Genomic DNA, 115343 nt, shown 5'->3' on the forward strand with positions numbered 1-115343 from the left:
AAGCCCACGCCGAATCGGCAACATCGTCGCCGCCGCACTCCACCTGACCCACCATGAATACAAATACCTACCCAAACCCTGCTGAGATCACCTCATTGTCTGCACGATCGCGGTCGACCGGCGTGGGCGGCAGGCAGCTTGGCCAGGAACTTCCAGGTCTGAGTGTGGCGATCGCGTGCTCCGCAGGCCGGATCTCCGCGAGGGTGCGGCTGACGGCCATCTGCTGGCGTGACAGCTTCGGCCGGTGGCAGTGCCGATTGAACGGCGTCCGGACGGTGCCGCCAGCGCCCTGATAGCCCTTGTCGACGAAAGTCATCACATTCGCGATGAGGCATTCTCGGAAGTCCTTATCGTGGCGGAACCAAGACGGATGACGGCGGCATCGCCAACCTAGACATGCGCCGTACCTACTCCACGGGCTCGGCGGTGGCTCGACATCGTCGTGCGGGGGCTCGATGCATCCCTGCCGATGGCCGTGCCGCAAGGTGGCGGGGATTGTGACTTCCGGCGGTGAGTGGGGGTGGGGTATCTTACGCCGTGCTTGAGATCATCGACGCCGGAGAAGCTTCCGAACTGCTGGCCAGTACGGCTTTCGGGGTGGCGGCCACTCACGCCGAGGACCGGTTGATGATCTCCGGGATCGGTGTCGCCGAGGCGTCGGGCCGATGACGGCGACCGGGCCGCGGGCCGACCTGCCGCAGGTGCCGGGGCCGCGTGACGGGCGGGCCGACGCGGCTACAACCGAGCTGCCCGCGGTGGCGGTACGGCCGCGCAACGACGCTCCGGCGGAGCAGCAGACCGCGGCGGTAGGGCCCCGGACGAACCTGCCGTCGCTGACCGGGTTGCGGTGGATGGCGGCGTTCTTCGTCTTCGGCTACCACCTGCACAAGGTGCAGTATTTCGCTCCCGGCCGTACCCGCGATGCCCTGGAACTGGTCTTCGCGGACGGCTCCGTGGGAGTGTCCTTCTTCTTTATCCTGTCCGGGTTCGTGCTGATGTGGTCGTCGCCGCGGACGCCGCCGGGCCGGTTCTGGTGGCGGCGGTTCGCCCGGGTTTATCCGCTGCATCTGGCGACGGCGATTCTCGCGTTCGGGTTCCTCTGGGTGTGGAAGCCGCAGGAGGTGCCCACCCCGCTGGCGGCGCTGGCGAACCTGACGCTGACGCACAACTGGGTGCAGGATCCCGTGTTCTACCAGAGCTTGAACACGGTCAGCTGGACGTTGGCCTGCGAGGCCTTCTTCTACTTCACGTTCCCGCTGATCTCCGGCCTGATCGTCCGGCTGCGGACCGGTGGCGCGCTGTTGCTGGCCGGGGCGTCGCTGATCATCACGATGGTGGCGCCGACGCTGTCGCTGCGTCTCGCGGCGGAGGCGGACGTGCTGTGGTTCTGGCACTGGACGCCGTTCGGGCGTTACCCGGAGTTCCTGCTCGGCATCGCGCTGGCCCGCCTGGTCTGGCTCAATCACGAGCGACTGGCCCGGTACGCCAGGCCGCTCGGCATCGCCGCCGTGCTGGTGACCGTGGTGGGATACCTGGCCATCGCGGAACAGGTCAAGGTTCTGCACCCGCCGGCCTTCACCGCGGCCGGATTCGCGCTGGTCCTGGTGGCCGCGGCGGTGTGTGACCTGCACGGCCGGCGGCTGATCTGGGCGCGCCCGGTCCTCGTCAAGCTGGGCGAACTGTCCTTCGCGTTCTACCTCGTGCATCTGCTGGTGATCCGGGCGCTGGAGATGGTCTTCGGCTACCACCCGCAGCTGGACATCGTCCGGGGTTCGCTGCTGACCATGCTGTCGTTCGGTGTGGCGCTGGGCGTGTCCTGGCTGCTGCATGCCGGCGTCGAGAATCCCGCCAGGAAGCTGCTGCTTCGGAAGCGCTAGATCGGGCCGCACTTTCCCTCCGGGCGCGCCTTTCGCGCGATGTCAGCGTCGCGGCTGCTGACGGTGGGCCGAAGCACCGAGATGGGCCCGTTGACGCATTGAAAAGGGCGCATCCGGAAACCATCAAGGCCTCTCGAATCCGACGATTCGAGAGGCCTTGATGTGTAGATGACGTGAGCCGGCTAGCCGTTCGCCTTGGTCCTGTTGCCCGATCCGGTCGGCGGCTCGGACCACGGTGACTCCGGCCGGCGCGCGGACGGCACCGGCGGCTCCTCCGGGGCGGGACCGGCCGGGTCGGCCGGTGCGGGCCGGGCGGGTGCCGGGCGGCGACCGGGATCGGCGGGGGCCGGGGCGGGCGCGGGCTTCGGTGCAGTCGGCTGGGACTGCTGTGGCGCGGCGGCACGCTTGGTGGCCGGGCTCTCCACGACCGGCCCGGGCACGGCCACGCTGGCCAGCGTCACCGGCACGGACGGCTTCCGCGGCCCAGCGGCACGAGATGGCCCAGCGGCACGAGACGGAGCGGCGGCCTGGGGCGGGGTAGCGGTCCGCGGCGGCGCGGCCGAGACCGGCGTGACCCGCTGCGCCGGCGGTGGCGGAGACACCAACGTCAGCTCCTGCGTGTCCTCCTCCAGCGCCGACACGGCATGGAGGTTCCGCGGCCGTTCGTCCGGCTCCGGCTCGGCGTGCGCCTCCGCGTCGACGGACCGGTCCGCGTCACCGGAGCCGTCCACGTCGTCTGCCTCATCCGGGTCGGCCGGCGCGTCCGAGGCCGCTGCCACGACCGCGACCGGCCAGGCCCGCCACCGCTGCACGCTGAACGCCGCCATCAGCAGCATCAGACCCACCAGTGCCAGCGTCCCGTTGTCGAGTGGCGTGTGCAGCGGCACCGCCCAGTCCAGGATCACCCAGTCGTTGGGGATCGAGGAGCGGACTGCGAGCGGGTCGATGAACGTGGCCACATAGCCGGAGAGCAGCAGCAGGCCGGCCACGATCGGCCCGACCGGGGAGATGCGGAGGGTGGCGACCAGGCCGATGAGCACGGCGGCGACCACCAGGAAGGCCGCCGGTTCGATCAGGTCGTGGGTGTCCCACCCGCGGCCGGCCGCCACCCAGCCGGCGATCACGGCAGACGACGACGCCTGGCCGGTGGCGAGCAGCAGCCAGGTGAGTGGCGCAGCCACCAACCCGGCTATCAGACTCCAGATGTGTCGCATAGCGCGCACCGTACCGTTTTCCGGCTTTCCGGTCATCTCCGGGAGCAGGGTGAAAGCCTACTTACCCCTTAACGATTGTTAGGGCAGTATTCAAGGTATGAGCACGCCGTTGTGGTCACCGCCCGCCGACGTCCGCGACCGGAGCCGGATCGGGGCCTATCTTCGCTGGTTGAAGCGGGACGAAGCGGACTACGGCACGCTCTGGGAATGGTCGGTCACTGATCCGGCGGCGTTCTGGCGGTCGATCTGGGACTACTTCGAGATCCGCGCGGACACGCCACCCGAGCGGGTGCTGGAGGGGCCTGCGATGCCGGGCGCGCGCTGGTTCCCGGGAGCGACTCTCAACTATGCGGAGCACGTGCTCCGCGCACCGGGCGCGACCCCGGGCGAGCCGATCGTGCTGGCGCGCGGCCAGACCCGATCGCCCCAGGACCTGACACTTCAAGAGCTCAAAGACCAGGTCGCGAGGGTACGGGTAGGGCTGCGTGCCCGCGGCGTTCAACAGGGCGACCGGGTGGTGGCCTACGCCCCGAACATCCCGGAGACGCTGGTCCTGCTGCTGGCCACCGCGAGTCTGGGTGCGGTCTTCTCGTCCTGTGCGCCGGAGTTCGGCGTCCGCAGCGTGATCGACCGCTGGCGGCAGATCGCCCCGACGGTGCTGGTCGCGGTGGACGGTTACCGCTACGGCGACAAACCGGTGGACCGGCGTGCCGAGGTCGCGGAGATCCGGGCCGCGCTCCCGTCACTCACCCACACGGTGACGATCCCCTATCTGGGTGACGGCGACGGCAACGAGACCTGGGCGGAGTTGGCGGCGCCGACGGACGAGCCGCTCACCTTCGATCCGGTGCCGTTCGATCACCCGCTCTACGTGCTCTACTCGTCCGGCACCACCGGGCTGCCGAAGCCGATCGTGCACGGGCACGGCGGCATCCTGCTGGAGCACGTGAAGATGCTGGCGCTGCACCACGATCTCGGGCCGGGCGACCGGTTCCTGTGGTTCACCACGACCGGCTGGATGATGTGGAACTTCCTGGTCTCCGGCCCGGCCGTGGGCGCCTCGATCGTGCTCTTCGACGGCAGCCCGGCGCATCCGGACCTGGGCGCGATGTGGCGGCTTGCCGAGGAGACCGGGACGACCTATTTCGGCACGTCAGCGCCGTTTCTGATGGCCTGCCGCAAGGCCGGGCTGGTGCCGGCGGACGTGGCGGACCTGTCGAGGATCCGCGGGATCGGGTCGACGGGTGCGCCGCTGCCGGCCGAGGGCTTCGACTGGGTCTACCGGGCCGTGGGAGAGAACCTGCGACTGGACTCGCTCTCCGGCGGTACGGACGTGTGCACCGGGTTCGTGGGTGGCTCGCCGCTGCTGCCGGTACGCGCCGGAAAGATCTCCTGCCGGGCGCTCGGGGCGAGCGTGGAGGCGTTCGACCCGGACGGGAAGCCGGTGCGGGACCGTCTCGGCGAGCTGGTGATCACCGCGCCGATGCCGAGCATGCCTGTCGGGTTCTGGGGCGACGAGGACGGCAGCCGGTACCGGGAGGCCTACTTCGACGTGTTCCCGGGCGTGTGGCGGCACGGGGACTGGATCACGATCGATGCGGAGGACGGGAGCTGCGTGATCACCGGCCGGTCCGACGCCACGCTGAACCGGGGCGGCGTGCGGCTCGGCACCGCGGAGTTCTACTCGGTGGTGGAGGGCCTGGACGAGGTCGCTGACTCACTTGTCGTGCATCTGGAGGAGACGGACGATCTGCTGCTCTTCGTCGTACCCGCGAAGGATCTTGATCTTGAGAAGATCCGGCGGGCGCTGCGGGAGGGGTTGTCGCCGCGGCACGTGCCGGACGAGATCCATCAGGTCGCCGCGGTGCCGCGCACGCTGTCCGGGAAGAAGCTCGAGGTGCCGGTGAAGCGGATTCTCGGCGGGACGCCGGCCGTCGAGGCGGCGGCGAAGGGCGCGCTTGCGAACCCGGAGTCGCTTGCCGCGTTCGAGCAACTCGCCGCGCGACGGGCCACGCAAGGTTGATGTGCGTTATGTGCGAAATTGCCACCTGCCATTGAACCGGTCCAGGTCAGGGCCGCACGACCTGCCGTTTTCCGTTTCGGAAGACCGTGAAGATGTACGGAGCGTGACCGGGTTTGCTCGGGGTGATGAGGGTCGGCGGAAGATCCGCTAATGCCGTGTAAACGGTGGGTGGAAAGACCCTCTACGGTCGCGTCGTGGACATCGCCGCTGAACCGGATCGGCGTAGGCTTGCGCCAGTCGCCGCCCCCGCCGCCGCCCGTTCGCGCGGGGCCGCCGCACCGCATGACGCACCGTTTGTACCGCTGACCGATCGAGGAGTTGCCCTGTGACCGCCGGTCATCCGCCCCGCGTTCTCGTCGACGCCACCAGCGTCCCCGCCGATCGTGGCGGGGTCGGCAGATACGTGGACGGTCTGCTCGGCGCGCTCGGTGGCATGGTCGGCAGCGCCGTCGACCTGGCCGTCGTGGCGCTGCGCACCGACACCGAGCGGTACGCCCGGATGCTTCCCGGCGCCGAGATCCTCGCCGCCCCGGCCGCGGTCGCGCATCGCCCGGCCCGGCTCGCCTGGGAGCAGACCGGCCTGCCGATGCTCGCCCAGCAGGTCGGGGCGAAGGTGTTGCATGCGCCGTTCTACACCTGCCCGCTGCGCGCCGCCTGCCCGGTGACTGTGACCGTCCACGACGCCACGTTCTTCACCGAGCCGGAGCACTACGACAAGTCGAAGCGCACGTTCTTCCGCAGCGCGATCAAGACCTCGCTGCGCCGGGCGAACCGGGTGATCGTGCCGAGCAAGGCCACGCGCGACGAGCTGATCCGCCTGCTGGACGCGGATCCGACCACGATCGACGTGGCCTACCACGGCGTCGACCACACCGCGTTCCACGCGCCGACCGAGGAGGAGAAGGCGCGGGTGCGTGCCCGGCTCGGCCTCGGCGGCACGAAGTACATCGCGTTCCTCGGCGCCAAGGAGCCCCGGAAGAACGTGCCGAACCTGATTCGTGGCTGGGTGCGCGCGGTGTCGGAGCGGGACGAGCCGCCGGCGCTTGTCATCGCGGGTGGTCAGGGCCACGACGACGACATCGACCGGGCTGTGGCCGAGGTGCCGCCGCACCTGCGCGTGCTCCGCCCCGGCCACCTGCGCTTCGGTGACCTGCCCGGCTTCCTGGGCGGTGCGCTGGTCGCGGCGTACCCGTCCTATGGCGAGGGTTTCGGCCTGCCGATCCTGGAGGCGATGGCGTGCGCCGCCCCGGTGCTCACCACGCCCCGGCTCTCGCTTCCGGAGGTCGGCGGCGACGCGGTGGCCTACACAAGTGAGGCGCCCGCCCAGATCGCGGCGGACCTGGGCTCGCTGCTCGACGACGAGCCCCGGCGGAACGCGCTTGCGAAGGCCGGTTTCGACCGGGCGAAGGAGTTCACCTGGGAGTCAAGCGCGGACGTGCACGTCGCCGCGTGGACGCGGGCAGCCGCCTGAGGCGGTTACTTATCGTTACCTTCTGTATATGCGTACCGCCTTCGGGTGCTCACCGTGACCGGGCATGATGGCGGCCATGTTCTACACCGTCATCCCGGCAGGTGGGAGCGGCACGCGTCTGTGGCCGTTGTCCCGCGCTGGTCACCCCAAGTTCCTCCACCCGTTGACCGGCACCGACGACTCGTTGCTGCAGGCCACCGTGGCCCGTCTGGCACCGCTGGCCCCGGCGGAGCGGACACTCGTGGTGACCGGCGTGTCGCACGCCGCCGCGGTGGCTCGGCAGCTGGCCGACCTGCCCGCGGACAACATCCTGGTCGAGCCGTCCCCGCGTGACTCGTGCGCCGCGATCGCGCTTGCCGCGGCGCTGATCGCGCGCCGCGACCCGGAGGCCGTGATGGGCTCCTTCGCGGCCGACCACCTGATCGCGGACGGCCCGGCGTACATCGAGGTCCTGAAGGACGCGATCAAGGGCGCCGAGGCCGGTCTGCTGATGACCGTCGGCATCAACCCGACGCACCCGGAGACCGGCTACGGCTACCTCCAGTGCGGCGAGGCGATCGACGGCGGCCCGCAGCTGCGCGTCGAGGAGTTCAAGGAGAAGCCGTCCTTCGAGGTGGCCGAGTCCTACGTCGCCTCCGGCCGCTACCGGTGGAACGCCGGCATGTTCGTGTGGCGCGTCGACGTCTTCCTCGCGGAGCTGACCCGGCAGCAGCCGCAGCTCGCGTCCGGCATCTCCCGGATCGCCGCCGCCTGGGACACCCCGGAGCAGGAGGAGGTGCTCGGTGAGGTGTGGCCGACGCTGCCGAAGATCTCCGTCGACTACGCGGTGATGGAGGGCGCGGCCGCGGCCGGCCAGGTCGCCACCGTCTCCGGCGACTTCGGCTGGAACGACGTCGGCGACTTCCACACGCTCGGTGAGGTGCTCACCTCCGACGCGTCAGGCAACATGGTGCTCGGCGGCGACTCGGCCGACAAGCCGAAGGTGCTGATCAAGGACTCAAGCGGCCTGGTCGTGGTGCCGCACTCCGGCCGCCTGGTGGCCGCGCTCGGCGTCCGCGACCTGATCGTGGTCGACACGGACGACGCGGTGCTGGTCTGCCCGCGTGACCGCGCGCAGGACGTCAAGCAGCTCGTCGACGAGCTCAAGCAGCGGGGCGAGCACACGCTCGTGTGACAGTTCGATCAGGGCCGGGGGTGTCCGACAAGCTCCCGGCCCTGGCTCTTACCTCCTACGCTGTGTCGGTGGACCATCTGACATCAGTGGAACTGGTCGTCGCGGGCAATGAGGCAAGTGACCTGCTGCCCGTACACTCCGAGGCTCTGCTTGCCGCTCATGGCGCGCGCCGCGGCTTCTGGACCGTCCTGGACGAGGGGCCGGTCGAGGAGTGCCTGGCGCTGCTGCTGGAGAAGGACGACAACCCCGGCCACTGGTTCGCGCACCACCTGAGCACGCGGCCCGGCCGCGAGGCGGGGCGCACCGAGGACGGCGAGGCGCTGGCCTACAAGGACGGCTGGGTGTACGCGATCGGCTCGCACTTCGGCTCCAAGGCCGGCCCGCTGCGGCCCCGGCGTGCGTTCTTCTCCAGGTTCCGCGAGGACGACGCCGCCCGCGGCCCGGTGCCGATACACATCGTCCGCAACCAGTTCCGGCTGCACCGGGTGTTCAACGACGCGTTGCGTCAGCACGGGATCGACACGCTGCCGTCCGGCTCGCTGGCGCAGGAGCGGTTCATCGTGGAGACCACCCGGCGCGGCACCGCCCGCCGGAAGGGCTGGACGCAGCGGCTCGCGCCCGGGGACCACCCGGTGAACGTGGAGGCGGCCGCGTTCACCCCGTCCGGCACGCTGCTGCTCGGGCTGCGCTTCCCGGTCACCACTGGCGGCGAACCGATCCTGCTGGAGATCGACGGCGTCGAGGCGATGTTCGACAACGACGTGCGGACCTGGCCGGAGGTGGTCGGCGCATCGGTGCTCACCGGCGTCACACCACCCGGCACGCTCACCGGCTTCCGGGCGATCACGGCGCGGCCGGACGGCACCTTCGACGCGGTGATCGGCTCGATCGACGCGCTCAACAAGGGGTCGATTCTGCTTGACGACCATCCGCACGGCGGCGGTGTGGAGTGCCGGCACGTGCGGTTCTCGTTCGCGTCCGGGGAGACCGAGACCAAGGGCAGCGTGGTGATGGAGCTGGCGCCGTTCCGCAACGTCGAGGGCCTGGCCGAGATCGACGGGCACCCGCACTATGTCACGGACGAGGATCACCGGATCGCGCTCTGGTTCGCCTGAACCTGTGGCATCATCGCGCAGGTGGAGCCTCATCTGCGCGACCTGCGGCTGCTGCGCCGCGTCCGTGACCGGATGGACCGGGAGTTCGCGGAGCCACTCGACGTGGAGGCGCTGGCCCGCGGCGTCAACATGTCCGCCGGTCACCTCAGCCGGCAGTTCAAGGCCGCCTACGGCGAGTCGCCGTACTCGTACCTGATGACCAGGCGGATCGAGCGGGCGATGGCGTTGCTGCGGCGTGGCGACCTCAGCGTCACCGAGGTCTGCTTCACGGTCGGCTGTTCCTCACTCGGCACGTTCAGCACCAGGTTCACCGAGCTGGTCGGCGTGTCACCGAGCGTCTACCGGCGCGAGGCGGTCCGCACCGATCTTCCCTCGTGCGTGGCGAAGGCGGTCACCAGACCGGTCAGGAATCAAGAAGCCCAGGTCAACGCGCCGCACCTAGTGTGAACGGCATGGACATCTCGATCAACGCCAGCTTCCTGCCGCAGGACGATCCGGAGGCGGCGCTCGGCTTCTACCGCGACCTGCTCGGCTTCGAACTTCGCAACGACGTCGGGTTCGGCGGCATGCGGTGGCTGACTGTCGGCCCGCCCGGCCAGCCCACCACCTCGATCGTGCTGCACCCGCCGGCCGTCGACCCGGGCATCACGGACGGGGAGCGCCGCACCATCACCGAGATGATGGCGAAGGGCACCTACGCCGGCATCCTGCTTGCCACGAAGGACCTGGCCGGCACGTTCGACCGGCTGCAGGCCGCGGACGCGGACATCGTCCAGGAGCCGACCGACCAGCCATACGGGGTACGTGACTGCGCGGTGCGCGACCCCGCAGGCAACCTGATCCGCATCCAGCAGGCCTGACGTCTACAACGGGGGATCCATGGCTCACGTCGCCGACAGCCACGACCTGATCCGGGTGCACGGCGCCCGGGAGAACAACCTGAAGGACATCAGCGTCGAGCTGCCGAAACGGCGGCTCACCGTGTTCACCGGCGTGTCCGGGTCGGGCAAGAGCTCGCTTGTGTTCAGCACGATCGCGGCCGAGTCGCAGCGCATGATCAACGAGACGTACAGCGCGTTCGTGCAGGGCTTCATGCCCACGCTCGCCCGCCCGGACGTGGACGTGCTGGACGGCCTGACCACCGCGATCATCGTGGACCAGCAGCGGATGGGTGCGGACCCGCGGTCCACGGTCGGCACCGCCACCGACGCGAACGCACTGCTCCGGATCCTGTTCAGCCGGCTCGGGAAGCCGTACATCGGGCCGCCCGGCGCGTTCTCGTTCAACACCGCGTCGGCAAGCGGCAGTGGCGCGATCACCGTCGAGCGGGGTGCGGCGACCCGGGCGGCGAAGGCGACGTTCAGCCGTACCGGCGGCATGTGTGTGCGGTGTGAGGGCCGGGGCTCGGTCAACGACATCGATCTCGGTGCGCTGTACGACGACACGAAGTCCCTCGGCGAGGGCGCGCTAACCATCCCCGGCTACAGCATGGAGGGGTGGTACGGCCGGATCTTCGCCGGCAGCGGCTATTTCGATATGGACAAGCCGATCAAGAAGTACACCAAGAAGGAGCTGCACGACCTGCTCTACAAGGAGCCGACGAAGATCAAGGTCGACGGCATCAACCTGACCTACACCGGCCTGATCCCGTCGATCCAGAAGTCCTACCTGTCCAAGGACGTGGAGGCGATGCAGCCGCACATCCGGGCGTTCGTGGAGCGCGCGGTCACGTTCCAGACCTGCCCGGAGTGCGGCGGGACGCGGCTCAGCGAGGGCGCCCGGTCCTCCAAGATCAAGGGGATCAGCATCGCGGACGCGTGCGCCATGCAGATCTCCGACCTCGCCGCGTGGGTCGCGACGCTCGACGAGCCGTCTGTCGCTCCGCTGCTCGCCACGCTGCGGCACACGCTCGACTCGTTCACCGAGATCGGCCTCGGCTACCTGTCGCTTGAGCGGCCGGCCGGCACGCTCTCCGGCGGCGAGGCGCAGCGGGTCAAGATGATCAGGCACCTCGGCTCGTCGCTCACCGACGTCACCTACGTCTTCGACGAGCCCACCACCGGCCTGCACCCGCACGACATCCAGCGGATGAACGACCTGCTGCTCCGGCTGCGCGACAAGGGCAACACGGTGCTCGTGGTGGAGCACAAGCCGGAGACGATCGCGATCGCGGACCACATCGTCGACCTCGGGCCCGGTGCAGGCACCGGCGGCGGCGAGGTCTGCTTCGAGGGCACCGTCGACGGCCTGCGCGCCAGCGACACGGTGACCGGCCGGCACTTCGACGACCGGGCCGCGCTGAAGGACTCGGTGCGCGGCTACACGGACGTTCTGCAGATCCGCGGCGCGGACCTGCACAACCTGCGCGGCGTGGACGTGGACGTGCCGCTCGGCGTGCTGACAGTTGTCACAGGCGTGGCCGGCTCCGGCAAGAGCTCGCTGATCCACGGCTCGGTCGCCACCCGGGACGGCGTGATCGCGATCGACCAGGGCGCGATCCGCGGCTCCCGGCGCAGCAACCCGGCCACCTACACCGGCCTGCTGGAACCGATCCGCAAGGCGTTCGCCAAGGCCAACGGCGTCAAGCCGGCGCTGTTCAGCGCGAACTCCGAGGGCGCCTGCCCCACCTGCAACGGCAACGGCGTGATCTTCACCGATCTCGCCATGATGGCCGGCGTGGCCACCGTCTGCGAGGAGTGCGAGGGCAAGCGCTTCCAGGCGTCGGTCCTGGAGTACCGCTTCGGCGGCCGCGACATCAGCGAGGTGCTGGCGATGCCGGTCGCCACAGCTGTGGAGTTCTTCGGCGAGGGAGAGGCCCGCACGCCTGCCGCACACACGATCCTGGCCCGGCTCGCCGACGTCGGGCTCGGCTACCTCACGCTCGGCCAGCCACTCACCACGCTCTCCGGCGGCGAACGCCAGCGCCTCAAGCTCGCCACCCACATGTCCGACAAGGGCGGCATCTACGTGCTGGACGAGCCCACCGCAGGCCTGCACCTCGCGGACGTGGAGCAGCTGCTCGGCCTGCTCGACCGCCTGGTCGACGCCGGCAAGTCGGTCATCGTGATCGAACACCACCAGGCGGTGATGGCCCACGCCGACTGGATCATCGACCTCGGTCCGGGCGCCGGTCACGACGGCGGCACCCTCGTCTTCGAGGGCACCCCGGCCGACCTGGTGAAGTCCCGCACCACGCTCACCGGCAGGCACCTAGCCGAGTATGTCGGCGCCCCCGCCGCGCGCCGCCGTCGCTGACCTGCTGTACCAGTACGAATCAGGCGGGACCTACCGCCAGCAGGATCGGCGGGACCTCGGTGAGGGGCACGGAGGCGAGGCCCTCGGCGGCGAGCGCGGCCCGCAGGCGGTGCACGTCAGCACCAAAACGGATAAGTGCCGGCACAGACTCCGCAGGCGGGGTGCAGGTGATCAGATCCGTGGTGGCGGAGGGCAGGGGCGTCTCGCGTACCGCCGCGGGGGTCTTCTCGTGGGTGAAGAGGGTGCCGTTCGCGGCGGCCGGCAGCGCGTGCGCGATCGCCCGCACCACGGCGGCGGTGTCCTCCTCCTCCGGCAGCGGCGGCAGGGCGGGGTGGAAGAGCGGCGCCGGCGGAAGATCAGCGGCGTCGCGCAGGCCCGCGGCGTGGGCCTCGGCCGTCCCGAGCGCGAACATGTCAGTGGCGCCGTCCCGCACCAGCACGCGCGCACCCGGCCCGTCCGCGTCCGGCGGCGCGTGCAGATAACCCCTGACCACCGCCACGGGTACGCCGTCCGCCTTGCCCTTGACCAGGTCGGCCGCGCTCGCCAACTCGTCCGCGACCGCGATCTGCGTCACGTGCAGCTCGTTGCCGAACGAGTCGGTACGCCCCCGGTGGTCGTCGATCGGCTCCAGGCCCGCGCTGCCGAGCGCCACGTCCATCAGCCCGTTGCGCCAGGCCCGGCCCATCGTGTCCGAGACGATCACCGCGACGTTGCGGCCGGTCCGCACGCGGAGCGCGGCGCGCAGCTCACGGGCGGAGGCGTCCGGATCCTTGGGGAGCAGCACCAGGCGGCCGCGCTCGACGTTCGACGCGTCGATGCCCGCGTTCGCCATCACGAAGCCGTGGTGGGTCTGCACGATCCGGGTCGGCCCGCGGCTCGCGACCACCCGGGCCGTCTCGCCGCGCAGCACCTCCGCCTTCGCCGCGTCGAACGCCGGGCCCTCGGCCGCGGGCACGTCGACAAGCCGGCCCTCGGCCTTCGACACGATCTTGCTGGTGACCACGAGCACGTCGCCGTCGTGCAGCCACGGCGCCGCCTCGGCGATCACCACGGCCAGGTCGTCGCCGGGCCGGATCTCCGAGATTCCGGTGACGGGAAGAACCCGCAGGTCAGACACGGTGCTGTCTCCGCTCATGCCGCGAGCCTCAGGCCGCGAGTGTCAGGGCGGCGGCCACGATCGCGGCCGTCGCATCCTCGTCAGTCATCCAGAGCGGCGCGGACGCCACAGCAATTCCCGGGATCTCCAGACCGGCGTCAGTGGTGTCCACCAGCCAGCCGTCCAGCAGCCCGCCGTCCGAGCGCGGGCCGTAGAGCGCGCCCACGCCTGCCGCGGTGCAGTCGACACCGATCGTGGCCAGGCATTTGTCGGCCATGCCGCGCACCGGGGAGCCGCCGATGATGCCTGACACGCCGACGATCCGGGCCTTCGCGGCCAGCAGCGCGTCCCGCAGGCCGGGCACGGCCAGGATCGGCGCGATGCTCACCACCGGGTTGCTCGGCGCGAGCAGGATCACGTCCGCCTCCGCGATCGCGTCGAGCACGCCTGGCGCCGGTTTCGACGCCTCCGCACCGACAAAGACAAAACGGCTCGTGGGTACGGCGCCGCGGTACCTGACCCACCACTCCTGGAAGTGGATCGCCCGCTGGCCCTCGCCCGGCAGGTCCACCACGACGTGCGTCTCCAGCCGGTCGTCGGTGGCCGGGATCAGCCGCACGCCCGGCTGCCAGCGCGTGCAGAGCGCCTCGGTGACCTGGGAGAGCGGATAGCCGGCGTCGAGCATGGTGGTGCGCACCAGATGGGTGGCGATGTCCTTGTCGCCGAGACCGAACCAGGTGGGCTCCGCGCCGTACGCCTTCAGCTCGCCGCTTACCGTCCAGGTCTCGCCGGACTGGCCCCAGCCGCGCTCCGCGTCGTGCGCGCCGCCGAGCGTGTACATCACGCTGTCCAGGTCCGGGGAGATCCGCAGACCGTGCATGCGCGTGTCGTCGGCGACGTTCACCACGGCGGTGACGTCGCCTTCCGGAAGCGTGCGCGCGTGTGCCCGCACGCCCTGGAGGAAGCGGGCGCCGCCGATCCCGCCGGCCAAGACCGTGATACGCATGCCCCAATCCTTACTCATCCCGGAGTCCGCCGGTCGCGGCGGTCCGGCCCGACCGTTAGGCTGCGCGGGACAACCGCGCCGGTCCAACGACGCACATGACTCCAGGGGGAGCCGTGACCACCCAACCCGACCCGGCGCCGACCGGGCAGAAGCCCGCTCGTCAGCTTGTCGAGCCGCTGCGCGAGACCGCGGCGATCGTCCTGCTCGGTGCGAACGCCGTGCTGCTCTTCGTCGCCGTGCTCGACCTGCTGGCGTCCACGACCGGCGTCGAGGCTTTCTCCAGCCGTGCGGCCTACTCGTTCGGCAACTTCGTCAACCTGTACACGATCGGCTTCCCGCTGATCGCGGTCCTGCTGGCGGCGTTCGTCGCACCGGCGCTGCCGAAGGCGAAGCTGATCGTCACTGTCGCGCTTGTCGAGCTTGCGGTCTCCGCGGTCCTCGGCGTGTTCTTCGGCCTGCTGTTCGGCCTGGCCGGGCTGCTCGACAACTCGATCCTGGCCCTGTTCACCGGCTTCCTGGCCAGGGTCGCCTGGCTCGCGGTGCTCGGCCTGGTGCTGTTCGGCGTGTGGTCGATCTACCAGGGCAACTACTACACGCCGCGGCCGAAGCCGGTGCCGGGCATGTACGGGCAGCCCGGTGCGCAGTACCCGGGCCAGCCGTACCCGGGGCAGCAGCCGTACCAGCAGCAGCCGCCGCAGTACGGATACCCGCCTCAGCAGCAGTACGGCGCGCCGTACGGGGACCCGCAGCACTACGGGCAGCAGACCACCGCGCTCCCGGTGCAGCCGCCGGCCGGCTCGCCCGCGGCCCCGCAGCAGCAGCCGTACCAGCCGGCCCCGCAGTCCGGCCCGCCGCACCAGGCCCCTCAGTACCCGGCACCGCAGTCCGCACCGCCGCAGTCCGGGCCGCCGCAGTCCGGCCCGCCGTCGTCCTCGGTGCCGCCGCACGTGCAGCCGCCTGCTCCGCAGGGCCCGCCGCCGGGTTACCCGCAGGGACCGCCGCCCGGGTACGAGCAGACACAGCGGAACACAGACGATCGGTGACGCATTTATTCCGCTGAGCCGAATACGGGCCGTGTGATCACAATTACCGGGGGGCGTACCCCCGGTCACAAGTGATCCACGGCCTAGGCTTTCCGCATGAGTGTTTCTCTACCTGACCCACACACCGGGACACACACCGGGACACCCGCGTCATCGACTCGGGCTGAACGCGTGCAGCCCATCCAGGTGGAGAAGTACTCACCGGCCGAGGCCGCGGCCGGGGAGCCCCAGCCGACCGAGGCGAGCATGCGGCGTGCGCTGCGCCGCGCCGCCGAGGGCAAGGCGCTCGACGCGGACGAGGCGACCACGCTGCTCGCCGCGCGCGGTGAGACGCTTGACGAGCTGCTGACCATCGCCGGTGGGATCCGCGACGCGGGCCTGCGCGAGGCCGGCCGCCCCGGCGTGGTGACGTTCTCGAAGAAGGTCTTCATCCCGCTGACCCGGTTGTGCCGGGACCGCTGTCACTACTGCACGTTCGCCACCGTGCCGCACAAGCTGGCCGCGCCGTTCCTGGACCGCGACGAGGTGCTGGCGATCGCGCGCGAGGGCGCGGCCCAGGGCTGCAAGGAGGCGCTGTTCACGCTCGGTGACGCGCCCGAGGACCGGTGGGACGCGGCCCGGCAGTGGCTGGACGAGCGCGGCTACGACTCCACACTCGACTACGTGCGCGCCTGCGCGGTGGCGGTGCTCGAGGAGACCGGCCTGCTGCCCCACCTGAACCCGGGCGTGATGTCGTGGGCGGACCTGACCCGGCTCAAGCCTGTCGCGCCGAGCATGGGCATGATGCTTGAGACCACTGCCACCCGGCTGTGGTCGGAGAAGTCCGGCCCGCACTTCGGTTCGCCGGACAAGGAGCCGGCCGTTCGGCTGCGCGTGCTTGACGACGCGGGCCGGGTGGGCGTGCCGTTCACCACAGGCATCCTGATCGGCATCGGTGAGACGCGCGCGGAGCGGATCGACTCGCTGTTCGCGATCCGGCGCACGCAGCGCGAGTACCACCACATCCAGGAAGTCATCATCCAGAACTTCCGCGCCAAGCCGGACACCGCGATGCGCGGCATGCCGGACGCGGAGCTGCACGAGCTGGCCGCCACGATCGCTGTCGGCCGGATCCTGTTCGGCCCGGGCATGCGCATCCAGGCCCCGCCGAACCTGATCGACGACGAGTTCGCGCTGCTGCTGCGCGCCGGCATCGACGACTGGGGCGGCGTGTCCCCGGTGACGCCGGACCACGTGAACCCGGAGCGGCCGTGGCCGCAGATCGACGAGCTGGCCCGGCGCAGCGCCGAGGCCGGTTTCACGCTGCGCGAGCGGCTGACCGTCTACCCGGACTACGTGCGGCGCGGCGACCCGTGGATCGACCCGCGCGTGTTCGGTCACGTGACCGCGCTTGCCGACGCGGCGACCGGGCTGGCCGACGAGTCCGCGATGCCTGTGGGCCGCCCGTGGCAGGAGCCGGACGACGCGTTCGTCCCCGGCGGCCGCACCGACCTGAACACCGCGATCGACACTGAGGGCCGTACCGAGGACCGGCGCGGCGACTTCGACTCCGTCTACGGCGACTGGGACGACGTGGCCGCCCACGCGGAGCGCACCTCGACCGGCACCCGGGAGAACCTGCCGTCCGATGTGCTGGCCGGGCTCAAGCTCGCGTCCGAGGACCCGGGCGCGCTGCTGCGCGAGGAGCACACCGACGCGGCGATGGCACTGTTCAACGCGGACGGCAGCGCACTCGACGAGCTGGCCCGGATCGCGGACGACCTGCGGAAGGCCGCGGTCGGCGAGGACATCACCTACATCGTCAACCGGAACATCAACTTCACGAACGTCTGCTACGTGGGCTGCCGGTTCTGCGCGTTCGCCCAGCGCGAGCGGGACGCGGACGCGTTCCGGCTCTCCGTCGAGCAGGTCGCGGACCGGGCCGAGGAGGCGTGGAAGCTCGGCGCCACCGAGGTGTGCATGCAGGGCGGCATCGACCCGAAGATGCCGGTCAGCGCCTATGCCGACATCGTCCGCGCGGTGAAGCGCCGGGTGCCGGGGATGCACGTGCACGCGTACTCGCCGATGGAGATCGTGACCGCGGCCGCGAAGGCGGGCGTCCCGGTGCGCGAGTGGCTTACCGAGCTGAAGGAGGCCGGCCTGGACACGATTCCGGGCACGGCCGCGGAGATCCTCGACGACGACGTGCGCTGGGTGCTGACCAAGGGCAAGCTGCCCGCGTCCGCCTGGATCGACGTGGTGAGCACCGCACACGAGGTGGGCATCCGGTCCAGCAGCACCATGATGTACGGACACGTGGACCACCCGCGACAGTGGCTTCAGCACTTCCGGGTGCTGGCCGGCATCCAGGACCGGACCGGCGGCTTCACCGAGTTCGTCGGGTTGCCGTTCGTGCACACCAACGCGCCGATCTACCTGGCCGGAATCGCGAAGGCCGGTCCGACGTGGCGGGAGAACCGGGTCGTGCACGCGATGGCCCGGGTGCTGCTGCACGGGCGCATCTCCAACATCCAGTGCTCCTGGGTGAAGCTCGGCGACGAGGGTACGGCCGAGATGCTCAACGGCGGCGCCAACGATCTCGGCGGCACGCTGATGGAGGAGACCATCTCCCGGATGGCCGGCTCGGACCACGGCTCCGCGCGTACCGTCGCCCAGCTGCACGACATCGCGGCGAAGGCCGGGCGTCCGGCGCGTCAACGGACCACTGCGTACGGTCGCGTCTGATCTTTTTCCAGCACGCCACGCCGATCGGGCGTTACCCCGGCCGGGTCTGAATCGATAGGGCAGGTTACGAGACCACGTCACGGTGGCGCTCGGGAAACTGGCCCTATTTATCAGGTTCGGCTTGACGACGCACGCATAACACGCGTGTAATTTCGATGGGGATGTGCGAACCGATTGCCGCTAATCGGACAGTAGACCGTCTTTCAGACAGTAACTGTCAGATGGTGAACCGGGGTGTGGTACGTACGTAGCTGGACACGCTTCCGCGTGGGGGATCAGCCGGCGGAACCCGCCGGCGACGAAGGAGGCACGTTGATGGACGGCCAAGTGGAAGTGGCCGACCTGCTCGGGGACGCGCCGGAGTGGCAGGAGCGAGCACTGTGCTCGCAGACCGACCCGGAGGCGTTCTTCCCGGAGAAGGGGGGATCGACGCGTGAGGCGAAGCGGATCTGTGGCCGTTGCGAGGTCAAGGGCGAGTGCCTTGAGTACGCGCTCGGCCACGACGAGCGGTTCGGGATCTGGGGCGGGCTCTCCGAGCGGGAGCGCCGCAAGCTGAAGCGCCGCGCGGCCTGACGCGCGTGACGTGCATGTAGACGATGTCGGCCGGACGGGCCGCCGGGGGGCGCTCGTCGAGGTTTACGAGGAGAGCTCGTCCGGGTCGACGCCCAACAGGTTCGCCACCTGCTCGATGATCACGTCGTGCACCAGGTCGGCGAGGTCCTCGCGGTCCATCGCGCGGAACTCGAGCGGCCGGCGGTAGAGCACGATCCGCGGCGGGACCTCCTGCCGGCCGGGGCGGCCGGGCAGCAGCCGGGCCAGCGGGACCTCGCCGTCCTCAAGCACGTCGCTGTCGTAGACGTTCAGGTCCGGCGGCACGTCCTCGACCGCGAACTCGACGCCGGCCAGCTCCTTCGCATATCGCCGCTCCAAGCTCTCGACCGTGTCGAGCACCAGGTCGTCGAAGATCTCCGCCTTCGTCCGGGCCAGCGGGACTGTGGCGGGCACCAGGCGGCCGCGCAGGCCGCGCCCGTGGCGGTCGCGACGGGGACGGCGGCCAGGGCCGGCACTTGTCGGCCCGGACATCGCTTGGCTGGTCCGCTCGGTCACGAACCCAGCGTAGACCCGCGGGAGCGGCGCGTGGTGTGCCCCCGGCGTGACCGTTTCCCGCGTGTCGCCGAATCGTGATCATCGTGCGGTCGGCGTGTCGCATTCGCGCGCGCGGGCGCCGAACGGGTAAGGGAGATACGGTTCTGCCCGTGAGGTCACCACGGCGTTGCTCCCGGAACGGCTGCCCCCGGCAGGCCGTCGCGACGCTGACCTATGTCTACACGGAGTCCACGGCCGTCGTCGGCCCGTTGTCCGCGTTCGCCGAGCCGCACACCTATGACCTGTGTGAGCCGCACGCGCGCAGTCTGACCGCGCCCCGGGGCTGGGAGCTGGTGCGGCACGAGGGCGAGTTCACGCCGCCGCCGCCGACCACCGACGATCTGCTCGCGCTTGCCGACGCGGTGCGCGAGGCGGCCCGCCCGGTGCAGCAGCGCCCGGAGGACTACGAGCAGAAGAAGGCGCCGGGACAGCCCGGGCCGCAGACCGGCAGGCGCGGACATCTCCGTGTCATCCCGCCGGCCTGATCTTCCCTTTTCCGGCAAAGAACCGCAGCTTAGGACGTACCCGCGGACGAGTTTGCCCTTTTTGGGATTTTGTTCGAATGGTGTTGGCCGGGATTTCCCTTGAAGCTTCCTGTGGGCGGGCCACTGTCGTGCCTTCGGCGTAAGGTCACGAACGGCCCGGCGATCGATGCATTTGCCAAGCTCAGATCGATGCCGGTCCGGACAAGAACCCCTCCGAAGGGAGCTTCATGGCACGCAGCCATGTCCGAGGAGCGGTGGCCGTTATAACGGCTCTGCCGCTTGTGGCCCTGCTTCCGGCGTCACCCGCGTCGGCCGAGCCCGGCGGGACGATTGCGCCCCAGGCCAGCGACATGCGTGAGCTGGACCAGGAGAAGGCCAAGAGCTTCACGCTCGACCTCCCGCCGTCCGCGAACCGGAAGAGTGCGCCCGCCGTCGCGGCGGCCGCCACCCCACCGGTCGGCACGGTGCGCACCTGGCTCGCGCTCGACGACACCCAGGGTTATTACCTCAAGGAGTTCACGCTTCGCGGCGTGGGCGACAAGATCGAGGTCTGGGTCGCGAACGACACGACCTTCCCCGCGGGTGACTGCCGTAACCCCACCGGCGCGACGGTCGTGACTGACGCGCAGGTCAACGGCCTGGTCACCGAGTTCGACACCAACATGTTCCCGAAGGAGACCGCGGCGTTCAGCACGCCGCCGGACCGTGACGGGTCCGCCGCCGGGCTTGCGGGCTTCGACTTCACGGGTGACGGCGACAAGACCGTCACGCTCGTCGACAACGTCCGGGACGACAACTACTACGACTTCCCGGCCGCCAGCACCTACATCGCCGGCTTCTTCTCGTCGGCGATCAACAACTACACCGACCGCAACGTGATGACGATCGACGCGTTCGACTGGGCGCACCGCACCGGTGCCAACCCGGCCAACGAGCCGACCGCCGACCCCTGCACCAGCCGCCCGGCGCGGCCGCGGGCCTACGAGGGCACGTTCGCGCACGAGTGGCAGCACCTGCTGCTGTCCTATGTCGACCAGAACGAGTCGACCTGGGTCAACGAGGGCCTGTCCGACTACGCGCAATACCTGGTGGGCTACTCGAACACGGCCGCCACCGTGTACGAGAAGGGCCAGGACGGTCACCTGGTCTGCTTCCAGGGCTTCGGCCCGGTGAAGACCGACTACAACGCGAACCCGCGTGACTGCGGCGGCCCGGAGAACTCGCTCAACCTCTGGGACGAGAGCAGCAACCCGGCCGCGGTGCTCGCCGACTACGGCAACGCCTACGAGTTCATGCAGTTCCTGCACGACCGGTTCGGTGCGGACTTCCTGACCGCGCTGCACCGCGACGCGAGCCTGCAGGGCATCGCCAGCGTGGCCGCGCTTGCGAAGAAGGAAGGCGTCAAGGACGTCTACCAGCTCATCCACGACTACCAGTCGATGGTGCTGCTGGACAAGATCGTCGGTGGCCGGTTCGGCGTCTCGCTCGGCGTCCCGAAGAGCCGGGTCACAAGCGCCAGCCTCAACTCCACGGTCAACCTCGCCAACCCGGCGTCGTACGCCACCCCCGGCGCGGCTCCGAACGGCGCGGACTACGTGCTGCTCCAGGACCGCAACGGCAAGGCGCTGAAGGGTAAGGATCTTCGCTCGGTGCAGTTCACCGGCGCGAAGACGCTGCCCACCCAGCCGCTCGCGTGGACTGTCGTCAGCAACGACCCGGACCGGGCCGGCAACCCGGTGCTGTTCTCCGGCAACGAGAACAACACCGACGCCGCTGCCGTGTTCAAGGCCGCGGTGCCGGCCGGCTCCCCGACGCTCAACTTCCTCGCGAAGTACGGCGCCGAGGCCGACTACGACTACGGCTACGTGTCCGTGTCCACCGACGGCGGCAAGACGTACACGCCGATCGCCGGGGACAAGACCGTCGCCGGTCCGCTCGGCCCGGGCCTGAACGGCACGACGGCGGGCTTCGAGCCGCACAGCTACAACCTGTCGGCGTACGCCGGGCAGAACGTGCTGATCAGCATCCGGTACGTCTCCGACGGCGGTGTCAACGAGGGTGGCCTGCTCGTCGACGACATCACGCTCGGCGGCACCACGATCAGCGACGGTTCCAGCCTCGCCCCGTTCGACTCGCCGTCCGAGGTCTCCCCGACCCCTGTCGACAGCTGGAACGTCAAGCTGATCGGCATCGACGAGGCGCACGGGATCAGCTGGCAGTTCGAGTACGACGGCAAGAACAGCCTGAAGCTCGGACAGCTCTCCCTGCTCCTGCTCACCGCCTTCCCGAAGGTGGTGGCGGTCGTCGCCTACGACGAGCCCACCGAGCAGGTCCAGCAGTACGCGCCGTACTCGCTCACCGTGAACGGAGCCGTCCAGCCGGGCGGCGCGCCGCTCTCGTAAAGCGACCCCGAGGCCCCCGGACCCCTTCGTGGTCCGGGGGCCTCACCGTGTGCGGCGCGCGCGTACGATCAGGGCATGAGCGCTGACGCTATCGGCAAGTCCATGCCGCCGGTCGTGACGCTCGACCATTTGGCCGAGATGAATGCCGCAGACGAACATGGTCACCGGTATGAGACCAGCCCTGAGGGGGTTCTGTCTGTCATGCCGCCGGCCGATTCCGCACACGCGGTCATAGCGAGCCGCTTGTTCGCCTGGTTTCTTCTTGCGGGCTGGCCCGCAGAGCAGATCCTCCAGGTGGCAGGCATCCGCATCGCCGGGCAGGGGCGTGACGGCGGCCGGATTCCGGACATCAGTGTGTGGGAGACGTCGCCTCCGGATGGGGTGTGGCTGCTTCCGGCGGGATTGCTGCTGGCGATCGAGATCGTCTCGCCGGGTTCCGAGGCGATGGACGAGGTCATCAAGCGCAAGGAATACGCGTCCGTCGGCATCGAGCACTACTGGGTGGTCTCCCGCGACGCCGCGCAGACGGTGAGGCTCTACGGTCTGAGTTCGGCCAAGGTCTATGAAGAACTGGCGCGGGTGCCGCTGGCCTGGCTCCTTCAGACCAAGCCTGAGGACCACCTCGGTAAGCACGAGGATCACCACCTCGGCGCCTGACCGAGTTCCAGCGGTGATCGGCGATTAGGCCGTGCCCCAGGAGTACGTCTGCTTCCGTAGTTTGAGGTAGACGAACGCCTCGGTGGACAGGACGCCCTCCACCGACCGGATCCGCTGGAGGATCTCGAGCAGATGGTCGTCGTTGCGGCAGACCACCTCCGCGAGGATCTCGAAGGATCCGGCGGTGATGACGACGTAGGTGCACTCGTCGAGTTCGGCTATGCGGTCGGCGATCGTCTGAAGGTCGCCTGTGGTACGGACGCCGAGCATCGCCTGGCGGTGGAAGCCGACCTGCAGCGGGTCGGTGACGGCCACGATCTGCATGACGCCGGCGTCGAGAAGCCGCTGCACACGCTGCCGGACCGCGGCCTCGGACAGCCCGACCGCCTTGCCGATCGCGGCATAGGGGCGGCGCCCGTCCTGCTGCAGCTGTTCGATGATCTGCAGGCCCACCTCGTCAAGCAATGGGTGGCCCGCGTCACGAATGGTGAGTCGCCGGCCGTTGCCAGCCGTTGCGCTCTGGGCCATGCGCAGCCTCCCTCGTCACCGATACGCCGATGAGTGTGCGGTATTTCGTCGCGCAACGACAGTTTGACGACGGATTCCCTGGTCAGAGTTCATCTCATAGATGAAACGGGTTCGTTTAATCTGATCCCGCCCCCTGGCCGGCCTTCACTCGAGGAGCTTCATTGCGTAAGACACCCCGCACACCGATGTCACCGGAGGCGTCCGCGGTCATCGCCGCCCTCCCGCTCTCCCGGCGCACGCTGATGCGGGGCACGCTCGCCTCGTCCGCGCTTGTCGCGGCCGGTGGCGCCCTGGCAGCCTGCGGTACCGAGGGGCAGACGCAGACCGCGGAGACCTGCGTGAGCGAGGATCTCTCCGGCGCCGAGAAGACGCTCGCGTTCTCGAACTGGCCGCTCTACATCGACGTCGACGAGGCCGATGAGTCGAAGCGGCCCACGTTGGACGCGTTCATCGCGAAGAGCGGCATCGCGGTGACCTACACCGAGGACATCAACGACAACAACGAGTTCTTCGGCAAGGTGCAGAACCAGCTCGCCGCGTGCCAGCCGACGGACCGCGACCTGATCGTGCTCACCGACTGGATGGCCGCGCGGCTGATCCGGCTCGGCTGGCTGCAGAAGCTTGACCGGGCCAAGATGCCGGCGGTGGAGAAGAACCTGCTCCCGTCGCTGCGGAACCGGGCCTTCGACCCGGCGGGCGAGTACTCGGTGCCGTGGCAGGCCGGGCTCACCGGCATCGCCTACAACGGAGATGTGACAGGCGAGATCCGTACCGTTGACGAGCTGTTGACCCGCCCTGACCTGAAGGGGAAGGTCACCGCGCTCTCCGAGATGCGGGACACGATCGGGTTGCTGCTCCAGTCGAACGGGCACGACCCGTCGAACTTCACTGCCGCGCAGTTCGACGACGCGCTCGCCAAGCTGGAGAAGGCGGTCACCTCCGGGCAGATCCGCCGGTTCACCGGCAACGACTACGCGACCGAGCTGGCCGGCGGCGACATCGCGGCCTGCATGGCGTGGTCCGGCGACATCTTCCAGCTCTCCGCCGACAATGAGAAGGTGCGGTTCGTCGTGCCGGAGTCGGGCGTGATCCTGTTCTCCGACGATCTGCAGGTGCCGAACAAGGCGGCCCACAAGGGGAACGCCGAGGCGCTTATCGACTACTACTACGACCCGGCGGTGGCGGCCGAGGTCGCGGCCTACGTGAACTACATCTGCCCGGTCGAGGGCGCGCGGGCCGAGGCGGAGAAGATCGACCCGGAGCTGGCGGCGAACCCGCTTGTCTTCCCGGACGAGACCGTCACGTCGAAGGCCAAGGGCTTCATGGCGCTCGACGAGGCGACCGAGAAGGCGTACGAGCAGAAGTTCCGGGCCGTCGTCGGCGCCTGATTCGTGAAGAGAGAGCAAGGATGAGCGGCGATCTGCGCCTGACGAACGTGACCAAGAGCTTCGGGCCGTTCACCGCGGTGGACGACCTGACGCTCACCGTGCCGCAGGGCGCGTTCTTCGCACTGCTCGGCGCGTCGGGCTGCGGCAAGACCACCACGCTGCGGATGGTGGCCGGCCTTGAGGAGCCCACCGCCGGGCAGGTCACGCTCGGCGGCACGGACATCACCCGGCTGCGGCCGTACCAGCGGCCGGTCAACACCGTGTTCCAGAGCTACGCGCTCTTCCCGCACCTGAGCATCGCCGAGAACATCGCGTTCGGCCTGCGGCGCAAGGGCGTCAAGAACGTCACGCCGCAGGTCGAGCAGATGCTGTCGCTTGTGCAGCTGGACGGGTTCGGCCGACGCCGCCCGAGCCAGCTCTCCGGCGGACAGCAGCAGCGTGTGGCGCTGGCCCGCGCGCTTGTCAACCACCCGCAGGTGCTGCTGCTCGACGAGCCGCTCGGCGCGCTCGACCTGAAGCTGCGCCGGCAGATGCAGATCGAGCTCAAGCGCATCCAGACCGAGGTCGGCATCACGTTCGTGCACGTCACGCACGACCAGGAGGAGGCCATGACGATGGCCGACACGGTCGCGGTGATGAACGCCGGGCGGATCGAGCAGCTCGGCGCGCCGGCCGAGATCTACGAGTTCCCGGCGACGCCGTTCGTGGCGAACTTCCTCGGCCAGTCCAACCTGCTCGCCGGGACCGGCGGTGCCGCGCGGAGCGGCGACGATCTGCTGATCACGGCGCACGGGGCGCGGTTCACCGTGCCGGCCGCGCGGTCACACGCCACCGGCGACGAAATCTATCTGGGGGTACGCCCGGAGAAGATGCGCCTGCTCACCGGCGACGATCCGGTCCCGTCCGGCTTTCAGCACGTCACCGGCACGGTCACCGACTCGTCCTACGTCGGCGTCAGCACGCAGTATCTAGTGCGGACGGCCTGGGACACCGAGCTGACGGTCTTCGTACCGAACACCGGCCTCGGCGGCCTGCTCCAGCCCGGCGTGAGCGTCTGCGTGGCCTGGAACCCGGCGCACGCGTTCCTGCTCGACCGGGCGCACGACGCCGGCGACTCGACGCACGCGCTCGCGGACGTCGCATGAGCAGCGCGGCGCTCAGGCCGAAGGCGCCACCACCCCTGCCACGGTACGGCCGGCGCCGGCTGCTGCCGTACCTCCTGCTGCTGCCCGCGGGTCTGTGGTTGGTGCTCTTCTTCGCCGTGCCGCTGATCCAGCTCGGCGCGACAAGCCTCTACGACCCGTCCGGCTCGCTGAGCACCGGTTATGCGATGACGTGGTCGTTCGGCAACTACCCGGAGGCGCTCGACGTCTACCGGTGGCACTTCCTGCGCTCGTTCGGCTACGCGGCCGTGGCCACCGTGGTCTGCCTGCTGATCGGCTACCCGCTTGCCTACGCGATCGCGCACCGGGCCGGCCGCTGGAAGAACCTGATGCTTGTCGGCGTGATCGCGCCGTTCTTCACCAGCTTCCTGGTGCGCACGCTGGCCTGGAAGACGATCCTGTCCGACCACGGCGCGCTTGTCGAGGCGCTGCGCGCGGTGCACCTGCTTGGCGCGGACGGCAGGCTGCTGGCCACCCCGACCGCCGTGATCATGGGCCTGGTGTACAACTTCCTGCCGTTCATGGTGCTGCCGCTCTACGCGAACCTGGAACGGCTCGACCTGCGCGTGCTGGAGGCCGCCGGTGACCTCTACGCCGGCCCGGCGAGTACGTTCTGGAAGGTCACGCTGCCGCTGACCATGCCCGGCGTGGTGGCCGGCACGCTGCTCACCTTCATCCCGGCAACAGGCGACTACATCAACGCGGAGCTGCTCGGCACGCCCCGGCAGTACATGATCGGCAACGTGATCGACTCCGCGTTCCTGGTCCGGCTGGACTATCCGCAGGCGGCCGCGCTCTCCTTCATCCTGATGGCCGCGGTGCTGGCGATCGTGTTCGTCTACGTGCGCCGCTCCGGCACGGAGGAGGTGCTGTGAGGCGCAACTGGGTGCTCGTGGCCGGGCTGCTGGTCCTGCTCTACCTGATGCTGCCGATCGCCGTGGTGGCCGGGCTGTCCTTCAACGAGCCGAGCAGCCGCCTCTCGTACGACTTCCACAGGTTCACCCTGGAGAACTGGGCGAACCCGTGCGGCCCCGGCGACATGTGCGACGCGGTCGGCCGGAGCATCGAGATCGCGCTGCTGGCCACGCTGATCGCCACAGTGCTCGGCACGCTGATGGCGTTCGCGCTGGCCCGGCACCGCTTCCACGGCCGGTCCGCGACCAACCTGCTGATCTTCCTGCCGATGGCCACGCCCGAGGTGGTGATGGGCTCGTCGCTGCTGGCGCTCTTCGTGGCCGGCGGTGTGTCGCTCGGCTTCTGGACCGTGGTCATCGCGCACGTGATGTTCTGCGTGTCGTTCGTCGTGGTGACAGTGAAGGCGCGGCTGGCCGGCATGGACCCGCGCCTTGAGGAGGCCGCGATGGATCTTTACGCGGGCGAGTGGCAGACGTTCCGCCGGATCACGCTGCCGCTTGTCGCACCCGGAATCGTCGCGGCCGCGCTGCTGTCGTTCTCGCTGTCCTTCGACGACTTCATCATCACGAACTTCAACTCCGGCACCACGGTCACCTTCCCGATGTACGTGTGGGGCGCGGCTCAGCGCGGCATCCCGCCGCAGGTGAACGTGATCGGCACGGCCATGTTCGGCATCGCGGTGCTCGCCGTGCTGGGCGGCGAACTCGTCAACAGGCGCCGGGCCTCATGAAGGCGCTGCGGGACGCCGCTCCGGTCCCGTACTGGCTGGATCGCCCGGAACGGCCCGACGCGCTGCCACCGCTCTCCGGCGCCCGGGACGCGGACCTGGCGATCGTCGGCGGCGGCTACGCCGGGCTGTGGGCCGCGCTGCTCGCCAAGCAGCAGGATCCCGCGCGTGACGTGGTCGTGCTTGAGGCGGGGACCTGCGGGTGGGCCGCGTCCGGCCGCAACGGCGGCTTCTGCGCGACAAGCCTCACCGGCGGGCTCGCCAACGGCCACCGGCGCTTCCCGGCCGAGCTTGCCCGGCTGGAGCAGCTCGGCGCCGAGAACCTGGACGGGATCGAGGCGGCTGTGGCGAGGTACGGCATCGACTGCGACTTCACCCGCTCCGGTGAGCTGAAGGTGGCGACCGAGCCGTACCAGGTGACGCAGCTGGCCGAGAGCGCGGTGCTTGCCATGGCGTACGGCCGGACCGTCCGCCTGCTCGACTCCGCCGCCGTGCGCGCCGAGGTCGACTCGCCGACCTACCTCTACGCCGCCTGGGACCGCCGTGGCACCGCGCTCGTCGACCCGGCCAGACTCGCCTGGGGCCTGCGCCGCGCCGCCCTCGGCCAGGGCGTCCGGATCTTCGAGCACACCCGCGTCACCGGCCTGTCCGACGAGGGCCTCACCGTGCACCTGACCACCGCGCACGGCCGCGTCCGCGCCCCGAAGGCGGTCCTGGCCACGAACGCGTTCCCGCCGCTGCTGCGCCGCCTCCGGCACTTCGTCGCGCCGGTCTACGACTACGCGCTGATGACCGAGCCGCTCTCCGTCGCGCAGCTCGCGTCCGTCGGCTGGAAAAAGCGCCAGGGCATCTCCAACCTGGGCAACCGCTTCCACTACTACCGGATCACCGCGGACCGGCGCATCCTCTTCGGCGGCTACGACCAGATCTACCACGCCGGCGGCCGGATGGCGCCCGCGCTGGCCCAGCGCCCCGCGTCGTTCGAGACGCTGGCCCGCCACTTCTTCCACACGTTTCCGCAGCTCGACGGCGTCCGCTTCAGCCACAAGTGGGGCGGCGCCGTCGACGCCAGCACACGCTTCTTCGCGTTCCACGGCACCGCCTACAGCGGCAAGGTCGCCTACGCCGCGGGCTTCACCGGCCTCGGCGTGTCCGCCACCCGCTTCGCCGCGCGGGTCAGCCTCGATCTACTCTCCGGCCGCCGCACCGAACTTGCGGATCTCGCCACCGTCCGCCGCAGGCCCATGCCGTTCCCGCCGGAACCGGCCCGCACGCTCGGCATCGCCCTGTCCCGCCGCTCCCGCGCCCGCGCCGATGAGGCTGAGGGCCACCCGGACCTGTGGCTGCGCACGATGCGCCGGTTCGGGATGGGCTGAAGGGTGCTCGGCGTGGGCTTCCGGCAGTTGTCCGCGGGTCCGGCTATCGTCTCGGTGGCGGCTGAGGCGGTCGTGAAACCGGCGCCGAGGCCGGGATCTGACAGGTGCTCCTGACCCCTCGGGCTGCTGCGGTGCGCGAGTGTCCATGCCGGACGTGCGCAGTGAGCGGGGTCATCGCGGCGCTTGCGTCGGCGTTCGCCGCCCATTCACCGCCGCCGAGCGAGACCGAATGCGACATATCGCCGATATAGCATGGCGTGGGCGTGCCTCCAAGGAGGCCAAGATTTGCGTGTCTGATGAACCTTAGGACGACCGGCATCAGACAGGCCCACCAATCGTTCTCCGCGTTCTCCGCGTCTCCGCGTCTCCGCGTCTCGCGTCTCGCGTCTCGCGTCTCGCGTCTCGCGTCTCGCGCCTCCGCGACGTGGTCGGCTGCGGAGGCAACGGGCACATCATGCTCGAAATATGGCTATAAAGAGGTTGGTTCATCGAGCGCTGGATAGCCTTGCCCGGCGACCAGCTTTAGGGCCTTGTTCGAGTGCTCCAGCCGACTTGCTAGATCCTGGCGGCCTTTCCGGGCCGTCATGAGGGCAGGCGGAGATGCATGGACCTTGGAAGTGCCGCGCGTGGGCGGCATCGCCTTTGAGCGAAAATGTCGGGCGGGAGCACCGAGCGACAACCGCGCCGGCGGAGGTATCGCCGGGCTCGAAGTCGCAGGCGGGAGCCCCTTGCGAGCGACTGGCTGCAGACCCATCGGGGCTTGGCAACGCACCACGACTTCCGGTGGACGCCGGGCTCCTTTGTCATGAAAAGTCGGGCACGGGGTGCCCGATCCGCTTCGCAGTCGATACGGGCGTAGTGACGATCAGCGAGCCGGACCACTGTCGGTCGCGCTGGGGACCTCGGGTCGGCGACCCGACGCCGGGCGATACTCCCATCGGGCAAACAGGACGAAGTACGCCGTCGCACGCCTTAAGGATCATTCAGTGGTACGAAAAGCATGGTCATCGACGAAGTTGACCTATCTTTCGTACCACTGAATGATCCTTAAGGCCGCGGCGAGATCGGGAGCGGTCCGGAATCCGCGAGAGCTCGCGGATGAATCTTGCTCGCCAGTTCGCGCCGGTTGATTAATTCGCTACGGGGGATCATCCGCTGGCCCGATGGCGGGCCGGCTCGGACCGGGTGATCCCGCCGCGATCGGTGCTGCTTGCGAGGTCGGGCTGCGGTAACGCGGGACGGGTGGCGGCTACGTCGTGAAATTCGGGTGCTGAGGGCGACCGGCAATAGGCGGGTGGTGGGGTACGGGCACTTCGTGCCCGAAATATCGCGATAAAGGTAGCGAACTCGTGGTGCAGTGGCAGCGCCGCCGCCCTGCCTCATGGTCTGTTGCCGGGCGCCCTCCGCAGGGCGCCCGGCAACAGACCGCACGGCAACGTCGGCATGCGGCATAGACGCTGGCATGCGGCATGGACGCTGGCGTGCGGCGTGGACGCTGGCGTGCGGCGTGGACGCTGGCGTGCGGCGTGGATGCTGGCGTGCGGCGTGGATGCCGGCGTGCGGCGTGGATGCTGGCGTGCGGCGTGGATGCCGGCGTCCGGCGTGCGGCGTGGATGCCGGCGTCCGGCGTGCGGCGTGGATGCCGGCGTGCGGCGTGGGCGCTGGCGTGCGGCGTGGGCGCTGGCGTGCGGCGTGGGCGCTGGCAGCTGGCGTGGATGCTGGCATGCGGCGTGGATGCTGGCATGCGGCGTGGACGCCGGTATCCGGCATGGACGCCGGGCACGTGATCGCGCTTGGAATTGCGTGCCTGGCGTTCGTCGCGTCGGTCAAGGTTCCCGCTGGGCGGTGGTCGCGCCGCATACCGCTGGGGGCGTGGTCGCGCGAGGGCTCGCCGCGCGACATCATGGCCAAGCGCGGTCTGGATCGGCTGGTGGCTTCGGTGCGGGTCTTTGTGGCAGCTCGGGGCGCAGTCGTGTCGGCCGGTCGCTGTTGAGGCGTTGGTGGCGTTGTATAACCGGGCGGGTTCAGGGCTGACAGGCTTGCTGCTTCGGTGCGGGTTCTTGTCGCCGTTCAGGCCGCGGCCGCGTCGTTCACAGCCGAGTGGACGAGCCGCGTCCTCCGGCTCGGCGATCGACCGGCGCTCCAGGAGCAGGTCCCAGTGCGTGCGCGGCGGGCACCCGCGTACGGCAGGCGCCCGACCGACACGAACGCCTGCTGTCAGGACCCGCGGAGCCGGTGCTGCCACCGCGCGATCCCCGCCGCTCAGTCGAGGGGGCGGTAGGTGAGGCCGGCGGCGTCGAAGCGGCGGACGTGGGTGGCCAGCCGGGTGTGGAAGGTGGCGGCGTCGGAGCGGGCGCCCCAGGCGACCTCGGCGACCGCTGCCAGGCGGGGGAGCAGGTGGTACTCCGCTCCGGCCGGGGTGGGGAGGTACTCCGACCACAGGTTGGCCTGCACGCCGATCACCCGGGACGGCAGGTCCTGGGGGAGGCCGGCGGGCTCGGGGCGGTAGGCGTACACGTGGTCAAGCGTGGTGGGACCGTGCCCGTCGGCATAGCCGCTGCGGATGGAGAGCGGCTCGCCCGGCGCGTCCGAGGCCGGGTAGTCCAGGTACAGGTGCTCGTGCGGGGTGGCGACCACGTCGTGTCCGTCGCGTAGGCCCTCGGCGATCCGGTCGTGCCCGCGCCAGGCCATCACGATCGCGTCCGCGGGCGCGCCCTGGCCGACCAGCTCGTCCCAGAGGACCGGGCGGCGGCCGTGCGCGGTGACGTGCGCCGCGGCCTGACGGAGCCACCAGCCGAGCAGGTCGCCGGCGTCGGCCAGGCCCTCGGTGGCAATCCGGCGGGCGGCGGCCGGGGAGGCGCGCCACTCGTCCAGCGGGACCTCGTCGCCGCCCAGGTGGATCCACGGGCTCGGGAAGACGTCCATCAGCTCGTCCAGCACGTCCTTGACGAACGCGACTGTCTCGTCCGCGACGTTGAGCACCCGGGGGCTGACGCCGAACCGGGTCCACACCTCGGGCGGGTTCGCCGGGTCGTTGCCGAGCCGGGGGTACGCCGCGATCGCCGCCTGCATGTGGCCGGGCAGATCGATCTCCGGGACGATCGTGACGCCGCGCCGCGCCGCGTAGGCGACGAGATCACGCAGCTCGTCTTGGGTGTAGAAGCCGCCGTGCGGGGTGTCGTCACTCGCGTTGTCCGTCTCGTGCCCGGCCGGCGACGACCGCCGGAACGCGCCGATCTCGGTCAGTCGCGGATGCTTGCGTACCTCGAACCGCCAGCCCTGGTCCTCGGTGAGGTGCAGGTGCAGCACGTTCATCCGGTGCATCGCCAGCAGGTCGACGACCGTGCGCAGCCAGGCGACCGGCTTGTACCAGCGGCCCACGTCCAGCAGCAGGCCGCGCCACGGGTACCGCGGTGTGTCCACGATGGAGACCGGGGTGACGGTCCAGGCCGCGGCGACCGGGCCCGGTGCGAACGCCTCGACCGGCAGCAGTTGGCGGAGCGCCTGCACGGCCCAGCGGAGCCCGGCGTCCCCGGTCGCCACAGCAGTCACGCCGGTGCGCGCCACGTCAAGTCGATAGCCCTCCGCGCCCAGGTCGGCCGCGCCCGGGTCGACGAGCAGCGCGATCGTGTTCGCCCCGGCGCCTGCCGCGTCCGGCAGCGGCAGACCGGTGACCGGCGTGAGCAGCTCGCGGAGCAGCGCGGCGACCTCCGGCGCGTCTGGCGCGTGGATCGCGGTCGCCGGCGTGAGCGCGAACGACCCGGAACTGTCCGAGATCGAGACGGGACGGGGGATCAGCATGAGGTCCTCACTCCAGACTGTATGGCGCCGCCCTCTCCATGGTGACGGAGAGAGCGGCGCGCGAAACAGGGAATCAGCAGGTGCCGAGGTCGCGCCACTGCGCGGTGAGACCGGGCTCGGAGCCCTGCGTCCACCAGTTCGCCTGCCACAGGTGGCCGTTGTGGGTGGCGCGGTCACCGCCCAGGTAGACGGTGCCCCACGCCCACGGGCTCGCACCCGCACAAGAGGCCGGCGGCTGCGTCGTCGGCGGCTGCGTGGCCGGGGGAGTGGTGGAGGGCGAGCAGCCGCCCCCGGTGGTGAGCGTGTCCTGGTGGACAGTGCCGGCGCTGCGGTACGCCGTGGTCCGCGAGCTCAGGTCCGCAGGCGAGACGGACTCGTTCTTCGCGTAGTAGACCCAGTCCACGTGCTCCTGGTACGTCGCCCGCCCGCCGTTGTGCGCCGCCAGGTCGATGAACCACAGGTTGAAGTTGATCGACATCGCCGCACGCGGGTAGACGGTCCAGGACGCGTCCTTCTCGGACACCGTGTGGTCGCCGACCTGTACGCCGTCGATGAAGTACTTCACGTGCCCGCCCGCGACCTGGCCGACCACCGTGTGCCAGCCGGCCAGGCTTCCGGTCTGCTGGGAGTGCGCGTTGTACGGGTCCCAGGGATCTTCCTTGTACCCGTTCCAGCTGGTCTGATAGTTGATCGAGCCGGTGACGCCCCAGCCGCCGTTCGGGAGGTACTCGGAGAAGTCCAGCTCGGAGTAGAGCGGGTCGTAGTCGTACCGCTGCGCCGGCCCGATCGCGAAGAACGTCTCGTTGATGTGGTCGCCGTCCGGCCCGCTCACCGGCGCGTCCGAGAACTTTATTCGCGCCGCGTAGGTGCCCTCGAAGAACCGCAGCTGGTTCTGCAGGAACTCGGCGTGCGTGGTGCCGGCCGCGGTGCCGTCGGTGGACGCCTGCAGCTGCGCCACCTTCTGACCGTCCACTGTCGGGAACGTGATGTTCGCTGCGGACCAGGACGCGCCGGGCACGCCGGGGCCGCCGGCGTTGCTGCGGGCGGTCCAGCCGTGCCCGGTGAACGCGGCGTCGGCGGAGGAGGCGTAGTTGAAGTCGTCGAACAGCACGCCACACGGCCCGGCGGCGGTTTCCGCGGAGGCGTTGGTCGTGACGAGCAGACCACCGGCCGCCGTCACAAGTGCGGCAGCGGCGAGCGCTCCCGTACGTACCCTCGATGCGGTTTTCATTGTTTTTTGCTCCTTTGGGGGGTGAGAAGGAGTCAGCCCTTGACCGCGCCGGCGCTCATGCCTGCGACAGCCCGGCGTTGAACCAGAAGGAAGAAGACGACGACCGGGAGCGTGAACAGGAACGCGACGGCCATCTGCGGGCCGTAGTCGACGTCGTCGCGGCCGATGAACGACTGGATGTAGATCGGCAGCGGATAGTTCGAGGGATCGTTGATCAGCACATAGGCGTAGGTGAACTCGGTCCAGGCCGTGATGAACGAGAAGATCGAGGTGGCCAGCAGGCCGGGCGCGACCAGCGGGAACAGCACCCGCCAGAACGTCTGCCAGCGGCTCGCGCCGTCGACGGCCGCGGCCTCCTCCAGGTCGAACGGGATCGACGCGACGAAGCCGCGAAGCATCCAGGCCGTGAACGGGACCGTGAAGGACAGGTAGACGAGCATCAGGCCGCCGAGCTGCCCGAGCAGGTGGGTCTCGCGAAGCGTCAGGTAGAACGGGATGAACAGCGCCTCGCCCGGGATCATCTGCACCACGATCAGCGCCAGCACGAACCCGGTCCGGCCGCGGAACGTGAAGCGGGCCAGCGCGACCGCGGCCAGCAACGCGACAAGCGTCCCGGTCGTCACCACTGTCACGGTGACGGTGAGCGAGGCACGCAGCGCGGCCCAGAACCCGGCGTCGCCGAGAACCCGACCGAAATGACCGAATTCAAGCGGCCACGGTACGAATCGGGGCGGGTAACTGACGATGTCTCGATCAGGCTTGAACGCGGTCGACGCCATCCAGTAGACCGGGAAGACGAACAGTGCGGCGAGCAGCACGCACGCGGTGTTGATCAGCGCTTTCACCGCGCCTCCTGCCGCATGGTGCGGATGTAGAACCAGGAGAGGCCGACCAGCATGATCGTCATCAGGACCGCGATCGTGGACGCGACGCCGAACTGCGAGCTGACGATGCCCTTCTGATAGATGTAGACGCCCAACATCACGGTGCCCTGGTACGGCCCGCCCTTGGTGGTCAGCCAGACCTGCGGGAAGACCTTGGTGTCCCAGATGACGGAGAGCACGGTGAGGATCGCGTAGATCGGCCGCAGCAGCGGGAAGGTGATCTGCCGGAAGATCCGGATCGCGCCCGCGCCGTCCACCCGCGCGGCCTCGCCCAGCTCCGGCGGCACGGTGAGCAGCCCGGCGTAGACGGAGAGCGCCGCGAACGGCACCGCACCCCACACCACGATCGACACCAGTACCGCGAACGCGGACCACTGATCGCCCAGCCAGGAGCGGTGCCGGCAGTCGCACAGGCCGGACTCGGTGAGCAGCCAGTTCACCACGCCGAACTCGGCGTCGAAGAGCCACTTGAAGATGACGGCGCCGATCAGCACCGGCGTGGCCCAGGCGATCACCATGCCGACCGAGAGCGTCACCCGCGCCCACTGACTGGCGTGCTGGAGCAGCAGCGCACAGCCGGTGGCGATGACCAGGGTCAGGGCCACACACACTGCGGCGAATCCGAGGGTACGGGGAAGCACTGTCCAGAACACCTGATCGCTGAGGACGGCCCGGTAGTTGTCCAGGCCGACCCAGACCGTGCGGCGGGTGATCAGATCGCCGAGGTTCCCACGCTGGAAACTGAGCGCGACCATTCGCCCGACCGGGTAGAGCAGCGTCGCGAAGACGACGACTGTGGCGGGGGCAAGCAGAAGGTAGGGCGTTACCACCCGTTTTTTCGTGACCTGGGCGGGCGGGGAGACCGCCGGCCGGGCGATGGTCGTGGTCATGGCCGGGTCAGGCCGCGTTCAGCATCTGGTTGATCTGATCGTCGGCCTTCTTCGTGGCCTCGGCCACCGTGGCGTCACCTGCGGCGATCGACTGCAGCATGTCCATCAGCACCTGCGCGTTGTCCACGTCGGACCACTTGACCGAGGTCGGCGTGAACCAGCTCCGCGCGGCCGCGTCCATCTGGATCTTCGTGATGCCGGTGACCGCGCCGGACAGGCTCGTCGAGTTCGGCAGCAGGCCGCCCTGCGCGATCAACGTCTGATACTTCGTGCCGGTCATCAGCCTGATCCAGTCGTAGGCCAGATCCTGGTGCCGGCTCGCGGCCGCGGACGCGAGGTTGGAGCCGCCGAGGAAGACGGGCATCGGCCCGGACGTGCCCGGCACCGGGAACGCGGCCAGCTGGTCCGCAAGCTCCGGGTGCTCCTTGCCGATCGAGCCGACCATCCACGCCTGGCCGATGATCATGCCGGCGGTGCCCTGGGCTAGCACGTCCGGCAGGTTCGTCTCGTCCACGTCGGCAGGCGCCTTGGAGACCGCCTTGACCAGGTCGGCCCAATTGGTCAACCCGGCCTGTGCCTGCGGCGTGGAGAGCGCGCCGGACCACCTGTCACCGTTCCGCGTGGCGATCACGCCGCCGGTGTCGTAGAGGAACGGGAGCGCGGCGTACTGGTAGCGGCCGGGGAAGTAGAGACCGGAGAAATCGCCGCCGTTGGCCTGCTGGAGCTTCTCGCCCGCGGCCCTCAGCTCGGGCAGCGTGGCCGGCTCCGCGGACAGTCCCGCCTTCTGCCACAGGTCCTTGCGGTAGATGACCACGCGGTCGCCGCCGTAGTACGGAACGCCGTAGAGCTTGTCCTCGTAGCTGCCGGCCTCGGTCAGCCCCTGCAGCCACGTCGCCCGGTTCTCGAACTCGCGGCCGGTCAGATCGGTCAGCCCGCCGGAGGCCGCGTACGCAAGCACGTCCGTGTTGCCCATCTCCAGCACGTCCGGCGGGGTGTCGCTGGCCAGCGCGGTCTTCCACTTCACGTCGCGTCCGTCCCACTCGAGGATCTGGACGGAGACGGTGACGCCCGGGTGCGCGTTCCTGAACTCGGTGTCGACCTGCTGGAGCACCGCGTCCGGCGCGGAGTCCTTCATCAGCCAGACGTTGAGGGTGACCGGGCCGTCCTCGGCCTCGCCTCCGCCACAGGCAGCGGTGGTGCCGAGCGTGAGGACGGCGAGCGCGGCGCCGAGCGCACGGCGGCGGGTCAGGGCATTTATCACGATGTGCTCCCCTGGGGGTGAGGGTTTCTCGCGTTGGGGAGTAACGCTGGTCTAACCACTGGTTAAAGTCAAGACTCCTTACAGAGATATAGGGATCACTTAGCGTTTGATTTGCCCGGTTTAGCGCTTACCAGTGGTAAGAAATGGGTGTGCGTCTTGGTATAGTGCCGATCATGAAACGGGCCGAAGTCCGGGAACTGCTCCGGGAGCTGATCGACGGCAGCCGGCCCGGCGAGATGATGCCGTCCGAGCGGAACCTCAGCGAACAGTTCGGCGTCTCCCGCCCCACGCTGCGGGCCGCCATCGAGGACCTGGCCAGGGACGGGCTGCTGGTGCGCAGCCACGGGCGCGGCACGTTCACCACGCCGCGGAAGATCTCGCAGGAACTCGCACCGGCCACCGCCGGGAACTTCAACGTGCCGCCCGCGGAGGGCGACTGGCGCAGCGCGGTCATCGACTTCCGGGTCGAGCCCGCGGGCGCGCGCCTCGGCCGCCGGATGGAGCTGTCACCCAGCTCGGAACTGTTCTACATCCAGCGGGTACGGGTGGTGGACGGCGCACCGATGGCGATCGAACGGATCAGGATCCCGGCCGTGCTGGTCCCCGGCCTGGAACCGGCCGACGTCGAGTCCGGGTCGCTCTACCAGCTGCTGCGCATGCGGTTCGAGGTCATCGTGTCAGGTGCGGTGCAGACCACCGAGCCCACGGTCACGGACGCGCTCGAGTCGCAGCTGCTCGGCGTACCGCTGCACGCCCCGGCCCTGCTCTTCGAGCGGACCACCCGGGACACGTCCGGCCGGGTGGTCGAGTTCGCGCGGTCCATCTACCGCGGCGACAGGTACCGGATCACCACGCACCTCAGCTTCGGCCACGATGCGGGGTGATCCGGCCGCTGGTCAGCAGGGGCCGAGCGTGTCCTCGTGCGCGGTGCCTGCGGAACGGTACGCGGCGGTGCGGGCCTCCAGGTCGGCAGGCGTGACCGCCTCCTCGTCCGCGTAGTAGACCCAGTCGATCTGCTCCTGGTACGTCGCGCGGTCGCCGCGGTGCCCGGCCGTGTCGATGAACCACAGGTTGAAGTTGATCGCCATCTCCGCGCGCGGCGAAACCGGCCGCGAGCCGTCCTTCTCGTCCACCGTGTGCTCGGCGACCTGCACGCCGTCCACGAAGTAGACCACCCGCCCGTCCACGGCCTGGCCCACGATTGTGTGCCACCCGGCCAGGCTGCCGTCCTGCGCGGTGCTCGCGTTGTACGGGTCCCAGGGGTCTTCCTTGAACCCGTTGTAGCTGGTCACGTAGTTGGTCGGGCCGTCCGTGCCCCAGCCGCCGTTCGGCAGGTACTCGGTGAAGTCAAGCTCGGAGTAGAGCGGGTCGTAGTCGAACCGCTGGGCCGGGCCGATCGCGAAGAACGTCTGGTTGACGTGGTCGCCGTCCGGGCCGCTGACCGGCGTGTCGGACAGCTTGATCCTCGCCGCGTAGGTGCCCTCGAAGAAGCGCCGGTCGTCCTGGAAGAACTCGGCCTGACTGGTGCCGGCCGCGCTGCCGTCGGTGGACCCCTGCAGTTGGGCGACGCGCTCACCGTCCACATCGGTGAACGAGACGTTCGCCGCTGACCAGGTGGCGCCCGGTATGCCGGGTCCGCCCGCGTAGTTTCGGGTGCGCCAGCCATTGCCGGTGAACGCGGCGTCCGCCGTCGAGGCGTAGCGGAAGTCGTCGAAGAAGGCGCCGCAGCTCGCGGTGTCGGCCGGCGCGGTGTCGGCAAGCGCGTTCCCGGTGACGACCAGGCCGCCGGTTGCGGTGAGCGCGGCCGCCGCAGCGAGCGCTCCCACACGTACCCGCGAAGATCGTGAATTCTTGAGGGGGATTCGCATCTGGGGAACGCTTGTCGATGCGTTCACCGCAGTCAAGATTCTTTAGAGTCTCCTAAGAATGGTTTAGGGTGATTTGTGATAAGCGACTCTGATGTGCCACGCCCCACTACCCTCGGATTTCGTGACTGACGAGAACGCTCGGCGGGTCCGCGGCAGCTACCGCAAGGGCGTGGCGAAACGCGCCGAGATCCTGCGGCGAGCCGTCGTGGTCTTCGCCGACTCGGGCTACCGCGGCGGCTCGCTCAAGGAGATCGCGGACGGCGTCGGGCTCACCCAGGCCGGGCTGCTCCACCACTTCTCCTCAAAGGAACAGCTGCTCGCCGAGGTGCTCGACGAGCGGGACAGCGCTGACCTGGAACGGCTCGGCGACGCCCAGGGCTGGGCGTTCATCCAGTCCGTCACCGACCAGGTCCGGCACAACACCACGGTCCCCGGCCTGGTCCGGCTCTACGCCACCCTCTCCGGTGAGGCCGTCGCCGAGGACCATCCCGCGCACGGCTTCTTCACCGGCCGGTACCGCCGCATCCGCGGGCTGATGGCCGGCGCACTGCGCACGGCCCAAGCCGACGGCGACGTGGCGGCCGGCGTCGACGTGGAGACCGCGGCGGTGTCACTTATCGCGCTGATGGACGGGCTGCAGATCCAGTGGCTGCTCGACCGCGACACCGTCGACATGCCGGGCGCCCTCGACGACTTCCTCGGCCGGCTCCGCGCCTGACCACGTGACGGTGCTGACGGCCGGTCAGCGGTCGGCCGCCGCGGTCACGACAAGGATGCCGAGGCACATCTCGTCGCTCGTGCCCTCGCCCCACACGACGTACCGTGGCGGCAGTTTCTGCAGGGCGGGCAGCTGCCGCCGCAGTGCGGCGTCGTGCGTGCAGGTCACCGTGATCGTGTCGCCCGCCGTGATGTCGACCGGCGCGGGCAGCGGGCGGATCGCCTGATCGTCGAAGTTGTAGGACGGGATGTCCAGCAGCTTCTTCGCCCGCGGCGTGCCCGCGTTCAGTTCCACAGTGATCGCGCGCCCCAGCAGGTGCATGTGACCTGCCACCGCGTGGACGGTCATCGGCCGCTTGACCGGCCGCACGCAACTCTGCGTCGGGCCGCTCGCCGGCGCCTTGCCGTCGTTGCAGCCCTCGTTCAGGTGCACCACCGTCTCGCCGGCCTGCGCGCCGAACCGCTTCGTCACGTCCGCGATCGCGGCGGCCCGGTCGCAGAGCGGGCCGGACTCGCCGGACGCGCACGGCAACTCGACAGGCGCGGTAAGCAGCGCGGTGTTCAGCGGCGTCAGGCTCCTGCCGGACAGCCGCAGCCGGATGCCGGACTGATCAGTGCCGCCGGAGGCGCCGTCCGCCGCAAGCAGGTTGTAGTGGATCTGCATCACCAGGCGGCTGCCCGGCGGCATCGGATAGCCGAGCGTGTCGTCGAGCAGCACCTCGTTCGCACCAGGCGCCCAGTGGGCCACCCAGGCCGCGTCACCGACACCCGCATCGCCGAAGCAGCGCCAGCCGTCGCCCTCCTCGGACGCGTCCAGCTGCTCCGCGGCCGCGACGTCCGCCGGCTCCATCCGGAAGAAGATCGCGTGGTGGACCATGTCGTGGTTCTGCGGCGCGAACTGGCTGCCGGTCAGGAACGCGGCCTCGGTGAGACCCGGATCGACCATGAAGCAGCGGTACTCGTCGGTCGCGCCGTCCGGCGCCTTCGGGGTGTACGGGCGCGACATGGTGAGCTCCTGGAACCGCTCGCCGTCGCGGAGTGGGACGGGCGGTGGCGGCGACTGGTACTCGTGGCCGCCGTGCGCGGGTGAGGCGGTCGTCTCCGCGCCGCCGCCGGCGGTGTTCTGCGCGGTGGCACAGGCGGTGGTGAGCAGGAGCGTGGTGAGCACGATGCTGGTGATCTTGGTGCGGTGTAGCACTGGGAGGTGCCTCCGTCCGCGTTGCGTTGGGTCTCCTGACACTGTCAGAGCGTGACCGTCGGTTCATCCGGGTTCACCCCGAAGAACCCCGGATAAGCCTGATTGTGGACGATCGGAGTGGCGTTTTCGGCCTTTCGTGTTGTGGTTCCCTGTCCTGAAGCCGGGCGGCAGCTTTGTGGACGGGCGTGTCGAGGCACTGGGTTGATTGCCGGGCCGGATTCGCCTTCGAGGCCGCGTCCTCGTCGCGGGCCGGCCGGCGTGCTCTTCTCCGCGCTGGCAGGCTCCCGCCGTACCCCCGGACGTGTTTGTTGGGTTTGGGGTTTTCAGCGCAGTGCGGTGGCGGCCGCCGTGCGCACCGCCTCGGTCAGCGCGGTGAGCGCCGCCGACTCCAGCCGCCACCGCTGCCAGTAGAGCGGCACGTCGACGTGCCGCCCCGGCGCGAGGTCGACCAGTCGTCCGGCCGCGATGTCCGCCGCCGCGATCTGCTCCGGCAGCAGCCCCCAGCCGAGCCCGAGCCGGACCGCCGCATCGAACGCGGCCGAGGCCGGCACGCTGTGCGCCGGCGGATCCAGAGCCTGGCCGGTCACCTCGCGGACGAACCGGTGCTGCAACACGTCCTTGCGGTTGAAGCGCACCATCGGCGCGTCCGGAAGCGCCGCCGCCAGCGCCCGCCCGGCGAACCACGCCTCGTGCCCGCCCGGCGACGCCACCGCGAGGTACCGCATCGCACCGAGCCGCTGCACGCTGCACCCCTGCACCGGCACCCGCTCCGTGGTCACCGCGGCCATCACGGTCCCGGCGCGCAACAGCTCCGCCGTGTGCCCCTCGTCGTCGGTGTGAAGATCAAATACCGCATCGGGTACGGCCGTGAGCACCGGCAGGAACCAGTAGGCAAGCGAATCCGCGTTGATCACCACCGCCAGCCGGGTCGTCCGCGCCGCGCCGAGCACATCACGCGCCGCGCTCAACGCCTCCTGCTCAAGCAACGCGATCTGCCCGCCGAGCCGTACCAGCGCCTGCCCCGCCGAGGTCGGCTCGCACGGCCGCACCCGCCGTACCAGCACCTGGCCCACGACCTGCTCCAACGCCTTGATCCGCTGACTCACCGCGGACGGCGTGACATGAAGCGCCGACGCGGCCGCGTCGAAGCTGCCGTGCGAGATCACCGCGTGGAAGGTCGCCAACTGCACTGGATCAAGCGCCATTAAGCAATCCTAATGAACCATCAAAAACTTTAGCTTCCGTACGCCCGGCGGTCGCCCTAGCGTCATCGGCATGGGATCGCTCCTGGCCGGCTTCGGCTTCTCACTCACGCTCATCGTCGCCATCGGCGCCCAGAACGCATTCGTCCTACGCCAAGGCTTGCGCCGCGAACACGTGCTCGCCGTCGTCGTCGCCTGCGCCGTCTCGGACGCCCTGTTGATCAGCATCGGCATCGCCGGCCTGGGCGTCGTCATCTCCGAGGCCCCGCTCGCGCTGGCAATCGTCCGCTGGGGCGGTGCCGCCTTCCTCCTCTGCTACGCCGTGATGGCCGCCCGCCGGGCACTCCGCCCCGCCGCCCTCGCCCCCGCCGACCGTCCCCCGGCAACGCTCCGCGCCACCCTGCTCGCCTGCCTGGCCTTCACCTTCCTGAACCCACACGTGTACCTCGACACGGTGGTCCTGCTCGGCGCGATCGCCCACCAGGATTCACACCAGTGGCTCTTCGGCGCCGGCGCGATCATCGCCAGCCTGACCTGGTTCACGGCGCTCGGCTTCGGCGCTCACCGGCTCGCACCCCTGCTGGCCCGGCCCCTGGCCTGGCGGGTGGTGGACGGCGTGATCGCGGCGGTAATGGCGGGGCTCGGCCTCACCCTGGTCCTTGCCTGAGGCGTGGCGTCGTCGCCTTACGGAGATGCCCTCGAAACCCCGCGGCCGCGGGTGATCTGATCGATTCAGTCACCGTCGGTGGAACGTCGGTCGCGCCGAAGTTAGATCGGATCTTACTTCCGACTCCGATTGGCGTGCGGCCGCCGCTGTCGGCGCTGTCGGCGCTGTTGCCGCTGTCGCCGCGCGGAGAGCTCTGTGGTCATCGCCGTGCCGGCTGGCTAACCGGGCCAGCTGTGGACGACATCGTCGGGACCCCAGATGACGTCCACCTCGCCGGAGGGTATGTCGGTGCCGGAGCGGCTGACCACGACCAGACCGCCGGTGGCGGGGTCGAAGCCGGGGATGACAGGGGCATCGCGGCGGAGCGTGGCGAGATGGTGCCGGTCGAAAGGGCCGTCCTGCCACTTGATCGAACCTGCGAACATGACCGTGGTGGCGATCGGGCCGCGATCGGCTCCCACCAGGTCGATCTCGGTATCACCCTGCCGGTTCCACCAGCCGCCGACCTCCTGGACGCCGGTGAAGGGCAGCTCCCCGGCGAAGGCGGCGTTCGTGAGCGCTTCCCGGATGATCGGCTCGACAGCGGTGCCGCGCCAACTGGACCAGCGTGCGGTCAGGATGGCCTGCCCCGCCTGAACCCGGCCACGCAAAACTTGCTGATGCACATCACGCATGATGGCGAGATAGAGGCGCAGATTGCTGTCGGCGATGCGGTACTGAGCGAGTTTGGACGGCCGGGTAGACAGCGGGCGGTCCACGGAGAGCAGGTGTTTCTGCGATGGTGTGGTCGTTCGGCAGCCTCTTACCCGGTCTCCAGGACCTGTGGCGCCCGGTTGGACCGTTGGCGGGGATTGAAGCATGTCGACCCGCTTGCCGGAGGTGACGTGCACAAGGCCTGAAAGGCCTCAGCGGCTTCCGTCGTGTCGGCGGCGACGCTTGCCCAGGCGGCCCGGCCGGGGACATCGACCGGAATATCGTCGAAGAGGTAATCGGAGGGCACTTTCCGGCGACTTACCTAAACATCACGTATGTTCTCGAATTGCACCGGCCGGTCGCCCCCGCGACTGCGGCGCTGTTGAGGGCGCGCGGGTTCGTGCACGTTCTTACGTATCCCGATGATCCGTCAGTGCCCTGGTCAGTTCCTTCGGCGTCCGGCGGGCGTACCGTCCGGGTTGAAGCGCTTAACGGTAGGTAGGCCATTTGTATAATCCAGTTCGGTCTTGGGCGTGCCGTCCTCGTACCACTCCCGATGAACACCGATTTGGATTCCGTATTTCCATTCACCCTCCATGGCCAGCCTGCCATTTTGGTGAAACTCGCGCTCCGGGCCGTCCTTAAAGCCATCCTTGAACTGCTGGGTGGCGTATTGCGAACCGTCAGGGTACGACGTGGTGGCCTCGCCGGTGAATGGACCGGCGTCCGTGCAGTACCTATCCTCGTCATCCATGTCGAGCGAATCGAAGCTGATGGTATCCACTATCTTGGCCGCTTTCTATTCTCATCCGGAGGATAGGTCTCCAGCTTGCCGGATATGCAGGGGACGTCGGGAATGATTCCGGTGCAGTTGGCGCAGCACGGCGCATCATCGCGGGTAGTGAAGGGAAAGTCATTGTCTATGATAAGGTCCTGGAACGAATTTTCGTCTACCGGAATCCCAGCCGCCTGCCTGCGCCACAGTAGCTCGCTTACCGAGGTCACTTCACAATGTGTGCCCGGAATCGAGGGGTGGAGATGCGGTCTGCCCCATGCTGGAAGAGTTGTCAACTCGTTCTTGCAGCGCTCGAGATAGGCGTCGATTCTGGCTTGAATCAACGGATGAAGATCATCCCGGCCCAGCCTGAGGTTGTTGTGGCCCTCAGTGATTTGACCGGTCAGGCGGTCGATAGCGACTGCCGTGCACGGATTGGCCAACTTGGACGGCAACGGTGGATATCCCGAGAGGTCCTCCTCGAAGTCCTCCAAGTGATGTGTGGCCTCACTTCTCATCTTTTTGAATTCACGTGGCGAGAGGCTGGCGAGGCGGGACAGACGCCAGATCCTGGCGCGTTCTTCAGACAGTTGATCAACGAACGTATCGATGTGGACCCACTCGCCCCTGACCTGAACTTCCGAGATGAGGTTGTCGGAATCCCGGCGGACCGGAAACTCGGGCGTGTCAAGCGTAGGTAGGGGAAATTGGTCAGTGATTTCGACTCGCCGCAGGTCGTCGAGAACGTCCTGCGCCTCCAACTGCTCCGGCGACAGATCGTCTGGTGCCACCGATTCAGCCTCCGTCGATTCCTCGTTCCCCTCCGGCGCTGCCTGACCGGAGTCTCCTTCTGCGGGGTGCGTGGCCGGCCCTGCCGTCTCGGCATGACCTGGTCTATTCGCTTCTGAGGCCGTTCTGGTGGCGTCTGGCGCCGGACTGTCAGGGCTGCTGGGGGCGCCGGCGAACGTCACCTGCTGGGAGTGCGGGGTGAAGACCGGGGTGGCCGGAGTCTGGGTGGGCGGGGCTACCTGGGTCTGGGCCGGCTGCTGGGGTGCAGTCCACAAGCCCGGCGGGAAGTTCGGCAGGGGGTTCGGGTTGGTGTTGGCGTCGAGGATGACGGCCTCGATGTAGGACGGGTTGGCGGCGTTCGGGGTGCCGGAGTGGGGGTAGAGCGGGGTCGTCGAGACGGCGCCGGTCTGGGGATCCAGGTAGAGGATTGTGCCGTTCTGGTTGATGGCGACGTGGGCGTGGCCGCCGCCGCCCTCCCAGCCGTTCAGGATCAGGGCGTAGGAGCCGTGGCCGCCTGCCTGAAGCTGATACTCCAGCGCGTAGTACGCGTTGTCGACGGCGGCCTTGACCTGCTGTGGCGGGGTGTTCGCGGGATAGACGGGGGACAGGTTCTGCAGCTGGCCGCCGGTGGCGGACTGCACCCGGTTGTAGCCGTCGGCCTCGCCGTTGAGCGCGGAACGCAGCGGGTCGCCGTTGCTGTAGCCGTCGAACGTGCGCGGTGCGGAGACGCGGGGGCGGGCGTGGCCCCACGTCTCCAGGAAGGACAGTGAGCAGTCGACGCAGTTCTGGCCGCGGGTCGGGTCGGCGGTGGGGCCGCCGTCGTTCATCCGCTGGAACCAGTTGTCCGGGTCGGTGGAGGGCGGCGGGTTGAGTGCGATGCTGCCGTCGGGGTTGCGGGGCATCGCGCGTTCCAGGTCGCGCTGGTGCAGGGCCAGGGGGCGCCGGTGGCCGCCGCGCTCGTCGTACCGCCGGGTCTGGTCTATCGGGGTGGGGTGTCCGCCGCCGGTCTGGGCGGAGACCGTGCCGGACTCGACCGGGCCGTTCGCGAGCAGGCCGGTGTCCGTGTTCGCCTCGCGCCAGGCGCGCGGGTCGGTCAGCTCGAAGTGGGCGGACGGCGTGACCGCCATGGCGGCGTTCACCTGGCTCTGCCAGTGGCTCACCCAGCCGCGATGCTTCATCGACTCACCGCGCCAGTAGTCCGCGGCCACCCGATTCCCGCGCGCCGCCTGGTCCGCGGCGGCCCGCTCCGCCTGCGCGAGGCTGGTCTGTGCGATGTCGCGCTTCTGGATGACGCGCTTCGCGTTATCAAGTCGCCGGTTGTGCTCGACCGCCCGGAACCTGTCCTGAAGCGAGTCCTGGTAGGCGGCGCGCTGCGCGGCCTCGACCGCCCGGGGGTCCGGCTGTGGCTGCGGCGAGGGCGTCGCCTGCGGCGCCGAAAGCTGCGGATCCGGTCCCGCCGTCTGCTGCGGTGCCGTCGTGGCCGGGTTTGAGGTGTCGCGGGGGTACGTCGTGCTTGTCGCCCGCGTGGCCGGGTCGGACGAGTCGGCGGCGAGCGCGGTGCCGTCCGTGGTGCGGGTCGTGGCCGGATCGGTGGTGGCGAGCGGCTGCGTGACCTCCGGCGTGGGGCTGGTCGTCGGGGTCCGCGGTGGAGTGGTGCTCTGCGGCGGCGTGCTGGGACTCGAGTCCTGAGCCGGCGTCGTGGAGTCCGGCCGGGCTGTGGAGTCCGGCCGGGCTGTGGAGTCCGGCCGGGTCGTGGAGTCCGGCCGGGTCGTGGTCCGCGGGTCCGAGGCCGTGGAGAGCGGCGCAGTGGTCTGCGAGTCAGGTGTGGGCGAAACCGGTTGCGTCGTCGGGTCCGGCGCACTGTTGACCTGCTGCGTCGTCTGCGGATCCGTCGAGACAGGTGTTGTGGAGATCGGCTGCATCGCGGTCGAGTCGAGCGTGGTGCTGACCGGAGTCGTCTGAGGCGGCGTCGTGGAGACCAGCTGCGTCGTGGTCGGGTCCGGTGTCGTGGTCGAGTCTGGCGTTGTGGTCGAGTCCGGCGTCGTGTTGGCTGTCGGAGCGGTAGTCGAGACCGGCTGCGTCTGCTGGGTCGACGACTGGGTGCTGATCGGCTGCGTCGGTGACTGCTCTGTACCGATCGGCTGCGTCGGTGGCTGCTGCGTCACCGGCTGCGTGGTCTGCTGTTGCGCCACCGGCTGTGTGACCTGCTGCTGAGGGGCCATCGGCTGGATCGGCGGCATCTGCGGCGTCTGCTGCGTCGGCTGCGCGACGACCTGCGGAGCCGGCGGCGGCATCTCGTGCGACGACCAATACCCGACCTGCCGGTTCGGTACCGGCGCCGGCCGTGCGTCCGAGTCCAGGAACAACGCCTCGACCGAGTGCACATTGCTCTGACCGGCCTGGCCGGTGAAGGCGTGCATCGGGTACGGCCGGACCTGACCGATCTGCGGGTCCACGAACAGCACCTGGCCGCCCTGGTTGATCGCCACCCAGGCGTGCGACCCGCCGTTGATGTCGCTTGTGACGATCAGCGCGGACGAGCCCGGCCCTTTCGCAAGCAGCGTGTCCCGCAGGTCGGTGAACGCCCGGTCCACCGACTGCCCGAGCTGCTGCGGCGTGAGCTGCGCGAACCCGGTGCCGTTGTAGTGCGCGGGCGTCATCAGCTGGAACTGGCCGCCACCGGTGACCGCCTCGGCGCGCCGGGTGCCGCCCCACTCGCCGTCCGCGACGCGCTGCGGGTCGCCGTTGCTGTAGCCGTCGAACGTGCGCGGCGCGGACACCCGCGGCCGGCCGTGACCCCAGGTCTCCAGGAACGACAGCGAGCAGTCCAGGCAGTTCTGGCCGCGTGTCGGGTCCGCCATCGGGCCGCCGTCGTTCTGCAGCGTGAACCAGGAGCCGGGCGTCTCGCTCGGCGGCGGGTTGAGCACGATGTCGCCGTTGGCGTCGCGGGGCACGGCGTTCTCCAGGTCGCGCTGGTGCAGCGCGAGCGGAGGACGAAGACCACCCCTCTGGTGGTACGGGCGGGACTGGTCGGACGGCGCCGGCTGCGGCCCCGGGCGCCGGGAGTCGGTGCCTGTGGTGACGGGCCCGGGCGCGAGATTGCCCGGGTCCTGGTTGAGGCCCTGCCACTCCGTGTCGGGGACTGTGTGCCGGGCTGGCGGTGGTGTGGCCGCGGCAGCCTTGTTCACCTCGTTGGCGTGGTACTGCGCGAGTTGCTGCTGCTTGTGCGCCTCCTGCTGCCAGGCGTAGCGCGTCTGCGGGTCCGGGGCCGTGTTCGCGCGCTGCCAGGCCTGGTTCATCCGGCTCTGGGCCTGCTCCGCGGCGTACCCATGCTGCTTGGCCAGGTCTTTTCGGCGGTTCCACTCGGCCTGCTGGGCTCGGGCGTAGACCGCGTTCTGGTACGCCTGCCGCTCGGCCGCCTCCTGCTGCGGGTTCGGCGCGGGGTGCTGTTGTTGCGGCATGCCGGGCTGCTGGGTGACGCCGATGACGGGCGCGGGGTTCGCGTTGTTGCCGGGCGCGGGCGTGGGGTTGACGGCCGGCCCACGCTGCGCGGGCGGGGTGGTGTTCGGCGTCGTGTTCGTGCTGCTCGGCGGCGTGACGTTGGGACCCGGGCCGGCTGGGTTCGCCGAGACCGGCCTGGTGCGGATCGGCCCGGAGTTGACCGGCCCTGAGCTGCTCGGGCCGGTGCTGATCGGTCCCGTGCTGATGGGGCCCGTGTTGACCGGTCCGGAGGTGAGCGGTCCGGAGGTGAGCGGTCCGGAGGTGAGCGGCCCGGAGTTGGCCGGGCCGCTTGTGTTCGCCGGTCCGGGGTCGGTGCCGGTGGGCCGGGAGGTCGTCGGGGTCGCCCCACCGACGCCGTCACCCGAGGCGAGCGAGGTTCCACCGTTCCCGTCCGCGCCCGGATTGTCCGGCCGCGTCGCCGGGTTGCCGTTCGGTGAGGTGGACACGGACGGCGATGTGCCGGTCGTTGCCGATGGACTCGTATCCGGGGAACCGTCGGTGGAGACCGATGGCCCTGTGCCCGTTGAGGTGTCGGTGGAGACCGAAGGTCCGGTGTCCGGTGAGGGATCAGCCGATACGGACGGCCCGTTCGGCGAGGTGCCGTCGGGCGTTGCCGGGTTCATCGAGACCGATGGGCCGGTGTCCGGCGATGAGTCGGAGGGCCGCGAGGTTCCGGTCGACACGGATGCATCGGCCGGTGACGAGGTATCTGTCGATACGGACGCGCCCGAGGGGTTCGCGGACACGGAGGGACCGTTCGGCGAGGTGGCGACGGATACTCCGGACGCCGAGGCGTCTGCCGACACCAGCGGTCCGGTCCCCGACGCGTCCGCGGAAACCGCCGGTCCGGAAACCGTCGCGTTCGCGGCTACGGACGACCCGGCGACGGTGCTGTCCGCGGCGATGGACGGTCCGGTGTTCGAGGCGCCAGCAGAGAGTGAGACGCCAGAGGTAGAGGCGTTGCCAGAGACGGACAGACCTGCGGCGGACACGTTGCCCGTGAGCGAGGGCCCGGAGGACGACGAACCGCCGGATAGGGACGGGCTGGTCATTGAGGGCATCGCGGGCCGCGCGGTCGATGCGGCACCGGCCGTGGAGGCGGAGGCCGCAGACTGCGACGAAGCGCCGCCACTTGAGGAAGAGCCGCTACTACCAGCGCCGCTTGAGGCCGCGCCGCTGGACGCTGACCCGCCGGACGCCGCGCCGCCCGAGACACCCGGCGAGGCCGGTGCTCCGGCCTGAGGACCGGCGGCCGCGGGCCCGCCTCCACCGCTGCTCGCGTTGCCCGCGGACGCGCCACCACCGTCAGTCGCGGCGGGCGAGGCCGGTGCGGCACCGCCACTGCCGGTAGCCGACGGTCCACCGGTCGAGGTAGCCGGGTCCGCGACCGCTGCCGCGCCGGCCAGGCTGCTGCCGGACGGTTCGTGGGAGCCGGACGAGGAGTGCCCGGACGAGGCACCGGAATCGGCTGCCGACGGGCTCGGCGAGGACGCCGCCCCGGAGTCCACGGCCGGTGACGCGCTCGACGAGGCCGACCGCCCGGAATCCGCAGCGGACGACACGTCCGCCGATGACACGTCCGCGGAGGATGCCGCCGCGGTCGAGTAAGCCGCCGGTGCCGCAGTAGGCGAAGAGGAGTCCCCGGTCGGCGACGAGGAAGGCGAGGACCCGCCGCCACCCTGAGAAGCAGGCGAGGACCCGCCACCCTGCGATGACGAGGAAGACCCGCCTCCACCGTCCGAAGAGGAGGGAGAGGAGGGAGAGGAGGCCCCGGAGTACGCCGACGCGTCGTTTCCGCCCGTGGACGACGGTGACGATCCGCCCCCACCCCCGGCCGGTGAGGCTCCGCCCGAGGGATCCGCGCCGCCCGGCGTACCCGTTGATGGGGTGGGGTTTGAGGAGGGGAAGGAGGTGAGGGCGTCCAGTTTCGAGTCGAGGTTCGTGTTGAGGGCGTCGGTGGTGCTGCCGGTGACGCCGCTTCGGGCCCCGGACGTGCCGGCCCGGGCCATGTCCTCAAGCGATGGCGCGTTGCCGGTCGCGAGTCCGGCGCCGACCTCGCCGAGCACTTCGCCGCCGGCGCCCCGGGCCGCGCCCTCGAAGATGCGCCCGGCCGTGCTGTCCGCGTGTTTGCCGAGGCCGGCCAGGGACGCGGACGCGCCGCCCGCGAATCCGCCGAGCGCGGACTGCCCGAGCGAGGCGGCGTCGAAGCCGTCCCGGCGGCCGTTGGCTATCTGGTACGCCTGGGTGCCGCCGTCCGTGGCGAGCTCCGAGGCCGCCTCCTTCAGTCCGTCCTTGCCGGCGTCCTTGGCGAACTGCTTGAGCGTGCGCTTGGTGACCTGCTTGGCGGCCTTCTCGACGCCTTCCTTGACGCCCTTCTTGATCGCCTTCTTCATCATCGCGGCAAGCAGCTTCTTGAAGATCTGCTGGATGACCATGCGGCTGATCGCCATCGCGCCGGCAGCGGCGGGAGACGCCGCGCCGAGCGTGAGCGCGACCGCGACGATCAACGCGATCAGTTCGATGACGAGGAGGACGACCTCGATCCAGACCTCAATTTTGGCGGCTTCGATGTCGCAGCCGCACTCCTCGACCATCTTGCCGACCTCGTCGCTGGCCTCGATGATCATCATCAGGGCGGCGTCGTCGCCGAGGGCGATGGCCTCCCAGGCCTGGCGGAAGGCGGTGCCGGTCGCGCCGGTGTTGCCGTAGCCGTTGATGAAGCCGCCGGCGCCGGCCCAGGCTTCCTGGACCGGGCCTTCGAGGGCTTTGCCGACCGAGTACCACTCGTCGGCGAGCGCCCAGACGGCAGCTTCGTCGCCCTCGGGCCACTCGACGCCGATCACCCACTCGAGGCCGTCGTAGACCCATTGGGGCGCGTCGAACCACAGGAGATCCAGCGGGTGCGGGATCGGGCTCGGCAGGATGGTCACCGAATTCCCCTTTACCTGGCCTGCCAGGTCCGCTGGATGATGGCGTCGTTGGCCTCCTCGGTGGCGGTGCTCTGCTGCACCGCGTGGGCGGCGGACTCGCCGAGGTCTTCGAGGTAGGTGCCGAGCTTTTCCCAGCCGGTCAGCACCTGCGACTCGATCTGCCGGTACTTGGCCTCGAACGCGGCGCCGATCTCGTCCGCGCCCCACGGCGGTGCGGAGGAGAGGCTCTGGATCTGCGGGCCGATCGACTTCTGCTGGCTGAGGAAGTCGCTGCCGGCGTCGGTGAGGTCCCGTGCGCCCTGGGCCGCGCGCTCCGGGTTGAGGAACAGCTCGTTGCCGGGGCCGGTCATTCGGTGGCCTCCCGCATGCGGGCGTCGCTGTTGCGCAGCAGCGAGCCGAACTTGCCGTCCTTGAGGTAGTCCATGGCGCCGGTGCCGGGCGGCAGGTACTCGCCGAGCACCTCCTGGACGGCGTCGCCCGCGTTCGCCGCGGCCTCGGCGACCACCTTGGTGATCTCCTCGGCGAGCTCGTGCGGTTCGTAGACGCGGTACGCCCGGGGCTCGATCTCGAGCGAGGTCAGCTGGCCGCGCGGCCCGACGGTCGCCCGGATCAGCTCCTCGGAGTCGGTGGCGGAGACGGACAGCTCCGCGAGGCGGGTCTGCATCTCACCCATGCCGTCACGGAGTCGCTCGTACTGACCGTAGACGTCGGCGAAACGTGCCTTCAGAGCTGCGTTCGCGTCCCGGTTCGCATGTTGGGCCACCGTTACCTCCCCCGATATAGCGGCTGCGACGACGATACCGGGCCGTGCCAATAGACGCGGTCCGGTACGTTTCCCAGCGGGAACAACCGAGGGGGCACGACGGATGATCACTCGTGAGGAGGCGGACGCGCTCGCCGCCGTCTGGGCGGAGCGCGACTCGCTGCGCCGTGGCTACACGTGCACGCCCGAGTTGTACGAGTTCGACCTGGGCTACGTGATCTGGACGCGGCAGCCGCAGGGCGTGTTCACCCAGCCCGACGACGGCGGCCGTACCGTCGTCGACCGTGAGACAGGTGAGCTGTCGAGCTTCCCGAGCCTGCCGCCGGCGATGGTGGAGGAGCAGTTCCGCCGCGCCCGCCCGGCCCGTGCCGGCCGCATCCACACCGCGGATCCGCAGGTCGAGCTGCGCCGGGCGCTGCGCCGGCTGCCGACGCCGACCACTGCCGCGCACCTGACCGTCGGCAGCGACGAGACCGGCTACGACCTGTTCATCGCGCGCGGCGCGAAGGGCGATCAGACCCTCAACCACCATCCGCTTGTGTACGAGTACCTGTCCGCGCTGCCGGCCGGGCACCTGGTGCGCGGCGGCGACCGGCACGCCGAGGTGGTGGCGCTCTCCGACGCGCTGCACGAGCACGATCGCCGCCGGGTCGCGCACGGGCACCCGCCGCTGACCCTGGACACCGCCCGTGAGCTGCTGCGCGGCGCGATGCTTGAGATCTTCCCGGTGCGTGAGCCGGGCGACCCGGTGCTTCAGGAGCCGATGCTTCCGGCCGAGTCGTCGATCCGGGCGCTTGTGCACTTCGGCGTGCTGCCCGACTCCGACCTGGTGTTCACGGAGGAGCAGTGGCCGGAGCCGCCGCCGCCCGGCCTGGAGGTCGCGGAGCCGGACCCGGCCCGTTTCCCGCCGGATGTGGCCGCCGATCTGAAGTCCGCCGCCTGGGAGCCGAACTTCGCGTACCCGGTCTACGCGGAGGAGGGCGTCAAGGAGGCGGCGGGCGTGGCGGGGCTGCGGCACCGGCACGAGCCGTTCCCGGCCGCACTCGCCGCACTGACCGCGTTTCCGCTGCTGGCGTCGTCGCGCCGGGGTCCGGGCCGGGACGTGTGGATCCGCCGCGTCCAGATCAACCCGGCGCGGAACGCGCACAACGCGGACACGCTTGCGGACTTCGGCCGGCTGATCGGGGCGCGGCTGTTCCCGATGGGCAGCGAGGAGGGGCACAGCATCATCGCGGTCGACGAGCGCGGCTATCTCTTCGCGCTCGACCAGGCCGGCGAGTGGTTCCTCGGGGCCGACGCCGACCGGGCGATGATCGGGCTGCTTCAGGGGCACGCGCCGGCCCGGGTACGCGACGACGGCAGCTGGTAGACGCGCGGGGTGACGTGGGTCACGATAGGGGTCGGCCCACGCCCCGAACGGGAGGACGCCGATGTCCAACCCGTGGCTCGCCCTGCAGTTCGGCGCCGACCCGGCCGAACGCATCGGCCAGATCCGCCGTGCCCACGACACGTTCATCAACGGGGGTACGGCAGGGCAGGTCCGGGACGTGGTGGCGGAGTCGTGGCAGCGCTCCGCCGTCGCGTCCGTCGATCCGGACACCACAGCGCCCACCGACCTGTCCGACGACGAGCTGTCCGACCACCGGGCCGCACATCCGCTGGCCCGGGTGCTGCCGCTCTTCCGTGACCTGCTCGGCGGCCTCGCGGACGACGGCGAACACCTGATGGCGGTCTGTGACGCGCGCGGCCGTCTGCTCTGGGTCGAGGGCCACCCGTCCGTGCTGCGCCAGGCCGCGGCGATGAACTTCGTGCCCGGCGCCCGCTGGGACGAGACCCATGCCGGTACGAACGCGCCCGGCACCGCGCTCGCGGTCGACCACTCCGTGCAGATCTTCGCGACCGAGCACTTCAGCCGCCCGGTCCAGGGCTGGACGTGCGCGGCCGCGCCGATCCACGATCCGGCCTCCGGGCGGCTGCTCGGCGCCGTCGACCTGACCGGCGGCGACCACCTGGCGAACCCGCACAGCCTGGCCCTGGTGACGGCCACCGCGCGGGCGGCGGAGGCGGTGCTCGCCGGGTTCTCCGAGCCGGGGGACCGGGCGGCCGTGACCGCGCTCGGCCGCGACGAGGCGGTGTTGACCGTGGGCGGGCGGCGGACCAGGCTGGGCCGCCGGCACAGTGAGCTGCTGACGTTGCTGCTCTGCCACCCCGAGGGGCGTACCGGCGAGCAACTCGCCTTTGATCTTTATGGGGATGATCGGCAGTCGTCCGTGACAGTGCGTGCGGAGCTCTCCCGGCTGCGCCGCGCGCTCGGGCCGGCGCTTGTCGGTTCCCGTCCGTACCGTGTGGAGCCGGGGGTGAGCGCTGATTTTCTCGCCGTCCCCGACCTGCTCGATGCGGGCCTGGTTCGGGAGGCGCTTGACGCGTACGCCGGCCCGCTGCTGCCCGCCTCCGACGCCCCAGGTGTGATCCGGCTCCGCCGCACGCTCGACGACCGCCTCCGCGCCGCAGTCTTCGGCTCCGGCGACCCGTCGCTTCTCGACGCGTGGGTGCGCGCCGAGTGGGGTGCGGACGATCTGCAGGCCTGGGAGGCGTTCGCGGCTGCGCTGCCGGCCGACTCGCCGCGCCGGGGTCTCGCGCTGACCCGGATCCGCATGCTGCGACGCGAGTACGGGTTATAGCGTTGGGGCGTGGAGAGCGGTGGGCGTGGTGTGGTGGACGGGGCGTTCCGGGTGCTGCGGGCGTTGCCTGATGCGGGCACGCAACAGCAGGTGGCGCGGCTGGCGGAGCTGACCGGCCTGCCCCGCCCGACCGTCTACCGGCTGCTCGGGCAACTGCGCGACGCGGGGGCGGTGGAGTTCGCGGGCGGGCGGTGGGAGCTGTCCAGCGGGCTGTTGCGGCTGGCCCGGCGGGTCGAGCCGTTCGCCGGGCTGCGGGAGCCGTCCGCGACCGCGCTGCGGGTGCTGCGGGCGCAGACCGGGGCGACTGTGTCGCTTGTCGTACCGTCGGAGGAGGCTTTCGTGTCCCTGGAGAGCGTGCCGGGGGTCCTTGCGACGCCTGTGGACACCCGGTCCGGGGCGGCGATGCCCGCGTTCACCGCGGCCGGCGTGCTGCTCGGCGCGGTTCCTCCACCGGTGAACCGGTCCGGCGGCCTGGCAGTCGATCATGGGCCGGTGATGCCCGGCATGACCTGCTACGCGGCGCCGGTGCTGCTGCCCGGAGGCGGGCGGGCCGCGCTGCAGATCACCAGCATGGCCGGTCCGGCGGAGCGGTTCGCGGCGCCGCTGCACCGGGCCGCGGCCGCACTGGGAAAGCACATGGCGAGCAGGTGACCGGACGAGTCCGCTGAGCGGACGAACAGTGGGCGGCGCCTCACCGCACGGCCATGCTGGGCGACATGTACGACTTCATAGTGTGTGGCGCGGGCTCGGCCGGTGCGACGCTCGCCGGGCGGCTCGCCGAGGACGCGGACGTCTCCGTGCTGCTGATCGAGGCCGGCGGCGACGACGAGCGGGAGACCATCCAGAACCCGGACCTGTGGGCGCTGAACCTGGGGTCGGACACGGTCTGGAACTTCACCGCCGTGCCCGATCCGGCGGTCGCCGGGCGCGCGCTCCCCTACGCGATGGGCCGGGTGCTCGGTGGCGGCGGCAGCGTCAACGTGTGCAACTGGGTGCGCGGGCACCGCGACGACTGGGATGAGTTCGCGCGCCGAACCGGTGATCCCGCGTGGGGGTACGAGGCGGTGAGCGAGGTCTTCCGGCGGATCGAGAACGGCCCGATGTGGGTGGAGAGCGCGTCCCCGCACCCGTTCGGCGATGCAGTGCTCGACGCCGCGCAGCAGGCCGGGTTCCCGCGGTACGCGAGCCCGAACGGCGCGCTCACCGAGGCCCCACGCGGCGCCGCGACGTCCAGGAAGACCATCCGGGAGGGACGCCGCCGCTCGCCGTACCGCTCCTACGTGGCCGGCCGGACGCTGCCGAACCTGACGGTGCTGACCGGCACGCTCGTGCAGCGGGTGCTGTTCGAGGACGATCGCGCGGTGGGGGTCCGGGTGCTCACCGGCGGCCAGGTCGCGGACCTCCGGGCACGCGAGGAGGTCGTGCTCTCCCTCGGCGCGATCAACACGCCAAAGGTGCTCATGCTCTCCGGCCTCGGTGACGCCGCCGAACTAGCACGGCACGGCATCCCGGTCCGGCGGCACCTGCCCGGCGTCGGCCGCAACCTCCACGACCACGCGCTGCTGAGCCTCGTGTGGGAGGCGGCGGCCGGGGCCGCGCTCCCGCCGCGCGGCGACACCGGCGTGGGCTGCTTCTGGCAGGACGAGGCGCCGGCGTTCATGTACGTCACCCCCACGATCGACGGGGATGTCGTGTTCATGGTCGGCATGGCGATGGGGAACACCGGCCGGATCACGCTCGCGTCCGGCGATCCGGCGGACGATCCGCTCATCGAGACCGGCTACTTCACGCACCCGGACGACCTGGCCACGGCACGGCGCCTGCTGGACACCGCCAGAGCCGTCGGGACCGCACCCGCGCTGCGCGGGTATCTCGCGGCTGAGCGGTGGCCCGGGGCGGACGGGGACGACTACCTGCGCCGTACCGTCGAGACGTTCTGGCACCAGTGCGGCACCGCGCGGATGGGAGCCGACGACCTGGCGGTGGTCGACTCCCGGCCGCGGGTCCACGGCTGTGCGGGGCTGCGCGTCGCGGACGCGTCGGTGCTGCCCCGCGTCACGATGGCGAACACCATGGCGCCGAGCGTGCTCGTCGGCGAGCAGGCCGCGTCCTTCCTCCGGGCCGATCGAGGCTAGTCGCCCTAGTCGCCCAGTTCGGCCAGCTCGTCCTCGGTGAGCAGGCGGGACCGGATCAGGAAGCGGACCCCCTCCGGCGCCTCCAGGGAGAAGCCGCTGCCCCGCCCCGGCACCACGTCCACGGTCAGGTGTGTGTGGCGCCAGAGCGCGAACTGGGACGACGACATCCAGAACGTGACCGGCTCGGCCACGCCGTCGATGTCGAGCTCCTCCAGGAGCACGTCGGAGCTGCCGGTACGGAACTCACCGTCCGGAAAGCACATCGGCGCACTGCCGTCGCAACAGCCGCCGGACTGGTGGAACATCAGCGGGCCGTGCGTGCCGTGCAACGATCGGATCAGGTCCGCCGCGGCCGGCGTGACCTCCACCCTGGACACCATTGTCGCTCCTCGTTCCTAGCTCCCGGCCCCTAGAAGAAGCCGAGCTTCTTGGGTGAGTAGCTGACCAGCAGGTTCTTGGTCTGCTGGTAGTGGTCGAGCATCATCCGGTGGTTCTCCCGGCCGATCCCGGACTGCTTGTAGCCGCCGAACGCCGCGTGCGCCGGGTACGCGTGGTAGCAGTTCGTCCAGACGCGCCCGGCCTGGATCGCGCGGCCGGCCCGGTAGGCGATGTTCAGGTCCCGGGTCCAGACGCCGGCGCCGAGTCCGTACAACGTGTCGTTGGCGATCTTCACAGCGTCCGCGAAGTCGGTGAACGACGCGACCGAGACCACCGGCCCGAAGATCTCCTCCTGGAAGATCCGCATGGCGTTGTCGCCCTGGAAGATCGTCGGCTGCACGTAGTAGCCGCCGGCCAACTCGCCGCCCAGATCCGCCCGCTCGCCGCCGGTGAGCAGCTTCGCGCCCTCACGCTGGCCGATGTCCAGGTACGACAGGATCTTCTCCAGCTGGTCGTTCGAGGCCTGTGCGCCCACCATCGTGTCCGTGTCGAGTGGGTTGCCCTGCTTGATGGCGTTCGTCCGGTCGACGGCCGCGGCCAGGAAATCCGAATAGTGGCCGGACTGGATCAGCGCACGCGACGGGCAGGTGCACACCTCACCCTGATTCAGCGCGAACATGGTGAAACCCTCGAGCGCCTTGTCAAAGAAGTCGTCGTTGCTTGCGGACACGTCGTCGAAGAACAGGTTCGGGCTCTTGCCGCCCAGCTCAAGCGTGACCGGCTTGATGTTCTCCGAGGCGTACTGCATGATCAGCCGCCCGGTCGTGGTCTCGCCGGTGAACGCCACCTTCGCCACCCGCGCGCTACTGGCAAGCGGCTTGCCCGCCTCCACGCCGAACCCGTTGACGATGTTCACCACGCCCGGCGGCAGCAGGTCCGCGATCAGGCCCATCACCAGGTGGATCGAGGCCGGCGTCTGCTCGGCCGGCTTCAGCACCACCGTGTTGCCGGCCGCGAGCGCGGGCGCCAGCTTCCACACCGCCATCAGGATCGGGAAATTCCACGGGATGATCTGCGCGACCACACCGAGCGGCTCGTGGAAGTGGTACGCCACCGTGTCCTCGTCCAGCTCCGCGAGCCCACCCTCCTGCGCCCGGATCGCCCCCGCGAAGTAGCGGAAGTGGTCCACCGCAAGCGGCAGGTCAGCAGCAAGCGTCTCCCGTACCGGCTTGCCGTTCTCCCAGCTCTCCGCGACCGCCAGCCGCTCCAGGTTCTGCTCCAGCCGGTCCGCGATCCTGTTGAGGATGTTCGCCCGCTCCGCGACGGACGTGCGCCCCCACCCCGGCGCCGCGCCGTGCGCCGCGTCAAGCGCCCGCTCCACGTCGTCCGCCGTGCCACGGGCGATCTCGGTGAAGGCCTGCCCGTTCACCGGGCTGGGATTCTCGAAATACCTACCCTTGGCCGGCTTGACGTACTCGCCGCCGATCCAGTGGTCGTAACGGGACTCGTAGGAGACGATCGCGCCGTCCTGTCCAGGCGCTTCATAACGAGACATGTGCCGGGCTCCCTTGCCGTTCCGGGCGGGCTTCTCGGCGCACGCTAGTTTCGGGGACGTTGCACGAACGTTGCATTGGCGGTCACCTGCTTGAATGGGGAGCCGACAGCGCGGTGTGGCGATCGGGGGACTTGTGGCGGCATTGACCAGTCCCGTTCCGCACCCCCTCGGCCAGCCCTGGTTCGACGCGCCGTCCTGGATCCGTGAGGGCCTGGAACGGGTCGTCGGTGCCGATTGGCCGGCCGGCGACGAGCGCGCGATCTGGGACCTCGCCGACACCTGGCACGGCGTCTCCGCCACGCTCGCCACCCCCGCCGAGCGCGCGGTCTCGGCCGCAGCCACGTTCCTCGACGCCCACGGCGACACCGGCCCGGTCGCCGACGCCTTCCGTACCGCCTGGTCCACGGTCACCACAGGCGACCCCGCAGCCCTCGATCAGCTCCAACTCGCCGCCGACCGGATCGCCGCCGCCGTGGAGGAGTGCGGCAGCGACATCGAGGCCGCCAAGCTCGCCATCTGGACCGAGATCACCTCCCTGGTGATCGACCTGATCGCCCTGACCGCGGCCTCGGCGCTGACCCTGGGCGCCGCCACCCCCGCCGCGCTCGCCGCCCTGTCCGCAAGCCGCCTGACAGTGCTTCACATCATCGACAACCTCCTGACCGCAACAACCCAAAAATCCATAATCTCGCCGGTACGAAGTGCGCAGCGCGACGGCATGGCTGTGCCGGCCCAGGAGGCCGCGATCCGGGGCGCCGGAGCTGCGGGCATGCCGGCGTTGGACAGCCTCGGCGTGGAGTCTCGCGGTGGTTCGGGCGTGGAGTCTCGCGGTGGTTCGGGCGTGGAGTCTCGCGGTGGCTTGGGCGTGGAGTCTCGCGGTGGTTTGGGCGTGGAGTCTCGCGGTGGTTCGGATGCGGAATATCGCCGTGGCGCGGACGCGGAGTCTCGCGGTGGTTCGGATGCGGAACATCGCCGTGGTGCGGACGCCCAGCCTCGCGGTGGTTTCGGCGTGGGTGCGGATGCGGAACATCGCGGCAGTTCGGATGCGGAGCGCTCGGATGGTCTTGACGCGGCGTCAGATCGCGCCTCGGCCGTGGGCGGGTTCCCCGGCGGCGAGGTGGCGTCAGCGGCCGGTTCGGAAGCATCCGTCGCGGACGGCGCCGGACTGACGCGCCCGGTCACCGGAACTGCCGCCGACCCGCGCGCAACCAGCGCATATGTGTCGCTCCCGGACGTGGGCTCGACGCCCGGCACTCATGGTGCGACGTCGTCCGGCGCGGTCGGCGCCCTCAATACCGACCTGGCGGCCAAGCTCGACGGCATCACCGACTCGCCACCAGCCGTAAGTACCAGCCAAGGTGACCCCTATGCGGATCTGACCTCGATGGCGGACCCGGTGCCCAACGGCCCGCCCCTTGAGACGTTCGAGGCCGCGCTGTCCCCGCATGCCGTGCCGGAAGGAGCCCACGACAGCGCAGACATATCGCCGGCCGGCGCAGCCGCGTTCCTGATCGCCGACCGGGCGGATGAAGTTTCCGGAACAGGGTCGGGAACCGCGCTGGCTTCGGCCATCGGCGGCGCGGCGAGCGATGCGTCGCATCCCGCCTCCGAGATCGGCGTTCCCAGCACGGGCGAGGGCAGCGGCGCGGACAGCCGAACAGCATCCTCTGGCGGACCGTCGGACACCACCACTCAGGGCGCGGCATCGCCCTTGGCAAGCGCCGCCGGTGCTCTCGGCCGATCTCTAGGCGCCTCCGGACCACTGCTGAGCGGTGGCGGCAACGGCCTCGCCGCAGCGCTGGCCAACGCCGAGGCCGCCGCAAAGACCATCGACGGCTGGACGGACACGCCCGCCCGACCACACCAGGCCGCCTCGGACGACGACACCGGCCGGCACGGCTCCTCCGTGTCCGATCCGGCGCCACTCGATTCCTCAGCGCTCGGTTCGTCGCTGGCATCCCCGCCCGACCCGTCCGGATCTGGCTCGTCCGGGTCTGGCTCGTCCGGGTCCGGCTCGTCCGCATTCGGTCCGCTCGCATCCGGCTCATCCGTGTCCGGCCCATCTGTGTCCAGCCCTTCCGGGCCGGGAGCGCCGCCGCTCGGCTCGTCCGGGCCCGGCGCGCTTGCGGGGGGCATGGGAACCGGCCCGACATGGGCGGGCGACGTCGCTGCTGCACCGGAAGCGGCCAATTCCTGGACAGGCGGCCCAGGCCGAGGTTCCTCGGGCGACAGCCCCACCGCGCCCACGGGCGGAACCTGCTGGCTCTCCGGTGGCAGTGGCCTTGGACCGGCATCGGATGGGACGTCCCCGTCGCAGGCCATCAGCGGCTGGACCGGCACTCCCGACCGTTCACCGGCCGGTCCCTACCTCAGTCCCGAGGCGGCCGGCCCGCTCGGCGCAGGCAGCGGCATCGGCGCCGACGCGGCCGATGCAACAGGCGGAAAGGCATTCGGGGGTGGTCCGGGCGACCCCGACCGGACCGCGCCGTCTGATGCTGGGCACGGCGATTCTGCTGGCGGTGGGCCGGGCGCTGCCGACCGGGCCGCGCCGGTTGATGCTGGGCGCGGCGGTCCTGCTGGCGGTGGCCCGGGCGATGCCGACCGGGCCGCGCCCGTTGATGCTGGGCGCAGTATGTCCGCCGGGGATAGACCGCGCGATGCTGACCGGGTCACGTCGGTTGATGCTGGGCGCAGCATGTCCGCTGAGGGTAGGCCGGGTGATGCCGGCTGGGTCACGCCGATTGATGCTGGTCGCACCACGTCTGGGCCGATCGCCGCCGGGACCGACATGGGTAAGTCGCAAGCCCAGAGCGTCGACGCGTCTGCGTCGGCGGCGATGGGCCACTCGGCCGGCGCGCCGAGCGGTCTGGCCGGCAGTGTTGGCACCGGCACGGAGACATCCCACGAAGCCGGTCCGGAAACCACCTCAGCCCAGGCGTCACCGACCTCCACCTCGGACACCGGTGGGACGGCGGCCGGCGCTGCTCCCGGCGTCTTCATAGCGCCACCGATGGGCGGCATGGGCATGGGCAGGGGTGGCGGCGGACGCGGATCATCCAAGGGCGGCGGCGGAAAGCCCGCGAGCCACGGTTTCCGGCCCGCCAAGAACCCGATCACCCAGCCCGGGGTGCCGTCGCCCGGTGTGCTCGGTTCCGACTCGTTTGGTATCGAGGACCCGGTGTTCCCGCCCCGTCCGGCTCCAGGCACGACCAACGCGGACTCCACAAGCGGCGCCGCCCCGTCCGTGCGCCCCACCGCGCAATCGCCGGCCAACACCGCGTCGGCTGGCACCGCGCCGGCCGCCACCGGGTCGGCCGCCACCGGGTCAGCTGGCACGGCGTCGGCTGGCACCGCGTCGGCTGGCACCGGGTCAGCCGCCACCGCGCCGGCTGGCACCGATCCGATCACCCCCGCTGGAATGAAGTCGCCACCCGCCGGCTCCGCCTCTGTGGGTTCTACGTCTGTCGTCTTCGAGTCCCTCATCTCCGGGCCGAAGCCTCCAGGTGCCAGCGAGCCGCCCGCGGCCGCCGTTCCAACCGGCCAGCGCGCCGCCCTACCACCATCCGGCGCCGTGCCCGCTGACCGGCACACCGTGCCCGCTGACCCGCACGATGTCGCGATGACTCGGCAAGATGTCGCCGCTGACCGGCATGGTGAGGTTGGTGCGCCGGGCGCGGTCGATCCGCAGGCCGCGGTAAAGCGCGACGTCGACACCCGCGGTCCCCACAACCAGACACCGCTCCACGTGGATTCTGCAGCCGCTGCCCCGGCTGTCCAGGGCACCATGTCCCAGGCATCGGGCTCTCCCGCCGCCGATCGCCGGGCCGAGGCCGGTCAGCAGAGCACTGCTGATCGCCAAGTCCCGGCCGATGCGGCCGCGAAGGAACCGGCGGCGGGCATCGCGGCCGCACATGCGTTCACCGGCCCGACGCCACCGTCATTGCAGGCCGATACGCCGGGCCTGATCGGACCCAACGAGTTCGGCATGCCCACGACGCACTTCCCGGTCGTCGGTCCCGACAGCAGCCTCCCCACCAGCACAGGCATACCGGAAGAGCCGATCCGGACGAACCCCGTGACCCAGGCTCCCAGCGCGGCGCCGGTGCCGGCCGATGGTCCCATCGATGCCGCCGCAGAGCCGGGCGGTCGCCGCGCGATGCCGGTGGGCGGCGTTCTCGGCAGTGAGTCGTCGATCTCGGATGATCCGTCGATGCCGCGGGGTATCCCGGTCATCCGCACCGCCGGCCTCGCTGCCGATTCGGACGCTGAGCGCCGCGCCGAGTCTTGAGTGTCTGGCTTCTCGGCCCGAGCCGGCAGGTGAGGGCAGGAAAGTTTGACGTGTGCTGAGAGGCGCAAGCAACTCGGGCCAAGGAAGACCTGTCGCAGAACCGCAAACTGCACGCGGGCCGAACCGGCGGATCCCCGGCCAGACCGGCACCGGATCAGGGCTGTGCCGGAGCCTGACCTGCGCGGGGTGTCACCTCACCGAGGTGAAGGCCGACTCCAGGATGTGCAGGCCGCGGTCCATGGTGTCCTCGGGGATGACAAGCGGGGGCAGGAAGCGCAGCACGTTGCCGTAGGTGCCGCAGGTAAGCGTCAGCAGTCCGGCCCGATGGCAGGCCGCGGACACGGCTGCGGCGGTCGCCGGGTCGGGCGTCAGGGCGGTTCCGGGCGTCACGATCTCCACGGCGAGCATCGCGCCCCGGCCGCGTACCTCCGCGATCCGGGGGTCTCGTGCCGCAAGGGAGCGCAGGCGCGGCATCATGGCCGCCTCGATCGCGCGGGCCGCGTCAGCGAGGGACAGTTCCCGCATCGTTTCGATGCTCGCCAGCGCGGCCGCGCACGCGATCGGATTGCCCCCGTAGGTGCCGCCGAGTCCACCGGCGTGCACCGCGTCCATAATGGTCGCCCGGCCGGTGACCCCGGCCAGCGGCAGTCCGCCGGCCAGCCCTTTCGCGGTGGTGACCAGGTCCGGTTCGACGCCCTCGAACGTGGATGCGAACCAGTCGCCGGTGCGGCAGAAACCGGTCTGGATCTCGTCTGCCACGAACACCACGCCCGCGCCGGACGCCCACGTGTGCAGTCCGGACACGAAACCGGGCGCGGGTACGACGAATCCGCCCTCGCCCTGGATCGGTTCGATGATCACGGCGGCCACGTTGGCGGCGCCGACCTGCTTTTCGATCAGGTCGACGGCCCGGGCCGCGGCGGCCGGCCCGTCGAGGCGGTCTCGGAGCGGGTACGACATCGGCACCCGGTAGATCTCCCCGGCGAACGGGCCGAACCGGTGCTTGTACGGCATGTTCTTCGCGGTCAGCGCCATCGTCAGGTTGGTCCGCCCGTGGTAGGCGTGCTCGAACACCACGATCGCGGGCCGCCCGGTCGCATGCCGTGCGATCTTGACGGCGTTCTCCACCGCCTCCGCGCCGGAGTTGAACAGTGCGGACCGTTTCTCGAACGTGCCCGGCGTGAGCGCGTTGAGCTGCTCGCACACGTCGACGTAGAGCGAGTACGGCGCGACCATGAAGCAGGTGTGGGTGAACTTCTCCACCTGCGCACGGACCGCCTCCACCACGCGCGGCGCGGCGTTGCCGACGTTGGTGACGGCGATCCCGGCCGCGAAGTCGATCCACTCGCGGCCGTCGACGTCGGTGAGCGTGCCGCCGGACGCGTGCGCGACGTAGGCGTCGATCACGCTGCTGACACCGGGGGCGACGGCCGCCCGGCGCCGATCATGAAGTTCCGCGGAGGACGGCATTCACACCTCGATGTTGTGCATGACGTGCTTGACCCGGGTGTAGTCCTCAAGCGAGTAGAGCGACAGGTCCTTGCCGTGCCCGCTGTGCTTGAAACCGCCGTGCGGCATCTCGGAGACGAACGGGATGTGCGTGTTGACCCAGACGCACCCGAAGTCGAGCCGCCGGGTCATCCGCATGGCCCGGCCGTGGTCGCGCGTCCACACCGAGGCCGCGAGCCCGTAGTCGACGCCGTTGGCCCAGCGTACCGCCTCGTCCTCGTCGGAGAACCGCTGCACGGTGATGACCGGCCCGAACACCTCGTCCTGGATCAGCTCGTCGTCCTGCCGCACGCCGGAGATCACGGTGGGGGAGTAGAAGTAGCCGCGGTCGCCGACCCGGGTGCCACCGGTCTCGACCGATGCGTGGCCGGGCACGCGGGACAGGAAACCGGTGACCCTGTCGAGCTGGGAGGCGTTGTTGAGCGGCCCGTACGCCACGTCAGGGTCGTCCGGCAGCCCGGTGCGGGTGGCCTTCGCCTCGGAGGTGAGCGCCGCGATCAAATCGGTGTAGATACCGGGCCCGGCGATGACCCGGGTCGCGGCCGTGCAGTCCTGCCCGGCGTTGAAGTAACCGCCACCGGCGATCGCTGCCGCGGCGGCCGCCACGTCGGCGTCGTCGAAGAGCACGACCGGTGCCTTGCCGCCCAGCTCCAGGTGGGTGCGCTTGAGATCGTTCGCAGCGGCCTGGGCGACCTCGCGGCCGGCCCGGGTGGAGCCGGTGATCGAGACGAACTGCGGCGTGCGGTGGGCGACGAGCGCACGGCCGGTGTCCCGGTCGCCGGTGACCACGTTGAGCACGCCGGGCGGCAGGAACTCGGCCGCGATCTCGGCGAGCAGCAGCGTGGAGACCGGGGTGGTGTCGGACGGCTTGAGGACCACTGTGTTGCCGGCCGCGAGCGCGGGCGCGATCTTCCAGATGGCCATCATCAGCGGATAGTTCCACGGGGTGACCTGGGCGCAGACGCCGATCGGCTCACGTCGCACGTACGACTCGTGGCCGGCCAGGTAGTTGCCGGCGGACCTGCCCTCCAGCATGCGGGCGGCGCCGGCGAAGAAGCGCAGCTGGTCGATGGCGGGTGGCAGCTCCTCGTCGGTGGTCAGCCGCCGGGGTTTGCCGGTGTTGCGGACCTCCGCGTCGACGAGCTCGACCGCCCGGGTCTCGACCGCGTCCGCGATCTTGAGCAGTGCGCGCTGCCGCTCGGCCGGCGTGGTGTCGCGCCACGTCTCGAACGCGGTGGCGGCGGCTCGCATGGCCGCGTCCACATCGGGCTCGCCGGAGGTCGGCGCCTGCGCGAAGACCTCGCCGTTCGTCGGGTCGATCAGGTCGGAGTGACGGCCGTCGGCCGGGTCGGTGAACTCGCCGTTGATGAAATTCCGCAGAACCTGCTTGCCGGTCATGTCATCTCCGTTGGAAAGCCGTTCACGCCATCCTGGCGATGGAATTCGCGCCGGGCAAGCGACCGGGCGCTGTTCGGGTACAAACGGTCACGGGGAACGGGCCTCGCCGCGTTCCACCACAACACGGCCTAGGGTGAAACCATGGACAGGACCCCGTTCTACCTCGCAGGACGCCCGGCGCACGGCGACGACGAGGTGATCGTGCGGCATCCGTACGACGGCGCGGTGGTCGGCCGCACGAGTTTCGCCACGCCGGCGCAGGTGGAGGCCGCGATCGCGAAAGCCGCCGAGGCCCCGCAGAGCCTCCCGGCGCACCGGCGGGCCGCCGCCTTGGACCACGTCTCGAAACGCCTCCAGGAGCGCAGCGACGAGGTCGCCCGCCTGATCACGGCCGAGAACGGCAAGCCGCTGAAGTGGGCCCGTGCCGAGGCGGCCCGCGCCATCTCCGTGTTCCGCTGGGCCGCCGAGGAGGCCCGCCGTTTCGCCGGTGAGATGCAGCGCCTCGACACCGATCCGGCAGGTGAGGGCCGGCTCGCGCTTGTCACCCGCGTCCCGAAGGGTCCCGTGCTGGGCATCTCGCCGTTCAACTTCCCGCTCAACCTGGTCGCGCACAAGGTCGCGCCCGCGATCGCCGCCGGCGCCCCGATCGTGCTCAAGCCGGCCCCGGCCACGCCGCTGTCCGCGCTGCTGCTCGGCGAGCTGCTTGCCGAGACGGATCTGCCGGAGGGCATGTTCTCCGTGCTGCCGCTGCCCAACGACCGCACGGCCGAGCTGGTCAGGGATCCGCGGCTGCCGGTGGTGTCGTTCACCGGTTCCGGCCCGGTCGGCGGCCAGATCCAGGACTCGGTGCCGCGCAAGCACGTGACGCTTGAGCTGGGCGGCAACGCCGCGGTGGTGATCTGCGCGGACTGGGCGTCGGACGCCGACCTCGCCCACGCGGCGAAGCGTGTCGCGGTCTTCTCCAACTACCAGGCCGGCCAGAGCTGCATCGCGGTGCAGCGGGTCTACGTGCACGGAGAGGCCCACGACCGGTTCCTGACCGCGCTCCTGACCGAAACTCAAGCCCTGAAGACCGGCGACCCGGCCGATGAGGCGACAGACGTCGGCCCGATGATCAGCGAGGACGCCGCGAAGCGGGTCGAGGCATGGGTGGACGAGGCGGTCGCGGCCGGCGCCGAGGTGCTGGCCGGCGGCAGGCGCGACGGCACGACGTACCCGCCGACGATCTTGATGAATGTCCCCGCCGGGGCGAAGGTGCTGGCCGAGGAGGTCTTCGGCCCGGTCCTGGTGATCCAGAAGGTGCCGGACGACGCTGCCGCGTTCGAGGCCGTCAACGACTCCGCGTTCGGCCTGCAGGCCGGCGTGTTCACGCACGATGTGCGGACCGCGTTCGCGGCGCACAGGACGCTGCGGGTCGGCGGCGTGATCATCGGCGACGTGCCGTCCTACCGCGCCGACCAGATGCCCTACGGCGGCACCAAGGGCAGCGGCGTCGGCCGCGAGGGCCTGCGCGCGGCCATGGACGACTACACCGAGCCGCGCGTGCTCGTCCTCACCGGCCTCGAACTCTGAAAATCACAATCCATCGGGGGTACGAGTGAGAGCCTGGCCCACAACTGTCGCGGAAGCCGAGGCGGAGCAGGACCGGCTGCGCGCGCTTGTCGACCTGACCGACCCGGAGCGCCCGCCGCGGACCGTGGCCGGCCTGGACGTCGCCTATGCCGACGGCGACGAGAGCCTGGTCGCGGCCGTGGTGGTGCTTGACGCGACCACGCTCGAGCCGGTCGACGAGGCGGTCACGGCCGGCCGTCCCGCGTTCCCCTACGTGCCGGGCCTGTTCGCGTTCCGCGAGGTCCCGGCGCTGCTTGACGCGCTGGAGCGGCTGACCGTCCGGCCTGATCTGCTGGTCTGCGACGGCCACGGCCTGGCGCATCCGCGCCGGTTCGGGCTGGCCTGCCACCTGGGCGTGCTCACCGGCCTGCCGGCGCTCGGCGTCGGCAAGACGCATCTGACAGGTGAGTGGTCGATGCCGGGGGAGCGGCGCGGGGGTGCGACCCCGATCACCCTCGATGGAGTGACTGTCGGAACCGTGTTGCGGACCCAGGATCGGGTGAAGCCGGTGTTCGTCTCGCCGGGGCACCTGGTGTCTGTCGAGACGGCGGCGGCGCAGGTCCTTGCGCTGGCGCCGCGGTACCGGCTGCCGGAGACGACCCGCGCGGCCGACCATGCCTGCCGCGCCGCACTTGCGGGACGTACCCGCTGAATTGGTGTTAAAAGTATTTGAGTTTCGGCCGAACGATGGGTCGGGATTGTCGCGCGCGCGAGGTAGCCTCCGAGCCATGCTTGTACGGCGATGGGTGGCGCGTGCCCTGATGGCGGCGACGGCCGGGCTGATCGGCGCCGTCACGCTCGGCGCGGCGCCCGCCTATGCGGACGAGGTCGACCTCAACGCGCCCGGCTCGTTCACCGCGGGCAGCGGCCCGCAGAACGTCGACCTGCGCATGCGCCGCGAGGACGACGGCTGCGTCCGGGCCCGCGCCCAGCTGCGGATCCAGGCTGACGACCTGAGCCCGGACCAGGTCGCGGTCGGCGTCAGCTCCGGCGGCAAGGTCGTCCAGGTGCAGCTCCAGGCGGACGGCGACGGCAGTTTCGTCACCCAGCTTGTGCAGCCGTCCAACGCGGAGATGTGCGACAGGCGCAACCGCCAGCAGACCGTGCAGTTCAAGGTCGCGTTCGGGCCCAACGCGCCGAACAACGAGCTGAAGTTCACCGGCTTCATGTTCGACGAGCAGGGCAACCGGCTGGCCGAGGAGCAGGACGGTTCGCGCATCCGTGGCGGTCAGGCCGCACCCAGCCCGACGCCGAGCCGCACGCCGTCGAAGAGCCCTTCCCCGAGCCCGTCGCCCGAGGAGTCCGAGGAGGAGAAGGAGCCCATCCCGGAGACCACCTTCGCCTCGCTGCCACCGGACAACACCGGCCCGATCTCACTGTCGGCAAACGACGGCCCGTTCAACGGCCTGGGCGTCCCGATCGCGATCGGCGTGGTCATGGTCGGCGTCGGCGCGGCGCTGATCGTGCTGCTGATCCGCCGCAACCGGGATGAGACCGGCGGCCCGACCCCGGCCGGCGCGTTCGGCGGGCCACCGCCCCCGAGCGGCGGCGGTGGTGGCGGCAGCCTCTACCGGCCCACCACCGGCGGTGGCTGGACCGGAAGCGCCTCGGCCACCCAGATGCTTCCCGCGCAGCCACCGGCCGACCGCGGGCCGGGACCGATCGACACCCCCACGCAGCGTTACCCGGGCGTGCCGTCCGGGCCGAATGCGAACCGCCCGCCGCGGACGCCGCCGGATCCGACCACGCGGATGCCCAGAGTGACGGAGTAGACGCGGATTTCGTCATCTGTGCGTGGTCCGGCGGCCACCCGCCTTCTCACGTCCGGTGAACCTGACTCCTATACGCTTCCCCCGTCGGCTACACAGGCGTAGGGCGGAAGCATGAGGAGCGTTGAGTTGTCTGATCTGTCACGGATCGTGAAGGCGTACGACGTGCGGGGCACGGTCCCGGATCAGTTCGACACCGCGGCTGCCTGCGCGTTGGGGCAGGCGTTCGTGGAGACGCTGCGTGCGCGCGGCGACGAGGCCGACCGGATCGTGATCGCGCACGACATGCGCGAGTCCGGCCCGGCGCTTGCCGAGTCGTTCGCGGCCGGCGCGATCGCCGCCGGCGCCGAGGTGGTGCACGCCGGACTCGGGTCGACCGACCTGCTCTACTACGCGTCAGGCGTGCTCGACCTGCCCGGCGCGATGTTCACCGCCAGCCACAACCCGGCGCAGTACAACGGCATCAAGATGTGCAAGGCCGGCGCGAAGCCGATCGGCCAGGACACCGGCCTCTCCGACATCCGGGACCGGGCGCAGCAGCTGCTCGACGAGGGCCTGACGCCGGTCGGCGAGGTCGCGGTCGAGCGCCGTGACCTGCTCACCGACTACGCCAAGCACCTGCGCGGCCTGGTCGACCTGTCCGGCATCCGGCCGCTCAAGGTGGTCGTGGACGCGGGCAACGGCATGGGCGGCCACACGGTTCCGGCAGTGCTCGGCGACGCCGCGCTTACCGCTCTGCCGCTGGAGATCGTGCCGCTCTACTTCGAGCTGGACGGCTCCTTCCCGAACCACGAGGCGAACCCGCTGGAGCCGGCCAACCTGGTCGACCTGCAGGCCGCGGTGGTCGAGCACGGCGCGGACATCGGCCTGGCGTTCGACGGTGACGCGGACCGCTGCTTCGTGATCGACGAGAAGGGCGCGCCGGTGTCGCCGTCCGCGATCACCGCGCTGGTCGCGGTGCGCGAGCTGGCCAAGCACCCGGGCGAGATCATCATCCACAACCTGATCACCTCGATCGCGGTGCCGGAGATCGTCGTCGAGCACGGCGGCAAGCCGGTGCGTACCCGCGTCGGGCACTCGTTCATCAAGGCGGAGATGGCGAAGACCGACGCCGTCTTCGGTGGCGAGCACTCCGCGCACTACTACTTCCGCGACTTCTGGGGTGCCGACACCGGCATGCTGGCCGCGATGCACGTGCTGGCCGCGCTCGGCGAGCAGGACAAGCCGCTCTCCGAGCTCGGTTCCGCGTACGAGCGGTATGTCGCGTCCGGTGAGATCAACTCCACCGTGTCGGACGCTGCCGCGAAGACCGCGGAGGTCCGGGCCGCGTTCGCGGGCAACCCGACGGACGAGTTGGACGGTCTGACCATCACGTTCGAGGACAGCGCGTGGATCAACCTGCGCCCGTCCAACACCGAGCCGCTGCTGCGGCTCAACGTGGAGGCGCCGACCGCGGAGCGCATGGCGCAGCTCCGCGACGACGTTCTGGCGATCGTTCGCGGTTAGGCTTCTGGGGTTGCGGGGAAGATTCCCGCTGGACCTTGGAAAGGAGCCGTTCGTGGCCCTCGACCCGCAGTTGCTGGAGATTCTCGCCTGTCCGGACACGCACCACGCGCCGCTCGTTCATGACGCGGCCGCGTCCACGCTGACCTGCACCGAGTGCGGTCGCGAGTTCCGGATCGAGGACGACATCCCCGTGCTGCTGCTCGACGAGGCACGAACGGCTCCTGCCGTTCCGGGTCCGCACGACACTGACCAGGAGGATGACCTCTGATGGGCAACCCGGTGGACGGCACGGCGGGCATTCAGGGCCGGCGCGCCGTCGACGAGAGCATCCTCGACGACTCCACGCTGATGGCCTCACAGGACCCGGGCGGCATGTTGCGCGCCACCGCGTCCGCGGGCGCCCAGGTGCGCGAGTCCGCACAGCTGGCCGCGGAGGCGAACCTGGCCGCGCTTGCCGACGAGGGCCGCCCGCGCGCGGTCGTGATCGCCGGCGCCGGCACCGCGGTGCTGACCGCGGACATCCTCCGCACCGTCGCCGGGCCGCGCTGCCCCGCGCCGGTGATGGCGCACCGCAGCCCGGGCGTGCCCGGCTGGGTCGGCGCGGCCGATGTGGTGATCGCGGTCTCCGCGTCCGGCCGCAGCCCGGAGGCGCTCGCCGCCGCCGAGGCCGCCGCCCGGCGTGGCGCCCGGCTGGTCGCGATCGGCGCGCCCGACTCCCGGCTGCAGTCGGTGGCCGAGTCGGCCCGTGCCACGTTCATCGGCGTGCCGCGCCGTGCGCCGGCCCGTGCCAGCCTGTGGTCGCTGGCCGTGCCGGTGCTGCTGGCCGCGCGCCACCTCGACCTCGTGAAGATCAACGAGGCGGACCTGGCGGAGACCGCGACCCGGCTGGACACGGACGCGGACCGCTGCCGTCCCAACCTGGAGTCGTTCGTCAACCCGGCGAAGTCGCTCGCGCTCGGCCTGGCCGGGTCCGTGCCGATCGTCTGGGGCTCGTCGCCGCTGGCCACTGTCGCGGCGCGCCGGTTCGCCGACACGCTCTCCGCCAACGCGCGGTACCCGGTGGTCTCCGGCGCGCTCGGTGAGGCCGGTCGTGGCCGCGTCGGACTGCTCGACGGTGTCTTCGGCGGCCTCGTCGAGTCCTCCCGCGACATCTTCGCGGACCCGGACGACGACGACTCCGGGACCCGGCTGCGGATCGTGCTGCTGCGCGACGGGGGCCTGGACCCGCAGGAGGCGAACGACGAGCCGGTCGCGGTCGAGGAACGCCGGGCGGACGCGGTGCAGACGCTTGCCGAGCGGCGCGGCGTGCGCTGCGACGTGGTGACCGCGGAGGGCGGCTCCGCGCTGGAACGGCTGGCGTCGCTGATCGCGGTGCCGGACTTCGCCTCGATCTACCTGGCGCTCGCGCACGGGCTGGACCCGATGGCGGTGCCGGCGATCTCGGAGATGAAGGAACTGTCCAACCCGATCCGTACCGAAGGGATTGGCTGACACATGAGTGCCGGCGGCGGCAGCAGGGCGATCATCGCAGCCCTCGCGGCCAACCTGGGGATCGCGGCGACCAAGTTCGTCGCGTTCCTGCTTACCCAGTCCTCGTCCATGCTTGCGGAGTCGATCCACTCCGTCGCCGACTCGGGGAACCAGGCGCTGCTGCTGCTCGGCGGCCGTCGGGCGAAGAAGGCCGCAACCCCGGACCATCCTTTCGGGTACGGCCGGGAGCGCTACATCTACGCGTTCATCGTGTCGATCGTGCTGTTCTCGCTCGGCGGCCTGTTCGCGCTCTACGAGGCGTACCACAAGTGGCACGAGGCGCACCTGGACCCGAACCACGGCGCCATCACGTCCTGGCACTGGGTCCCGGTCGTGGTGCTGGTGGCCGCGCTCGCCATGGAGGGCTTCTCGTTCCGCACCGCGATTCAGGAGTCCAACCACACCCGCGGCACCGCGTCGTGGAAGCAGTTCATCCGCCGGGCCAAGGCGCCGGAGCTGCCGGTCGTGCTGCTTGAGGACTTCGGCGCGCTGATCGGCCTGGCGCTCGCGCTCGTCGGCGTCGGCCTGACGCTGATCACCGGTGACGGGCTGTGGGACGCGCTCGGCACCGGCGCGATCGGCGTGCTGCTGGTCTCGATCGCTGGCATCCTGGCTATCGAGACCAAGAGCCTGCTGCTCGGCGAGGGCGCGTCCCCGGCGGACCAGTCCGCGATCGAGAAGGCGCTTCTCGACGGCGACGCGGTGCAGCGGATCATCCACATGCGCACGCTTCACCTCGGCCCGGAGGAGCTGCTTGTGGCCGCGAAGTTCGCGGTCCGCTCGGACGAGACCGCGGCGGACGTGGCCCGGCACATCAACGAGGCCGAGGCGCGGATCCGGGCGGCGGTGCCGATCGCCCGGGTGATCTATCTTGAGCCGGACGTGTACAGCGCCGAGGCCGCGGCCGTGCCGAAGGCCGGGTTCGACGGCACCCAGCTCGCCTCCGAGAACACAACCGGGAACTGAACCTGATGAAGCCACTGATGAGCGTCGTCCGACCGTACGCGTGGGGTTCGCGCTCCGCCATCGCGGAGATCCAGGGCCGTCCCGCGCCCGCGCCGGGGCCGGAGGCGGAGCTGTGGATCGGCGCGCACCCGGCCGACCCGTCGAGGGTCGCCGGGACCGGCCTGGACGAGCTGCTTGCCGCGGAGCCCGAGCGACTGCTCGGCCCGGCAGTTGTGGAGCGGTACGGCGCGCGCCTGCCGTACCTGATGAAGATCCTCGCCGCTGAGCAGCCGCTGTCGCTGCAGGCGCACCCGACGCTTGAGCACGCGCAGGCCCGGTTCGCCGAGGGGCACGGCGGTTACGTGGACGCCAACCACAAGCCGGAGCTGCTTGTCGCGCTGACGCCGTTCGACGCGCTGTGCGGCTTCGCCGACCCGGCCGTCTCGGCGGACCTGATCGAGTCGCTGGGCATCGCGGAGCTGGCGCCGGTAGTGGCGAGCCTGCGGACCGGCCCGGACGGGCTGCGGGACGCGGTACGCACGCTGCTGACCTGGCCGGAGTCGGAGCGGGCCGGACTTGTGAAGGCGGCGGTGGCGGCCGGTACCGTGCCGCTCGTGGCCGAGCTGGCCCGGTTCTACCCGGAGGACACCGGCGTGCTCGTCGCGGTGCTGCTCAACCACGTGCGGCTGGAGCCGGGGCAGGCGATCTGGATGCCGGCCGGCAACCTGCACGCGTACCTGCACGGCACCGGCATCGAGATCATGGCGGCCAGCGACAACGTGCTGCGCGGCGGCCTGACGCCGAAGCACGTGGACGTGGACGAGCTGCTCGGCGTGCTGCGCTTCGAGGTGCTGACGGAGCCGCTGCACTCGGAGGCCGCGATCGCCGAGGGCGTGCGCGCGTGGCCGGTGCCGGTACCGGACTTCCTGCTGCTGCAGGTGACGCCGGGCGCGGGCACTGTCACGCTCGACGTGCCGGGGCCGCGGATCGTGCTGGCCGTGGGCGGCGCCGTGACTGTGGACGACGGGCAGTCAGCGGTGGAGATCACATCGGGCACGGCCGCGTTCGCAGGTGCGGACGCCGGGCCGTTGCGGATCAGCGGGCCGGGAGAGGCGTTCGTCGCCGCGGCCGGCTGACCGTTGACTCAGCTGTCTCAGGCGTCACTCGCGTTCGCGGGTGGCGCCTGATTCATGCCGCCCTGACCGTAGTTCGCCATCTGCATGTCCGTACCAATCAGCATTTTTATGGATTTTGCTTGACAGTTTGGTTGCTGAGTGTGAGTCTTTAACTACACGAGGTCACGGGGTGGCCGCGCGGAAAGCCAAACCGGGGGGATGCACGGGGCGGTCGGGGCTTAGGCCACCGACCGCCCCGTGCGCATGTGCGTACGGTGGAGCAACGACCGCAATCGCCCGCCGGGTGCGCCGTGACCAGCGCGATTCCTCGCCCACCACCTGCGGCGCGTAATGTGGTGGGTCGGTCATCGATGACGTATCGACAGGAGCTTTCATGACCAGCACCCTTCCCACGCCCTCGGGCACCCGGCCCCTGACCGTCGCTGAGGGCGACTACAAGGTGGCTGACCTGTCGCTGGCCGCGTTCGGCCGCAAGGAGATCCAGCTCGCCGAGCACGAGATGCCCGGCCTGATGTCGATCCGCCGCGAGTTCGCCGCCACTCAGCCGCTGCGTGGCGCCCGGGTGACCGGCTCGCTGCACATGACGATCCAGACCGCCGTGCTGATCGAGACGCTGACCGCGCTCGGCGCCGACGTCCGCTGGGCGTCCTGCAACATCTTCTCCACGCAGGACCACGCCGCCGCCGCGATCGTGGTCGGCCCGGAGGGCACCCCCGAGGCGCCGTCCGGCGTGCCGGTCTACGCCTGGAAGGGCGAGACGCTCGAAGAGTACTGGTGGTGCACCGAGCAGATCCTGGTCTGGCCGGACGGCAAGGGCCCGAACATGATCCTGGACGACGGCGGCGACGCCACGCTCCTGGTGCACAAGGGCGCCGAGTTCGAGAAGCTGGGCGCGGTTCCGGCCGTGGACACCGCCGACTCCGAGGAGTACGCGGTCATCCTGGCCACGCTGCACCGCACGCTCGCCGAGGACAACCAGCGCTGGACGGGCATCGCCGCCGGCATCAAGGGCGTCACCGAGGAGACCACCACCGGCGTGCACCGCCTGTACGAGATGCAGCGCGAGGGCAAGCTGCTCTTCCCGGCGATCAACGTCAACGACTCGGTCACCAAGAGCAAGTTCGACAACAAGTACGGCTGCCGCCACTCGCTGATCGACGGCATCAACCGCGCCACCGACGTGCTCATCGGCGGCAAGGTCGCAGTGGTCTTCGGCTACGGCGACGTCGGCAAGGGCTGTGCGGAGTCGCTGCGCGGCCAGGGCGCCCGGGTCATCGTGACCGAGGTCGACCCGATCTGCGCGCTGCAGGCCGCGATGGACGGCTACCAGGTCGCCACGATCGAGGACGTCGTCGAGACCGCGGACATCTTCATCACCGCGACCGGCTGCTTCAACGTCATCACCGCCGACCACATGGCGCGGATGAAGCACAACGCCATCGTCGGCAACATCGGTCACTTCGACAACGAGATCGACATGGCCGGGCTGTTCAAGCGCGCCGACGTCGAGCGGATCACCATCAAGCCGCAGGTCGACGAGTTCAAGTTCGCCGACGGCCACTCGATCATCGTGCTGTCCGAGGGTCGCCTGCTGAACCTGGGCAACGCGACCGGCCACCCGTCGTTCGTCATGTCGAACTCGTTCGCGAACCAGACGATCGCGCAAATCGAGCTGTTCACGAAGCTGGACGAGTACCCGATCGGCGTCTACGTGCTCCCGAAGCACCTGGACGAGAAGGTCGCCCGGCTGCACCTGGCCGCGCTCGGCGTCAAGCTCACCGAGCTGACCAAGGAGCAGGCGTCGTACCTGAACGTGCCGGTCGAGGGCCCGTTCAAGCCGGACCACTACCGCTACTGATCTTCTGAACAGTCAGGGGCGCCCAGCCACGGTGGGGCGCCCCTGATCTGTGTACCGCGCCCGTGTCACAGGTCGCGGCGGATTTTCACGTATGCACGACGAGAGGGGCGGATCTCGGCGTTTGCCGCCGCCGGGATCCGCCCCTCCGGCCGTAACGTAGTGCTCATTAGGCCACTTGCAGTCTCGTGATGCAAGTGCAGTTCGTTGCAGGTTTGATGCACTCGACACCGCCGTGGCCTGCACTGTCCTAATCGGATCTTGCAGTACCGTAGTGCCGATGGCCGTAAAGTCCAGCCCGACAACCCTACGACGGCAGCTCGGCGCGGAGCTTCGCCGTCTCCGCGACGCCTCCGGACGCACCGTGGCCGACGTGGCTCGCTCGCTGGGCTGGTCCGAGAGCAAACTAAGCCGCATCGAGACCGCGCACACCGGCATCCGCAACCGCGACCTCGACTCCCTCCTGGACACCTACTCCGTCCCGGACGACGACCGGCGCCGCATCCGCGCCGTCGCGGTCCAGTCCCGCCAGCGCGCCTGGTGGGAGGGATATCGGGACGTGCTCCCAGACTCGTACGAGATGCTCATCGGCTTCGAGTCCGAGGCGGAGAGCCTCCAGTGCTACGAGGGTCTCGTGGTCCCCGGCCTGCTACAGACCGACGAATACGCCCGCGCCATCTTCGAGAGCGACGGTCACCGACATGACGGCCGCGAACTGGGCGACAGCGAAATAGACCAGAAGGTCGCCGTACGCATGGCACGGCAGGCGCTACTGACCCGCCAGCCGTCACTGAACTTCGTGGCGATCCTGGATGAGGGTGTACTGCGCCGCGAGGTCGGGGGCCCGGGTGTGCTCCGCCGGCAGCTGGTCAGGTTGGCCGAAACGTCCGAACGGGCGAATGTGACGATCCAGGTGCTGCCGTTCTCCGCGGGTGCGCATCCAGCGTTAGCTGGAGCTTTTGCGATCTTGCGTTTCTCCGGAGGGCAAAGCCCGTTAGTGCACTGTGAAGTTCGTACCGGCGGAATCTTCCAGACCCGGTCCGACGAGGTCGAAGGGTACGCGGCGAGCTTCGATGAACTTCGCGCGATAGCGCTGTCGCCGGACAGATCCATTGACTTCCTGCGCACGGCGGCGCGCGAAGCCGGAAATAAATAGGGTGAATGAGAGAGAAGGTGGTGGCGCGGATGACTCCCGCGTCGCGTGGTCGTGCTCTGCCCTGGCGTAAGAGCACCAGAAGCGCCTCCAATGGAAATTGTGTCGAGGTAGCGAATTGTGATTCGACCGTTTACGTTCGCGATTCGAAGGATCCCCAGGGCCCGGCCCTGGCTTTCGGCCGGGGAGCCTGGAACGGTCTGCTCGCGCTGACCCGGAACCCCCTGGTTCGCGACTGAGACAGCCCGGCAGCATCGGGCCGGCGCTGGATGCGCCGGCCCGCCCATGCCTCACCGGCCCGCAGAGGGCTCCGAGAACGCAAGGTCCATCAGATCGACTACCGGGTGTCTGCCGGGCGGATATGAGGTCTGCCAGGTGGCGCGCGTGCTTGCCCAGTACTCCGGCATCCAGTCGCCTGCGGCCATCGCCCGCAGGTGCAGGCCGATCTCGTCCAGCTCTGCCGTACCGCTGTCGTACAGCATGATCATGTAATTCAACACGAGGTTGGCGTAGACGGAGAGCTTTGGGCTCTGGCTGGCTGCGATCGGGATCTTGCCCCACGTGCGCAGTAGGTCCGGATCGTCGATCGCCATGACGAGCAGCAGGTCTCGTTGTTGCTGGCGGATCGCCATTCGCCGGTTGTCGGCGATCTGCTGCTGCTGAAGCCGCAGACTCAGAACGACCCCGAGCACCGCCAACGCGGCCAGGATCGCCGAGATTGCCCCGTACGACTGGCCGATGAGGCTCAATCGGTTCCAGTCGGTGTCGCCGTTCGCGATGAATCCGAGTGCTAGCGGCGAAAGAAAGATCACCACGATAGAGGCAAGAGCGACGGCCGTCACGGTGCTGATGCCGGAGACGTTCGTTGTCCGCTTTGAGTAGGTGGACAGGGTGAGACGAGCGCGCATGGGACTCCTTCCGGGATCCCTCACGGTAGCCGCATAGCGCCATGTCTATGCCTGGCGCTATTTCTCATCGTCCTGCGGCACCATGGCGCGCAGCGTGCTGGCCATCGGCGGTGGGGTCATGCCGGTCCAGTCCGGGACCTGCCCGGCCTGCCAGGGCGGGCGCGGCCACGCCTGGCTCGGCCACTCCGCGCGGGCTGCGACGTCGGACGGCACCGCGGGCTGGGGGCGGAAGCCGGGAAGCGGCAGGCTCGGCCAGAGCGCGGCCGAGACGGCCCGGTTCCGGGCCAGGCGATGGGTGGCGCGGCGGTGGCGTTCGGCCAGCACCGCGGCGAGGTAGGCCCAGTCCGGCACGCCGGGTGGTGGTGGCGGCGCGGTGACGGCCGCGACCTCGCCGGCCAGCGCGTGGCCGAGGCGGCTGCGGTCCGGCTCGACAAGCATGCGGCCGCGGGACAGGAAGTGCCGGACCGCGAGCGCGAGGTCGTCGCCGAGACCTGTGAGGTCGAGCGTGCCAGCCCAGCCGGCCAGCGCGGGCGGCATGCCGGGCACCCAGCCCCAGCCGGTCGACGCCCGGTCGTGGATGACCATGGTGCCGGCCGCGAGGTCGCCGAGGCGCTTGCCGAGCGGGTTGGTGAGCATTGTGAACAGGCTGGCGATCCAGGTGACGAGCGGTAGTACCAGGCCGGGCCACTCGAGCGCGACGCCGACCAGCGCGCGGGTGAACGCGTGCCGGACCTGGATCGGGCCACCGTCGTCGCGGACCACTCGCAGGCCGACCACGGACTTGCCGACGGTACGGCCGCCGGAGACCGTCTCGGCCACTGTGGGGTAGCCGACGAGCACCAGCACGGTCCCGATCACGATCATCGAGCTGGTCACGGCGCTGTCAAGCACGTCGAACGCGCCTGTCACAAGCAGCACCATCATGGTCACGAAGGTGAGCGTCACGGCCAGGCAGAACTGGATCACGATGTCGACCGCGAGCGCGAGCACGCGGGAGCCGGGCCGGGCCACCCGGATCTCGACCTCGACCGCCTCGCCGGAGACCAGCCCGCTGGAGACCGACCCGCCGGGGACCAGCCCGCCGGAGACCAGACTTGCTTTGCCGTCCGCCACGCGCACAGTGAAACACTATGCCGGAACGCCGCTGGCAGGGGGATTAGTGGATCTTGATGCGTACGTCGCGGAGCACGACGGCGAGTGGCGGCGCCTGGAACAACTGTCCCGCGGCCGCCGCCTCGACCCGGCCGAGGTGGACGAACTGCTCGCGCTCTACCAGCGCGCCACCACGCACCTGTCCGTGGTCCGCAGCCGCTCGCCCGACCCGGTGCTGGTCGCGCGCCTGTCCCGGCTGGTGCTGACGGCGCGCGCCACGATCACCGGCGGCCGTCGGCTGCGCCTGGCGGACGCGGGCCGGTTCGTCACGCACGGCTTTCCGCGGGCGGTCTACCGGGCCTGGCCGTGGTGGTCAGGCGTCGCGGTCGCGTTCTGCGCGGTGACCGCGTTCCTCATGTACTGGGTGGCCGCGCATCCGGAGAGTGCTGCCGCGCTGATCGGCGAGGAGCAGGCGAAGGCGCTTGTCGAGACCGAGTTCGCCGGCTACTACACGGAGTACCTGCCGGCCTCGTTCGCGCTCCACCTGTGGACGCACAACGCCTGGCTGGCCGCCCAGTGCCTGGCCTCCGGCGTGCTGATTCTGCCGGTCGTCTGGCTGCTCTGGACGAACGCGCTGAACCTCGGCGTGGTCGGCGGCGTCATGATCGACTACGGCAGCGCGGAGCAGTTCTTCGGCCTGATCACACCGCACGGGCTGCTGGAACTGACCGGCATCTACGTGGCGGCCGGCGTGGGGCTGCGGATCGGCTGGGCGTGGATCGCGCCGGGCCCGGACCGGACCCGGGGCCGCGCGCTTGCCGAGACCGCGCGCGAGGGCATGGTGGCGGCGGTCGGCCTGGTCGGGCTGTTCGCGGTCTCCGCGCTGATCGAGTCGATGGTGACGCCGTCACCGATGCCGGCCGCGTTCCGCATCGGCGTCGGCGCGGCGGCCTGGCTGGGCTTTCTCGGGTACGTGCTGCTGTTCGGGTCCCGGGCCGAGGCCGAGTTCAGAGCCGCCCGGCCGCCTTCAGAGTGAGGTACGCGTCGCTGACCCGGGAGGCGAACTCGGCAAGTGGCGCGTCCACCACCTCGACACCGTGCCGGGTCAGCGCGTCCCGCACCCGGTCCCGCTCCGCGTAGGCCCGATGCGCCGCGGCGGCCGCGTAGGCCTGCTCCGCGTTCTCGGGCGCCCGCGAGGTGAGCGCGGTCAGCGCCGGATCGTGCACGGACGCGACAAGCACCTTGTGCCGGGCGGCCAGCCGGGGCAGCACCGGCAGCAGGCCCTCGCCGAGCGGCCCGGGCTCAAGCGTGGTGAAGAGCACCACAAGCGCCCGCTTCCGCTCCCGGCGCATGATCTCGCCGACGACCAGCTCGAAGTCGGTCTCCACGAGCGCGGGCTGCAGCGGCGCGACCGCGTCCACAAGCCGGGGCAGCAGCGCCTCCCGCCCGGCGCCGGAGACCGACGCCCGGACCGCGGTGTCGACGGCCAGCAGGTCCACCCGGTCGCCGGCCCGGCCGGCCAGCGCGGCAAGCAGCAGCGCGGCGTCGATCGCGGCGTCCAGCCGGGGCTCGCCGTGCTGCGGTGACGGAGAATCACGGTCCACCCGGACCGCTGAGGTACGGCCGGTGTCGAGCACGCACAACACCCGGCGGTCGCGCTCCGGCCGCCAGGTCCGCACAAGCACATCGGAGCGGCGCGCGCTGGCCCGCCAGTCGATCGACCGCACGTCGTCGCCGCCCACGTACTCGCGCAGCGCGTCGAACTCGGTGCCCTGGCCGCGCCCGCGGATCGCGGTGGAGCCGTCCAGGACCCGCAGCCGGGACACCTTCTCCGCCAGGAACCGCCGGGACTCGAACCGGGGCAGCACGCGCAACGTCCAGCCGGGCGTGGCCGGGCGCGACGCGAGCTGCCGGAACGCCAGCCGGAACGGCCCGTGCGAGCGCAGCGTGACCCGGACGGCGAGCCGGTCGCCGCGCCGGGTCGGACGCAGCGGCGTCTCCACGACCGCGGTGCCGCCGGGCGCGACCTCCAGCCGGTGCGTGGTCCGGAGCGCGCCGGCCGAGGGCACCCAGACGTCGCGGAGATCGGCACGAAGTGTGCGTACCCCCGTGTTGTGGATCGTGAGAGAGACCGTGGCCTCGTCGCCGAGCCGGACCGCACGCCGCCCGTCCCGGGAGAGCCGGACGTCCCGGAGTGCGGCGGCGGCGCGGACGTCGAGCGCGCACAGCAGCGCGACGACCGCGATCACCACCGGCAGCCCGATCCACGGCCACGGCCACAGCGGCATCGTCGCGGCGCCGATGACGAGCAGAACCGCGGCGCGCCAGGTCACCACCGCGGCCTCACCGGGGCGCGGGCACGGACGCGAGCACCGAGTCCAGCACCGCGTCCGTGGTGACACCCTCCAGCTCGGCCTCGGGGCGCAGCCGCACCCGGTGCCGGAGCGTGGCCCGGACGACCGCCTTCACGTCGTCCGGCGTGACGTAGTCCCGGCCGGCCAGCCAGCCCCACGCCTTGGACGTGGCGAGCAGTGCGGTGGCGCCACGCGGCGACGCACCCAGCTCGAACGCGGGCGAGGTACGGGTCGCGCGGCAGATGTCGACCATGTAGGCCAGGACCGGATCCGCGACCGCGACCCGGGCGACGGCAGCGCGCCCGGCGTTGAGATCGTCCTCGGTCGCCACCTGGCGCACCCCGGCCGCGGCGAGGTCGCGCGGGTCGAACCCGCCGTGATGGGCGCGCAACACGCCCAGCTCCTCGTCGCGGGTGGGCAGCGGCACGGTCAGCTTGAGCAGGAACCGGTCCAGCTGCGCCTCGGGCAGCGGGTAGGTGCCCTCGTACTCGACCGGGTTCTGGGTCGCCGCCACGATGAATACGTCCGGCAGCGGCCGCGGCGTGCCCTCCACCGACACCTGCCGCTCCTCCATGACCTCGAGCAGCGCGGACTGGGTCTTCGGCGGAGTCCGGTTGATCTCGTCGGCGAGCAGCAGGTTCGTGAAGACCGGCCCGTTGCGGAACTCGAACTTCGCGGTCTGCGGGTCGTAGACGAGCGAGCCGGTGACGTCGCCCGGCATCAGGTCCGGCGTGAACTGCAGGCGCTTGGCGTCCAGCGCGAGCGCCGCGGCCACGGTCCGGACCAGCAGCGTCTTCGCCACGCCCGGCACGCCCTCGAGCAGCACGTGGCCGCGGCAGAGCAGCGCGATCAGGACGCCGGTGACCACCGAGTCCTGCCCGACGACGGCCTTGGCCACCTCGGCGCGCAGCCGCCTGAGCGTCTCCCGGGCGTCGTCCGCGGTGGCCACCGCTCCGAACGCGTTCTGGGTCACCGGTTGTCTCCTTCATGTGTCACGGCGGCGGTCAGATCGTGAAGCGCGCGGGCCAGCCAGACCAGCGTGCGGTCGTCCGGCACCTCGGCGTCGTGGAGCACCCGCCGGATCTCCCGTTCGTCAGTGCGCAGATGCGCGGCCACGGCGGCCACCAGGTCGGCGTCCGGGGCGAGCCGGAGCCGCCGGGCGAGCCGCTGCCGGGCGGCCGCACGGAGGATCTCCGCGCTGTACGGCGCGTCCCGGGCCCGCCGGTAGAGGCGCCCCCGGCCGAGCACTGTCTCGTGCCCGCGCACAGTCACCGGAAGCGGCTCCACGACCGGCGGGCCGAGCCGGCGGGCACGCCACAGCGCGGTGGTGAGCGCGGCCACGGCGAGCAGCGCAAGCATCGCCCAGAACCAGGGCGGGAACGCCTCGAACAGCGGGTTTCCCCGGTCCGGCGAGGCCTGCCCGCCGTCCGGCGATCCGCCGCCGGAGCTGGGGCCGCCGGCCTGTGGCGAACGGGTCTGCCCGGTGCCGGGCCGGCCACCGCCGTCCTGCGGAGCGCCGGGACCGCTGGTACCGAGGTCGCTGTCCGGGGGGTAGAGCGACGGCGGTGCGCCAGGCCCGTCCGGCGTGGCGCTCGTGTACAGCGGCGGCGGCTCCAGCCGGTGCCGGTCCAGCCAGATCACCCGGTCGCGGGCGCCGAGCAGCCCGACCGCGAGCCGTTCGTTGCCGTGCTCGCGGATCCGGTCGTTGCGGAACGGGTCGCCGGCGCCGATCACAAGCATCTCCGCGTTCAGGTCGTAGGCGCGGATCAGGCCGTTGCCGTAACAGGACGGCCCCGGCCCGTGGTAGCGCTGGCGGAGCGCCGCGGCGGGACCTGCCACCCGCGCCTCGTCGATCAGGCACGGCAGCTCCTGCTCCGCGTCCGGGCCGACCGCCTTTGTGGTCCAGCGGCGGGCCTGCGCGGTGATCGAGAGACCGGCCGCGCGCAGGGCCGGCGAACCGGGCGCGACAAGCACGATCCGGGTACTTGGCGGCAGCAGGCCGAGCATGCGCAGATATTCCGGGTGGATCGCCTGCGGCGCCGGGATGAACAGCGTGGCGTTGCCCCGGTGCGCCTCGACGAGCGCGTCCGAGGTTTTCGTCAGGTGCCGCACGGAGACGCCCCGGGCGCGCAGCGCGCCGTCAAGCACGCTGCCGCCGGAGTTCTCGGTGGCGACCGGGGAGAGGTACGTGTTCGCGCCCGGGTCCGGCTCCTCGATCGCGTACGTGACACCGGTGATCAGCAGCAGGACCAGCGTGACCGCGACCGGGACGAGCACCCGGTGCCGGCGCCGCTTCGGCCCGCTCATCGAGGCCCGCCGCTCATCGAGGCCGCCGCTCATCGGGTGCCACCGCTCATCGGGTGCCGCCGCTGGAGAGGCCGCGGTGCAGCTCGTCGGAGAGCTCACGCATGCGCAGGTCGTGGCCGGGTTCGGCCGGGTGCTCGCCGTACCAGATGTCGGAGAAGATCGTCCCGGCGGTACGCAGCGGCGCGTCGAGCGACGGCCGGGCCCGGGCAGCCGCGCCGGCCAGCTCCGTCACGGTCCACTCCGGGTGATGGTCGATGATCCGCCGCTCGACCAGCTCGCGGACCATGGCTCGATGCCGCTCCCGGACGGCCTCGGCGTACCGGCCCTCGGACGCGTACCGGTCGGCAAGCGTGACGAGCGACCCGGACGGCATCGTGGGCAGCGTGTCGATCTCCACGGTCGCCACCGCCTCCTCGGCAGGGAGCGGGGCGGGCCGGCGGCGGCGCTTCGGGAACCGCACCCGGGGCAGCCGCCGCGGCACCCACCCGGGGAATGTGTACCAGGCGATCGCGACCACGAACGTGGCGATCATCAGCAGCAGCATGGCCGTGCCCGCGCCGATCGCGTCGTCGATGACGCCGACCGTCTCCGTCCACCAGCGGCTCGGGCTCACGGCAACGCCCCCTGGGCCAGCGAGGCGGTGGTGACCGGCCCGTGCGCGCGGGCCCGGGCGAGCCGGATGTCCAGCCCCTCGGTACGCATGCGGGTCTCCAGGTAGACGGCCGCGTCGAGGCAGGCGAGCGTCGGGTAGGCGATCGTGTTGGCGAGCGTCCAGACCACGAAGCCGAGCGGCGCAGCCCAGCCCGGGTGGGTGAGCCCGAGAAGATCCATCGTGTAGACGCCGGAGAGCGCGAGCGCGACCCGCATGGCCAGCCAGCCCGCGGCGCCGAGCAGCCGGATGCCGAGCGCGCGGGCGCTGTGCCGGGCCGCGAGGGACACGCCGCGGCCGATCGCGCGCGTCACCGGGAGCCGGTCGATCACCAGCACCGGAATGATCAGTCCGGACAGCCCGTACACCGGGAGCCACACCAGGCCGGTGACCGCCGCGCCGAGCGTGAGCGCGCCGGCCAGCAGCGCGACAAGCACGACCGGGCCGAGGCGGGCCGCGCGCACGTCGAGCAGCTGCCGGGCGGGCAGCCGGGCGCCGAGCAGCGCGGCGGACGCGGCCCGGGACGCGAACCCGCCGAGCAGCAGGATCACGATCGCCTCGGTGGCCGCGCCGACCACGAGCAGCAGGTAGAACCGGTCCAAATCCTCCCACTGCGGGATGTAGGTGGGCGGGTTCGCGTGCGCCCACCGCCGTACCGGGTAGAGCACGGCCTGCTCGGCGGCGGCCAGCACGGCGGCGGCGGGCAGCAGCGCGCGGGCGTTGTCACGCAGCACGCCGACCGCGGCGTCCAGCAGCTCACCGACGGTGAGGGGACGCAGCGGAAGCGCGGCGGACGGGCCGGCATGGTCCAAAACCTGGGGACTCCTGAGGCGAGGTGGTGGGGGTTCGCTTCGCGGCAATCCTGGCACGCCGGTACGAACCGGGTTCCACGCAGACCTACAGGACGGAAAAGTGCCTGGAAAATACCAAGATCACACCATTCGGTACGGACGGCTGGAAGAGATCGTCGGCGGGCGTCACGCGCTTCCTGGAGTGGAAGTGCGATATTTGACGCCATGAGAGCCCGGGTCCTGGTAGTCGACGACGATCCAGCGTTGGCGGAGATGCTCGGCATCGTCCTGCGCAGCGAAGGATTCCTGCCGTCATTCGTGTCGGACGGTGAGCGCGCCCTTGCGGCGTTCCGCGAAAGCCGGCCGGACATCGTCCTGTTGGATCTGATGCTGCCCGGCATGAGCGGGATCGACGTGTGCAGGTCGATCCGCTCCGAGTCCGGTCTGCCGATCGTGATGCTGACGGCGAAGAGCGACACCGTCGACGTCGTTCTCGGCCTGGAGTCCGGCGCCGACGATTACGTGCTGAAGCCGTTCAAGCCGAAAGAGCTGGTCGCCCGCATGCGGGCACGGTTGCGCCGGGGCGAGGATGCGGCGCCAGAGCTGCTGACGATCGGCCCGCCGACGAACCAGATCACGATCGACGTGCCCGCGCACACGGTCAGCCGGGACGGCGAGGAGGTCAAGCTCACGCCGCTTGAGTTCGACCTGCTGGTGGCGCTGGCCCGTAAGCCTCGTCAGGTCTTCACCCGTGAGGTGCTGCTCGAGCAGGTCTGGGGGTACCGGCACGCGGCGGACACCCGCCTGGTCAACGTGCACGTCCAGCGCCTGCGCGCCAAGATCGAGCCGGACCCGGAGCGGCCGGAGATCATTTTGACAGTGCGCGGCGTGGGCTACAAAGCGGGGAACGGCTAGCCTGTACGGCGTTGTGACCCGCACCTCTCCCGCGACCCTGATCCGGCGGCTCGGCGCCTCGCGCGCCGCCGCCGTGCTGGGTGCTGCCCTCGTCCGTCTCCGTGACTCACGCGCCGGCCGGACCGTCGGTGGCTGGTGGCAGGCCGCCGCCTGGCGGGCCGGGCGGATAGCGGCCGTCGTCCGCCAGGCCTGGCGTCGCTCGCTTCAGTTGCGCATGGTCGCCATCACGCTTATCGCGTCGAGCGTACTTGTCGGCGTGTTCGCCTCCGTGGTGGCCGTCCGGGCCAGCACGATCCTCCGCGACCAGGCCGTGGCGAACGCGGAGGTGCAGCTGAAGGCCGGCGAGGTCTGGACCGGCTCGCAGCTCGGCGTGCACAACACCGCCTTCGACCCGGAACTGCAGAGCACGCTGTCCAGCACTGTCGGCTACCTGGTCGGCGGCGAGGCGAGCCAGGCCACCGGGCGCACCTGGTCGCTGCGCGCCTACAACTACCCGCACCTGACGCCGGTCACCGCGCCGAAGGTTGACGACATCTCCCGGGTGCTCACCACCGAGCTGGAGACGAGCGTCGCCACCCAGGGGCCGTCCTGGCAGATCCAGACCGCGTCGCTCAACGGCGGCGAGGCGCAGAAGTACCTGGTCTACGGCGCGCCGGTGCTGACCGGCTTCGGCCAGGTCGAGTTGTACTACGTGGTGCCGCTGACCACCGAGAGCCAGGCGGCGAACGAGATCCGCACGACCGTGCTGATCACCGGCGCCGCGCTTGTGGTGCTGCTCGTCATCCTGACCGCGCTTGTCACCCGCCTGGTGGTGACGCCGGTCCGGGTCGCGGCCCGTACCGCGCAGCGGCTCTCCGCAGGCCTGCTCGACCAGCGCATGGTGGTCAACGGCGAGGACGACCTGGCGCTGCTCGGCGCGTCGTTCAACCAGATGGCGGCGAACCTGCAACGGCAGATCGTCCGGCTGGAGGAGATGTCCCGGCTGCAACGCCGCTTCACCTCGGACGTCTCGCACGAGCTGCGCACGCCGCTGACCACGGTACGGATGGCCGCCGACCTGATCTTCGCCGAGCGCGACGAGTTCGACCCCGCGGTCGCGCGCAGCGCCGAGCTGCTGCAGAACGAGCTGGACCGCTTCGAGAACCTGCTCACCGACCTGCTGGAGATCAGCCGGTTCGACGCCGGCTTCGCCATGCTCGACTCCGAGCCGACCGACCTGGTCCCGATCGTGGAGCGGGTGACCGAGCGCCTGGCCGGCCTGGCCGAGCGGGTCGGCGTACCGCTCGACGTGGAGCTGCCGGACGTTCCGGTGGTCGCCGAGGTCGATCCGCGCCGCGTCGAGCGGATCCTGCGCAACCTGGTCGGCAACGCGATCGAGCACGGCGAGGGACGGCCGGTACGGATCCGCATCCGCACCGACGAGTCCGCCGTGTCGATCACCGTCCGCGACCACGGCGTCGGCCTGAAGCCGGGCGAGGAGAAGCTGGTCTTCAACAGGTTCTGGCGCGCGGACCCGTCCCGGGCCCGGCAGACCGGCGGCACCGGCCTCGGCCTGTCGATCAGCCTGGAGGACGCGCGGCTGCACGGCGGGTGGCTGGAGGCGTGGGGCGCGCCCGGCGCCGGCGCGCAGTTCCGGCTGACGCTTCCGTGTCAGGCCGGCGACCGGCTCACCGCCGCGCCGCTGCGCCTGGTCCCTGACGACCTGACGCCACGCGCGTCCGACTCGCCGCTGGCCGTGAGCGAGCTGCGGCGGATGACCGAGGAGGCGCAGTCGTGAAGAGGCTCTCTGCCGCCGCCATGACGTTCCTCGTCGTGGCCGCGCTGACCGGCTGCGGCATTCCCGGCTCGACCGACGTGCAGGTGCGCGGCGGCATGCCCTCGCCGGAGGTGGGCGGCGGCAACGACACGATCCCGGCGGTCAACCGGGCGAACGCGAGCACCGGCACCGCCCGGGAGCTGGTGAACTCCTTCCTCAGGGCGCCGGCCGGTGATCCGGAGCAGGCGGTGGAGCGCGCCCGGTCGTTCATCGCGCCGAGCCGGCGGGACGACTGGAAGCCGTCCGGCGAGATCAACATCGTGCACCTGGAGGAGGAGCCGAACATCACCTCGGTCGACTCGTCCAGTTCTTCCGTGGTGCTCAAGGTGCGGCATCTGGGCGTGCTCACCGCGAACGGCTCGGTGGACCCGCCGAACAACGAGGAGACGGAGTACCCGCTCACCGTGGGCGAGGTGCCCGGCCAGGAGGGCTACTGGGTGACCAGCGCGCAGCCGCTGCTCCTGCTCCCGGACCAGGAGTTGACCCGGTACGAGCCCACCTCCGTCTACTTCTGGAACAAGGACCGCACCGCGCTGGTCCCGGACCTGCGCTGGCTGCCGCGGAGCATCTCCGCCGAGCGCCGCCCCACCGAGCTGCTGGAGTGGCTCAGCGGCGGCCCGTCCGCCCTGATCAGCCAGGCCGTCGACGGTCTGCCGGCGAATGTGAAGCAGAAGGGCAACGTGCCGAAGGTCGGGGCCGACCGGGCGCTTGAGGTGAACCTGAGCGCCGAGGCCGGCGCGCTTGACGAGGAGGCGCTGAACCGGCTCGGCGCCCAGCTCTGGTGGACGCTGCGCGAGCACCTGAGCGGCGGTGACCTGCTGGTCAAGGTGGAGGGTCAGCTGCGCAAGACGTTCACCGGGGACGAGGCGCTGCTGGCCGCGAACCCGTCTACGGAGCTGCAGTCCCCGCCGGACCGGTTCGCGATCTACGACGGCACGATCAAGCGGCTGCGCGACCCGAACCAGACCCTCCCGCCGGTGCCGCTTGTGGCGCCGGACACGAACACCGGCGTGAGCGTCGCGTCGTTCTCCCGCCTCGGCACGCGCATCTTCGGTGCCTGGGTCCGTGACCGGGGCGGAAACGACGGCCAGGAGCTGGTGATCAGCGCCGAGGTGCCGGGCATGCCGCTGCGGATCCCGATCGGCGACGGCGCGGCGGGCCGCCCGGCCTGGCTCTGGGCGCCGGACGCGATGGCGGACGCGGACGCGGCGAACATGGTCGGCCTGATCGTGATCGGCGGAAAGCTCCAGCAGTTCGGCACGCAGGACACGAACCGGACCACTGTGGCGGTCTCCGGACTGCCCGGCCAGATCACCTCGATGGCGGTCGCGCACGACGGGCAGCGGATCGCGCTTGTCTCCGGCGGCCGGCTGTTCGTGACCGCGCTGATCCGTACTGACACAAGCGTGAAGGTCAGCACCGTGGTCCGCGAGGTGCACACCTCGCTGCACGACATCACTGCCGTGGACTTCGCCGGCCAGGACCAGCTGCTTGTCGCCGGTCAGCAGCCCCAGACGAACCGGGTCGGCGTCGTACAGGTGACGCTTGACGGCGCGCAGGAGGCGCCGCGCGCGACCGACCTCGGCTCCGCACAGGTCACCAGCCTGGCCGCCTACCCGGTCAACCCGGTGAGCACGAACAGCGCGGGCAGCGAGGCGGCCTACGTCGCGAACAACATCGCCTACCGCCTGCTCCTGAACTCCAGCCGGATCGAGACCACGCAGCTGCTCGACCCGCCCCCGGACGCGGTCTCCAACAAGATCACCGCCCCGTTCTTCCTGGAGTGACCGCGACCCCCTGCAAATAGTGATCAAGCTCTATCCTTCGGTGGTTTTCCTTCACAAGCCACCGAGGGGGTACGACATGGGCGCGGGAATCCTGGCCTCGCTGACCGACCTGGTGCTGCCGTCCGCCTGTGCCGGCTGCGGTGCCTTCGGCCGGGTGCTGCGCCGCGCGGTCTGCCCCGCCTGCGAGGCGGCGCTGCGCACGCTCACCCCGTTCGCCACCCGCCCGGAGCCGGCGCCGCCCGGGTTCCCGCCGTGCGCCGCGCTCGGGCCGTACGCGGGGGTGCTCCGCACCGCGCTGCTGGACTTCAAGGAGCGCGGCCGCCGTGCCCTGGCCCGCCCGCTCGGCGTGCTGCTCGGCGACGTGGTGGTCGCGTCCGCGCCCGGCCCCGCCGTGGTGCTGGTCCCGGTCCCGTCCACGCCGCAGGCGATCCGTGCGCGGCAGGGCGATCACCTGGGCGCGCTGACCGGCTGGGCCGCATGGCGGCTGCGCGACGCGGGCGTGCACGCGACAGTGGCCCGGCCGCTGCGGGCCCGCTCCCGGCTGGACTCGACGGAGTTGGACGCGGCGGGCCGCCGCGCCGAGGCGGAGGCGAAGTTCGGGCTTCGTGCGCCGGAGGCCGGCCGGCTGCGCGACACGCCGGTGCCGGCAATTCTGCTCGATGACATCGTCACCACCGGGGCGACGCTCGCGGTGATCTCGTCGCGTCTGGAGGCCGCGGGCGTGCCGGTGACCGGCGCGGCAGTGCTCGCCGCAACGTTGAGACGACGGCCTTTGTCCCTCGAACGTGCCTAGTGCGCGAATCTTCTCGAAACGGTCTTGGGAACGGAGCGTGACGCGGGACCGAACAAGGGCTAGCGTTTCTATAGCGGGGTCATGACTTTAAGATCATTCCCTGCGGTACGGGGTGCTCTGCACTCGCTGGCTGCTGGCCAGCACTGCTCGCCGAGAGGAGGCTTCGCGTTTCCCGGAGGTCGGCCGAGTTATCGCCAGCGCGCCGCCGTCATGCACGCGGACCGCGCCTGCCGTCCTCCGCCTCGTCAGACCAGTTCAAGCCCAGATCTGTGGTCACCGGCACCGCCGGTGGTCTATCAAGATCGATCGTGGGGGAGGTCACGCGTGGACATTGTCGTCAAGGGCCGCAACGTTGAGGTTCCGGACCACTACCGGGTGCACGTTGCCGAGAAGCTCGAGAAGATCGAGCGTTACGACCAGAAACTCATCCGCGTCGACGTCGAGCTGTTTCACGAGCGCAATCCGCGCCAAACCGATCACTGCCAGCGAGTCGAGATCACCGTCGTTTCCCGCGGCCCGGTGATCCGCGCCGAGGCGTGTGCCGCCGACTTCTACAGCGCCCTGGACATCGCGTTCGCCAAGCTTGAAACCCGGCTCCGCCGATCCGCGGACCGTCGCCGGGTGCATCGCGGCCGCCGTACCCCGGTCTCGGTCGCAGCTGCCACCGCCGGCCTTCCGGCCGAGGGCTTCGCACCGCTCGGTGGCGGATCCGCCACCATGGTGAAGGAACGCGAGCAGGAGTCCACGCACGACGACGACCAGCCGTGGCACGTCGTGCGCGAGAAGGAACACTCCTCCATCCCGATGAGCGTGGACGACGCGTTGTTCCAGATGGAACTGGTCGGGCACGACTTCTATCTCTTCATGGACAAGGAGACCGGCCGCCCGAGCGTCGTCTACCGGCGCCGCGGCTACGACTACGGCGTCATCGGCCTCGAGGCCTGACCCGGTTCCTCCCATCCCGGTTCGGCTGTTCCGCGGCCGTTCCTCCCATGTCGGTACGGGTGCCCCGCGCGTCTACCGCGGGGCACCCCTTTTATGGCGTTTTATCCGCGCCGAGCAGGTCGGCGGCTACTAGCGCGTACGGCACGTCGTCGATGCGGCTGCCGTTAATGCCCGGCAGCCGCGACCTGTGGTAGCCCTCGCGCTGGAAGCCGGCCTTCTCCAGGACCCGCTGCGAGCCGAGGTTCTGCGGATTAGTGCCGGCGACAAGCCGGGCGACAGACGTGTGCGTGAACACCCATCGCGACAGCAGCCGTACGGCCCGGGTGGGGTAGCCACGCCCGCGCCACTCCGGCAGCATCGCGTACCCCAGCATGGCCTGCCCGGTGTTGCGCTCCTGGTAGTAGAGCCCGATGTCGCCGGCCGGCCGCCCGGAAGCTGCGTCCACGATGACCAGATCGGCCCGGTCGCCGGCCAGCCAGTGCGCCTGCGAGCGGGCGCACCGGAGCGCGATCTCCTCCGCGTCCGGCCCGATCGGGGGCACGCTTGTGGCGATCACGTCCGGCTCGTTGAGCAGCCGTTGCAGAAAGGCCTCGTCGCCGGGCCGCAGCGGCCGCAGCGTGATCACCCCGTCGTCAAGCGCGCCGCCGGGCAGGTCGGGCAGCCAGCGGGCGATCGGGCCCGGGCTGTCGCTGCGCAGCCGCGCGAACGCCAGCAGGTCGGTGCGCCCGCCGTCCCGGTCCGGCGACAGCCCGCGGCGCACGCCCTCACGCTGGAAGCCGGTCGCGAGCGCGACCCGCTGGCTGGCGATGTTCTCCAGTTCGGTGATCAACTCCAGCCGGGCGAAACCTGCGGCGAACGCGACCCGGCTCAGCGCCACGGTGGCGGCGGTCGCCACGCCACGGCCGCGGGCCCACGGCACGACCCAGTAGCCGACCTCGGCCTGCGCGCGCTCGCGGATCACCCGGTGCAGGCCGATCGTGCCGAGCAGGCGGTCGGTGGCCGGGTCCGCGACCGCCCACACGCCGCCGCCCTGCTGCCACTCCGCCTCGGTGCCCTCCTCGATCCACCACACCGCGTCGGACCTGGTGTACGGCCGGGGCAGCAGCGGCAGGAAGCGCTGGGTGAGCGGGTCCGCGCAGGCGGCGACCACGTCCTCGGCGTCGGAGAGTCGCAGCGGCCGCAGCCGTACCCCCTGGTCCTCGACGACCGCCCGATTCATGACGCGTTCCCCTGCGCCGCCACCGCGCGGAGATCGTCCGGGACCAGCCCGGCCGCCCACACGTCGCGGCGTTCACCACGGTGTGGGAGTCCCGCGCGGCGCACCCCCTCGGCCACGAACCCGGCCTTCTCCGCGACCCGCCGGGAGGCGTCGTTGCCGACGTGCGCGAGCCACTCGATGCGCTCCAGGTCGAGCGTCTCGAACCCCCACGCGCAGATCGTGCGCAGCGCGGCAGTGGTGTACCCCCTGCCCCGGGCGCCGGGCGCGGCCGAGTAGCCGACGTCCGCGAAGAGCGGGTCGCCGGGCCGGCTCAGCCGCAGGTCCATGTTGCCGGCGTAGGCGTCGTCCGGGTCCGCGATGACGAACATGGCCGCGGTCCCGGCGGTCCACTGCGCGGGCTGGTACCCGAGCGAGAAACCGGCCGCGTCCGCGAGCGTGTAGTTCTCCGGCACCGTCGTCCAGCGCAGCGTCTCCGGGTCCCGGCAGGTCGCCACGATCGCGGGCAGGTCCCGCTCCTCGGCCGCGCGCAGCCGCACGCCGCCGGGCCCGGTCAGCACCGGGCGCGGGCCGCCGAAGACGCGGGCGCGGCGGGCCGCGAGCGCGATCTCGGGCGTGTCGAGCAGACCGGGCCGGGTGAGCGCGCTGGGCAGCAGCGACCCGGCCCACCGGTCGGGGCGCTCGCCGTCCGGCCTGAGGCGCTGGGCCCGCCCGGTCCCCTCCATGGTGAAGCCGAGGCGCAGCGCGGTGATCCGGGAGGCGTGGTTGCCGACCATCGCACGCCAGCCGGCCAGGCCGAGACCCAGTTCGGTGAAGGCCCAGCCGAGCAGCACCCGGGCGGCGCGCTCGGCGACCCGCTCGCCCCGAGCGCCGGCCGCGACCCAGAAGCCGACCTCGGCGTACCCCCGGGAAGGGGTGATGTTGTGCAGTGCCACGGCACCGAGCAGCGCGCCGCTCGCGGCGCCGAACACGCCCAGGTGGAGAGCGGTGCCGGCCGCGCGCTTCGCCGGTGCCTCGCGCAGTGCGAAGTCCGCGGTCGCCGCCGGGTCGGTCGGCAGCGCGCTCCACCGCTGCACGGACGGGTGCGACGCCTCGCGGTTGAGCGCGTCCACATCCTCCGGCACCCAGTCGCGCAGCCGCAGACCGTCGGAAATGATCTCCACGGGTTCCATCCGGCCATCCTCACCCATGGGTCCTCGATCCCCAACAGCCTTTCGCGGGTACGAGACGCGGCCGATAATCTGCCCTCAGCGAACTCACAGGTGTTTTTTGTCCGATTCGGGCGACTATCGAGAGCCGCGGTGGACTCTTCCTGCCCTTCGCGCCCTACGATGGTTCGGCAGACTGTGTAGGGAGCGTTGACCCGTGTCGATTCTGGAAAGAGTCCTCCGCGCCGGTGAAGGCCGGATGGTGCGGCGGCTCAAGGCCATCGCGGACGCCGTCAATTCGATCGAGGATCAATACACTGACCTCACGGATGACGAGCTGCGCGACCTGACCGAGCAATACCGTGAGCGGCTGGCCGAGGGTGAGTCGCTCGACGACCTGCTGCCCGAGGCTTTCGCCACGGTCCGCGAAGCCGCGTCCCGGGTTCTGGGACAGCGGCCTTATGACGTCCAGCTGATGGGCGGCGCCGCGCTTCACTTCGGGAACATCGCCGAGATGCGCACAGGTGAGGGCAAGACCCTGACCTGTGTGATGCCGGCGTACCTGAACGCGCTCTCCGGCGACGGCGTGCACGTCATCACCACGAACGACTACCTCGCCCAGCGCGACGCCGAGAACATGGGTCGGATTCACCGGTTCCTCGGCCTCACCGTCGGCGTCGTCCTGCCGAACAGGCCGGCCGCCGAGCACCGCGCGGCGTACGAGTGCGACATCACGTACGGGACGAACAACGAGTTCGGCTTCGACTACCTGCGCGACAACATGGCCTGGGCCGCCACCGAGCTGGTGCAGCGCGGCCACAACTTCGCGATCGTGGACGAGGTCGACTCGATCCTGATCGACGAGGCGCGTACCCCGTTGATCATCTCCGGCCCGGCCGAGCACTCCGCCCGGTGGTACGGCGAGTTCTCCCGCGTCGTCAAGCGCCTGCAGAAGGGCAAGGACGGCGAGGGCGACTACGAGGTCGACGAGGCCAAGCGCACGGTCGCGATCACCGAGCGCGGCGTCGCCCGGGTCGAGGACCAGCTCGGCATCGACAACCTGTACGAGTCGGTGAACACGCCGCTTGTCGGTTACCTGAACAACGCGATCAAGGCCAAGGAGCTCTACAAGAAGGACAAGGACTACATCGTCAACGACGGTGAGGTCCTGATCGTCGACGAGTTCACCGGTCGCGTGCTGCACGGCCGCCGCTACAACGAGGGCATGCACCAGGCCATCGAGGCGAAGGAGGGCGTCGAGGTCAAGCAGGAGAACCAGACGCTCGCCACCGTCACCCTGCAGAACTTCTTCCGCCTCTACAACAAGCTGTCCGGCATGACCGGTACGGCGCAGACCGAGGCCGCGGAGTTCAACAAGGTCTACAACGTCGGCGTGGTCACCATCCCGACGAACCGCCCGATGATCCGCGAGGACCACCCGGACGTCATCTACAAGACCGAGAAGGCCAAGTTCCACGCGGTCGTCGAGGACATCGTCGAGCGCCACGCGAACGGCCAGCCGGTCCTGGTCGGCACCGTCTCCGTGGAGAACTCGGAGATCCTCGCGACGCTGCTGCGCAAGCGCGGCATCCCGCACCACGTGCTGAACGCGAAGTTCCACGCCGACGAGGCGGAGATCATCGCGCAGGCCGGTCGCCGGGGCGGCGTCACGGTCGCCACCAACATGGCCGGCCGAGGCACCGACATCCTCCTCGGCGGCAACGCCGAGCACCTCGCGAACGGCGAGCTCCGCCAGCGTGGCATCGACCCGGTCGAGCACGAGGAGGAGTACGCCAAGGGCATGGAGGAGATCCTTCCGCACTGGAAGGAGAAGTGCGACGAGGAGGCGCAGGAGGTCATCGCCGCCGGCGGTCTCTACGTGCTCGGCACCGAGCGCCACGACTCCCGCCGCATCGACAACCAGCTGCGCGGCCGCTCCGGCCGTCAGGGTGACCCGGGCGAGTCCCGCTTCTACCTGTCGCTGCAGGACGACCTGATGCGCCGCTTCCGGGCCGGCGCGGTCGAGGCCGTGATGGACCGCCTCAACATCCCCGAGGACGTGCCGATCGAGTCGAAGATGGTCTCCCGGCAGATCAAGAGCGCGCAGACCCAGATCGAGGGTCAGAACGCCGAGATCCGGAAGAACGTCCTCAAGTACGACGAGGTCATGAACAAGCAGCGCCAGGTGATCTACGCCGAGCGCAGGCGCGTGCTCAACGGTGAGGACCTGCACGACCAGGTCCGCCACATGCTGGACGACACCATCACGGCCTACGTGCAGGGCGCCACAAGCAGCGGGTACGGCGAGGACTGGGATCTCGACCAGCTCTGGACCAGCCTGAAGCAGCTCTACCCGGTCGGCCGTACCGTCGAGGATCTGGCCGAGGAGGCCGGCGGCGAGGTCAACCACATCGACCCCGACTTCCTCCTCACCCAGATGAAGGAAGACATCCACGACGCCTACGACCGCCGCGAGCAGGAGCTCGGGCCGGAGGCGCTGCGGGAGCTGGAGCGGCAGGTGCTGCTCGCGGTCATCGACCGCAAGTGGCGCGAGCACCTCTACGAGATGGACTACCTGCAGGAAGGCGTCGGCCTCCGCGCGTACGCGCAGCGTGACCCGCTGGTCGAGTACCAGCGCGAGGGCTTCGATATGTTCCAGCAGATGATGGAGGGCATCAAGGAGGAGGCGGTCGGCTTCCTCTTCAACCTGGAGGTCCAGGTCGAGGAGACCCCGACTGTCGACCCGACGAAGGCTCAGGCGCTGCCTCGCGTCGGTGGCGACGCCGACGGGACGGCCACCGCCACCGCCGAGCCGGAGACGCAGGTCGAGGTGCGGGCCAAGGGCCTCGGCGGTGGGCGCGCCCAGCGTCAGCCGCTGCAGTACACCGCGCCGACAATCGACGGCGCGGCCGGTTCCGGCGCGGTCGAGATGCAGCGCCAGGCGCCCGCGCTCGGCGGCGACCCGACCCGGGACGCACCGCAGTCCCCGAGCGCGGCCGCCCGCCGCCGCCCGGTGACCGGCAGCGGTCAGGCGACTGCGTCCAACGGCCCGTCGCGCAACGCGCCCTGCCCCTGTGGCTCGGGCAAGAAGTACAAGCGGTGCCACGGCGCCGGCGGCACCGACTGATTCACCGCTTCACCGCTCTCGCCGGTTCGGCCCTCTCCGGGGCCGGGCCGGCGAGAGTCGTTTCAGGACCTTTTCGTCCCACTCTCGCCGTGGTCGGGACCCGCATGCTCCCGCGGGCCGCGGTGCCGTGGGTGGCCGGGCACACCCTCGTGGTGCTGCCGCTTGACCTGGTTGGCTAATTGCATTAGCTTATAGCTATCGGAGCTAGCCGCACGGCTAAGTCTCCGGCAAGCGAGGAGTTCAGCCATGACCGCACACCTGACCGTCGACGCCGGCACCATCGCGTACGAGGTGACCGGCGACGGGCCGCTGGTCGTTCTGGCCCCGGGCATGGGGGACACCCGCGAGGCGTACCGGTTCGTCGTGCCCCGCCTGGTCGCCGCCGGCTACCGGGTCGCCGCGGTCGACCTGCGCGGTCTCGGCGACTCGAGCGCCACCTGGCCGTCCTACAGCCGCACCGACATCGCGGGCGACCTGATAGCGGTGATCCGCCACCTCGGCGGCCCCGCCGTGCTGGTCGGGCACTCGATCTCCGGCGGCGCCGCCACCATCGCGGCCGCGCAGGCGCCGGAGCTGGTCACCGGCATCGTCGAGCTGGCGCCGTTCACCCGCGCCCAGGCGATGAGCCTGGGCGACCTGCGGGCCCGCAACTACCGTAAGGGCATGTACCGGATGGTCGGTGCCATGATGGGCAGCGTCTCCGGCTGGCTCGGATACCTCGAGCAGGCCTACCCCGGCAAGAAGCCGGCCGACTGGACCACCCGGCAGGCCGAGATCGGAGCCATGATGCGCGAGCCCGGCCGGATGAAGGCGCTGCAGAAGATGATGCAGACACCGCCGGCCGACGCCGGTGCGCAGCTTGGCAACGTGCGCTGCCCCGTGCTGATCGTCGAGGGCTCTCTCGACCCGGACTGGGTGGACCCGCGCGCCGAGGGCGAGGCCATCGTCGCCGCGCTGCCGGCCGGGCTTGGCCGCCTGGAAATGATCGAGGGCGCGGGCCACTACCCGCACGCCCAGTACCCCGACGAGACGGTGGCCCTGCTGCTCGCATTCCTCCAGGCCAACGCCCGTGCCTAGGGCCGGTCTGGCCCCGGCCGCGGTCGTCGCGGCCGGCGCCGCGCTCGCGGACGAGGTGGGCCTCGACGGCCTGACCATGGGCCTGCTGGCCGAGCGCGTCGGCGTGCGTACCCCGTCCCTCTACAAGCACGTCGACTCGCTGGACGGGCTCCGCCGCAGCATCGGCCTCCAGGCCAAACGCGAGATGAGCGACTCCCTGGCCCGAGCCTGCGTCGGCAAGTCCGGCGCGGACGCGGTGCATGCGTTCGCCGAGGCCTGGCGCCGCTGGATCCTCGCCCACCCCGGCCGTTACGCCGCCACCGTCCGTGCCCCCTCATCCGACGACGAGGAGGACACCCGGGTGTCCGAGGAGTCCCTGCAGATCCTCTTCGACGTCCTGGCCGGCTTCGGCCTGCGCGGTGACCACGCCATCGACGCCGCCCGCATGCTCCGCTCCGCCATGCACGGCTTCGCCAGCCTGGAGAGTTCCGGCGGCTTCGGCTATCCCCGCGACATCGACCGCAGCTACCGCTTCCTCATCGACACCCTCATCACCGGCCTCCAACCACACCCCAGCGATCCGGAAACTCCGGCCTGATGCTCCCGGCCCGGCGCGGCCCGGCGCGGCCCGGCGCGGCCCGGCCCGGCGCGGCCCGGCCCGGCGCGGCCCGGCCCGGCGCGGCCCGGCCCGGTCTGATGCTCCCGGCCTGGCGGCCCGGTCTGATGCTCCCAGTCTGGCGGCCCTGGTCTGGCGCTCGCGGCCTGGCGGCCCTGGCCTGAGGGTCCTGGTCTGGCGGTCCCAGCCGGACAGTCGTGGTCGGAGGTCCCGGCCGGCCGGCGGTCAGACGGCGGTGAAGGCGGTGGCGAGCCAGCGGCCGTGGAGGAGTTCGAGGCGGTAGGCCAGAGCCCACGTGCGGCCGGCGGTGGTGAGGACGGCTGAGGCTTCGGCGACGCCGGGGCGCGGCTCGCAGACGCGCAGGCGGCGAGGGTTGACGCGGCCGGCCGGGGGGAGCGGGCGGCGGCCGGCCACGGGTGGCAGGCCGGCGGCCTCGCGGTAACGGCCGATAGTGCTCAGGGCGGCGCCTGCGCTGGTCAGGATCGTGGGAGCCTCCATCAGGGCGGACATGGCGCGCAGGTGACCGATCGGGCGATAACCGTTCAGGATTTCCAGCGAGCGGGTGAGGAACCGATGTGCCGCGCCGCGCGCCTCGCTGGACGCCCCGGCCAGAGCCTCGGGTGGGATCGGCGGCGGTGTGCGGCCCGGCCCGGCCAGCCCGGCGAGCGTGGCCAGACCTGACAGTGATGTGGTTGGCCACGTGTCCGATGACGCGGGCAGCGTTGCGCCCGGTGATGGACCAGCCGACACGCCTGCCGGCACATCCGCCGACACGCCCGCAGTCCCGGCGGACGAGACGGCATGTGAGGTGGAAATGGCCGGCGGCGCGCGCCAGGGGAGCGTGAGCTGGTCGGCATCGGACCAGGCGAAGGGCTCGTCGTCGAACGGAGGGTCGAACGCCGGGACGCGGGAGACCCGGATGGCAGGGCGGACGCCGCGCGGATCGCACAGTCGCATGACCATGAGAATCGCTCCTAGAGCTTGCGGTACACCTGAAGGCTGGCAATTGCTCCTGAACGCTTACGTTGCTTCGCTTACGTTTGCTCGTTGACGCCGCGTCTTCTTGACGCCGCGCCGCTTCTGGACGCCGCGCCTCCTGAAGCTCCGGATGCCGCGCCGCTCTTGGATGCCGCGCCGCTCGTGGATGCCGCGCCGCTCGTGGATGCCGCGCCGCTCGTGGATGCCGCGCCGCTCGTGGATGCCGCGCCGCTCGTGGATGCCGCACCGCTCGTGGATGCCGCACCGCTCCTGAATGCCGCACCGCTCCTGAATGCCGCGCCGCGCGTAAACGCAGCGCCGCTCCATGAAGCCGCCTCCCTCCCGAAGCTCCCGCCCAAAGCACCTTCCCGCCGAAAGCTTGCGTTTGCCTCCGTTTGCCTTCGACAGCCTCCATTGAAGGACACACGCCACCCACTGTCAACGATCAACTTCAATGGGTGATCCGCTGGCGCGACCGTAAATACCCGCCGGTCAGGGCTCCGGATCAGGCTCGACCAGCGGGTTCTGCGCCACCCATTCCGCGGTCTCCGTGTACTTCGCCGCGATGTACTCCTCCAGGCGGGCGCGCTCCACCCGCCACTGCCCCCGGCCACCGATCTTGATCGCGGGCAGCTCGCCCCGGCGGACCATGTGGTAGACCTGCGAGTCCGAGACGTTCAGCTCCACGGCCACGTCGGACAGCAGCAGGAACCTCGGCTCCACCGGCAACGCGGCACCTCCCTCAGACCGTCTCAGTCTGCCATCGAGGGAGCGGCGACCGCCCGGGCCTCCAGGTGGCTGGAGTAGACCACGCTCGTGGTCACGCCGCCGAGCGTGCTGATCCGCCCGGTGATCTCCTCCAGGTGACGCATCGACCCGGCCAGAACCTTCAGCACGAAGCAGTCCTCGCCTGTGACGTGATGTGCCTCCATGATCTCGGGGGTACGGCCGACCAGCTCGTGGAACGGCCGGTAGTTCCCGGTGGGGTAGCGCAGCCTGACGAACGCCATGATGCCCAGCCCGACCCGCTCCGGGGCCACCACCGCGCGGTACCCGGAGATCACGCCGACCTCTTCCAGCCGGCGTACCCGCTCGGTGACTGCGCTGGCCGACATCGCGACCGTGCGAGCCAGCTCGGCGAAGCTCATCCGGCCGTCCTGCTGGAGCGCGTCGAGGATTCGCCAGTCGGTCTGGTCAAGCTCCGGGGGATTCGCGGTCACGCGCGCACTATAGCGGCGGATCAACGGCCGATGCCACGAAGAACCGCGTGAACTCTGTTAACCGCGAGCGCCTCCATCCGTACCGTAAAGGCATGTCGAATTTCGGTTCTGACCAGGCGATAGCCTGGTTTTCCGCCCGCCTGGCGATGCAGATCGACGTGTCGGACACGCACGCGGCGCTGGAGTCCGGCGCGCCCGGCTTCGTGCTGATCGACTCCCGGTCGGAGGAGTCGTGGGAGCAGGCGCACATCCCGGGTGCACTGCACCTGCCGCGGCGGCTGATCGTGGAGCGGGCGCCGGGGATGATCGACCGGGACACGCCGATCGTCACCTACTGCTGGGGGCCGGGCTGCGACGGCGCCACCCGGGCCGCGCTGGCGTTTGCCCAGCTCGGGTACCGGGTGCAGGAGATGATCGGCGGCATCGAGTACTGGATCCGGGAGGGTTTCGCGGTGCAGACCCCGGCCGGGCCGACGACCCGTGAGCCGGACCCGCTTACCGCCCCGGCGAAGGGTGCGACCTGCGCCTGCTGACCGATGCGGTCTAATTGGACCGCAGTGGTGACGGAGGCGGGGAGACAGAGCAGTGCCAGATCAGATCGTCCGGGTGTACGTCCCGGCAACGCTCCCCGTGCTGGCCACGCTGCTGGAGAAGGGCGAGACCGGCGCGCCAGGTGACCCGGTGCACGCGGTCACACCGCACCTGCGCGAGTGGTACGCGGAGGGCGACGAGGAGGAGCTGGAGTACGTGGCGTTCACCCGCGCCGCTCAGTCCGCGCTCGTGCTGCTGCACCGTGACCCGTCCGCGCCGCGCCGCCGCGTGGTGATCTCCGCCGACCTGCCCGCCGCCGCCCTGACCCGCGGCGACGACCAGCTCGGTTCGTCGATCATGGTGCTCGCCGGTGCGTTGCCGCTGACCGCGGTCGCCGCGGTCCACGTCGACGCCACCGAGGCGGAGACCAATGTCGCGGCGGCCGTGGACGCGGTTCCGGGTGCGATCGACGGCGACGAGGACGCCCAGTTCGCGGTGGACGGCGCCGAGGATCATGAGCTCGAGTGGTACGACACCACTGAGCTGGATCAGATCGCCTGAGCCTTCTCCAGCCGGTCGACGTAACGGGCGGCCGGCGCGGCGAGCGTGACGCCTGCCGCGACCGCAAGCCAGGTGAAGAGCAGCGGGTTGACCCACCACGGCACCAGCTCGAAGCGGGTGCCGTCGGACCAGACGCAGGTGCGCTCGACCGGCAGGTCCCGCGTGGCGATGCCGGTCCACAACTCGTCCGCGGGGCCGGGTGTGCCGGAGTAGAAACCGGCCGCGGACGCGCACATCTCACCGGCGTCGAGGGTGAAGGACGAGGACAGCGCGCCGACGCCGTACGTGCCGGCCGCGTAGCCAAGCGAGATCAGCACGATCGCGACAAGCGTGCCCGGCGCGAGCAGTGCGCCCGTGACCGTCAGGCCCCGCCGCCGGACCTGCCGCCGGACATGTCCGGCCAGCAGGAGGAGCGGCGACGCCAGGATGAGGATGACCGCGACGAGCGCGACTATCGCGTAGACCATGCCGGGAACGGTAGGGCGATGCGCCGGCCCGCACCATGATCTACACCGGATCGGCACACAATACGTACTAATCGTCCTCGGTGGGCTTGAGCGTGCGGCCGAGCAGGATCATCGCGGTGATCGCGCCGATGAAGAGCACGACCAGGCCGTTGTTGAAGCGCGCGTTCGCCAGGATGTCCTGGGCGGCGCGGTCCGCCTCGCTGAGCTGCCCGGCCAGGTCCAGCAGTTGGCGGCCGCCGGTCCGGGCGATCGCCTCGGACGCCAGCAGCACCAGGCCCGCGCCCGCGCCGCCGGCCAGGTAGACCGCCCACTTCGGCCGCTCGTCACCCTGGCCGCTGGCCAGCGTCAGATAGGCGATGACGCCGGCGAGCAGTGCGCTCAGCAGCGACGCGGTCAGCGAGAACCAGCTCAGCGCGCTCGCCTGCGAGGCCTGTGTGTCACCCGCGCCGAACAGCTCCAGCAGCGGGCCCTGGAACAGGTTGAGCACGAACCCGGTCAGGAACACGCCCAGGCTCGCGTTGATCACCGCTCCGGCGAGCGGCGCGTGGCGGATGCCCGCGAACGCGCCACCGGCCGTCGCCGAGGCAGCGAACGTGGCCGCCAGGATCGTGATCGCGTCGCCCTGCCCGTAGCTCTCCAGCACCACAAGCGCCGCGCCCACGCCGACAAGCAGCCCGGCCACGGCGGCCACCGCGAACCGCACTGTCGCGCCCGCGCGGCGGACCGGGCCGATGAGCGTCACGGCGGCCAGCCCGGTCGCGGCGCCTGCCACCAGGCTCGCGGAGATCAGGCCGGGCAGCGAGTAGGCGGCGAGATAGACCGCGAGCGCGCCCTCGGACGCGGTGGACACCGACACCTGCGCCGATCGGAGCATCACGCCGAGCCAGCTGAGGGCCAGAACCGCGAAGACCGGCGCCAGGGGTACGGAGAAGCGCCTCCGCTTCTCCGCCGGGGCACCGAGGTCAGCGCTGTCGTCGGCGGGCGTGCGGGTGCGTGACTGCTTCGTCATCCTCTGTCTTCCTGCCTGGGTGCCACCAATCGGCGGACTCAGCGTACGCGGCTCGGCCGGCGGTCGTACCATGCCGGACCTCGCCTTTCGCCTTTGCCCGCTTCGTCCGGTCAGGCCGGGCTGACCGAGACGATCCGGCCGAGCGCGAACGACACCTCCTCGGACAGTGGCGGCGCCCAGCCAACCAGGAACTCGCCGTCCACCGTGATCGGCTCGACCAGACGGGTGTAGCGCTTGCCACCGGCGTTGACGTACTCGATGTGCACGCTGTGGCGTTCGTGGACGCAGGCGACAAGCATCGCGCGGGCGGCGCCGTCGAGCCGTTCCGCGTAGAGCGCGATCTGTGTTTCCGTGCCCTCCCGCGGCGGGCGGGGTTTCGGCGCGAGCGCGGCGAGGCGCTGGCGGGCCGCCTCAAGCGGGTCGGCCGGCGCGGGCGCGCTGAGCAGGTTCTCCGCAAGTAGCAGCGCGTCGTCGCGGGTGAACTCGTCGTCGTCCGGCGGCGAGGGGTCGGGTGGAAGGTCCGGCGCGGGTGCGACAGGTGCCCGGTGCCGCACCAGGGGCCCGCCGGACGCGTCCTCACCGGCCGGTGCGAATCCCGCAGCACGCAACACGGCAAGCGTCTCCACCACGCCCGCGGGGCTGATCAGGACGGTCGGCGCCACCTCGGCCAGCCCGAACGCGGCCAGTTCCCGGGTGGACAGGATCTCCGCGACCAGCGCGGGGTCCGCGGTGTGCAGCACGCAGCCGGCCGGCCGGACCCGCACGTGCCCGTGGCGGCGCGCCACGTCCGTGATCAGGTAGTCGAGCGCCTGAGGGAGCGGCCCGGCCGCGGCGAGCGCGGCGCGCAGCTCCTCGGCCCGGTGGCCGTCGTCGAGCGCGCGGCGCACCGAGGCGGTGCTGAACCGCCAGGTGCCGGCGTTGCCGCGGGACTCCCGGTCGGCGGCCGCGTCGAGCAGCGCCGCGAGTGGGGCGGCCGGAATGCCGGGCACCACCACGGTCAGGTCGTTCTGGAACAGCGCGGTGCCGACCGCGTCCGGAAGCAGCGTGTCCGCGACCTCGTCGAGGCCGGCGCCGGAGATCAGCGCGCGCCCGAGCGGGGTGAGTGCGCCGTGCGCCACGACGCCGCAGAGCCGGGCCTCCTCCCAGAGTTGGACGACAAGCTCGTCGCGGTCGCCGGTGAGTGGCGTGTCAAGCGGCCGGTGCCAGCCGACCGCAGGACCGGCCGCGAACGGTGCGGGCAGCCCGGTGCCGTCCGGGAGCGCGGCCAGCAGGTCGAGCAGCCCGGCCTTGAGGCGGGGCGCGACCACGTCCACCGGGTGCGGGGTGAGCGCGGCGCCGATCGGCCCGAAACCGCCGCGGTGTGCGGCAAGCGGCGCCGGTGCGAGCGTCGGCCAGCGGCGCAGCAGCGCGGTGAGCCGCCGGGCCGGGCTCAGCCGCTGCCAGCCGGCGTGCCGCTCGGTGACGGCGTAGTGGACCGGGTCCATGCCGTATCCGACCCCGCGGTCGTAGACCGCGTCGACAAGCCCGGCCGCGTGCGCGAGGACCAGCCAGAACCTGGCCTCCGCGGGCGAGCAGCCGGCTGCCTTGCCGAGCCGGGTCAGCTCGCGCGCGCCGACGCCGCCGGACTTGAGTGCGGCCGCCGGGGTGGCGGTGATCGCGTCGAGCAGCGCGGTCACGTGCTGTACGGCGGCGTGCGCGGCCGCGGCGGACTCCCGGCCCACCGCGTCCGTCGCGACCGGCACCGGCTTGGGCAGCGGCGGCTCCGGGGTGAACGGCGGTGTCCAGTCCGGCCCGCGCAGTGCGATCGCGACCTCGGCGGGCATCTCCAGGCGCCAGCCGCTGAACGCGAGCAGGCCTCGGTTGACCGCCCAGTCCTGAGCGGCGGACCGGGTGGAGTCCGGCGTCGCGACCGGCAACCCCGCGGCCATCGCGTGCAGCAGGTCGCGGGCCTCGGGCGGTGCGGTGTCGGCGAGCGCGCGGACCGCGGGGGCGTCGGCGAGCGCGGCGCGGACCGCGGCGTACGCGTCGTCACGCTGCGGCCCGGGGTCGGGGCGGCCGGCCGCGACCGCGATCTGGCGCAGCCGGTCCGCGGGCGTCTCCCGGTAGAGGCGGGCGGCGTCCGCGCCCAGACCGAGCGGGTTCGGGAACGCGCGGGCCAGCTCGGTGGGCACGTGCAGCGCACCGTCGTGATCGGGCCAGGCGAGCGCGGAGTCGGCGAGCCGGTCCAGCGCGCCGGCCAGGCCGGGATCGCCGGCCGGCAGCCCGAGCTGGTGGGCGAGCGTGACGCGGGGGACCGGCCGGTGCCGTCGGCCTAGGTGGACGAGCAGGCCGAGCAGCTCGTGGCCGGGCAGGGGCAGGGTGCGCAGCGCGGTCTGCAGCGCGGTGGGCCGCTGCAGCCGTTCGGCGAGCGCGGGCAGGTCGGCCGGGGGCGCGGCGGCCCGGGAGCCGGTGGTCACATGCACGCTGTCCGGCCGGTTGAGCAGGATCCGGGCGAGCTGATCGGGGCCCTGACCTGCGAGCCATCGTACGAGTGGAGACGCCACGGCAGCCAAATGTTCCCTATCGGCTCCGGCCGGTCAATCGGGCGTCATCCGACATGGTTGTTTATCGATGATCGGCGCGCGTTTGTCCAGGTCGCTGTGTCGGGTGGCATGCCCGGGGGTCGGGAATCCGCCGAATCGGCCGTAGCATCAGACCGCAGCCGGGCGGGGGGTCGTCCGGTGGGGAGGACCACGATGACGGGTCTGCTGCACGGCCGCTACCAGATTGAGACCGAGATCGCGCGAGGTGCGATCGGCGCGGTCTGGTCCGGCCGCGACACCGCGACCGGGCGGGCGGTGGCGGTCAAACTGCTGCGCTCCGAGGCCGCCTCCCAGCCTGACCTGGTGCGTAACTTCGTGGACGAGGCGGAGATCCTCGGCGAGCTGTCGCACCCGTGCATCGTGCGGCCGATCACGTTCGGCCGGGACGAGGGCCGGCACGTCTTCGTGATGGAGCTTGTCGACGGCGAGGATCTGCGCAAGCGACTGCGCCGCGACGGCCCGGTGCCGCCCGCGGTCGCGGTGAACCTGGTGGCCCAGCTGGCGACCGCGCTGGCCTACCTGCACGGCCGAGGCATCGTGCACGGGGACGTGAAGCCGGGAAACCTGATCATCCCGGCCGACGGCGGCCCGGTGCGGCTCGCCGACTTCGGCGTGGCCCGGCGGCTGCGTCCGGCCGGGGCGGAGCCGCGCGCCACCCATGCCACGCCGGAGTACGTCTCGCCCGAGGTTGTCGACGGCGCGCCGCCCAGCCCGGCCTCGGACGTCTATGCGATGGGCGTGGTCCTGTTCGAGCTGCTGTGCGGCCGGAGCCCGTTCAAGGGCGGCACCCCGCTTGACGTGCTGGGCCGGCACCGCCAGTGCACGGTGGTCCCGCCCGCGGGCCTGCCCGCGCCGGTGTGGCCGCTGATCGAGCGCTGCATGGCGCCGAACCCGGCGAACCGGCCGGACGCACGGATGATCGGCGTGCGGCTGCGCGAGGTGGAGTCCGCGCTGGCCGGGATGCCGCCGCTGCCCGCGCTGGGCGAGGGCGACGTGACCTGGTGGCCCCGCCCGGACCGCCGCAGCCAGGGCCGGGCACACGTGCGGTGGGTGCCGCTGGTGGCCGCGCCGGTCTCGCCCGCGTCCGGCGGCCGGATGGTGGCGCTGCCGGTGATGGAGTTTCAGGACTCGGTGTCGGCGCCGCCGTTCTCTGCCGTGCCGTTCTCGGCGGAGCCGTTCCCGTTCTCCGGCCCGCCCCTGGGTCTCACGTCTGCTCCGCCGCTGATGCCCATGTCGGCTCCGCCGATGATCCTCACGTCGGCTCCACCGCTGATCCCCACGTCGGCTCCACCGAACCCGGCCGCTGCCGCGCTCGGCGCCGCATACAGCGCGGGCGGGCCGTGGCCGAGAGCCGCCGCCGGCCGGTTGCACATGCCGGAGATGGGCGTGATGGTGGGCGCGGAGATCCGCCCGGACGGCCGTTCGCGACGACGCCGGTTGATCGCGGTTTGTGTGGTGGCCGCGTTCCTTATGTTGATCACTGTGGTGAGTGGGGTGCTTCTCTCCGGAGGGGACACGAGCGGTATGCCAGCACGTCGGGTACCGTCCGGGACCTCCACCGTGGTCGCCCGCTGACCCCTGTTTTCCTTTGGCCTTGACCCCCGTTTCCCGATATTCGGGCGCCGGAGTCTGCAAAGCTGAGTCGGGAGTGGTGCATTGCACCCCGGGCGGGCCACGTCTTTCGTGAGAACCCTGCCAGATCCAGAATCGGACAAAGGGCATTCGCGGTCGAATAGTTCCCGCTCATGATCACTATTTGTGCCCGGTCCGAGCCGGACAGTCCGCGCAAGACAGTGCACTGTGGAGACGCGTTGGCGCGGATAAGCCGAAATCCTGGACGCCGGGGCTACAAAGTGGCAGCGTAATGGGCATGGCCGAGACAGGAATCAACCCAACCGCGGCTGCCCTCCTCGGGCTGCTCCACGAGGGGCCGATGACGGGTGGGCAACTGATGGGTCAGGCGGAGCGCCGCCTTGGCCCCTTCTGGTCGATGACCAGAAGCCAGGTTTACCGCGAATTGCCGGCGCTTGCCGAGATGGGTTATGTCCGGCTGGGTAAGCCGGGGCCCCGCTCGAGCCAGCCCTACGCGATCACCGCGTCCGGAAAGCGCGCGTTCAGCCGTTGGCTGACCGACTCCCCGGGGCGCGATGCCATTCGCAACCCGATCGCGCTCCGCGTCGCGTTCGGGGAGCAGCACAGCGAAGGTCAGATGGGCACCTTGATCGCCGGTGCCAACGAGTACCACACGGCCGCCTTGGCGTCCGCACGTGACCAGGCCAAGGAGGCGAAGAAGGACGGCGACAACTACGGGGCTTCCGCGCTGGAGTTCGCGGTGGCTTATCACAAGGCGGCGCTCACCTGGCTGAAGACGGCGCCGGGAGCCTGATCCGGCCGTCTGTGCGCGGATCGGCCCGGGGGGAGCCCGATCGCGTACAGCGCGCCGTATTCTTGGGTGCTGTGACTGCAGCCGACTTTTCCGACCAGCTCAAACACCTCGACGCCACCCTGCGGAACATCGAGGGCGTCCTCGACGTCGACAGGCTCCGCCGGGAGAAGGCGGAGCTCGAGGAGCAGGCCGGCGAGCCCAACCTCTGGGACGACCAGGCGCGTGCGCAGCAGGTCACCTCGAAGCTCTCGTACATCAACGGAGAGATCTCGAAGCTGGAAGGGCTCCGCTCCCGGCTCGACGACGCGTTCGTGCTGCTCGAGCTCACCGAGGGGGAGGACGACGCCTCCTCGCTCGGTGACGTGGGCACCGAGATCGAGACGCTCACCAAGGCCGTGGACGAGCTCGAGGTGCGCACGCTGCTCTCCGGCGAGTACGACGCCCGTGAGGCGCTTGTCGCGGTGCGCGCCGGCGCCGGTGGTGTGGACGCGGCCGACTTCGCCGAGATGCTCCTGCGGATGTACCTGCGCTGGGCGGAGCGGCACGGCTACCCCACCGAGGTCTACGAGACGTCGTACGCGGAGGAGGCGGGCCTCAAGTCCGCCACCTTCGCCGTGAAGGCGCCGTACGCGTACGGCACGCTGAGCGTCGAGTCAGGCACCCACCGCCTGGTCCGGATCAGCCCGTTCGACAACCAGGGGCGCCGGCAGACGAGCTTCGCCGGTGTCGAGGTGCTGCCGGTCGTCGAGACGACCGACCACATCGACATCCCGGAGAACGAGATGCGCGTCGACGTCTACCGCTCGTCCGGCCCCGGCGGGCAGAGCGTCAACACCACTGACTCCGCGGTACGGCTCACGCACATCCCCACCGGCATCGTGGTGACCTGCCAGAACGAGAAGTCGCAGCTCCAGAACAAGGCGTCCGCGCTGCGGGTGCTCCAGGCGCGTCTGCTGGAGCGCAAGCGCCAGGAGGAGCAGGCCAAGATGCAGGGCCTGAAGACCGACGCGGCCGGCTCGTGGGGCGATCAGATGCGCTCCTACGTCCTGCACCCCTACCAGATGGTGAAGGATCTGCGTACCGAGCACGAGACGGGCAATCCGACCTCGGTCTTCGACGGCGACGTGGACTCGTTCATCGAGGCCGGCATCAAGTGGCGTAAGCAGCAGCAATTGAGTGGCGACGCCGAGTAACCAGATCGGCGTGTCGCGGATCGAGCCGGGAAAGTCACCCGTTCGGACGATCTTTTATCGGGTCATCACGGACAGATCGGACTAGGCCTGGACTTGGAGTTTTCGTTACACCGCGTAGACTCTGGACCCGTGATTCAGCTTGAGAACGTGACCAAGACGTATCCGAAGGCGTCCCGGCCGTCGCTGGACGATGTGTCGGTCGGGATCGAAAAGGGCGAGTTCGTCTTCTTCATCGGCCCGTCCGGCTCCGGCAAGTCCACGATCATCAAGCTGCTGCTGCACGAGGTCGCCCCGAACAAGGGGAAGGTGATCGTCAACTCCAAGGACGTCACCTCCATGCGTTCGTGGAAGATCCCGCACTTCCGGCGCTCGATCGGCTGCGTGTTCCAGGACTTCCGGCTGCTGCCCAACCGGACTGCCTACGAGAACGTCGCCTTCGCGCTCGAGGTGATCGGAAAGACCAAGGCGGTCGCCCGCCGTGTCGTGCCCGAGGTGCTGGAACTCGTGGGTCTCGGTGGCAAGGAGCACCGTTACCCGCACGAGCTCTCCGGCGGTGAGCAGCAGCGTGTTGCGGTGGCCCGTGCCTTCGTCAACCGCCCCCTGATCCTGCTTGCGGACGAGCCGACCGGAAACCTGGACCCCGACACCTCGATCGAGATCATGCGCCTGCTGGACCGGATCAACCGGACCGGCACGACCGTCGTCATGGTGACCCACGACTCCAACATCGTGAACCAGATGCGGCGCCGGGTCATCGAGATCGAGAGCGGCCGGATCGTCCGTGACCAGCCGCGCGGCGTTTACGGCTGATGACAGTCCGTAACTGACGGCACCACCTCCCCGATCCCCTGACCCGGCAGCAGACGAGCCCCGAAGGAAGCCTCACCGATGCGCGTCAAATATGTCCTGTCCGAAGTGCTGGTCGGACTGTGGCGCAACGTCACAATGACCATCGCCATGATCATCACGATGGCCGTCTCGCTGACGATGCTCGGCGCCAGCACTCTGCTGTACCTGCAGGCCAACGAGATGAAGGACTACTACTACGCGAACATCGAAGTGGCGATGTTCCTGAAGTCCGACGTCAACGACGAGCAGCGCCAAGCCCTCGACCAGAAGCTCGACAGCGACGACCTGGTCCAGGACTACGAGCTTGAGACCAAGGAAAAGGCGCTGGAGAAGTTCCAGACGCTGTGGCGCGACACTCCCGATCTGGTCAACTCGGTCAGCGCCGAGCAGCTGCCGGAGTCGTTCCGCATCAAGCTGAACAACCCCGAGCAGTACGAGGACTTCGCGGTCAAGTACCGCGACGCCGAGGGAGTGGACGAGGTTCTCGACCAGCGCGAGCTGCTGGAGAAGGTCTTCGGCATCCTCAACTCGGTGCAGACCGCGTCCCTGGTCGCCGCGATCGTCATGGCCATCGCCGCGTTGATGCTTGTGGGTAACACCATCCAGGTCGCCGCGTACAGCAAGCGCCGCGAGGTCGCGGTCATGAAACTCGTCGGCGCGTCCAACTGGTTCATTCAGGCGCCGTTCGTGCTTGAGGCCGTCACCGCCGGCGTGGTCGGCGCGCTGCTCGGCTTCGGCATCCTGGTGCTCAGCAAGATCTTCCTGATCGACGGCGCGCTGCGGGACCTGACCAACCTGCTGACGCCGCTCAGCTGGGACAACGTGCTGCTCATGCTGCCGTTCATGGCCGGCGCCGGCGCGCTTGTCAGCGCGGGCACCGCATGGACCACGCTGCGGTTCTACCTGCGGGTCTAGGTACCGCCCGCGTTACCGCACCGCCATCGCCGTCCGTCCCGGGTCCACCGGGACCGGGCGGCGATTCGCGTTTCTGCGGGTGGGGCCCGTGGGACGCCTGTAGGGTATCTCTCACGGAGAATCGGGGGAAATGTCCGTGAAGTCCTACCGCAGTGCGCTCGGAGCCCTGCTGGTGCTGGCGTTCATCACGCCCGGTCCCGCCCCGGCCGCCGCCGACCCGCGCGACGACCAGCGGCGGATCGAACGGGAGGTGGCCAAGGCCGCCTCCATCCTGGAAGGCGCCACCGACCGCGCCCAGGCCGCCGCCCGCAGTCTCGCTGCCGCCGCCACCGGCCTCCCACCCGCGCAGTCCCGCGCCGAGCAGGCCCGCGGCCGGGTCGCCGCCGCGCAGGCCGCCGCGGACACCGCCACCCGCAAGGCCGAAACCGCCAAAGCCACCCAGACCAAGGCCACCAGGGGGTACGAGACGGCGGAGCGCCGCGTCGACGAGGCCCGGGGCCGGCTCGGTGACCTGGCCGCCGCCTCGTTCAAGGGCGGCGACATCGGCACGCTCAACGTCATCCTCGGCGCCACGCCGACTACGTTCGCCGACCGGCTCGGCTACATCGACCGGGTTCTCGACACCCAGCGCGGCGCGCTCGGCTCGGTCATCGACGCGCGCGGCGCCGCCCGGGACGCCCAGAACGCCGCCACCACCGCCCGCCGCGCCGCCGACGACGCCAGCGCCGAGGCCCGGGCCACGCTCGCCACCGCCCAGCAGGCCCAGCGTGCGGCCGACGACGCGGTCGCCGAGGTCGAGGCGCTCACCGCCCAGCGCCGCGCCGCGCTCGGCGTAGCCCAGCAGGAACGCGCGGCAAGCCTCGCCAAGTACCGGCAGTCCCGCGACGACGAGGCCCGCGTCGCCGCCCAGGTCCGCCGCTGGGAGGAGGCCCGGCGCCGCGCCAGCCGGCGATCACAGTCGCAGCACGGCGGCGGTATCAGCCAGATGCACCCCGGCGCGCGGCTGCTGATGCCGGTCCAGGGCTGGAAATCAAGCGACTTCGGCTGGCGCTTCGACCCGTACTACAAGGTCTGGAACCTGCACACCGGCGTCGACCTCGCGGCCGGCGGTGGCCAGCCAATCTGGGCCGCAGACGACGGCGAGGTCATCCGGACCGGCTGGGCCACCGGCTACGGCAACCTCACCTGCGTCGCCCACGGCCAGGTGGGCGGCGACTCGGTCAGCACCTGCTACGGGCATCAGTCCCGGATCCTGGTCTACCCCGGCCAGCACGTCCGCCGTGGCCAGATGATCGGCCGGGTTGGCACCACCGGCGCCAGCACCGGCTACCACCTGCACTTCGAGGTCCGCATCAACGGCACCCCCCGGCAGCCGCTCGGTTGGCTGCCCGCCTGTCTGTGTTGACACCCGCGGGGTTTCGGTGACCACCCGCGGATCCGAGGCCGCGGGAGCATGCGGGTGGTGACCACGGCGGAAGCGGGAAAGCCGGTTCTGAGGTTTTGGTCAGTGGGGGCCGGCGGGGTGGGCGCTGTAGCATTGCGACGCTGATCCGACGATGAGGGAGTTGTGCACGATGCCGCGCGAAAAGGGGCGCAAGGTGGTGGCCTCGAATCGCAAGGCGCGCCACGACTACACGATCATGGACACCTACGAGGCCGGCATGCAGTTGACCGGCACCGAGGTCAAGTCGCTGCGGGCCGGCCGGGCATCACTTGTCGACGCGTTCGCGCAGGTCAGCAACGGTGAGATCTTCTTGCATTCGATGCATATCCCGGAGTACACGCAGGGCACGTGGACCAATCACGAGCCGCGGCGCATCCGGAAACTGCTGCTCAACCGCGCCGAGATCCTCAAGCTGGCCGGAAAGGTCCGCGAGGACGGGCTGACCATGGTGCCGCTGCAGGTGTACTTCGCGGACGGCTGGGCCAAGGTCGAGATCGGTCTCGCCCGCGGCAAGCGGGACTACGACAAGCGGCAGGACCTGGCGAAGAAGGACGCGCAGAAGGAGATCAGCCGCGCGGTCGGGCGCCGCAGCAAGGGCATGGACTGACGTGGGCGCCGCGCGGTAGCCTTCCTCGTCCATTACGCCGGGCCCGTCTGGGCGCGGCGTGATCGCCCGGTCATCGGGCGGAGTGCGGGAGGAAGTCCAGCCTTGCCCGGCAATCACTCCGAGGGTGTCGCGACAAGCGGTTTCCTCGGCTTCTCACCCACCCGGTCCCGGCTCGCGATCGCGGCCGTGGCCGTCGCCGCGGTCGTCATCGGCCTCGCGGTCTGGGCACTCACCAGCTCCTCTGATGACGAGACCCGGCCGTCGCTGATCGTCGTCCCGACAATCGCGCTGTCCGGCCCGCCCGAAGGCGTGATCACCGCGGACCCGTTCGAGGAGCCGTCACCGACGCCGACGCCGTCCTTGTCGTCCGCGGCCGTCGCCTCCCAGCCCGCCACCGTCCGGGAGCCCGCCGGCCTCGGCGCCCGCTACGTGCTCGGCAGCACCTGGGGCGAGGGCTTCGTGTCCAACCTGGTCATCGGCAACGACACCGGCGCACCGACCACATGGCAGGTCCGGCTCACCTATCCGGCGAACGTGGAGATAGCGGTCACCGGCTTCTGGAACGCCACCGCCTCCGTCTCCGGCGCCACGCTCGTCCTCGACGGCGGCCCACTCGCCGCCGACGGCGAGGTCCAGGCCGGATTCCAAGCCACCAAGAACACCCCCGCCCAGGTCAACCCCACCTCTTGCACGATCAACGGGTCCCCGTGCGCCGGATTCTGACATGCGGGGGTATCTCATGTGACGTTCGGACGAGAACGCGTTAACCTTGTGAGGTCGCGCCGCCCAGCCGGGCGGGGCCTACGAGGGGGTGACTGGTTTCGACTTCGGATGCTGAAGCAGGAGAAGCGAGCTGAGGAAGCCAACGTCGTCTCATAAATCGGTCGTTGGAAGCTATAAGCGCCAACTCTAAGCGCTCTGAGCTCGCTCTCGCCGCCTGAGGCGAGTAGCAGCTCCGTTGGTCTAGGCACGCCTTCGGCCTAGTCACCGACGTCATCTAGAAGGCTGGCCAAGCAAGCCCCGTCGTGAGGCTTGTGCGGTGAGACTAATCGCGACTGGGCCCGTCACACCGACTCGCTTGCGTGATCGGAGGGGCCGAGTAGAGGCACAGCAAGCTGCGCTCGGAGAAGCCCTGTAGATTCACCGAAGGACCCGGGTTCGATTCCCGGCACCTCCACGGCCTGCGGCCCCCCTGTTCGCGGAAAGCGCGAACAGGGGGGCCGTTTCGGATTCTGCTCCGGGGGCCGAGCCCCCGGAGGCCCCGCGTTCTGGTGGTCGCGGTTCGCGGTGTGGGGGTCGCGGTTCGCGTTCTGGTGGTCGAGGTTCGCGGTGTGGTGGTTGCGGTTCGCGGTGTGGTGGGAGTAAGCGGTCAGGATCTCCACGGTCGACTGTGGGTCGTCTTCGCGGGCTGAGCGGCCGCCTCAGGGGCAGTCGACCTCGTGGTACGAGACGTACTCGCTGTACACCGCACTGACCTCGAACCGCAGGCAGTACGGATCGCCGCCCTCGGCCGGGTCCGCGACGTCGAATCGGGCGTCCACCCACCCCACCAGCCGGCCGTCCTTCTCCGTGCTGTTCTCGGCGTGCGAGCCCAGGACTGTCCCGCCCTTCCGGTCCAACTCGTCGATCAGGTAGTTCACGCCCGCCTCCCCGTGCAGGCCTCCGCTGATTCTCCCA

General features: G+C 70.5%; 97 protein-coding genes, 1 other RNA gene and 3 pseudogenes (1 of these 101 running past the window's edge). 61 read left to right on the top strand and 40 right to left on the bottom strand.

Annotated features, from left to right (window positions below; genetic code table 11):
- Positions 1-87: 87 nt before the first annotated feature.
- A pseudogene (locus ACIA8K_RS09295) lies at positions 88-325 on the bottom strand (IS5/IS1182 family transposase); the annotation flags it as partial.
- Between the two features lie 212 nt (positions 326-537).
- On the opposite strand from ACIA8K_RS09295, the gene ACIA8K_RS09300 reads away from it, so the two are divergent.
- Together ACIA8K_RS09300 and ACIA8K_RS09305 are read left to right on the top strand one after the other, a co-directional pair.
- Positions 538-669, top strand: coding sequence for a hypothetical protein (locus tag ACIA8K_RS09300; protein ID WP_396056742.1), 132 nt, complete (start codon positions 538-540; stop codon positions 667-669).
- Positions 666-1877: an acyltransferase family protein gene (locus tag ACIA8K_RS09305; protein ID WP_396056743.1), complete on the top strand. Its 1212-nt coding sequence runs from the start codon at positions 666-668 to the stop codon at positions 1875-1877. The genes ACIA8K_RS09300 and ACIA8K_RS09305 overlap by 4 nt, the downstream gene beginning before the upstream one ends.
- A gap of 182 nt (positions 1878-2059) precedes the next feature.
- Here the strand turns inward: ACIA8K_RS09305 and ACIA8K_RS09310 are convergent, their stop codons facing one another.
- On the bottom strand, positions 2060-3091 hold the full coding sequence (locus ACIA8K_RS09310) for a hypothetical protein (protein ID WP_396056745.1): 1032 nt from the start codon (positions 3089-3091) through the stop codon (positions 2060-2062).
- A 97-nt stretch (positions 3092-3188) separates the two neighbouring features.
- Between ACIA8K_RS09310 and ACIA8K_RS09315 the strand changes: the two genes are divergently transcribed.
- The 7 genes from ACIA8K_RS09315 (at position 3189) to ACIA8K_RS09345 (ending at position 12129) form a co-directional block, all read left to right on the top strand.
- A complete protein-coding gene (locus tag ACIA8K_RS09315; RefSeq protein ID WP_396056747.1) occupies positions 3189-5114 on the top strand; it encodes an acetoacetate--CoA ligase in 1926 nt (641 codons plus the stop codon).
- Between the two features lie 325 nt (positions 5115-5439).
- Positions 5440-6585 (top strand): glycosyltransferase family 4 protein, encoded by a 1146-nt coding sequence (locus tag ACIA8K_RS09320; protein ID WP_396056749.1) that lies wholly within the window; start codon positions 5440-5442, stop codon positions 6583-6585.
- 76 nt (positions 6586-6661) lie between these two features.
- On the top strand, positions 6662-7759 hold the full coding sequence (locus ACIA8K_RS09325; protein ID WP_396056751.1) for a mannose-1-phosphate guanylyltransferase: 1098 nt from the start codon (positions 6662-6664) through the stop codon (positions 7757-7759).
- A 77-nt stretch (positions 7760-7836) separates the two neighbouring features.
- The gene (locus ACIA8K_RS09330; protein WP_396057613.1) at positions 7837-8874 is read left to right on the top strand and encodes a hypothetical protein; all 1038 of its coding nucleotides are present in this window, start codon (positions 7837-7839) and stop codon (positions 8872-8874) included.
- A 72-nt stretch (positions 8875-8946) separates the two neighbouring features.
- Positions 8947-9321, top strand: coding sequence for a helix-turn-helix transcriptional regulator (locus tag ACIA8K_RS09335; protein ID WP_396057615.1), 375 nt, complete (start codon positions 8947-8949; stop codon positions 9319-9321).
- Positions 9322-9326: 5 nt separating this feature from the next.
- Entirely contained in the window at positions 9327-9734 is a 408-nt protein-coding gene (locus tag ACIA8K_RS09340) for a VOC family protein (protein ID WP_396056753.1), read from the top strand.
- 19 nt (positions 9735-9753) lie between these two features.
- A complete protein-coding gene (locus tag ACIA8K_RS09345) occupies positions 9754-12129 on the top strand; it encodes an ATP-binding cassette domain-containing protein (protein ID WP_396056755.1) in 2376 nt (791 codons plus the stop codon).
- Positions 12130-12148: 19 nt separating this feature from the next.
- On the opposite strand, the gene ACIA8K_RS09350 is transcribed toward ACIA8K_RS09345, so the two are convergent.
- Both ACIA8K_RS09350 and cofD read right to left on the bottom strand, forming a co-directional pair.
- A complete protein-coding gene (locus ACIA8K_RS09350) occupies positions 12149-13264 on the bottom strand; it encodes a coenzyme F420-0:L-glutamate ligase (protein ID WP_396056757.1) in 1116 nt (371 codons plus the stop codon).
- Positions 13265-13274: 10 nt separating this feature from the next.
- A complete protein-coding gene (gene cofD / locus ACIA8K_RS09355; RefSeq protein ID WP_396056759.1) occupies positions 13275-14231 on the bottom strand; it encodes a 2-phospho-L-lactate transferase in 957 nt (318 codons plus the stop codon).
- 113 nt (positions 14232-14344) lie between these two features.
- On the opposite strand from cofD, the gene ACIA8K_RS09360 reads away from it, so the two are divergent.
- The 3 genes from ACIA8K_RS09360 to ACIA8K_RS09370 all read left to right on the top strand — a co-directional run bounded on the left by ACIA8K_RS09360 (position 14345) and on the right by ACIA8K_RS09370 (position 18571).
- The gene (locus ACIA8K_RS09360) at positions 14345-15274 is read left to right on the top strand and encodes a hypothetical protein (RefSeq protein ID WP_396056761.1); all 930 of its coding nucleotides are present in this window, start codon (positions 14345-14347) and stop codon (positions 15272-15274) included.
- A gap of 246 nt (positions 15275-15520) precedes the next feature.
- Complete coding sequence (locus ACIA8K_RS09365; protein WP_396057617.1) at positions 15521-17998, top strand: bifunctional FO biosynthesis protein CofGH; 2478 nt, start codon at positions 15521-15523, stop codon at positions 17996-17998.
- A 315-nt stretch (positions 17999-18313) separates the two neighbouring features.
- Positions 18314-18571: a WhiB family transcriptional regulator gene (locus ACIA8K_RS09370; protein ID WP_033339648.1), complete on the top strand. Its 258-nt coding sequence runs from the start codon at positions 18314-18316 to the stop codon at positions 18569-18571.
- Between the two features lie 63 nt (positions 18572-18634).
- Here ACIA8K_RS09370 and ACIA8K_RS09375 read toward each other — a convergent pair whose 3' ends face one another.
- Positions 18635-19081: a metallopeptidase family protein gene (locus ACIA8K_RS09375; RefSeq protein ID WP_396057619.1), complete on the bottom strand. Its 447-nt coding sequence runs from the start codon at positions 19079-19081 to the stop codon at positions 18635-18637.
- Between the two features lie 173 nt (positions 19082-19254).
- Here ACIA8K_RS09375 and ACIA8K_RS09380 point away from each other — a divergent pair, with 173 nt between their 5' ends.
- The 3 genes from ACIA8K_RS09380 to ACIA8K_RS09390 all read left to right on the top strand — a co-directional run bounded on the left by ACIA8K_RS09380 (position 19255) and on the right by ACIA8K_RS09390 (position 22688).
- On the top strand, positions 19255-19629 hold the full coding sequence (locus ACIA8K_RS09380) for a DUF3499 domain-containing protein (RefSeq protein ID WP_396056763.1): 375 nt from the start codon (positions 19255-19257) through the stop codon (positions 19627-19629).
- A 227-nt stretch (positions 19630-19856) separates the two neighbouring features.
- Positions 19857-22031 carry a peptidase M6 immune inhibitor A gene (locus tag ACIA8K_RS09385; protein WP_396056765.1) on the top strand — a complete coding sequence of 725 codons (2175 nt, stop codon included), beginning with the start codon at positions 19857-19859 and terminating at the stop codon, positions 22029-22031.
- Positions 22032-22106: 75 nt separating this feature from the next.
- Complete coding sequence (locus tag ACIA8K_RS09390; protein WP_396056767.1) at positions 22107-22688, top strand: Uma2 family endonuclease; 582 nt, start codon at positions 22107-22109, stop codon at positions 22686-22688.
- Between the two features lie 24 nt (positions 22689-22712).
- Here the strand turns inward: ACIA8K_RS09390 and ACIA8K_RS09395 are convergent, their stop codons facing one another.
- On the bottom strand, positions 22713-23216 hold the full coding sequence (locus ACIA8K_RS09395; RefSeq protein WP_396056769.1) for an Lrp/AsnC family transcriptional regulator: 504 nt from the start codon (positions 23214-23216) through the stop codon (positions 22713-22715).
- A gap of 161 nt (positions 23217-23377) precedes the next feature.
- Here ACIA8K_RS09395 and ACIA8K_RS09400 point away from each other — a divergent pair, with 161 nt between their 5' ends.
- Genes ACIA8K_RS09400 through ACIA8K_RS09420 form a run of 5 tightly spaced genes read left to right on the top strand, consistent with a single transcriptional unit; the run spans position 23378 to position 28785 of the window.
- Positions 23378-24604, top strand: a complete 1227-nt coding sequence (locus ACIA8K_RS09400; protein WP_396056771.1) for a spermidine/putrescine ABC transporter substrate-binding protein — start codon at positions 23378-23380, stop codon at positions 24602-24604.
- Between the two features lie 20 nt (positions 24605-24624).
- Positions 24625-25749 carry an ABC transporter ATP-binding protein gene (locus ACIA8K_RS09405; protein ID WP_396056773.1) on the top strand — a complete coding sequence of 375 codons (1125 nt, stop codon included), beginning with the start codon at positions 24625-24627 and terminating at the stop codon, positions 25747-25749.
- Positions 25746-26642 carry an ABC transporter permease gene (locus tag ACIA8K_RS09410; protein ID WP_396056775.1) on the top strand — a complete coding sequence of 299 codons (897 nt, stop codon included), beginning with the start codon at positions 25746-25748 and terminating at the stop codon, positions 26640-26642. The genes ACIA8K_RS09405 and ACIA8K_RS09410 overlap by 4 nt, the downstream gene beginning before the upstream one ends.
- Positions 26639-27412, top strand: a complete 774-nt coding sequence (locus ACIA8K_RS09415) for an ABC transporter permease (RefSeq protein WP_396056777.1) — start codon at positions 26639-26641, stop codon at positions 27410-27412. Before ACIA8K_RS09410 ends, ACIA8K_RS09415 begins: the two co-directional genes overlap by 4 nt.
- Positions 27409-28785 (top strand): NAD(P)/FAD-dependent oxidoreductase, encoded by a 1377-nt coding sequence (locus ACIA8K_RS09420; RefSeq protein ID WP_396056779.1) that lies wholly within the window; start codon positions 27409-27411, stop codon positions 28783-28785. The genes ACIA8K_RS09415 and ACIA8K_RS09420 overlap by 4 nt, the downstream gene beginning before the upstream one ends.
- Before the next feature lie 2262 nt (positions 28786-31047).
- Here ACIA8K_RS09420 and ACIA8K_RS09425 read toward each other — a convergent pair.
- The 5 genes from ACIA8K_RS09425 to ACIA8K_RS09445 form a co-directional block, all read right to left on the bottom strand.
- A complete protein-coding gene (locus ACIA8K_RS09425) occupies positions 31048-32586 on the bottom strand; it encodes a beta-N-acetylhexosaminidase (RefSeq protein WP_396056781.1) in 1539 nt (512 codons plus the stop codon).
- Positions 32587-32659: 73 nt separating this feature from the next.
- Positions 32660-33817 (bottom strand): carbohydrate-binding protein, encoded by a 1158-nt coding sequence (locus ACIA8K_RS09430; RefSeq protein WP_396056783.1) that lies wholly within the window; start codon positions 33815-33817, stop codon positions 32660-32662.
- A gap of 32 nt (positions 33818-33849) precedes the next feature.
- Positions 33850-34662: a carbohydrate ABC transporter permease gene (locus tag ACIA8K_RS09435; RefSeq protein WP_396056785.1), complete on the bottom strand. Its 813-nt coding sequence runs from the start codon at positions 34660-34662 to the stop codon at positions 33850-33852.
- Positions 34659-35591, bottom strand: a complete 933-nt coding sequence (locus ACIA8K_RS09440) for a carbohydrate ABC transporter permease (protein ID WP_396056787.1) — start codon at positions 35589-35591, stop codon at positions 34659-34661. The genes ACIA8K_RS09435 and ACIA8K_RS09440 overlap by 4 nt, the downstream gene beginning before the upstream one ends.
- A 7-nt stretch (positions 35592-35598) precedes the next feature.
- A complete protein-coding gene (locus ACIA8K_RS09445) occupies positions 35599-36852 on the bottom strand; it encodes an extracellular solute-binding protein (RefSeq protein ID WP_396056789.1) in 1254 nt (417 codons plus the stop codon).
- A 173-nt stretch (positions 36853-37025) separates the two neighbouring features.
- On the opposite strand from ACIA8K_RS09445, the gene ACIA8K_RS09450 reads away from it, so the two are divergent.
- Positions 37026-37736 carry a GntR family transcriptional regulator gene (locus tag ACIA8K_RS09450; protein ID WP_396056791.1) on the top strand — a complete coding sequence of 237 codons (711 nt, stop codon included), beginning with the start codon at positions 37026-37028 and terminating at the stop codon, positions 37734-37736.
- Between the two features lie 12 nt (positions 37737-37748).
- Here ACIA8K_RS09450 and ACIA8K_RS09455 read toward each other — a convergent pair whose 3' ends face one another.
- A complete protein-coding gene (locus ACIA8K_RS09455; protein ID WP_396056793.1) occupies positions 37749-38678 on the bottom strand; it encodes a glycoside hydrolase family 16 protein in 930 nt (309 codons plus the stop codon).
- A 163-nt stretch (positions 38679-38841) separates the two neighbouring features.
- On the opposite strand from ACIA8K_RS09455, the gene ACIA8K_RS09460 reads away from it, so the two are divergent.
- Positions 38842-39438 carry a TetR family transcriptional regulator gene (locus tag ACIA8K_RS09460; RefSeq protein ID WP_396056795.1) on the top strand — a complete coding sequence of 199 codons (597 nt, stop codon included), beginning with the start codon at positions 38842-38844 and terminating at the stop codon, positions 39436-39438.
- A 24-nt stretch (positions 39439-39462) separates the two neighbouring features.
- Here the strand turns inward: ACIA8K_RS09460 and ACIA8K_RS09465 are convergent, their stop codons facing one another.
- Together ACIA8K_RS09465 and ACIA8K_RS09470 are read right to left on the bottom strand one after the other, a co-directional pair.
- The gene (locus ACIA8K_RS09465; RefSeq protein WP_396056797.1) at positions 39463-40635 is read right to left on the bottom strand and encodes a monooxygenase; all 1173 of its coding nucleotides are present in this window, start codon (positions 40633-40635) and stop codon (positions 39463-39465) included.
- Positions 40636-40958: 323 nt separating this feature from the next.
- Positions 40959-41840 (bottom strand): LysR family transcriptional regulator ArgP, encoded by an 882-nt coding sequence (locus tag ACIA8K_RS09470; protein ID WP_396056799.1) that lies wholly within the window; start codon positions 41838-41840, stop codon positions 40959-40961.
- A 70-nt stretch (positions 41841-41910) separates the two neighbouring features.
- Between ACIA8K_RS09470 and ACIA8K_RS09475 the strand changes: the two genes are divergently transcribed.
- Complete coding sequence (locus tag ACIA8K_RS09475) at positions 41911-42504, top strand: LysE/ArgO family amino acid transporter (RefSeq protein WP_396056801.1); 594 nt, start codon at positions 41911-41913, stop codon at positions 42502-42504.
- 218 nt (positions 42505-42722) lie between these two features.
- Here the strand turns inward: ACIA8K_RS09475 and ACIA8K_RS09480 are convergent, their stop codons facing one another.
- The 5 genes from ACIA8K_RS09480 to ACIA8K_RS09500 all read right to left on the bottom strand — a co-directional run bounded on the left by ACIA8K_RS09480 (position 42723) and on the right by ACIA8K_RS09500 (position 51955).
- The gene (locus ACIA8K_RS09480; protein WP_396056803.1) at positions 42723-43262 is read right to left on the bottom strand and encodes a DUF234 domain-containing protein; all 540 of its coding nucleotides are present in this window, start codon (positions 43260-43262) and stop codon (positions 42723-42725) included.
- Between the two features lie 377 nt (positions 43263-43639).
- A complete protein-coding gene (locus ACIA8K_RS09485) occupies positions 43640-43981 on the bottom strand; it encodes a toxin-antitoxin system YwqK family antitoxin (protein ID WP_396056805.1) in 342 nt (113 codons plus the stop codon).
- A complete protein-coding gene (locus ACIA8K_RS09490; RefSeq protein ID WP_396056807.1) occupies positions 43981-51192 on the bottom strand; it encodes a toxin glutamine deamidase domain-containing protein in 7212 nt (2403 codons plus the stop codon). Before ACIA8K_RS09490 ends, ACIA8K_RS09485 begins: the two co-directional genes overlap by 1 nt.
- 11 nt (positions 51193-51203) lie before the next feature.
- Positions 51204-51542 carry a hypothetical protein gene (locus ACIA8K_RS09495; protein WP_396056809.1) on the bottom strand — a complete coding sequence of 113 codons (339 nt, stop codon included), beginning with the start codon at positions 51540-51542 and terminating at the stop codon, positions 51204-51206.
- A complete protein-coding gene (locus ACIA8K_RS09500; protein WP_396056812.1) occupies positions 51539-51955 on the bottom strand; it encodes a YbaB/EbfC family nucleoid-associated protein in 417 nt (138 codons plus the stop codon). The genes ACIA8K_RS09495 and ACIA8K_RS09500 overlap by 4 nt, the downstream gene beginning before the upstream one ends.
- A 103-nt stretch (positions 51956-52058) precedes the next feature.
- Between ACIA8K_RS09500 and ACIA8K_RS09505 the strand changes: the two genes are divergently transcribed.
- The 4 genes from ACIA8K_RS09505 to ACIA8K_RS09520 all read left to right on the top strand — a co-directional run bounded on the left by ACIA8K_RS09505 (position 52059) and on the right by ACIA8K_RS09520 (position 56771).
- Entirely contained in the window at positions 52059-53324 is a 1266-nt protein-coding gene (locus ACIA8K_RS09505; protein ID WP_396056814.1) for an SUKH-3 domain-containing protein, read from the top strand.
- Positions 53325-53385: 61 nt separating this feature from the next.
- On the top strand, positions 53386-54636 hold the full coding sequence (locus ACIA8K_RS09510) for a GAF domain-containing protein (protein WP_396056815.1): 1251 nt from the start codon (positions 53386-53388) through the stop codon (positions 54634-54636).
- Between the two features lie 9 nt (positions 54637-54645).
- On the top strand, positions 54646-55287 hold the full coding sequence (locus ACIA8K_RS09515) for a helix-turn-helix domain-containing protein (protein ID WP_396056817.1): 642 nt from the start codon (positions 54646-54648) through the stop codon (positions 55285-55287).
- Positions 55288-55352: 65 nt separating this feature from the next.
- Positions 55353-56771, top strand: coding sequence for a GMC family oxidoreductase (locus ACIA8K_RS09520; protein WP_396056819.1), 1419 nt, complete (start codon positions 55353-55355; stop codon positions 56769-56771).
- Positions 56772-56776: 5 nt separating this feature from the next.
- Here ACIA8K_RS09520 and ACIA8K_RS09525 read toward each other — a convergent pair whose 3' ends face one another.
- Positions 56777-57151, bottom strand: a complete 375-nt coding sequence (locus tag ACIA8K_RS09525; protein ID WP_396056821.1) for a DUF779 domain-containing protein — start codon at positions 57149-57151, stop codon at positions 56777-56779.
- 29 nt (positions 57152-57180) lie between these two features.
- Entirely contained in the window at positions 57181-58704 is a 1524-nt protein-coding gene (gene adh / locus ACIA8K_RS09530; RefSeq protein ID WP_396056822.1) for an aldehyde dehydrogenase, read from the bottom strand.
- 133 nt (positions 58705-58837) lie between these two features.
- On the opposite strand from adh, the gene ACIA8K_RS09535 reads away from it, so the two are divergent.
- Positions 58838-62992 (top strand): hypothetical protein, encoded by a 4155-nt coding sequence (locus ACIA8K_RS09535; protein ID WP_396056824.1) that lies wholly within the window; start codon positions 58838-58840, stop codon positions 62990-62992.
- 189 nt (positions 62993-63181) lie between these two features.
- Here ACIA8K_RS09535 and gabT read toward each other — a convergent pair whose 3' ends face one another.
- Positions 63182-64462: a 4-aminobutyrate--2-oxoglutarate transaminase gene (gene gabT / locus ACIA8K_RS09540; protein ID WP_396056825.1), complete on the bottom strand. Its 1281-nt coding sequence runs from the start codon at positions 64460-64462 to the stop codon at positions 63182-63184.
- On the bottom strand, positions 64463-65899 hold the full coding sequence (locus tag ACIA8K_RS09545) for a gamma-aminobutyraldehyde dehydrogenase (RefSeq protein ID WP_396056827.1): 1437 nt from the start codon (positions 65897-65899) through the stop codon (positions 64463-64465).
- Between the two features lie 141 nt (positions 65900-66040).
- Here ACIA8K_RS09545 and ACIA8K_RS09550 point away from each other — a divergent pair, with 141 nt between their 5' ends.
- From ACIA8K_RS09550 to ACIA8K_RS09600, 11 genes are all read left to right on the top strand, one after another.
- Positions 66041-67471, top strand: a complete 1431-nt coding sequence (locus ACIA8K_RS09550) for an aldehyde dehydrogenase family protein (protein WP_396056829.1) — start codon at positions 66041-66043, stop codon at positions 67469-67471.
- Between the two features lie 25 nt (positions 67472-67496).
- Entirely contained in the window at positions 67497-68162 is a 666-nt protein-coding gene (gene nfi, locus ACIA8K_RS09555) for a deoxyribonuclease V (RefSeq protein ID WP_396056831.1), read from the top strand.
- Between the two features lie 76 nt (positions 68163-68238).
- Positions 68239-69282, top strand: coding sequence for a hypothetical protein (locus ACIA8K_RS09560; RefSeq protein WP_396056833.1), 1044 nt, complete (start codon positions 68239-68241; stop codon positions 69280-69282).
- Positions 69283-69408: 126 nt separating this feature from the next.
- A complete protein-coding gene (locus ACIA8K_RS09565; protein WP_396056835.1) occupies positions 69409-70785 on the top strand; it encodes a phosphomannomutase/phosphoglucomutase in 1377 nt (458 codons plus the stop codon).
- A gap of 52 nt (positions 70786-70837) precedes the next feature.
- Positions 70838-71053 carry a Trm112 family protein gene (locus ACIA8K_RS09570; RefSeq protein WP_396056837.1) on the top strand — a complete coding sequence of 72 codons (216 nt, stop codon included), beginning with the start codon at positions 70838-70840 and terminating at the stop codon, positions 71051-71053.
- The gene (locus ACIA8K_RS09575) at positions 71053-72276 is read left to right on the top strand and encodes an SIS domain-containing protein (protein ID WP_396056839.1); all 1224 of its coding nucleotides are present in this window, start codon (positions 71053-71055) and stop codon (positions 72274-72276) included. The genes ACIA8K_RS09570 and ACIA8K_RS09575 overlap by 1 nt, the downstream gene beginning before the upstream one ends.
- 3 nt (positions 72277-72279) lie before the next feature.
- Positions 72280-73281 carry a cation diffusion facilitator family transporter gene (locus tag ACIA8K_RS09580; RefSeq protein ID WP_396056841.1) on the top strand — a complete coding sequence of 334 codons (1002 nt, stop codon included), beginning with the start codon at positions 72280-72282 and terminating at the stop codon, positions 73279-73281.
- A gap of 5 nt (positions 73282-73286) precedes the next feature.
- On the top strand, positions 73287-74396 hold the full coding sequence (manA, locus tag ACIA8K_RS09585; RefSeq protein WP_396056843.1) for a mannose-6-phosphate isomerase, class I: 1110 nt from the start codon (positions 73287-73289) through the stop codon (positions 74394-74396).
- 373 nt (positions 74397-74769) lie between these two features.
- Positions 74770-76254: an adenosylhomocysteinase gene (gene ahcY / locus ACIA8K_RS09590; RefSeq protein ID WP_396056845.1), complete on the top strand. Its 1485-nt coding sequence runs from the start codon at positions 74770-74772 to the stop codon at positions 76252-76254.
- 277 nt (positions 76255-76531) lie between these two features.
- A complete protein-coding gene (locus ACIA8K_RS09595; RefSeq protein WP_396056847.1) occupies positions 76532-77407 on the top strand; it encodes a helix-turn-helix domain-containing protein in 876 nt (291 codons plus the stop codon).
- Positions 77408-77436: 29 nt separating this feature from the next.
- Entirely contained in the window at positions 77437-77643 is a 207-nt protein-coding gene (locus ACIA8K_RS09600) for a DUF397 domain-containing protein (protein ID WP_396057621.1), read from the top strand.
- Positions 77644-77694: 51 nt separating this feature from the next.
- Here ACIA8K_RS09600 and ACIA8K_RS09605 read toward each other — a convergent pair whose 3' ends face one another.
- Together ACIA8K_RS09605 and ACIA8K_RS09610 are read right to left on the bottom strand one after the other, a co-directional pair.
- Positions 77695-78312, bottom strand: a complete 618-nt coding sequence (locus ACIA8K_RS09605; protein WP_396056849.1) for a DUF6082 family protein — start codon at positions 78310-78312, stop codon at positions 77695-77697.
- 57 nt (positions 78313-78369) lie between these two features.
- A complete protein-coding gene (locus tag ACIA8K_RS09610; RefSeq protein ID WP_396056851.1) occupies positions 78370-79425 on the bottom strand; it encodes an RDD family protein in 1056 nt (351 codons plus the stop codon).
- Between the two features lie 46 nt (positions 79426-79471).
- Between ACIA8K_RS09610 and ACIA8K_RS09615 the strand changes: the two genes are divergently transcribed.
- Entirely contained in the window at positions 79472-80440 is a 969-nt protein-coding gene (locus ACIA8K_RS09615; protein ID WP_396056853.1) for a stage II sporulation protein M, read from the top strand.
- Here ACIA8K_RS09615 and ACIA8K_RS09620 read toward each other — a convergent pair.
- From ACIA8K_RS09620 to ACIA8K_RS09640, 5 genes are read right to left on the bottom strand one after another with little or no spacing between them, the layout of a single operon-like run.
- Complete coding sequence (locus tag ACIA8K_RS09620) at positions 80412-81737, bottom strand: DUF58 domain-containing protein (protein ID WP_396057623.1); 1326 nt, start codon at positions 81735-81737, stop codon at positions 80412-80414. The genes ACIA8K_RS09615 and ACIA8K_RS09620 overlap by 29 nt on opposite strands.
- Positions 81738-81747: 10 nt before the next feature.
- The gene (locus tag ACIA8K_RS09625; RefSeq protein WP_396056855.1) at positions 81748-82731 is read right to left on the bottom strand and encodes an AAA family ATPase; all 984 of its coding nucleotides are present in this window, start codon (positions 82729-82731) and stop codon (positions 81748-81750) included.
- The gene (locus tag ACIA8K_RS09630; RefSeq protein WP_396056857.1) at positions 82728-84098 is read right to left on the bottom strand and encodes a DUF4350 domain-containing protein; all 1371 of its coding nucleotides are present in this window, start codon (positions 84096-84098) and stop codon (positions 82728-82730) included. The genes ACIA8K_RS09625 and ACIA8K_RS09630 overlap by 4 nt, the downstream gene beginning before the upstream one ends.
- 13 nt (positions 84099-84111) lie before the next feature.
- Positions 84112-84678 carry a DUF4129 domain-containing protein gene (locus ACIA8K_RS09635; protein WP_396056859.1) on the bottom strand — a complete coding sequence of 189 codons (567 nt, stop codon included), beginning with the start codon at positions 84676-84678 and terminating at the stop codon, positions 84112-84114.
- On the bottom strand, positions 84675-85526 hold the full coding sequence (locus tag ACIA8K_RS09640) for a hypothetical protein (RefSeq protein ID WP_396056861.1): 852 nt from the start codon (positions 85524-85526) through the stop codon (positions 84675-84677). The genes ACIA8K_RS09635 and ACIA8K_RS09640 overlap by 4 nt, the downstream gene beginning before the upstream one ends.
- Before the next feature lie 204 nt (positions 85527-85730).
- Here ACIA8K_RS09640 and mtrA point away from each other — a divergent pair, with 204 nt between their 5' ends.
- The 5 genes from mtrA to hpf all read left to right on the top strand — a co-directional run bounded on the left by mtrA (position 85731) and on the right by hpf (position 91761).
- Positions 85731-86420 (top strand): MtrAB system response regulator MtrA, encoded by a 690-nt coding sequence (mtrA, locus tag ACIA8K_RS09645; protein WP_396056863.1) that lies wholly within the window; start codon positions 85731-85733, stop codon positions 86418-86420.
- Between the two features lie 214 nt (positions 86421-86634).
- Entirely contained in the window at positions 86635-88197 is a 1563-nt protein-coding gene (gene mtrB, locus ACIA8K_RS09650) for an MtrAB system histidine kinase MtrB (protein WP_396057625.1), read from the top strand.
- The gene (locus tag ACIA8K_RS09655) at positions 88194-90023 is read left to right on the top strand and encodes an LpqB family beta-propeller domain-containing protein (protein ID WP_396056866.1); all 1830 of its coding nucleotides are present in this window, start codon (positions 88194-88196) and stop codon (positions 90021-90023) included. Before mtrB ends, ACIA8K_RS09655 begins: the two co-directional genes overlap by 4 nt.
- A gap of 76 nt (positions 90024-90099) precedes the next feature.
- Positions 90100-90816: a ComF family protein gene (locus tag ACIA8K_RS09660; protein ID WP_396056868.1), complete on the top strand. Its 717-nt coding sequence runs from the start codon at positions 90100-90102 to the stop codon at positions 90814-90816.
- A gap of 324 nt (positions 90817-91140) precedes the next feature.
- A complete protein-coding gene (gene hpf / locus ACIA8K_RS09665; RefSeq protein ID WP_396056870.1) occupies positions 91141-91761 on the top strand; it encodes a ribosome hibernation-promoting factor, HPF/YfiA family in 621 nt (206 codons plus the stop codon).
- A gap of 91 nt (positions 91762-91852) precedes the next feature.
- Here hpf and ACIA8K_RS09670 read toward each other — a convergent pair whose 3' ends face one another.
- Positions 91853-92980 (bottom strand): GNAT family N-acetyltransferase, encoded by a 1128-nt coding sequence (locus ACIA8K_RS09670; RefSeq protein ID WP_396056872.1) that lies wholly within the window; start codon positions 92978-92980, stop codon positions 91853-91855.
- Positions 92977-94149: a GNAT family N-acetyltransferase gene (locus ACIA8K_RS09675; protein WP_396056873.1), complete on the bottom strand. Its 1173-nt coding sequence runs from the start codon at positions 94147-94149 to the stop codon at positions 92977-92979. Before ACIA8K_RS09675 ends, ACIA8K_RS09670 begins: the two co-directional genes overlap by 4 nt.
- 193 nt (positions 94150-94342) lie before the next feature.
- On the opposite strand from ACIA8K_RS09675, the pseudogene secA reads away from it, so the two are divergent.
- The 5 genes and pseudogenes from secA to ACIA8K_RS09700 all read left to right on the top strand — a co-directional run.
- Positions 94343-96860, top strand: a pseudogene (secA, locus tag ACIA8K_RS09680) (preprotein translocase subunit SecA); the annotation flags it as partial.
- Between the two features lie 89 nt (positions 96861-96949).
- Positions 96950-97252 (top strand): annotated as a pseudogene (locus ACIA8K_RS09685) (SEC-C metal-binding domain-containing protein); the annotation flags it as partial.
- 246 nt (positions 97253-97498) lie between these two features.
- Positions 97499-98329 carry an alpha/beta fold hydrolase gene (locus ACIA8K_RS09690; protein ID WP_396056875.1) on the top strand — a complete coding sequence of 277 codons (831 nt, stop codon included), beginning with the start codon at positions 97499-97501 and terminating at the stop codon, positions 98327-98329.
- A complete protein-coding gene (locus tag ACIA8K_RS09695) occupies positions 98322-98906 on the top strand; it encodes a WHG domain-containing protein (RefSeq protein ID WP_396056877.1) in 585 nt (194 codons plus the stop codon). Before ACIA8K_RS09690 ends, ACIA8K_RS09695 begins: the two co-directional genes overlap by 8 nt.
- On the top strand, positions 98906-99088 hold the full coding sequence (locus tag ACIA8K_RS09700) for a hypothetical protein (protein WP_396056879.1): 183 nt from the start codon (positions 98906-98908) through the stop codon (positions 99086-99088). The genes ACIA8K_RS09695 and ACIA8K_RS09700 overlap by 1 nt, the downstream gene beginning before the upstream one ends.
- Positions 99089-99149: 61 nt before the next feature.
- Here ACIA8K_RS09700 and ACIA8K_RS09705 read toward each other — a convergent pair whose 3' ends face one another.
- The 4 genes from ACIA8K_RS09705 to ACIA8K_RS09720 all read right to left on the bottom strand — a co-directional run bounded on the left by ACIA8K_RS09705 (position 99150) and on the right by ACIA8K_RS09720 (position 101122).
- Positions 99150-99887 carry an Rv3235 family protein gene (locus ACIA8K_RS09705; RefSeq protein WP_396056881.1) on the bottom strand — a complete coding sequence of 246 codons (738 nt, stop codon included), beginning with the start codon at positions 99885-99887 and terminating at the stop codon, positions 99150-99152.
- 57 nt (positions 99888-99944) lie between these two features.
- Positions 99945-100229, bottom strand: coding sequence for a hypothetical protein (locus ACIA8K_RS09710; RefSeq protein ID WP_396056883.1), 285 nt, complete (start codon positions 100227-100229; stop codon positions 99945-99947).
- A gap of 165 nt (positions 100230-100394) precedes the next feature.
- Positions 100395-100625 carry a helix-turn-helix transcriptional regulator gene (locus ACIA8K_RS09715; protein ID WP_396056885.1) on the bottom strand — a complete coding sequence of 77 codons (231 nt, stop codon included), beginning with the start codon at positions 100623-100625 and terminating at the stop codon, positions 100395-100397.
- A 29-nt stretch (positions 100626-100654) separates the two neighbouring features.
- Positions 100655-101122: an Lrp/AsnC family transcriptional regulator gene (locus ACIA8K_RS09720; RefSeq protein ID WP_396056887.1), complete on the bottom strand. Its 468-nt coding sequence runs from the start codon at positions 101120-101122 to the stop codon at positions 100655-100657.
- Between the two features lie 92 nt (positions 101123-101214).
- On the opposite strand from ACIA8K_RS09720, the gene ACIA8K_RS09725 reads away from it, so the two are divergent.
- Both ACIA8K_RS09725 and ACIA8K_RS09730 read left to right on the top strand, forming a co-directional pair.
- Positions 101215-101655 (top strand): rhodanese-like domain-containing protein, encoded by a 441-nt coding sequence (locus ACIA8K_RS09725; protein ID WP_396056889.1) that lies wholly within the window; start codon positions 101215-101217, stop codon positions 101653-101655.
- A gap of 52 nt (positions 101656-101707) precedes the next feature.
- Positions 101708-102214, top strand: coding sequence for a DUF6912 family protein (locus tag ACIA8K_RS09730; RefSeq protein ID WP_396056891.1), 507 nt, complete (start codon positions 101708-101710; stop codon positions 102212-102214).
- Here the strand turns inward: ACIA8K_RS09730 and ACIA8K_RS09735 are convergent.
- The 3 genes from ACIA8K_RS09735 to ACIA8K_RS09745 form a co-directional block, all read right to left on the bottom strand.
- Positions 102202-102681 (bottom strand): hypothetical protein, encoded by a 480-nt coding sequence (locus tag ACIA8K_RS09735; protein ID WP_396056892.1) that lies wholly within the window; start codon positions 102679-102681, stop codon positions 102202-102204. The two genes, ACIA8K_RS09730 and ACIA8K_RS09735, sit on opposite strands and share 13 nt — an antisense overlap.
- A gap of 67 nt (positions 102682-102748) precedes the next feature.
- On the bottom strand, positions 102749-103690 hold the full coding sequence (locus ACIA8K_RS09740) for a hypothetical protein (RefSeq protein WP_396056894.1): 942 nt from the start codon (positions 103688-103690) through the stop codon (positions 102749-102751).
- Positions 103691-103800: 110 nt separating this feature from the next.
- On the bottom strand, positions 103801-106233 hold the full coding sequence (locus ACIA8K_RS09745; RefSeq protein ID WP_396056896.1) for a helicase-associated domain-containing protein: 2433 nt from the start codon (positions 106231-106233) through the stop codon (positions 103801-103803).
- Between the two features lie 192 nt (positions 106234-106425).
- Between ACIA8K_RS09745 and ACIA8K_RS09750 the strand changes: the two genes are divergently transcribed.
- The 9 genes from ACIA8K_RS09750 (at position 106426) to ssrA (ending at position 114846) form a co-directional block, all read left to right on the top strand.
- Complete coding sequence (locus tag ACIA8K_RS09750; protein WP_396056898.1) at positions 106426-107847, top strand: serine/threonine-protein kinase; 1422 nt, start codon at positions 106426-106428, stop codon at positions 107845-107847.
- Positions 107848-108142: 295 nt separating this feature from the next.
- Positions 108143-108658: a PadR family transcriptional regulator gene (locus ACIA8K_RS09755; RefSeq protein ID WP_396056900.1), complete on the top strand. Its 516-nt coding sequence runs from the start codon at positions 108143-108145 to the stop codon at positions 108656-108658.
- 71 nt (positions 108659-108729) lie between these two features.
- Complete coding sequence (gene prfB, locus ACIA8K_RS09760; protein ID WP_396056902.1) at positions 108730-109851, top strand: peptide chain release factor 2; 1122 nt, start codon at positions 108730-108732, stop codon at positions 109849-109851.
- Positions 109852-109980: 129 nt separating this feature from the next.
- On the top strand, positions 109981-110661 hold the full coding sequence (gene ftsE / locus ACIA8K_RS09765) for a cell division ATP-binding protein FtsE (RefSeq protein WP_033339704.1): 681 nt from the start codon (positions 109981-109983) through the stop codon (positions 110659-110661).
- A gap of 78 nt (positions 110662-110739) precedes the next feature.
- Complete coding sequence (ftsX, locus tag ACIA8K_RS09770) at positions 110740-111615, top strand: permease-like cell division protein FtsX (protein ID WP_396056904.1); 876 nt, start codon at positions 110740-110742, stop codon at positions 111613-111615.
- Positions 111616-111745: 130 nt separating this feature from the next.
- On the top strand, positions 111746-113020 hold the full coding sequence (locus ACIA8K_RS09775) for a M23 family metallopeptidase (protein WP_396056906.1): 1275 nt from the start codon (positions 111746-111748) through the stop codon (positions 113018-113020).
- A gap of 169 nt (positions 113021-113189) precedes the next feature.
- Entirely contained in the window at positions 113190-113666 is a 477-nt protein-coding gene (gene smpB / locus ACIA8K_RS09780) for an SsrA-binding protein SmpB (RefSeq protein ID WP_396056908.1), read from the top strand.
- Between the two features lie 102 nt (positions 113667-113768).
- Positions 113769-114389 (top strand): cellulose binding domain-containing protein, encoded by a 621-nt coding sequence (locus ACIA8K_RS09785; RefSeq protein ID WP_396056909.1) that lies wholly within the window; start codon positions 113769-113771, stop codon positions 114387-114389.
- Between the two features lie 84 nt (positions 114390-114473).
- Positions 114474-114846: a transfer-messenger RNA gene (gene ssrA, locus ACIA8K_RS09790) on the top strand.
- A 241-nt stretch (positions 114847-115087) separates the two neighbouring features.
- On the opposite strand, the gene ACIA8K_RS09795 is transcribed toward ssrA, so the two are convergent.
- A protein-coding gene (locus ACIA8K_RS09795) for a hypothetical protein (protein ID WP_396056911.1) crosses the window boundary here: on the bottom strand, positions 115088-115343 show its 3' portion. Its footprint extends 173 nt past the window's final position; only the last 256 of its 429 coding nucleotides appear in the window; its start codon lies beyond the right edge, outside the window — the gene reads right to left on this strand; it ends in the stop codon at positions 115088-115090.

Origin of the sequence: Catenuloplanes sp. NPDC051500, assembly GCF_044454585.1 — a bacterium.
Classification (GTDB): Bacteria; Actinomycetota; Actinomycetes; order Mycobacteriales; family Micromonosporaceae; genus Catenuloplanes.

What these genes read in the sequence shown, in the direction of transcription:
- ACIA8K_RS09335 (WP_396057615.1), top strand. Translation starts at nt 8,947, where the DNA reads ATGGACCGGGAGTTCGCGGAGCCACTCGACGTGGAGGCGCTGGCCCGC.
- ACIA8K_RS09405 (WP_396056773.1), top strand. Translation starts at nt 24,625, where the DNA reads ATGAGCGGCGATCTGCGCCTGACGAACGTGACCAAGAGCTTCGGGCCG.
- smpB (WP_396056908.1), top strand. Translation starts at nt 113,190, where the DNA reads ATGCCGCGCGAAAAGGGGCGCAAGGTGGTGGCCTCGAATCGCAAGGCG.
- ACIA8K_RS09630 (WP_396056857.1), bottom strand. Translation starts at nt 84,098, where the DNA reads ATGAGCGGCGGCCTCGATGAGCGGCGGGCCTCGATGAGCGGGCCGAAG.
- ACIA8K_RS09450 (WP_396056791.1), top strand. Translation starts at nt 37,026, where the DNA reads ATGAAACGGGCCGAAGTCCGGGAACTGCTCCGGGAGCTGATCGACGGC.
- ACIA8K_RS09775 (WP_396056906.1), top strand. Translation starts at nt 111,746, where the DNA reads ATGTCCGTGAAGTCCTACCGCAGTGCGCTCGGAGCCCTGCTGGTGCTG.
- ACIA8K_RS09580 (WP_396056841.1), top strand. Translation starts at nt 72,280, where the DNA reads ATGAGTGCCGGCGGCGGCAGCAGGGCGATCATCGCAGCCCTCGCGGCC.
- ACIA8K_RS09690 (WP_396056875.1), top strand. Translation starts at nt 97,499, where the DNA reads ATGACCGCACACCTGACCGTCGACGCCGGCACCATCGCGTACGAGGTG.
- ACIA8K_RS09325 (WP_396056751.1), top strand. Translation starts at nt 6,662, where the DNA reads ATGTTCTACACCGTCATCCCGGCAGGTGGGAGCGGCACGCGTCTGTGG.
- ACIA8K_RS09710 (WP_396056883.1), bottom strand. Translation starts at nt 100,229, where the DNA reads ATGGAGCGGCGCTGCGTTTACGCGCGGCGCGGCATTCAGGAGCGGTGC.
- ACIA8K_RS09560 (WP_396056833.1), top strand. Translation starts at nt 68,239, where the DNA reads ATGCTTGTACGGCGATGGGTGGCGCGTGCCCTGATGGCGGCGACGGCC.
- ACIA8K_RS09440 (WP_396056787.1), bottom strand. Translation starts at nt 35,591, where the DNA reads ATGACCACGACCATCGCCCGGCCGGCGGTCTCCCCGCCCGCCCAGGTC.
- gabT (WP_396056825.1), bottom strand. Translation starts at nt 64,462, where the DNA reads ATGCCGTCCTCCGCGGAACTTCATGATCGGCGCCGGGCGGCCGTCGCC.
- ACIA8K_RS09575 (WP_396056839.1), top strand. Translation starts at nt 71,053, where the DNA reads ATGGGCAACCCGGTGGACGGCACGGCGGGCATTCAGGGCCGGCGCGCC.
- ACIA8K_RS09740 (WP_396056894.1), bottom strand. Translation starts at nt 103,690, where the DNA reads ATGACGAAGCAGTCACGCACCCGCACGCCCGCCGACGACAGCGCTGAC.
- ACIA8K_RS09545 (WP_396056827.1), bottom strand. Translation starts at nt 65,899, where the DNA reads ATGACCGGCAAGCAGGTTCTGCGGAATTTCATCAACGGCGAGTTCACC.
- adh (WP_396056822.1), bottom strand. Translation starts at nt 58,704, where the DNA reads ATGTCTCGTTATGAAGCGCCTGGACAGGACGGCGCGATCGTCTCCTAC.
- ACIA8K_RS09340 (WP_396056753.1), top strand. Translation starts at nt 9,327, where the DNA reads ATGGACATCTCGATCAACGCCAGCTTCCTGCCGCAGGACGATCCGGAG.
- ftsX (WP_396056904.1), top strand. Translation starts at nt 110,740, where the DNA reads ATGCGCGTCAAATATGTCCTGTCCGAAGTGCTGGTCGGACTGTGGCGC.
- ACIA8K_RS09475 (WP_396056801.1), top strand. Translation starts at nt 41,911, where the DNA reads ATGGGATCGCTCCTGGCCGGCTTCGGCTTCTCACTCACGCTCATCGTC.
- ACIA8K_RS09365 (WP_396057617.1), top strand. Translation starts at nt 15,521, where the DNA reads ATGCGGCGTGCGCTGCGCCGCGCCGCCGAGGGCAAGGCGCTCGACGCG.
- ACIA8K_RS09470 (WP_396056799.1), bottom strand. Translation starts at nt 41,840, where the DNA reads ATGGCGCTTGATCCAGTGCAGTTGGCGACCTTCCACGCGGTGATCTCG.
- cofD (WP_396056759.1), bottom strand. Translation starts at nt 14,231, where the DNA reads ATGCGTATCACGGTCTTGGCCGGCGGGATCGGCGGCGCCCGCTTCCTC.
- ACIA8K_RS09390 (WP_396056767.1), top strand. Translation starts at nt 22,107, where the DNA reads ATGAGCGCTGACGCTATCGGCAAGTCCATGCCGCCGGTCGTGACGCTC.
- ACIA8K_RS09370 (WP_033339648.1), top strand. Translation starts at nt 18,314, where the DNA reads ATGGACGGCCAAGTGGAAGTGGCCGACCTGCTCGGGGACGCGCCGGAG.
- ACIA8K_RS09345 (WP_396056755.1), top strand. Translation starts at nt 9,754, where the DNA reads ATGGCTCACGTCGCCGACAGCCACGACCTGATCCGGGTGCACGGCGCC.
- ACIA8K_RS09525 (WP_396056821.1), bottom strand. Translation starts at nt 57,151, where the DNA reads ATGGTGTCCAGGGTGGAGGTCACGCCGGCCGCGGCGGACCTGATCCGA.
- ACIA8K_RS09350 (WP_396056757.1), bottom strand. Translation starts at nt 13,264, where the DNA reads ATGAGCGGAGACAGCACCGTGTCTGACCTGCGGGTTCTTCCCGTCACC.
- ACIA8K_RS09725 (WP_396056889.1), top strand. Translation starts at nt 101,215, where the DNA reads ATGTCGAATTTCGGTTCTGACCAGGCGATAGCCTGGTTTTCCGCCCGC.
- ACIA8K_RS09315 (WP_396056747.1), top strand. Translation starts at nt 3,189, where the DNA reads ATGAGCACGCCGTTGTGGTCACCGCCCGCCGACGTCCGCGACCGGAGC.
- manA (WP_396056843.1), top strand. Translation starts at nt 73,287, where the DNA reads ATGAAGCCACTGATGAGCGTCGTCCGACCGTACGCGTGGGGTTCGCGC.
- ACIA8K_RS09425 (WP_396056781.1), bottom strand. Translation starts at nt 32,586, where the DNA reads ATGCTGATCCCCCGTCCCGTCTCGATCTCGGACAGTTCCGGGTCGTTC.
- ACIA8K_RS09510 (WP_396056815.1), top strand. Translation starts at nt 53,386, where the DNA reads ATGTCCAACCCGTGGCTCGCCCTGCAGTTCGGCGCCGACCCGGCCGAA.
- ACIA8K_RS09675 (WP_396056873.1), bottom strand. Translation starts at nt 94,149, where the DNA reads ATGGAACCCGTGGAGATCATTTCCGACGGTCTGCGGCTGCGCGACTGG.
- ACIA8K_RS09755 (WP_396056900.1), top strand. Translation starts at nt 108,143, where the DNA reads ATGGCCGAGACAGGAATCAACCCAACCGCGGCTGCCCTCCTCGGGCTG.
- ACIA8K_RS09385 (WP_396056765.1), top strand. Translation starts at nt 19,857, where the DNA reads ATGGCACGCAGCCATGTCCGAGGAGCGGTGGCCGTTATAACGGCTCTG.
- ACIA8K_RS09495 (WP_396056809.1), bottom strand. Translation starts at nt 51,542, where the DNA reads ATGACCGGCCCCGGCAACGAGCTGTTCCTCAACCCGGAGCGCGCGGCC.
- ACIA8K_RS09705 (WP_396056881.1), bottom strand. Translation starts at nt 99,887, where the DNA reads ATGGTCATGCGACTGTGCGATCCGCGCGGCGTCCGCCCTGCCATCCGG.
- ACIA8K_RS09670 (WP_396056872.1), bottom strand. Translation starts at nt 92,980, where the DNA reads ATGAATCGGGCGGTCGTCGAGGACCAGGGGGTACGGCTGCGGCCGCTG.
- ACIA8K_RS09605 (WP_396056849.1), bottom strand. Translation starts at nt 78,312, where the DNA reads ATGCGCGCTCGTCTCACCCTGTCCACCTACTCAAAGCGGACAACGAAC.
- ACIA8K_RS09430 (WP_396056783.1), bottom strand. Translation starts at nt 33,817, where the DNA reads ATGAAAACCGCATCGAGGGTACGTACGGGAGCGCTCGCCGCTGCCGCA.
- ACIA8K_RS09660 (WP_396056868.1), top strand. Translation starts at nt 90,100, where the DNA reads ATGGGCGCGGGAATCCTGGCCTCGCTGACCGACCTGGTGCTGCCGTCC.
- ACIA8K_RS09520 (WP_396056819.1), top strand. Translation starts at nt 55,353, where the DNA reads ATGTACGACTTCATAGTGTGTGGCGCGGGCTCGGCCGGTGCGACGCTC.
- ACIA8K_RS09305 (WP_396056743.1), top strand. Translation starts at nt 666, where the DNA reads ATGACGGCGACCGGGCCGCGGGCCGACCTGCCGCAGGTGCCGGGGCCG.
- ACIA8K_RS09310 (WP_396056745.1), bottom strand. Translation starts at nt 3,091, where the DNA reads ATGCGACACATCTGGAGTCTGATAGCCGGGTTGGTGGCTGCGCCACTC.
- ACIA8K_RS09550 (WP_396056829.1), top strand. Translation starts at nt 66,041, where the DNA reads ATGGACAGGACCCCGTTCTACCTCGCAGGACGCCCGGCGCACGGCGAC.
- mtrA (WP_396056863.1), top strand. Translation starts at nt 85,731, where the DNA reads ATGAGAGCCCGGGTCCTGGTAGTCGACGACGATCCAGCGTTGGCGGAG.
- ACIA8K_RS09505 (WP_396056814.1), top strand. Translation starts at nt 52,059, where the DNA reads ATGATCACTCGTGAGGAGGCGGACGCGCTCGCCGCCGTCTGGGCGGAG.
- ACIA8K_RS09595 (WP_396056847.1), top strand. Translation starts at nt 76,532, where the DNA reads ATGGCCGTAAAGTCCAGCCCGACAACCCTACGACGGCAGCTCGGCGCG.
- ACIA8K_RS09750 (WP_396056898.1), top strand. Translation starts at nt 106,426, where the DNA reads ATGACGGGTCTGCTGCACGGCCGCTACCAGATTGAGACCGAGATCGCG.
- ACIA8K_RS09735 (WP_396056892.1), bottom strand. Translation starts at nt 102,681, where the DNA reads ATGGTCTACGCGATAGTCGCGCTCGTCGCGGTCATCCTCATCCTGGCG.
- ACIA8K_RS09420 (WP_396056779.1), top strand. Translation starts at nt 27,409, where the DNA reads ATGAAGGCGCTGCGGGACGCCGCTCCGGTCCCGTACTGGCTGGATCGC.
- ACIA8K_RS09375 (WP_396057619.1), bottom strand. Translation starts at nt 19,081, where the DNA reads ATGTCCGGGCCGACAAGTGCCGGCCCTGGCCGCCGTCCCCGTCGCGAC.
- ACIA8K_RS09600 (WP_396057621.1), top strand. Translation starts at nt 77,437, where the DNA reads ATGACTCCCGCGTCGCGTGGTCGTGCTCTGCCCTGGCGTAAGAGCACC.
- ahcY (WP_396056845.1), top strand. Translation starts at nt 74,770, where the DNA reads ATGACCAGCACCCTTCCCACGCCCTCGGGCACCCGGCCCCTGACCGTC.
- mtrB (WP_396057625.1), top strand. Translation starts at nt 86,635, where the DNA reads ATGGTCGCCATCACGCTTATCGCGTCGAGCGTACTTGTCGGCGTGTTC.
- ACIA8K_RS09410 (WP_396056775.1), top strand. Translation starts at nt 25,746, where the DNA reads ATGAGCAGCGCGGCGCTCAGGCCGAAGGCGCCACCACCCCTGCCACGG.
- ACIA8K_RS09700 (WP_396056879.1), top strand. Translation starts at nt 98,906, where the DNA reads ATGCTCCCGGCCCGGCGCGGCCCGGCGCGGCCCGGCGCGGCCCGGCCC.
- ACIA8K_RS09395 (WP_396056769.1), bottom strand. Translation starts at nt 23,216, where the DNA reads ATGGCCCAGAGCGCAACGGCTGGCAACGGCCGGCGACTCACCATTCGT.